110 protein-coding genes, 1 tRNA gene and 1 pseudogene (2 of these 112 running past the window's edge) are annotated in these 113616 nt (G+C 69.5%); 43 read left to right on the forward strand and 69 right to left on the reverse strand.

Annotated elements, in window-relative coordinates; genetic code table 11:
- On the forward strand, positions 1–541 hold the 3' portion of the coding sequence (locus AB0M67_RS18280) for a DUF6262 family protein (RefSeq protein ID WP_365746529.1). 26 nt of this gene lie to the left of the window's left edge; the window shows 541 of its 567 coding nt (coding positions 27–567); the start codon falls outside the window, past its left edge; the stop codon is at positions 539–541.
- A 212-nt stretch (positions 542–753) separates the two neighbouring features.
- Here the strand turns inward: AB0M67_RS18280 and AB0M67_RS18285 are convergent, their stop codons facing one another.
- Complete coding sequence (locus AB0M67_RS18285) at positions 754–1245, reverse strand: hypothetical protein (RefSeq protein WP_365746530.1); 492 nt, start codon at positions 1243–1245, stop codon at positions 754–756.
- A gap of 395 nt (positions 1246–1640) precedes the next feature.
- On the opposite strand from AB0M67_RS18285, the gene AB0M67_RS18290 reads away from it, so the two are divergent.
- Together AB0M67_RS18290 and AB0M67_RS18295 are read left to right on the forward strand one after the other, a co-directional pair.
- Complete coding sequence (locus tag AB0M67_RS18290; protein ID WP_365746532.1) at positions 1641–3602, forward strand: hypothetical protein; 1962 nt, start codon at positions 1641–1643, stop codon at positions 3600–3602.
- A 122-nt stretch (positions 3603–3724) separates the two neighbouring features.
- Positions 3725–4090, forward strand: a complete 366-nt coding sequence (locus AB0M67_RS18295; RefSeq protein WP_365746534.1) for a hypothetical protein — start codon at positions 3725–3727, stop codon at positions 4088–4090.
- Between the two features lie 241 nt (positions 4091–4331).
- Here AB0M67_RS18295 and AB0M67_RS18300 read toward each other — a convergent pair whose 3' ends face one another.
- Entirely contained in the window at positions 4332–4541 is a 210-nt protein-coding gene (locus AB0M67_RS18300; RefSeq protein WP_365746536.1) for a hypothetical protein, read from the reverse strand.
- A 445-nt stretch (positions 4542–4986) separates the two neighbouring features.
- Here AB0M67_RS18300 and AB0M67_RS18305 point away from each other — a divergent pair, with 445 nt between their 5' ends.
- Complete coding sequence (locus AB0M67_RS18305; protein WP_365746537.1) at positions 4987–5685, forward strand: hypothetical protein; 699 nt, start codon at positions 4987–4989, stop codon at positions 5683–5685.
- Between the two features lie 37 nt (positions 5686–5722).
- Here AB0M67_RS18305 and AB0M67_RS18310 read toward each other — a convergent pair whose 3' ends face one another.
- From AB0M67_RS18310 to AB0M67_RS18320, 3 genes are all read right to left on the reverse strand, one after another.
- Complete coding sequence (locus tag AB0M67_RS18310) at positions 5723–5956, reverse strand: hypothetical protein (RefSeq protein ID WP_365746539.1); 234 nt, start codon at positions 5954–5956, stop codon at positions 5723–5725.
- Positions 5957–6370: 414 nt separating this feature from the next.
- Positions 6371–6790: a hypothetical protein gene (locus tag AB0M67_RS18315; RefSeq protein ID WP_365746541.1), complete on the reverse strand. Its 420-nt coding sequence runs from the start codon at positions 6788–6790 to the stop codon at positions 6371–6373.
- A 485-nt stretch (positions 6791–7275) separates the two neighbouring features.
- Positions 7276–7881: a hypothetical protein gene (locus AB0M67_RS18320; protein WP_365746543.1), complete on the reverse strand. Its 606-nt coding sequence runs from the start codon at positions 7879–7881 to the stop codon at positions 7276–7278.
- A 452-nt stretch (positions 7882–8333) separates the two neighbouring features.
- On the opposite strand from AB0M67_RS18320, the gene AB0M67_RS18325 reads away from it, so the two are divergent.
- Positions 8334–8717: a hypothetical protein gene (locus tag AB0M67_RS18325; protein WP_365746545.1), complete on the forward strand. Its 384-nt coding sequence runs from the start codon at positions 8334–8336 to the stop codon at positions 8715–8717.
- 157 nt (positions 8718–8874) lie between these two features.
- Positions 8875–9693: a hypothetical protein gene (locus tag AB0M67_RS18330; protein WP_365746547.1), complete on the forward strand. Its 819-nt coding sequence runs from the start codon at positions 8875–8877 to the stop codon at positions 9691–9693.
- A 26-nt stretch (positions 9694–9719) separates the two neighbouring features.
- Here AB0M67_RS18330 and AB0M67_RS18335 read toward each other — a convergent pair whose 3' ends face one another.
- Entirely contained in the window at positions 9720–9935 is a 216-nt protein-coding gene (locus tag AB0M67_RS18335; RefSeq protein ID WP_365746549.1) for a hypothetical protein, read from the reverse strand.
- Positions 9936–10038: 103 nt separating this feature from the next.
- Between AB0M67_RS18335 and AB0M67_RS18340 the strand changes: the two genes are divergently transcribed.
- Entirely contained in the window at positions 10039–10410 is a 372-nt protein-coding gene (locus AB0M67_RS18340) for a hypothetical protein (protein ID WP_365746551.1), read from the forward strand.
- Between the two features lie 48 nt (positions 10411–10458).
- Here AB0M67_RS18340 and AB0M67_RS18345 read toward each other — a convergent pair whose 3' ends face one another.
- The 6 genes from AB0M67_RS18345 to AB0M67_RS18370 all read right to left on the reverse strand — a co-directional run bounded on the left by AB0M67_RS18345 (position 10459) and on the right by AB0M67_RS18370 (position 17302).
- Positions 10459–11193 (reverse strand): hypothetical protein, encoded by a 735-nt coding sequence (locus AB0M67_RS18345; RefSeq protein ID WP_365746553.1) that lies wholly within the window; start codon positions 11191–11193, stop codon positions 10459–10461.
- Between the two features lie 358 nt (positions 11194–11551).
- Entirely contained in the window at positions 11552–12316 is a 765-nt protein-coding gene (locus AB0M67_RS18350; RefSeq protein WP_365746555.1) for a glycosyltransferase family A protein, read from the reverse strand.
- A 355-nt stretch (positions 12317–12671) separates the two neighbouring features.
- Complete coding sequence (locus AB0M67_RS18355; RefSeq protein WP_365746557.1) at positions 12672–13934, reverse strand: PTS transporter subunit EIIC; 1263 nt, start codon at positions 13932–13934, stop codon at positions 12672–12674.
- 111 nt (positions 13935–14045) lie between these two features.
- Positions 14046–14390, reverse strand: coding sequence for an SH3 domain-containing protein (locus AB0M67_RS18360; protein ID WP_365746559.1), 345 nt, complete (start codon positions 14388–14390; stop codon positions 14046–14048).
- 82 nt (positions 14391–14472) lie between these two features.
- Positions 14473–15714, reverse strand: coding sequence for an MFS transporter (locus AB0M67_RS18365; protein ID WP_365746561.1), 1242 nt, complete (start codon positions 15712–15714; stop codon positions 14473–14475).
- Between the two features lie 511 nt (positions 15715–16225).
- Positions 16226–17302 carry a hypothetical protein gene (locus tag AB0M67_RS18370; RefSeq protein ID WP_365746562.1) on the reverse strand — a complete coding sequence of 359 codons (1077 nt, stop codon included), beginning with the start codon at positions 17300–17302 and terminating at the stop codon, positions 16226–16228.
- A 222-nt stretch (positions 17303–17524) separates the two neighbouring features.
- On the opposite strand from AB0M67_RS18370, the gene AB0M67_RS18375 reads away from it, so the two are divergent.
- Entirely contained in the window at positions 17525–17926 is a 402-nt protein-coding gene (locus tag AB0M67_RS18375) for a hypothetical protein (protein ID WP_365746564.1), read from the forward strand.
- A gap of 73 nt (positions 17927–17999) precedes the next feature.
- Here the strand turns inward: AB0M67_RS18375 and AB0M67_RS18380 are convergent.
- A tRNA-Met gene (locus tag AB0M67_RS18380) sits at positions 18000–18073 on the reverse strand.
- Between the two features lie 336 nt (positions 18074–18409).
- Between AB0M67_RS18380 and AB0M67_RS18385 the strand changes: the two genes are divergently transcribed.
- Entirely contained in the window at positions 18410–18775 is a 366-nt protein-coding gene (locus tag AB0M67_RS18385; protein WP_365746566.1) for a hypothetical protein, read from the forward strand.
- A gap of 31 nt (positions 18776–18806) precedes the next feature.
- Here AB0M67_RS18385 and AB0M67_RS18390 read toward each other — a convergent pair whose 3' ends face one another.
- The 4 genes from AB0M67_RS18390 to AB0M67_RS18405 all read right to left on the reverse strand — a co-directional run bounded on the left by AB0M67_RS18390 (position 18807) and on the right by AB0M67_RS18405 (position 21429).
- Complete coding sequence (locus tag AB0M67_RS18390) at positions 18807–19184, reverse strand: hypothetical protein (protein WP_365746568.1); 378 nt, start codon at positions 19182–19184, stop codon at positions 18807–18809.
- 99 nt (positions 19185–19283) lie between these two features.
- Entirely contained in the window at positions 19284–20630 is a 1347-nt protein-coding gene (locus AB0M67_RS18395; protein WP_365746569.1) for a hypothetical protein, read from the reverse strand.
- On the reverse strand, positions 20573–21166 hold the full coding sequence (locus AB0M67_RS18400) for a hypothetical protein (protein ID WP_365746571.1): 594 nt from the start codon (positions 21164–21166) through the stop codon (positions 20573–20575). Before AB0M67_RS18400 ends, AB0M67_RS18395 begins: the two co-directional genes overlap by 58 nt.
- A 113-nt stretch (positions 21167–21279) precedes the next feature.
- Positions 21280–21429, reverse strand: a complete 150-nt coding sequence (locus AB0M67_RS18405) for a hypothetical protein (protein WP_365746574.1) — start codon at positions 21427–21429, stop codon at positions 21280–21282.
- Positions 21430–21627: 198 nt separating this feature from the next.
- Between AB0M67_RS18405 and AB0M67_RS18410 the strand changes: the two genes are divergently transcribed.
- Positions 21628–22320: a hypothetical protein gene (locus AB0M67_RS18410; RefSeq protein WP_365746577.1), complete on the forward strand. Its 693-nt coding sequence runs from the start codon at positions 21628–21630 to the stop codon at positions 22318–22320.
- Positions 22321–22456: 136 nt separating this feature from the next.
- Here the strand turns inward: AB0M67_RS18410 and AB0M67_RS18415 are convergent, their stop codons facing one another.
- Positions 22457–22609: a hypothetical protein gene (locus tag AB0M67_RS18415; RefSeq protein ID WP_365746579.1), complete on the reverse strand. Its 153-nt coding sequence runs from the start codon at positions 22607–22609 to the stop codon at positions 22457–22459.
- A gap of 338 nt (positions 22610–22947) precedes the next feature.
- Here AB0M67_RS18415 and AB0M67_RS18420 point away from each other — a divergent pair, with 338 nt between their 5' ends.
- The 4 genes from AB0M67_RS18420 (at position 22948) to AB0M67_RS18435 (ending at position 27632) form a co-directional block, all read left to right on the forward strand.
- Positions 22948–24201, forward strand: coding sequence for a helix-turn-helix transcriptional regulator (locus tag AB0M67_RS18420; RefSeq protein ID WP_365746581.1), 1254 nt, complete (start codon positions 22948–22950; stop codon positions 24199–24201).
- Positions 24202–24369: 168 nt separating this feature from the next.
- On the forward strand, positions 24370–25266 hold the full coding sequence (locus tag AB0M67_RS18425) for a radical SAM protein (RefSeq protein ID WP_365746583.1): 897 nt from the start codon (positions 24370–24372) through the stop codon (positions 25264–25266).
- Between the two features lie 14 nt (positions 25267–25280).
- On the forward strand, positions 25281–26459 hold the full coding sequence (locus AB0M67_RS18430; protein WP_365746585.1) for a methyltransferase domain-containing protein: 1179 nt from the start codon (positions 25281–25283) through the stop codon (positions 26457–26459).
- 507 nt (positions 26460–26966) lie between these two features.
- On the forward strand, positions 26967–27632 hold the full coding sequence (locus AB0M67_RS18435) for a hypothetical protein (protein WP_365746587.1): 666 nt from the start codon (positions 26967–26969) through the stop codon (positions 27630–27632).
- Here the strand turns inward: AB0M67_RS18435 and AB0M67_RS18440 are convergent.
- Positions 27633–27989: pseudogene (locus AB0M67_RS18440) on the reverse strand (WhiB family transcriptional regulator). It lies immediately after the preceding gene.
- A 277-nt stretch (positions 27990–28266) separates the two neighbouring features.
- Between AB0M67_RS18440 and AB0M67_RS18445 the strand changes: the two are divergent.
- The 3 genes from AB0M67_RS18445 (at position 28267) to AB0M67_RS18455 (ending at position 30376) form a co-directional block, all read left to right on the forward strand.
- Complete coding sequence (locus AB0M67_RS18445; protein ID WP_365746999.1) at positions 28267–28407, forward strand: hypothetical protein; 141 nt, start codon at positions 28267–28269, stop codon at positions 28405–28407.
- Between the two features lie 106 nt (positions 28408–28513).
- Entirely contained in the window at positions 28514–29968 is a 1455-nt protein-coding gene (locus AB0M67_RS18450; protein WP_365746589.1) for a 3'-5' exonuclease, read from the forward strand.
- Between the two features lie 93 nt (positions 29969–30061).
- Positions 30062–30376 (forward strand): hypothetical protein, encoded by a 315-nt coding sequence (locus AB0M67_RS18455; protein WP_365746591.1) that lies wholly within the window; start codon positions 30062–30064, stop codon positions 30374–30376.
- 190 nt (positions 30377–30566) lie between these two features.
- Here AB0M67_RS18455 and AB0M67_RS18460 read toward each other — a convergent pair whose 3' ends face one another.
- The 4 genes from AB0M67_RS18460 to AB0M67_RS18475 all read right to left on the reverse strand — a co-directional run bounded on the left by AB0M67_RS18460 (position 30567) and on the right by AB0M67_RS18475 (position 32910).
- Positions 30567–31478, reverse strand: a complete 912-nt coding sequence (locus AB0M67_RS18460) for an RNA ligase family protein (RefSeq protein WP_365746593.1) — start codon at positions 31476–31478, stop codon at positions 30567–30569.
- A gap of 56 nt (positions 31479–31534) precedes the next feature.
- Positions 31535–32194 carry a lysophospholipid acyltransferase family protein gene (locus AB0M67_RS18465; RefSeq protein WP_365746595.1) on the reverse strand — a complete coding sequence of 220 codons (660 nt, stop codon included), beginning with the start codon at positions 32192–32194 and terminating at the stop codon, positions 31535–31537.
- Between the two features lie 108 nt (positions 32195–32302).
- Positions 32303–32671 carry a fic family toxin-antitoxin system, toxin component gene (locus AB0M67_RS18470; RefSeq protein ID WP_365746597.1) on the reverse strand — a complete coding sequence of 123 codons (369 nt, stop codon included), beginning with the start codon at positions 32669–32671 and terminating at the stop codon, positions 32303–32305.
- A gap of 14 nt (positions 32672–32685) precedes the next feature.
- Positions 32686–32910, reverse strand: coding sequence for a hypothetical protein (locus AB0M67_RS18475; protein WP_365746599.1), 225 nt, complete (start codon positions 32908–32910; stop codon positions 32686–32688).
- A gap of 285 nt (positions 32911–33195) precedes the next feature.
- Between AB0M67_RS18475 and AB0M67_RS18480 the strand changes: the two genes are divergently transcribed.
- On the forward strand, positions 33196–34026 hold the full coding sequence (locus AB0M67_RS18480; protein WP_365746600.1) for a TniQ family protein: 831 nt from the start codon (positions 33196–33198) through the stop codon (positions 34024–34026).
- On the opposite strand, the gene AB0M67_RS18485 is transcribed toward AB0M67_RS18480, so the two are convergent.
- The 7 genes from AB0M67_RS18485 to AB0M67_RS18515 all read right to left on the reverse strand — a co-directional run bounded on the left by AB0M67_RS18485 (position 34023) and on the right by AB0M67_RS18515 (position 40078).
- Entirely contained in the window at positions 34023–34667 is a 645-nt protein-coding gene (locus tag AB0M67_RS18485) for a hypothetical protein (RefSeq protein WP_365746602.1), read from the reverse strand. The genes AB0M67_RS18480 and AB0M67_RS18485 overlap by 4 nt on opposite strands.
- A gap of 146 nt (positions 34668–34813) precedes the next feature.
- Complete coding sequence (locus AB0M67_RS18490; RefSeq protein WP_365746604.1) at positions 34814–35131, reverse strand: hypothetical protein; 318 nt, start codon at positions 35129–35131, stop codon at positions 34814–34816.
- 39 nt (positions 35132–35170) lie between these two features.
- Positions 35171–36040, reverse strand: a complete 870-nt coding sequence (locus tag AB0M67_RS18495) for a DciA family protein (protein ID WP_365746606.1) — start codon at positions 36038–36040, stop codon at positions 35171–35173.
- Positions 36037–37353 carry a helix-turn-helix domain-containing protein gene (locus AB0M67_RS18500; RefSeq protein ID WP_365746608.1) on the reverse strand — a complete coding sequence of 439 codons (1317 nt, stop codon included), beginning with the start codon at positions 37351–37353 and terminating at the stop codon, positions 36037–36039. The genes AB0M67_RS18495 and AB0M67_RS18500 overlap by 4 nt, the downstream gene beginning before the upstream one ends.
- Positions 37354–37492: 139 nt before the next feature.
- Complete coding sequence (locus AB0M67_RS18505) at positions 37493–37876, reverse strand: hypothetical protein (protein ID WP_365746610.1); 384 nt, start codon at positions 37874–37876, stop codon at positions 37493–37495.
- Positions 37876–38715, reverse strand: a complete 840-nt coding sequence (locus tag AB0M67_RS18510) for a sortase (RefSeq protein ID WP_365746612.1) — start codon at positions 38713–38715, stop codon at positions 37876–37878. The genes AB0M67_RS18505 and AB0M67_RS18510 overlap by 1 nt, the downstream gene beginning before the upstream one ends.
- A gap of 115 nt (positions 38716–38830) precedes the next feature.
- The gene (locus AB0M67_RS18515; RefSeq protein ID WP_365746614.1) at positions 38831–40078 is read right to left on the reverse strand and encodes a prealbumin-like fold domain-containing protein; all 1248 of its coding nucleotides are present in this window, start codon (positions 40076–40078) and stop codon (positions 38831–38833) included.
- Positions 40079–40379: 301 nt separating this feature from the next.
- Between AB0M67_RS18515 and AB0M67_RS18520 the strand changes: the two genes are divergently transcribed.
- Positions 40380–41261 (forward strand): helix-turn-helix transcriptional regulator, encoded by an 882-nt coding sequence (locus AB0M67_RS18520; protein WP_365746615.1) that lies wholly within the window; start codon positions 40380–40382, stop codon positions 41259–41261.
- A 287-nt stretch (positions 41262–41548) separates the two neighbouring features.
- Here the strand turns inward: AB0M67_RS18520 and AB0M67_RS18525 are convergent, their stop codons facing one another.
- The 3 genes from AB0M67_RS18525 to AB0M67_RS18535 all read right to left on the reverse strand — a co-directional run bounded on the left by AB0M67_RS18525 (position 41549) and on the right by AB0M67_RS18535 (position 44313).
- Positions 41549–42178 (reverse strand): HAD-IA family hydrolase, encoded by a 630-nt coding sequence (locus AB0M67_RS18525; protein ID WP_365746618.1) that lies wholly within the window; start codon positions 42176–42178, stop codon positions 41549–41551.
- Between the two features lie 281 nt (positions 42179–42459).
- A complete protein-coding gene (locus tag AB0M67_RS18530; RefSeq protein WP_365746620.1) occupies positions 42460–43683 on the reverse strand; it encodes an MAB_1171c family putative transporter in 1224 nt (407 codons plus the stop codon).
- Positions 43684–43785: 102 nt separating this feature from the next.
- Positions 43786–44313: a hypothetical protein gene (locus tag AB0M67_RS18535; RefSeq protein ID WP_365746622.1), complete on the reverse strand. Its 528-nt coding sequence runs from the start codon at positions 44311–44313 to the stop codon at positions 43786–43788.
- Positions 44314–45729: 1416 nt separating this feature from the next.
- Here AB0M67_RS18535 and AB0M67_RS18540 point away from each other — a divergent pair.
- The 4 genes from AB0M67_RS18540 to AB0M67_RS18555 all read left to right on the forward strand — a co-directional run bounded on the left by AB0M67_RS18540 (position 45730) and on the right by AB0M67_RS18555 (position 49500).
- On the forward strand, positions 45730–46065 hold the full coding sequence (locus tag AB0M67_RS18540) for a hypothetical protein (RefSeq protein WP_365746624.1): 336 nt from the start codon (positions 45730–45732) through the stop codon (positions 46063–46065).
- A gap of 57 nt (positions 46066–46122) precedes the next feature.
- Entirely contained in the window at positions 46123–46686 is a 564-nt protein-coding gene (locus AB0M67_RS18545) for a hypothetical protein (RefSeq protein ID WP_365746625.1), read from the forward strand.
- 34 nt (positions 46687–46720) lie between these two features.
- The gene (locus tag AB0M67_RS18550; protein ID WP_365746626.1) at positions 46721–47923 is read left to right on the forward strand and encodes an MAB_1171c family putative transporter; all 1203 of its coding nucleotides are present in this window, start codon (positions 46721–46723) and stop codon (positions 47921–47923) included.
- Positions 47924–47991: 68 nt separating this feature from the next.
- The gene (locus AB0M67_RS18555; protein ID WP_365746628.1) at positions 47992–49500 is read left to right on the forward strand and encodes an amidase family protein; all 1509 of its coding nucleotides are present in this window, start codon (positions 47992–47994) and stop codon (positions 49498–49500) included.
- Between the two features lie 287 nt (positions 49501–49787).
- Here the strand turns inward: AB0M67_RS18555 and AB0M67_RS18560 are convergent, their stop codons facing one another.
- Both AB0M67_RS18560 and AB0M67_RS18565 read right to left on the reverse strand, forming a co-directional pair.
- Positions 49788–50135 carry a hypothetical protein gene (locus tag AB0M67_RS18560; RefSeq protein WP_365746629.1) on the reverse strand — a complete coding sequence of 116 codons (348 nt, stop codon included), beginning with the start codon at positions 50133–50135 and terminating at the stop codon, positions 49788–49790.
- 16 nt (positions 50136–50151) lie between these two features.
- Positions 50152–51546, reverse strand: coding sequence for an FAD-dependent oxidoreductase (locus tag AB0M67_RS18565; RefSeq protein ID WP_365746631.1), 1395 nt, complete (start codon positions 51544–51546; stop codon positions 50152–50154).
- A gap of 334 nt (positions 51547–51880) precedes the next feature.
- On the opposite strand from AB0M67_RS18565, the gene AB0M67_RS18570 reads away from it, so the two are divergent.
- Positions 51881–53377, forward strand: coding sequence for an IMP dehydrogenase (locus AB0M67_RS18570; RefSeq protein ID WP_365746633.1), 1497 nt, complete (start codon positions 51881–51883; stop codon positions 53375–53377).
- A 63-nt stretch (positions 53378–53440) separates the two neighbouring features.
- Here AB0M67_RS18570 and AB0M67_RS18575 read toward each other — a convergent pair whose 3' ends face one another.
- The 6 genes from AB0M67_RS18575 to AB0M67_RS18600 all read right to left on the reverse strand — a co-directional run bounded on the left by AB0M67_RS18575 (position 53441) and on the right by AB0M67_RS18600 (position 66180).
- Entirely contained in the window at positions 53441–54343 is a 903-nt protein-coding gene (locus tag AB0M67_RS18575) for a hypothetical protein (protein ID WP_365746635.1), read from the reverse strand.
- 233 nt (positions 54344–54576) lie between these two features.
- Entirely contained in the window at positions 54577–56397 is a 1821-nt protein-coding gene (asnB, locus tag AB0M67_RS18580; protein ID WP_365746637.1) for an asparagine synthase (glutamine-hydrolyzing), read from the reverse strand.
- Positions 56394–63440 (reverse strand): amino acid adenylation domain-containing protein, encoded by a 7047-nt coding sequence (locus tag AB0M67_RS18585; protein ID WP_365746639.1) that lies wholly within the window; start codon positions 63438–63440, stop codon positions 56394–56396. Before AB0M67_RS18585 ends, asnB begins: the two co-directional genes overlap by 4 nt.
- Positions 63437–64120, reverse strand: coding sequence for a DUF6875 domain-containing protein (locus tag AB0M67_RS18590; protein WP_365746640.1), 684 nt, complete (start codon positions 64118–64120; stop codon positions 63437–63439). Before AB0M67_RS18590 ends, AB0M67_RS18585 begins: the two co-directional genes overlap by 4 nt.
- Positions 64121–64234: 114 nt before the next feature.
- The gene (locus AB0M67_RS18595) at positions 64235–65215 is read right to left on the reverse strand and encodes a TauD/TfdA family dioxygenase (protein ID WP_365746642.1); all 981 of its coding nucleotides are present in this window, start codon (positions 65213–65215) and stop codon (positions 64235–64237) included.
- Positions 65212–66180, reverse strand: a complete 969-nt coding sequence (locus AB0M67_RS18600; RefSeq protein ID WP_365746644.1) for a TauD/TfdA family dioxygenase — start codon at positions 66178–66180, stop codon at positions 65212–65214. The genes AB0M67_RS18595 and AB0M67_RS18600 overlap by 4 nt, the downstream gene beginning before the upstream one ends.
- A gap of 312 nt (positions 66181–66492) precedes the next feature.
- On the opposite strand from AB0M67_RS18600, the gene AB0M67_RS18605 reads away from it, so the two are divergent.
- The 8 genes from AB0M67_RS18605 to AB0M67_RS18640 all read left to right on the forward strand — a co-directional run bounded on the left by AB0M67_RS18605 (position 66493) and on the right by AB0M67_RS18640 (position 75671).
- Positions 66493–67884, forward strand: a complete 1392-nt coding sequence (locus tag AB0M67_RS18605) for a tetratricopeptide repeat protein (protein WP_365746646.1) — start codon at positions 66493–66495, stop codon at positions 67882–67884.
- Positions 67885–68672: 788 nt separating this feature from the next.
- Positions 68673–69455 (forward strand): helix-turn-helix transcriptional regulator, encoded by a 783-nt coding sequence (locus AB0M67_RS18610; protein WP_365746647.1) that lies wholly within the window; start codon positions 68673–68675, stop codon positions 69453–69455.
- A gap of 23 nt (positions 69456–69478) precedes the next feature.
- Positions 69479–70654 (forward strand): M20/M25/M40 family metallo-hydrolase, encoded by a 1176-nt coding sequence (locus tag AB0M67_RS18615; RefSeq protein WP_365746992.1) that lies wholly within the window; start codon positions 69479–69481, stop codon positions 70652–70654.
- 148 nt (positions 70655–70802) lie between these two features.
- Entirely contained in the window at positions 70803–71000 is a 198-nt protein-coding gene (locus AB0M67_RS18620) for a hypothetical protein (RefSeq protein WP_365746649.1), read from the forward strand.
- A 97-nt stretch (positions 71001–71097) separates the two neighbouring features.
- Positions 71098–72855 carry an asparagine synthase-related protein gene (locus AB0M67_RS18625; RefSeq protein ID WP_365746651.1) on the forward strand — a complete coding sequence of 586 codons (1758 nt, stop codon included), beginning with the start codon at positions 71098–71100 and terminating at the stop codon, positions 72853–72855.
- On the forward strand, positions 72849–73160 hold the full coding sequence (locus AB0M67_RS18630; RefSeq protein ID WP_365746653.1) for a hypothetical protein: 312 nt from the start codon (positions 72849–72851) through the stop codon (positions 73158–73160). Before AB0M67_RS18625 ends, AB0M67_RS18630 begins: the two co-directional genes overlap by 7 nt.
- On the forward strand, positions 73157–73585 hold the full coding sequence (locus AB0M67_RS18635) for a lasso peptide biosynthesis B2 protein (protein WP_365746655.1): 429 nt from the start codon (positions 73157–73159) through the stop codon (positions 73583–73585). Before AB0M67_RS18630 ends, AB0M67_RS18635 begins: the two co-directional genes overlap by 4 nt.
- Positions 73586–73748: 163 nt before the next feature.
- Positions 73749–75671, forward strand: coding sequence for an ABC transporter ATP-binding protein (locus AB0M67_RS18640; protein ID WP_365746657.1), 1923 nt, complete (start codon positions 73749–73751; stop codon positions 75669–75671).
- A gap of 225 nt (positions 75672–75896) precedes the next feature.
- Here AB0M67_RS18640 and AB0M67_RS18645 read toward each other — a convergent pair whose 3' ends face one another.
- The 23 genes from AB0M67_RS18645 to AB0M67_RS18755 form a co-directional block, all read right to left on the reverse strand.
- Positions 75897–77804: a tetratricopeptide repeat protein gene (locus tag AB0M67_RS18645; protein WP_365746659.1), complete on the reverse strand. Its 1908-nt coding sequence runs from the start codon at positions 77802–77804 to the stop codon at positions 75897–75899.
- A gap of 415 nt (positions 77805–78219) precedes the next feature.
- The gene (locus AB0M67_RS18650) at positions 78220–80439 is read right to left on the reverse strand and encodes a tetratricopeptide repeat protein (RefSeq protein WP_365746661.1); all 2220 of its coding nucleotides are present in this window, start codon (positions 80437–80439) and stop codon (positions 78220–78222) included.
- A complete protein-coding gene (locus AB0M67_RS18655) occupies positions 80436–82511 on the reverse strand; it encodes a tetratricopeptide repeat protein (protein WP_365746664.1) in 2076 nt (691 codons plus the stop codon). The genes AB0M67_RS18650 and AB0M67_RS18655 overlap by 4 nt, the downstream gene beginning before the upstream one ends.
- On the reverse strand, positions 82495–82788 hold the full coding sequence (locus AB0M67_RS18660; RefSeq protein WP_365746666.1) for a helix-turn-helix domain-containing protein: 294 nt from the start codon (positions 82786–82788) through the stop codon (positions 82495–82497). Before AB0M67_RS18660 ends, AB0M67_RS18655 begins: the two co-directional genes overlap by 17 nt.
- 12 nt (positions 82789–82800) lie before the next feature.
- Positions 82801–83307 (reverse strand): hypothetical protein, encoded by a 507-nt coding sequence (locus AB0M67_RS18665; protein ID WP_365746668.1) that lies wholly within the window; start codon positions 83305–83307, stop codon positions 82801–82803.
- Complete coding sequence (locus AB0M67_RS18670) at positions 83304–83501, reverse strand: hypothetical protein (RefSeq protein ID WP_365746670.1); 198 nt, start codon at positions 83499–83501, stop codon at positions 83304–83306. The genes AB0M67_RS18665 and AB0M67_RS18670 overlap by 4 nt, the downstream gene beginning before the upstream one ends.
- A 259-nt stretch (positions 83502–83760) precedes the next feature.
- The gene (locus AB0M67_RS18675; protein WP_365746672.1) at positions 83761–85218 is read right to left on the reverse strand and encodes an MFS transporter; all 1458 of its coding nucleotides are present in this window, start codon (positions 85216–85218) and stop codon (positions 83761–83763) included.
- A complete protein-coding gene (locus AB0M67_RS18680; protein WP_365746674.1) occupies positions 85215–85847 on the reverse strand; it encodes a LuxR C-terminal-related transcriptional regulator in 633 nt (210 codons plus the stop codon). Before AB0M67_RS18680 ends, AB0M67_RS18675 begins: the two co-directional genes overlap by 4 nt.
- Positions 85844–86773 (reverse strand): GntR family transcriptional regulator, encoded by a 930-nt coding sequence (locus tag AB0M67_RS18685; RefSeq protein ID WP_365746676.1) that lies wholly within the window; start codon positions 86771–86773, stop codon positions 85844–85846. The genes AB0M67_RS18680 and AB0M67_RS18685 overlap by 4 nt, the downstream gene beginning before the upstream one ends.
- A 220-nt stretch (positions 86774–86993) precedes the next feature.
- Entirely contained in the window at positions 86994–87821 is an 828-nt protein-coding gene (locus AB0M67_RS18690; RefSeq protein ID WP_365746678.1) for a Scr1 family TA system antitoxin-like transcriptional regulator, read from the reverse strand.
- A complete protein-coding gene (locus AB0M67_RS18695; RefSeq protein ID WP_365746680.1) occupies positions 87818–89365 on the reverse strand; it encodes a LuxR C-terminal-related transcriptional regulator in 1548 nt (515 codons plus the stop codon). Before AB0M67_RS18695 ends, AB0M67_RS18690 begins: the two co-directional genes overlap by 4 nt.
- A 449-nt stretch (positions 89366–89814) precedes the next feature.
- On the reverse strand, positions 89815–91623 hold the full coding sequence (locus tag AB0M67_RS18700) for a glycoside hydrolase family 15 protein (protein ID WP_365746681.1): 1809 nt from the start codon (positions 91621–91623) through the stop codon (positions 89815–89817).
- A 120-nt stretch (positions 91624–91743) separates the two neighbouring features.
- On the reverse strand, positions 91744–91866 hold the full coding sequence (locus AB0M67_RS18705; RefSeq protein WP_365746682.1) for a hypothetical protein: 123 nt from the start codon (positions 91864–91866) through the stop codon (positions 91744–91746).
- Positions 91863–92612: a hypothetical protein gene (locus AB0M67_RS18710; RefSeq protein ID WP_365746684.1), complete on the reverse strand. Its 750-nt coding sequence runs from the start codon at positions 92610–92612 to the stop codon at positions 91863–91865. The genes AB0M67_RS18705 and AB0M67_RS18710 overlap by 4 nt, the downstream gene beginning before the upstream one ends.
- Before the next feature lie 169 nt (positions 92613–92781).
- A complete protein-coding gene (locus tag AB0M67_RS18715) occupies positions 92782–94017 on the reverse strand; it encodes a cytochrome P450 (protein WP_365746686.1) in 1236 nt (411 codons plus the stop codon).
- Between the two features lie 33 nt (positions 94018–94050).
- A complete protein-coding gene (locus AB0M67_RS18720) occupies positions 94051–95289 on the reverse strand; it encodes a cytochrome P450 (protein ID WP_365746688.1) in 1239 nt (412 codons plus the stop codon).
- Positions 95286–95885, reverse strand: a complete 600-nt coding sequence (locus tag AB0M67_RS18725; protein WP_365746690.1) for an ATP/GTP-binding protein — start codon at positions 95883–95885, stop codon at positions 95286–95288. The genes AB0M67_RS18720 and AB0M67_RS18725 overlap by 4 nt, the downstream gene beginning before the upstream one ends.
- Positions 95863–96195: a DUF742 domain-containing protein gene (locus AB0M67_RS18730; RefSeq protein WP_365746691.1), complete on the reverse strand. Its 333-nt coding sequence runs from the start codon at positions 96193–96195 to the stop codon at positions 95863–95865. The genes AB0M67_RS18725 and AB0M67_RS18730 overlap by 23 nt, the downstream gene beginning before the upstream one ends.
- Before the next feature lie 29 nt (positions 96196–96224).
- Entirely contained in the window at positions 96225–96644 is a 420-nt protein-coding gene (locus AB0M67_RS18735) for a roadblock/LC7 domain-containing protein (RefSeq protein ID WP_365746693.1), read from the reverse strand.
- Positions 96641–97951 (reverse strand): sensor histidine kinase, encoded by a 1311-nt coding sequence (locus tag AB0M67_RS18740; RefSeq protein WP_365746696.1) that lies wholly within the window; start codon positions 97949–97951, stop codon positions 96641–96643. The genes AB0M67_RS18735 and AB0M67_RS18740 overlap by 4 nt, the downstream gene beginning before the upstream one ends.
- On the reverse strand, positions 97951–98496 hold the full coding sequence (locus tag AB0M67_RS18745) for a hypothetical protein (protein WP_365746698.1): 546 nt from the start codon (positions 98494–98496) through the stop codon (positions 97951–97953). The genes AB0M67_RS18740 and AB0M67_RS18745 overlap by 1 nt, the downstream gene beginning before the upstream one ends.
- A 57-nt stretch (positions 98497–98553) precedes the next feature.
- Positions 98554–98736, reverse strand: coding sequence for a DUF5999 family protein (locus AB0M67_RS18750; RefSeq protein WP_365746994.1), 183 nt, complete (start codon positions 98734–98736; stop codon positions 98554–98556).
- Positions 98737–99113: 377 nt separating this feature from the next.
- Positions 99114–99584 (reverse strand): ATP-binding protein, encoded by a 471-nt coding sequence (locus tag AB0M67_RS18755; RefSeq protein WP_365746699.1) that lies wholly within the window; start codon positions 99582–99584, stop codon positions 99114–99116.
- Positions 99585–99866: 282 nt separating this feature from the next.
- Here AB0M67_RS18755 and AB0M67_RS18760 point away from each other — a divergent pair, with 282 nt between their 5' ends.
- From AB0M67_RS18760 to AB0M67_RS18770, 3 genes are all read left to right on the forward strand, one after another.
- On the forward strand, positions 99867–101249 hold the full coding sequence (locus AB0M67_RS18760) for a Tat pathway signal protein (protein WP_365746701.1): 1383 nt from the start codon (positions 99867–99869) through the stop codon (positions 101247–101249).
- 72 nt (positions 101250–101321) lie between these two features.
- A complete protein-coding gene (locus tag AB0M67_RS18765; RefSeq protein WP_365746703.1) occupies positions 101322–101705 on the forward strand; it encodes a hypothetical protein in 384 nt (127 codons plus the stop codon).
- A 72-nt stretch (positions 101706–101777) separates the two neighbouring features.
- Positions 101778–102266, forward strand: coding sequence for a TrmO family methyltransferase (locus tag AB0M67_RS18770; protein ID WP_365746705.1), 489 nt, complete (start codon positions 101778–101780; stop codon positions 102264–102266).
- Positions 102267–102412: 146 nt separating this feature from the next.
- Here AB0M67_RS18770 and AB0M67_RS18775 read toward each other — a convergent pair whose 3' ends face one another.
- Entirely contained in the window at positions 102413–102886 is a 474-nt protein-coding gene (locus tag AB0M67_RS18775) for a hypothetical protein (protein ID WP_365746707.1), read from the reverse strand.
- Between the two features lie 348 nt (positions 102887–103234).
- On the opposite strand from AB0M67_RS18775, the gene AB0M67_RS18780 reads away from it, so the two are divergent.
- Both AB0M67_RS18780 and AB0M67_RS18785 read left to right on the forward strand, forming a co-directional pair.
- Positions 103235–104074, forward strand: a complete 840-nt coding sequence (locus AB0M67_RS18780) for a helix-turn-helix transcriptional regulator (protein ID WP_365746995.1) — start codon at positions 103235–103237, stop codon at positions 104072–104074.
- Positions 104067–104300, forward strand: a complete 234-nt coding sequence (locus AB0M67_RS18785) for a DUF397 domain-containing protein (protein WP_365746709.1) — start codon at positions 104067–104069, stop codon at positions 104298–104300. The genes AB0M67_RS18780 and AB0M67_RS18785 overlap by 8 nt, the downstream gene beginning before the upstream one ends.
- 686 nt (positions 104301–104986) lie before the next feature.
- On the opposite strand, the gene AB0M67_RS18790 is transcribed toward AB0M67_RS18785, so the two are convergent.
- The 4 genes from AB0M67_RS18790 to AB0M67_RS18805 form a co-directional block, all read right to left on the reverse strand.
- Positions 104987–105931 (reverse strand): FAD-dependent oxidoreductase, encoded by a 945-nt coding sequence (locus tag AB0M67_RS18790; protein WP_365746711.1) that lies wholly within the window; start codon positions 105929–105931, stop codon positions 104987–104989.
- The gene (locus AB0M67_RS18795) at positions 105909–106496 is read right to left on the reverse strand and encodes an isochorismatase family cysteine hydrolase (protein ID WP_365746713.1); all 588 of its coding nucleotides are present in this window, start codon (positions 106494–106496) and stop codon (positions 105909–105911) included. The genes AB0M67_RS18790 and AB0M67_RS18795 overlap by 23 nt, the downstream gene beginning before the upstream one ends.
- Positions 106497–106518: 22 nt before the next feature.
- Positions 106519–107694, reverse strand: a complete 1176-nt coding sequence (locus tag AB0M67_RS18800) for an XRE family transcriptional regulator (protein ID WP_365746715.1) — start codon at positions 107692–107694, stop codon at positions 106519–106521.
- Between the two features lie 231 nt (positions 107695–107925).
- Positions 107926–108687 carry a GntR family transcriptional regulator gene (locus tag AB0M67_RS18805; protein ID WP_365746717.1) on the reverse strand — a complete coding sequence of 254 codons (762 nt, stop codon included), beginning with the start codon at positions 108685–108687 and terminating at the stop codon, positions 107926–107928.
- A gap of 671 nt (positions 108688–109358) precedes the next feature.
- Here AB0M67_RS18805 and AB0M67_RS18810 point away from each other — a divergent pair.
- From AB0M67_RS18810 to AB0M67_RS18835, 6 genes are all read left to right on the forward strand, one after another.
- Positions 109359–109484, forward strand: coding sequence for a hypothetical protein (locus AB0M67_RS18810; protein WP_365746719.1), 126 nt, complete (start codon positions 109359–109361; stop codon positions 109482–109484).
- Positions 109481–109966 carry an ATP-binding protein gene (locus tag AB0M67_RS18815; protein WP_365746721.1) on the forward strand — a complete coding sequence of 162 codons (486 nt, stop codon included), beginning with the start codon at positions 109481–109483 and terminating at the stop codon, positions 109964–109966. The genes AB0M67_RS18810 and AB0M67_RS18815 overlap by 4 nt, the downstream gene beginning before the upstream one ends.
- A 144-nt stretch (positions 109967–110110) precedes the next feature.
- Complete coding sequence (locus tag AB0M67_RS18820; protein WP_365746723.1) at positions 110111–110368, forward strand: WhiB family transcriptional regulator; 258 nt, start codon at positions 110111–110113, stop codon at positions 110366–110368.
- 173 nt (positions 110369–110541) lie between these two features.
- Positions 110542–111117 carry a hypothetical protein gene (locus AB0M67_RS18825; protein ID WP_365746725.1) on the forward strand — a complete coding sequence of 192 codons (576 nt, stop codon included), beginning with the start codon at positions 110542–110544 and terminating at the stop codon, positions 111115–111117.
- Entirely contained in the window at positions 111117–111410 is a 294-nt protein-coding gene (locus tag AB0M67_RS18830; protein WP_365746726.1) for a hypothetical protein, read from the forward strand. The genes AB0M67_RS18825 and AB0M67_RS18830 overlap by 1 nt, the downstream gene beginning before the upstream one ends.
- A 208-nt stretch (positions 111411–111618) precedes the next feature.
- Positions 111619–113616, forward strand: the 5' portion of a protein-coding gene (locus AB0M67_RS18835) for a DUF2637 domain-containing protein (RefSeq protein ID WP_365746728.1). The gene runs 630 nt beyond the window's last position; the window shows 1998 of its 2628 coding nt (coding positions 1–1998); it begins with the start codon at positions 111619–111621; its stop codon lies off the right edge, out of view.

The following is a 113616-nucleotide window of genomic DNA, read 5'->3' on the forward strand; positions in this document are numbered from 1 at the left end:
GGTCTTGCGTGAGGCCCGGCAGAAGGACTCCCGCGACAAACGGGCCCGGGTCCTGACCGTGGTCGACCAGATGCTCGCCGAGAAGGAGCCGGTCACCTTCACCGCAGTGGCGCGGCGGGCGAGGGTCTCGCACTGGCTGGTATACGCGGAGGGCGTGCGCGAGGTCATCGAACAGGCCCGGCGTCGCCAGGCCCGCCAGCCGCGCGAGGACGGCGCCCGGAAGGCCCCGGCTGGCTGGCAGGTGGAGGTACAGATTACCCGGGAGGACAACCGGCGGCTGCGGGAAGAAGTCGACCGGCTCAAGGCCGCCGTGCGCCGCTCCCTGGGCCAGCAGATCGACCAGGTCGGCGCCGCCGACCTCGGCGCCCGCGTCGACGAGCTCACCGCCGCCAACCAGCGCCTCGAAGGCGAACTCGCCCAGGAGAAGACCCGTGCCGAGGAACTGCAGGGCCGGCTCACCGAGATGGAGGACGATCTCGCCGCGGCGCGGACCAGTCTGCGCCGCATGATCCGGTCGGGGAACCAGGAGCCCGCCGTGTGATCCATGCCAGCACCACGACGGCCGCCGGCGGGGCGGCCGTTAAGGGGGCGACGAGACCGTCCCCGGCGCAGTCATCCTCCCCCGAACCCGGCTCAGGCGCGGGGCGAGGCGAGGCGAACGTAGGCGACCACGACGAGGCCGGCGACGGCCAGGGTGTGGGGCAGCGCCAGGCTGACGTGATCCTGTCCTGCGTGCCGGCGGGTGACCCGTACCTACCGGCGCAAGCTGATCGGCTGGCAGTCGGGGGTCGCGCAACCCACGAGCTGGTTCTGGTCGACGGCCAGCGTCCGGCCTGTGACACCGGCCGGACGCTGGCCGACTCCGGCGGGCCGTGCGACGTATTCCGCGACGACAGCTCCCGTGCCGTCCACGACAGCGATGACGGAGGGGACGACCGTGCCGCCGTTGACGACGAGCTGCGGGGTGGGGCCGGTGTAGCGCACGCTGAACGTTCCCACGTCCTGCGGCCCGACCTCGGCCGCCGGGACCGTCTCCAGGGTGGCTTCACCGGGCGTGATGTCGGTGACCGGGATCGAGTCCCGGGTGATCCCCGGGGAGCCGTCGCCGGTCCCGGTCAGCACGCCCAGGTCGGTCACATCGGCATCCTGGCGGGTCACGGCGGCCGAACGTGACCCGCCCTGGATGACATCGTCGATCTTGTAGTTCGGGATGCTGATGTCGGGTTCGTCTCGTTCGTCGCTCATGCGTTCTATCTCCATCACGACCAGGTCCGGTTGCCTCTCTCGGCGATCTTTTCATGACGGGTCGTCAAAGCGCTGCGATTCCGGTTCAACAACGACACCCGCCGAGGGCTGATGCCGAGACCGGTGGCGTGTACAGCTCGGCTCCGGAGAGCATGTGCCGCTTCCGTCCCCGTCTGCGGTATCGCCCAGCAGGCTGGTGTCTGCGCCACGTTGCTCAACGAGAGCAACGCGGCCGACCTTGCGGGAATGAGGCGGGCGGCGCAATCGCATGCTCGCTGCAGACACACTCCCTCCTTCGGGTGCTGTCCGTAAAGGATCTGTCGCATGGTGTTATCCCTGTGGGAGGGTCCGTACTGCGCGCGTGCGCGTTGTGTTCCATATTGAGGGGATCGTCCATGTCGTCTGATTCTGAGGTGTCCCGCAGTGAGCGCCTGGAGCGGCTGCGCGCGCAGTTGCGGGGCGATGCGCCGTCCGGGAAGGCCGCGGGGCGGGCGCGTCCGTCGCGGGGCTCGCGGTTGCTCTACGGCGTGATGCTGCATGGCGCGGCGCGACTGGACGCGGGGCTGGAGCTGACGGATTTGGAAGCCCGGATGCTCGGGCCGGTCCGTGACCTGCTGTCGGACGACGAGGTGCGCGATTTCGGACGGGTATACCGGGAAGAGGCGTCAGCGCCCCAGGCCCACCAGGTGTTTCCGGACAGCCTGATCGGCCGCCCGGTTGCCCAGGGGTACTCACTGGCAGACCTCCTCGCGGACCTGCCGGCTGTGTACGAGGACGTCAAGGCGCAGCCGAACGTGAACGTGATCGACCTCGACGCCCCAGAGGGCGGAAGCGCCCACGGGGACGCCGGGGAGAGTGAGGCGTTCCATCGGGGCCTGGCCGACTCTGGGTATGGGTCGACGCTGGTGACCGCCTCGGCTCACGGCGCCCCGGTCTCAGGGCGGTGGCCATTGCAGACCAGGCTGACCCTGTCGAAGTTCTTCTGCGCCAAGCGGTCCACCGAGCTTTCCGGCGAGGACGAGATCTACTGGGGCCTGAGCGCAGGCGCTGACAACAATGTGCCGCAGTCGAGCACGACCCGCACGTACCACGACGTCGAGTACAACGAGACGCACCAGATGGACGCCAACACCCTGCTGTTCGAGGGACGGGTCAACAGGGTGCTGGTCTGCCATATCCAGTGCTGGGAGGAAGACTCCAAACGCCCCAGCGAGCTGGGGCGGAAGCTGGCGGAGATCGCGCGGATCCTGGCGAGCGCCGCCGAGCTCATGAGCGCCCTGCCCATCGGCGGGCCCTACGAATACCTGCACCAGTTCATCGCGATGGTCGCCGCCGTCACCCAGCTCGTCTCCGAGATCATCGGCTGGATCGAAGACGACTTCGTGCAGGAGCGCACTCTCGCCTTCGACCGGGCTGCGCTTGTTGCCCTGGCCGCCCGCCCCTGGGGCGAGAGCACCGGGCACCGCTTCGCCGGCAGTTTCGCGGAAGGATGGTTCGACCTCTACCTCCGCGCGGCCGTCACCGACCCCCTCACCAACGACATCGGCCTGCATACCCGCACCGGCACCCAGTGGAACAACCGGGTGATGCCGTGGCCTGAGTCCAAAACCCCCGACACCCCCGCCCTGGCTGTCCACAACGGCAACCTGTACTGCGCGGTCCGAGGTCTGGACGACCGGGTGTACGTCAGCCGATTCCAAGACGACCGATGGACCGCCTTCGGGCAGGTTCCCGGCGCCGTCACCAACGTCGCCCCGGCGCTGGTCTCCTTCCAGGGCTACCTGTTCCTGGGCCACAAGAACCTGAGCGCCGACCAGTTCCTCAGCCACAGCACCAACGGCGCCGACTGGACCCCGCCGGCGCAACTCCCCTTCCACGCGTACGGCGCACCGGCACTGACCGTGCGCAACAACGCGCTGCACTTCGCGGCCGGCGGCGACAGCGGGCAGATCCTCTTCCGCTACTCCAGCAACAGCAGGGACTGGTCCTCAGCGGCCACCGTGCCCAACCTTCCCCCCAGTGCCGCACCGGCGCTCGCCACCTATCAGGGCAAGCTGTACCTCGCCGCCCGGCAGGACGGGAGCCACTACATCTCGATCATCCGCCACGACGGCTCGAACTGGGCCGCCTCAGACCGCTTTCAGTGGACCACCCCGAGCGCCCCGGCTCTGGCCGTCATCGGGGACACCCTGTACTGCGCGTTCCGCGACTACGACGACAAGATCCGGATCAGCACCCACCAAGGCGGCTTGTCCTGGAGCGACCCCGGCACCCCCATCGCGTACGCCGTCTCTGCACCCGCCCTCGCCGAACACGACAACCGCACCTATCTCGCCTTCCGTTCACCCGTCCGCTGACCCCCGGCACAGCTCAGACCCAGCACTACGGTCACCAGGTCGCTATGAGCGACCAGATATCAATTCGCTGACAAGTCGAGATTCTGCTGTTCAGCTCCCGATCATGAAGGTGTGAATCTCGCGTGCTGACCCTCAATACCAACATCCAGTCCTTGACCAAGCAGAACGAGCTCAACACCACCGGCAGCACTATGGGCGTTTCCGCGGAGCTCATCGCCCCCCGCGAACTCTCCGGCATCAACCTGCCTCTCGCCGCGCTGGCGGCCGACGACAGCGTCAGCGCCGAGAAGGTGAAGGCAGCCATTGCGGAAGCCACCACCACGACAGAGGAGTGGGACCCCTCCGCCGACGTGGACCAGCTCGCCGCGGTCCTGCCCCAGACCTCGTCCTGGCTGGGCGAAGGCGACGCCATACGCGCGGCCGCCGACAACTACATGCTGACCGGCGCAGGCAGCCTGCTCGCTCGTACCCGAGCCTTACGTCCCTGAATCTGTCGGGCCCCTCTGAGCAGGCCAGATACTTGACAGCTATAGATAACCGGCCAGGTTCCGCTGTAGTGATGGCGTTCAACGAAGCGGCGGGCTGGGCCCTCCGGGATCGCTATCACGCGGTGCAAGTCCGGGGCGAAGCCACCCTCACTCGTGCGGCGCCAGGTCGGCACGCGGTCACGCCAGCGTTGGCACAGGTCGGTGGTGTCGGGCAGGTGCAGAGCCTCCTGCACGGGCACGATCAACCCGCTGTCAGCTTTCGCGCGTGGCTGGTGCTCTCCGGGGCCTGCACATCGGTCCCGGCCGCCTCCTTGGGGAGGCGCTCGCTGCCGCGGCACAGGTGGTAGTCGGGGTTGAGGTGGTTGCGCAGCACCTGGCCACGCCAGATGAACTCGATGCCGTCGCCGCAGGCAGTGCAGGTTCCGTAGTCGGAGTGACGCGGTCGGGCCACAGGCGGTCCTCACAATTCGTGTCGTCGACCGGTTGGAGGCGCGTCGGCGGGGTCGTTGACGCGGGTCTAGCGGTCCGGGGAGTGGGCATGCCCCGCTCGGGACATTCGGGCGGGCTTTTTGAGGTCGCGGAGGCGACGGTGATCCTGGACTCGGCCAGGGTGTCGGGACGTCCGGTTGGCCGCGGCCGCCGTGGCGACGGGGCCCTGAAGGCACCAAACTCAACGTGCTGTATGTTATCGCAACATACACAGGGCGCCAAGTTCGCCCGCCGCCAAGTCGAGGGATTGCGATCCGCTCACGCCGGAACCCACACAGGCAACCCCCTTCGACCCCGACGCCCGCTGAAGGGGGCCCATGAGGACTCAGGTTCAACCACACATCCGAGGCGCTGCCGTTCCTCAACGGCGACGAACCGGCTGTCTGCTTCTCCCGTTCACGCTCGCGGTGCGGATCTTCCGCCCTTCCCGCGACAACCGGGTCACCGACCCGACCACCGAGGTCGTCCAAGTCCTCAGGACAGGCATCGGCCTTGCGGCGACATGCTGGCTCGTCTACGCCTACCCGATGCGAGAGTCGGCTGCCTCGTTCGTCGCTGACCGGTTCTCCGACACCTTCGTGGCCGCGGGCGCCCTGCTGATCGCCGGTCCCCTGGTAGTGGTGACATTCGTTGTCTCCGCGCGGGCGCGGGTGCGCGCCCTCTACTGGCGCCGGCTCGGCGGACCCGTTGGCGGGTTCCTCTCCCTCTTCGCCTCGGCGCTCACGGTATGGGTGCTTCTGAGCGACAACGGCGGCATCCGCCTCACCCAACTCCTGGGGCCACTAGAGTTCGTAGGCTTGCTCGCGGTCCTGGCCGCGGTGCTCTTCGCCACCGTCTTCGGCTTGACCGCCGCCGTCCTGTCGGTTCACTACGTCTTCCGGACGGGGGACGTCCACGAGGTTCTTCCCCCGGTCATATCCCCGTTGCTCGCCTGGTCGACGTTCATGTTCCAGACGTTCGACGACGTTTCGGTGGCGGCGCCGGCAAGCGTTCAGATGCTGTTCCTCTTCGGAGCGCCGCTGTCAGTCACCGCGCTGTCCGCGTGGGAGCTCCGTCGACTGAGCGCCCGCTTCGGTATCACGGTGCGCGGGGCCTTGGACCGCTGATCAACGTTCCCGTGCAGGCAAGCCGACACGGGAACGGTCATACCGGGCCGGCGCAGGAAGCCGCGAGGTCCGCAACGGCCCGTCCGAGGTCCGTGCGGAACGAGGCGTGCTGCGGGCCCCGGACTCCATCATCACCGTCGTTCGGCTGCACCAGGCCGTCGGCATCGCGGTATTCGGCGCAGCCGAGTTCGGTGAGCGAGCGGGTGGTGGACCAAGTGGCCTTCGTGGTGAACCTGCCTTCGGCGTCGGTTCGTTCGACCAGTGCGTTCACCTGCGAGGACGTCAGAGCCGCGAGGCGACCGGCCTTGGTGATTCGCCACGGCGTGGGCTGCTCGTACGTGAATGCGTCTTCACCCTCAAGGAGGAAACCGTCGAGGTCCTCGCGGTAGATGAATCCGGCGTCGGACAGTACGCGCAGCAGCCGCCCGGTGGCAGCCTCCGGCAGATGGCCGAGGCAGTGAGCGCTGGCGCTCTTGAGATGTGCACGCTCTGTGCGTGTGGGGGCGTGCTGTTCCTCTGCGGGCGAGTGTCCTCCTGTGAGGGGACCGCCGCGCGCGGAGCGGGCGGCGGTCAGACGTGAACGGAAACGGGCCCGGCATCGGCCAAGGATGGCCGGAGCAGGGGGCTGCGGACGGATGCCAGCAAGGCGTCGGGGCCGCAGCTTTCGCCGCGGCCCCGGAGCGTGCTACGCGGCGCGGGCCGGGACGAGGATCACCGGGAGCCCCAGGCCGAGGAGGGCGTCCAGCTGCTCGGGGGTGAGCGTCCCCGCGGGACGGGCTATGGCGTTGACCGGCGTCGGGGCGGGCGCGGTGGCGGGTGCGAGGCTGTCCGGCCGGGGCGGCAGCCCGGCGAGGTTACGCAGCTCCGCGCGGATCAGGTTGCGGGTCTCGTTTCCTCCGGGGACCTTCACTCCGGCACTGAGCGCGGCGTCGGCCATCTGCTTGTCGCTGAGGCCGAGGATGTCCGCCTCGGCCAGGCGCCCTCCGTGCTGGCGGAACAGCTCCATGGCCGTGGGGACCGACTTGCGGTGGCGGTTGAAGTCCTCGCAGACGGACTTGGGGGTGCCGGCGGGGAAGACGTCGCGGGCGGTGGGCATCGTGATCATTTAGCTCCCGGTGCAGTGTGCTGGCATGGCTGGGTGAAGGGCCAGGACGATGGTTGGTTGCTTCTGTGACCCAGGGAGGCCGCCGCATCGGGCGACAGCTTCCCCCACCCCTCAAGTGTATGTTCCCAGAACATACAGGTCAAGACTTCCGATAGCTTGGGGTTCCTCGGTGACCTGTGACAGCGGATGTCCGGTCTCGCTGAAGGTGGGCCAGTCCCGCTCGCCCCGAGCCATTTGCCCCTGATGGTCCAGGTTGAGCGAGACACCTCAGGCCACGGCATCGAGCCGATCCCGCGATCTCGGCGAAGTGCCTCAACTTGAGCGAGACGTACGACCCGAGCTCGTCTCACTCGACGTGAACCACCGCGGGTCACAGCCCTGGCGTGGCCCAACTCGACCGAGACCAGACAGCGGAGTTGGGACGGTTGACGCCGAAGTCGGGACACCGCAGTTCTGTGACAACGGAAACGGGACGGTCGGAGACGTCAGCGGGTGAGCGGCACCTCGGTGATGGCCAGTGCGTCGGTGTCGAGTACGTACTCGTCCTCGTCGCGGCTGACGTTGTGGGCGAGCAGGGCGAAGGTCGGAGCGACGATCCGGTACAGGCGGCCCGTGCTCGGCCGACGTGCGCCGGTTCCGGTGGCGTAGCCCTCGGCGACAGTCCGCCGGGAGGTCCATGACCAGTCGGCCCGGCGCTCGGGCACGCTGCCGCGCCAGAGCTCGACCGGGCCGACCGGGCGCTCGGCGGGCTTGCCGTCGGCGGTGAAGCCGGCTGCGGCGAACAACTCCCGCCACATCTGGTGGCCGAGGGCGGCATCGGGGTACTCGGCCATGCTCCACACCCGGCCGATGTGGGCGGCGAGGGTGCCGACGTCAATTGCCTCGCCGAGCCAGCCGTCGAACAACAGAGCCGGGCCGTCGAGCCTCCCGGCCCAGAGGAGCAGCTCGCCGAAGCGGGCGCAGTCGAGCAGCTCGCCCTGCTTGGCGGCCTCGGCGACGGCCGCGAACGCCTCCGCCCCGAGGTCGCACGGTTCTCCCTGGGGGATCGGGGTCGCGGCCTGAACGGTCGGCGGGCTGGACGCCTTCGTCATGGGCGGTCCGTTCGGTCTCGTCGGGTCTGGGGCGGCGCGGGTCCGGTACGGCGAATGCTCCGACCTAGCCAGGTCCCATCTTCGCTGTCACAGAACTGCGGTGTCCCGACTTCGGCGTCAGCCGTCCCAACTTCGCTGTCACAGGTCACTCGGGTCGGCGCGGGATGCCGAGCCGAAGTCCCGTGGACTTGCCTCGCGCTCCGCCGTGCGCGTGGGTAGGCATGTCGTTGGACGCAGTGCGCGCCGCCGAGCAACCGTCGAACACCACCACCCCTACGTGCGGCGACAGCCGGTTCAGGGCTGGACGTGTTCGCCGTCGAGGACGACGCTCTCGGGTACGCGGTCGCCCAGCCGCGAGCCGCGATCAAGCCCGCGCGGGCACTACGATCAGAACGGATCCGAGCCGCAGGGCACGGGCGAGCAGACAACCGGCTCAACCCGAAGGAGAGCTCGTGAGCGAGCAGCCACCGGCCGCGCCGCACCCCGACCACCAAGGTCTGCCGGCGCTGTACATGGCCGAACTGTCCGTCTGGCGGGAGCGCTGGCAGATGATCGTCGTAGCGCCGGGCCCGGAGGTCGTCGTCGACGCACTCGACCTCGGCCCGGCCGACACCCTCGCCGTCGCCGACGCGGACGGACCCGGGCACCACGTGATCATCCCGAGCCCAGACCCGCAGCCCGTTCCGCCCCTCACAGACGCCATCAGCCGCCTGCCCGCGGTGGGCTACACCGTCGACCCGGCGGCCTGGGCCGACCCGGCCAAGCTCAACGGCTGGACCCAGGTCACCTACACCTGCTGGACGGCCCCCTGCCACACGGCCGCGCCGCAGACGTAGCCACTCCAAGACGGAGGGGCACGACGAACGAACGAGCTCCGAAACCAGCCGCCCGCGAATCGTCCCCACCCCGTCTGGTTGTGCCGAGTCCGAGGAGTCCGCCCGGCCCTCAGCGAACCAGGGACGTGGCCCCGTGCCTCACCACTACGCTGACTGCGTGACTTCTTCCGCCGCCGGCAAGCGCGACATCGCCGAACTGCCCCACGATCCCGACAACATCCAACTCTCCTACGCGCTGGACGCCTCCCTGGGGAACCACGAGTACGAGGACACCCTTGAGAAGTGGAACGTCACCGCGCACCTGGGCGAGGACTTCGGGATGGACGGCATTCCGCCGTGTGATGCCTGCGCGGCCAAGTGGCAGGCGATCTACGATGCCGACGGGTACGTAGACGAAGAGGAGGAATGCCCTCATCGTCTCGTGGTCGGCGAGTTCGAGCTGGTCAAGGTCCGGTGGGGTGGTTCACAGAACCCGTACTGGGCCATGGAAGAGGAGTCCCAGAGCCTCTCCGAGATCGCCGAGACGATCTTCACTGAGGAGCACACGGACTACACGGAGGAGTTCCAGGAGCAGATCGACTTTGGTCTCGCTGGAGACCTACTCGTGCTCTACAAAGCCGAACTCGCCGATGCCTGGAGGGGGTTTGGTCTCGGCCCGATGATCGCCGCCGACGCGCTGCGCCGCCTGTCATCCGGGTGTGGTGCGGTGATGGTCCACCCCACTCCGATCGACTCCTCCGGCATGACCAAGGAAGAGTGGACCAGGGCCCGGGACCGGCTGCGTGAGACATGGGCGCTGCTGGGCTTCGTCCCGTACGCCAGCACCCCATACATGATCTACTCCACGGAGTGGGCCGACCCCGAGAACCGGCAGTCCGCGGTACGCAAGGAACTGCGCGAGCTCAGCAACGAATGGAGCTCGGCGCGCGCGGCCGCTCTTGCCATCGCGAGGTCAGCGGGCACACCGATCTCGTAGGGGCGGCCCCTGCACCGTTGCTCGCCTCATCGTCGGAGCTTCGCAGTGCGTTCAGAGTGGACCGCGTTGGTGTACATCACGGTGTGCAAGGCGATCCCGAACAGGCGCATCAGGAAGAGCGGGTCGTCGACCTCGAACGCCCCGTCGCGGATCCGGTCCTGCCGCAGCATCGGCAGAGAGAGTCTGGTGGGCCGGAAGATTGCGCTGAACGTGATGCCGACGGGCGAGAGAGTGGTGTCCACCGCAGTCGCGGACAGGAGCTCGCGTTCCCCAAACGGGCTGTCAGAGGGCGGAGGCCCGGGATCGTTCTGGTTTGTGTATGTGCCCGGCCCATACACTGCGGAGATGGCTTTGTTCCGTTCCTCCTACCGCATCGCGGCCGACGTCCTCTTCGACTTCACCGAATCGGCCGCTGCCGAGCGGATGTCCCTGCCCAGCCTCGCGACGTTCCTGCTGCGCGGATACGTGGACGGCACCATCGCCGTACACCCGACGGATCAGCAGGTGGGCAGCGACCACCCGCGCACGCTCAAGGACCTCGCGCTCGACCGGGACCTACTCAAGCAAGCGGACGCCAGACGTGCCGCGGAGGGTGTCGCGCTGAGCGTCGGCCATCTCCTGGAGGTCCTCTTTCGTGCGTATACCGCTGGGACGATCGCCCTGTCGGCCTCAGGTCACGCCGGAGGCCGTGACGACGAGCGCATGCCCGGCGCGTGACGGTCGGCCGGGGCCGGGCGCACCCTTCGCACGCCCGGCCCACGAGGTTCAGTCCGCCTTAGGCCGACGGGACGCCGGGCCGCTCCGCTTGTCCCGCCGCTCGCGTTTCTGCGCGTTCGCGGCTCGCTGCAACGCACGGAACGTACTGGTGCCCTGGCGCTTCTTGAGGTGGGGAATGTTGTTCGCCGGGATGCCCAGTGTCTCTGGCCCGTAGGCGCCACGCAGGTCCGATGGAGCCTGTGAGGTGTATCCGGCCTCGGCGAGGCTCTCCTCGTCCGGGAACACATCAACGTGGTTGTGACCCGGTTCTATGAGCTCGTCCTGCGTGCCTCCGTACGAGTAGCGCCACCGGAAGTTGGCCGGCGGCTTGGGCCGCACTCGTTCCTCGAAGAGGGCGACCTCCTTCGTGTACGAGTAGAAGACCACCTCCGGTGCACTCCGCATGATCCTCAACCAGGCATCCAGGTAGTCCTCCGAGAAATAGTCACCACTGTCATGTACTCGAACGTGGGTGCGAGAATCCCGTGGGTGGTAACGGGCGTGCGTGAGCTCGTCGGCCATCTGGTTCTCCCAAGCCGGCATCTCGTCGAGGACGTACTGAAGGTTGTTCTCGTGCGAGCGCAGAACGTTGGAGAAGCGGAAGGTCCCGGCGCGGGCGTAGCAGAGGTCCTTGCAGACGCCTGCCGATGGGCAGGTGTTGTACGTACGGCCGTCGGGAAGCCTCCCGGCGAACGCCGGCAGGCTCCACTTGTAGATCCGCTGTGTGGCGCAGCTTGAGCGCATCTCCCGCAGGAGGAAGCGAGGGCGTGCCGGCGCGGCGGCGGCCGCAGGTGCATCAGCGCTGTTCCCGGGTATGGCGGTGTCGTTCACAGCTGTCCTCCGATCGTTGCTTGGTTCTGAGTCGGGCGGCCCGGACCCGTGTCCGTCCCCAACTCGCGTACGAGCTGGTGCTGCGGCAGTGGTGCGGGCGGTGAGTGGCTGGTGCGAGGGGTACTCCTTCGGTTGGTCGGGCCCCTTCCGGCGAGCCCGGTGTTGCTGCGGTGCCGGGTGAGGGCTTGGCGGGGCGGCGGGCGTGCCAGCTCACGGAGCGTTGCCGCCTCCGGTCGCCGGTGCTGATGACGGGTTGGCATGCCTGGGCGTCCTAGCCGATCAAGGTCGGTTCGTGGCGTACCTCTCGCAGCGCCTGGCCCTGATTCCAGGCGAAGGTTCGTGCGTCGTACTCGGCCTTGTCCCGGTACCGCGACTGCTTCGTCCACTGCCCCCGGTGGTGGCGGTAGTGATACGTGATGTCCGGGAGGAGTTCGCCGGCCGCGTTGCCGGTGATCGACATCACGAATACGTAGTCCTCCCCCTTCGTCAGCCCGCCGTGTCCGCCGTAGGCGCGGGCGATGACGGTCCGGGTCAGGAGCATGGTGTGGCCCAGGGGCGGTTTGCTGTCCTGTGGCGAGGGCCAGTACGTCCACACGTCACCCGGGTCGTGCAGGCCCACCGGGGTGGCGCAGTCCCAGGTGGTGAGGGTGCCGTTCCTCTTCAGGTCAGCGGACATGCCGGCAACCCAGCCGAGCCCCGTCTCGACCGCCCGGTGGTACCGGACCGCGAGGGAGTGCGGCGGGAGGATGTCGTCGTCGTCCGCATAGCAGAGGTAGGGGGCGCTGACGTAGTTCAGCGCGGTGTTGCGGGCCGGCGCGGCGCCCGGGTCGGGCCGCGCGCAGATCTTCACGCGCGGGTCTGCGGCGATCGCGGGCGGGATCGTGCGGAGGTCGGCCTGCCGGCCATTCGGAGCAATGATCCACTCCCACGCGACGTCTTGGGTGAGAAGGCTTTCGTATAGGTCGGTCAGGTATCTGCGGCGCTTCGGATGCAGGCCGGTGGGCGTGATGACGGCAGTCTGGGGGTGGTTGGGCATGAGGACCTCTCGATGTGTCAGCGGTGTCGGACTCGGCGGCCGGGTCGCTCAGCCCAAGGGCCGATGAGTGCGCTCGGCCTGATGGCGATGAGCCGGAGGCCAGCTGGCAGCCGGTCCCTGAACACGGACAGTTCGCTTCCGAGGGCGGTGCACGGGGCCTCTTCAGCTGCGTAGCGAAGGGCGTTGACGTCAGGGGCGTTCGGTCCGCACCAGCGCAGGGCGAGGACGCCCGGCCCTTGGGGGTGTTCTTCGGGCAGGGCACCGGTTGCGGGCTGGTGCCAGATGGGGCGCGGGTCGATGACCACAACGGGGAAGACCGCCCCGAGCCCGTAGTACGCGGTCTGCGGATGTGGGTTCACGAGAGCTTGGCCTCTTCCTTCATGGGCGGGCCGGGTTGCTCGTCATCGGGTGTACGGCCGGGTGTGCGGAGGTTGAAGCGGGTGATGGCGAAGCGGAAGAGGGCGTAGTAGAGGCCCGCGTAGGCCAACCCGATGGGAAGGAGCAGCAGTGGTCGGGTGGCGAGGGGGAAGTTGAAGACGTAGTCGAGGGCGCCGGCTGAGAAGAGGAATCCGGCGTGGATGTCCAGGGCGTTGACCAGGGCCAGGCTCGCTCCGGTCAGCACGGCGTGCGCCAGGTAGAGCAGCGGAGCGGTGTAGGCGAAGGCGAGTTCGATCGGCTCGGTGATGCCGGTGAGAGCGGACATCGCTGCGGCCGGGAGCATGATGGTCCCGACGCGGCGCCGCTGGGCGGGAAGCGCGCTGCGCCAGATGGCCAGGGCCGCCGCGGGCAGGGCGAACATGCCGATCGGGAAGAAGCCGGCCATGAAGATCCCGGCGCCGGGGTCGTGTTCGGTGAAGAAGCACGGGACGTCGCCTTTGACGCCGTTGCCGCAGTCTCCGGTGACGTACCAGACGATGGCCGACGGCACGTGGTGCAGGCCCAGGGGAAGGAGTATGCGGTTGAGGAATCCGAACGCTCCGCCTCCGAGCACCGCGTGGTCGGCGATGGCGGAGGCCGCCGCGCTCAGTGCCCGGTCGACCACGGGGTAGGCCAGGCCGAGCAGTGCCCCCGCGCCGAGTGCGACCAGGGCGACGATTCCGTAGACGGCGAACGGCGGAAGCGGTCGCCTTCGCCGTTCCACCAGTTTCCAGACGGCCATGGCGAGGAGGGCTCCGAGGATGCCCAGGAGTGCTCCGTAGGGCCACCGTGCGGGCGGCGTGTCGAGCTGGTCGGCCGGCAGGGGGTTCAGCGCGAGGACGGCGCGGGAGAGGATCAGGTACGAGATGGCGCAGCCCAGTACGCGGCCTGCGATGTCGGTGGAGCGGTTGAGGCCGAGGGCCACGCCGAGGGCGAAGAGCAGGGGCAGGTTGTCGAGGACCGCGGCGCCTGCTTGGGACAGGACCGCGGCGGCCTGACGCAACGCGGAGAGCCGGCCGAGGAGGTCGTCCTGGCCGAGCCGAAGGAGGAGACCGGCAATGGGCATGGCTGCGATCGGCAGGGCCAGGCCCTGCCCGAGGCGGCGCAGGCGGGCGATGTGCTGCCGGTCGGGCTTCGGCGGCTTCTGGCTGGCGGGCGGTTGCCGGGAGGTGGTCTGGCGAAGGGAGGTCAGGATGGTCATCGGGCGCTCCGGTCCGTGGGGCGGCCGAGGCGCGACGAGCGCCCGGCCGCCTCGTGCGGATGCCACGGTGCGCGGCCTCCGATTCGGTGGTTCTCGGCAGTTGCGTGCGGGTCAGTCGAGGTTCATGGGCACGTCGACGTAGTAGGCGCTGATCCAGCCGGACTTGCCGGAGTTGGCGCCGTTGCGGACCTTGATGTGGGCCCAGGTGCTGCTCTTCGCGTAGCACTGCACCGTGATCTTGGTGTGGGGGCGCAGGAGTCCGAGGGAGGTGTAGCTGGTGCTCGGGCCGTTGCGGAGGTTCACGGTGGTGGAGGCCCAGCCGTTGTAGTCGGCCACGTTCTTGGTGCAGGAGCTGGTGCCGACTGCGGAGGCGGGGGCGGCAAGAACAGCGGCTCCGCCGAGAGTGAGGGCGGTGGCGGCTGCAGCGGTGACGGTCCTGCGGATCAGAGGTCGCATGGTCAATTCCTTGTCTGGTGGTTGGGGCACTGGCTGGGGGTGATGGCGGTGGGCGGCGCGCGGGCCGTGCGTGTGGTCTTCATCAGCGGCCCTCGGGTGGAGGGTTCGGCGCGTGTTTGGTGATCGCGGCGAGAGGCCAGCACAGGGCCGCGCCGAGCACACCGGTGATCAACGTGGTGGCTGCCGCGAGGCTGGGGCCCCCGTGGGTGAGCGACCAGGAGGCGAGTACGGGTGCGATGACGACGGCACCGGCGAGCGTGGTCCCCCAGATCCCGGCGTACACGCCGTAGGCGCCGGGAGGTGAGATGCGGGCCAGGATGTCGCCGGCGGCGACGAAGGCGATGACCTCGCCGGGAACGGCGAGTGCCGCAGGGAGGCTGAATCCGAGGACGGTCGAGGCGAGCGCGGCCGCTCCCATGCTGATGCCCAGGATGAGAGCGCTGAGGGCGAGCAGTCCGGTCATGGGTCTGCTGCGGTGGGCTCGTTGGCTGAGCCAGCGGTTCAGCAGCGGGGACAGCGCAACGACGGCGGCCGCGTTGGCGGTCTGCGCCCAGCCGTAGTCGGTTGCGGAGAGCCCGGCACGGGACATGAGCATCGGAAGGCTCGAGAAGAGGCTGGCTGCGGTGGTGAGGGTGGCGAGGCTCGCGAGCAGCAGAACGGCGAGGCGGGTGTCGCGCAGGATGTCCCGCAGGGACGGCCGGGTGGGCTGATCTGCCGATGTGACGGTGTGGTTGTCGAGGATGAGCCAGGCGAGGGCGCCGAATATCGCGCAGACGGCCGCGTTGGCCCACAGGAGCGCCGGTATGCCGGCGCGGTCGGCCAGCACCCCGCCGCTGGCACCGGCGGTGGCCGCGGCGACGTTGATGAGGAAGTTCCGTGTGGCGTTGAGCTGGGCCCGGGTCTTGTCGTCGGCGAAGCCTTCCGCGATGGCTGCGGACAGGACCGGGCGGGGGGCGTCGTAGGCCATGCCGGCCACGAACGCTGCTGCGGCTGCGGCCGTCGGCGCCTGTGCCTGCGCGAGGAGCGGGAGGGAGATGGCTGCCATGGTCATGGCGCCGGTCAGGGTGAGCCGGCGGCCGATCTTGTCGGACAGCCAGCCCCACAGGACGGACCCGGCGAACCAGCCGATCCCGAAGATCGCCAGGAGTTGGCCAACGGTCCGTGTGGACAGCTGCAGGGCGTCGAGGTGGTAGGGCAGGAATGGGTAGCAGAATCCGGCGGCCCGCACGGCGAAGGTGCCGGCCATCAGGGTGCGGATCTCCGCGGGCCAGCGTCGGAAGTGGTCGCCTGCCGGATGTCCGGTGGGCGCGACGGTCGTGGTCACATCTCTCCAGCAGGCAGCAGGGTCCGGGCCGCGTGGGGGCGCCGCCGATAGAGGTGGGCGGCGCCCCCGCTGTGCCGGCCGGTTCGCCCCTCCCGCAGGAGGGGCGAATCGCGGCCGCGGTCCGGCCGGAGGAAGGGGGTTGTCCTCCGGCCGGTGGCTCAGGGGATCGGTCGGGCGCGGCGTCGGGCTCCGGCGAGCGACAGAGTCTCGGGCCCGCTTGGTGAGCTGCTGATGCTCGTCACGTCGTCGTCCTCCCTTGCTGGCGGTCTGCGTTGGCGTGTGCTTCTGCGGGCAGGCGCCGACTGGCTGCCCGACGGCAAAAGCACACGTCAGAGACGCTATGAGCGAGAGCCTGTGGATAATTTCCAGCGACTGGACGAGGGTTGGAATCACCGGGCTTCTGACGGTCCGGCCGAGTGAATTACGCATGGTTTGAACCGAGTTGATGCTCCTGCGAAACCACTGAGGGGCGGCCCGCGATGCGCGGGCCGCCCCTCAGCTCAGCTCGCCGTCAGCGCAGCCGGGTGTCGTCGTGGATGGAGATACGGCCGAGTTCGACCGTGCCGTCTGCGAGCTTCCACCACGTCATCCGGGGCGCGGCCGGGCTGTTGTTCTTGATGTTGCACCGCCACGCGGTCGCGCCGTCGTTGCGGACGAGCTGAGGCGCTCCTCCTGTCGCGTGGGTCTTGTGCGGGCGGACCTGACGTCCTGCGACCTCGACCGCCCGCCCCGTGAGTACGTCGGTGACGATGTCGATGATGTCCCGGCGCTGAGCGGGACGGGCGTCGGCGAAGGACGCGAGCCAGTCGAGTCCGAAGCGGTAGGGGCGCAGCGGCCATTCGGCGCGCTCGGCCTCCGGGTAGCGCCAGAGCCAGATCTGTTCGATCTCGTAGCGGAACTGCCGGTCGGGATCGGCGTACACGCGGGGCGGGAGTATCGGCGAGGCGTCGGTGTCGGTGAGCTTGAGATCGCGGACCTTCACCTGGAGGTCCCGTTTGTCGCGGCGGGCGGCCGCGAGTTCCCGCTTGGCGGAATCGAGCCGGACCGCGAGCTGCCGGTTCTCCTCGACGAGCCGTCCGTCGATCGCGTCGGCACCCGGCTCGCCGAAGGTCGCGCTGGTCCAGACGGAGGCGACACTGTGGACTCTGGTGACGATGTGGCGGATCGCCTCGGTACCGCGCCCCGGGGTGACGTAGACCAGGGGGTGGCGCTCGGCGGGGTCCGCCTCGCTGGCGTCAGCGAAGAAGATGCGGACGTATCCGCCGTAGGTGCGCCACTTCTCGGGCATCAGCGCGTCCAGGGCCCAGGAAGCCGCCTGATCGGCGAGAAGGGCCACCTCGGCACGGCCGAGGAGGCTATCGGAGAGTTCGGAGAGGTTGATCAGCGGCAGGTCTGCGTTGCGGTGCGACGTCGTGACGACGACCAGCGGGAGGATCCTCGACGGGTCGAAGACCTCGGCCACGAGGTTGGGAATCTGCTCGGGAACCACGTACCGCACACCGTCGCGAAGAGCCTGCTCTGCAGCGGGCGTGAGTCCGCGCGCTTCCGGAAGGCAAGGGCGCTGGGCGCGGGTGGCAGATCGGGGCATGGACTCTCCTTGCCGCTCGGGATTTTGACAAGTAAGATATTACAAGAGGTGCTGATCTTGGTCAACCTCGGTTGCCACCCTGGCCACCCCATCTGGTGGGCGCCGGCGTGCAGTTACCGACGGAGCAGTGGCTCGCCGGCTGAAAGGATCCACGAGGCCCCTCGGCGGGGCCGGCATAGCGCGGCCCCGCCGAGGGGAGCAGAACCGACGCAAGGAGCGCAGATGTCAGAGAGCGTGCAGGTGTACTTGGACCGGGAGGCCCTGGCGGGAAGCCTTCTGAATTTGCTGCTGCCCGAGGACGGCGCCGCACGGCGCGTCGAGGCAACCGCCACGGAGATCAACGGTGAGCCGGCTAACCCCGCCACACTCCAGCGCGTGCACCGCGAAGTGGACGAGCGGCTCGCTGCCGGACGGAACGACGGGGACGAGGACTCCGTGATGGATCAGCTGATGGAGCTCTTCGGCGACGACTGGACCGTCGAGAGCCAGGGCCCGGGCAAGCTCACGGCCGAACAGGCGGATGTGCAGGCCGATCGCGCCGTCGCGCTCCGGATCATCGCCGAGCTCGCCAAGGCGTACCCGCTGCCGCCGGACCAGTGGTCAGATCTCGCCGTCGCGGAGTGACACCGCTCAGGCGAAGGCGGTGCTCACGACTTGGGGCCCGGCGCGAAAGCGCCGGGCCCCAAGTCGATTTGAGTAGCGGGGACAGGATTTGAACCTGCGACCTCTGGGTTATGAGCCCAGCGAGCTACCGAGCTGCTCCACCCCGCGTCGGTGAACTGAACTGTACGGTACGGACTCGCGCTCACTCCACTTCGCGAGGGGCTCGGAACGCTCACACTGATGCTCCCGGTCAAGGCGAGTCCCCGCCGCCGGAGCAGCCGTTGGGCATGATGAGCAAGACGGTCTGCCGCGCAGACAGCTCCCCGCCCCGGCCACCGCTGGTCGTAGCGCACCCTGACACCGCGCCGACAGCGTCGTCCAGGAACTCGAAGTCACGCGTCCACCGATCCGTCCGCCGTGACGTACATCACGCGCTTGTCCTCGAAGTTCATTGCCGGTCCGGGCCTCTGCCGCGACCGAGGAGTGAAGGCGCCACTCAACTCGATGTCGGAGGACCTGATGATCCCCTCGAAGACCGCGCTGCCGACGATCACGCCTGCGGGCACGTACGGGCAACTCGTGCAGCTGCTCACGGCCGCCACCCAGCTCGACGACGAGGCAGCGGAAAACCTCGCGGAGGCCATGCTCGACCAGCTGGGGCTCTACAGTCCGGCCCCTGAGCCGGTGGACGGGGTGTGCACGGCGATGTTCTACGACGCCGACCCGGAGAACGAGGGCTGGGTGCAGTGCGACAGGGCGCCGGGGCACGTCCGGCGACGCAGCCCGCTGCACTCGAACCGGTGCAACAGCGTGTCCTGGAGCGACGACCACCGGCAGGCACTGCCTGCCGACATCAGCGACGGAGGCTGACCCGGAGCCCGCGATGGCCGCTCCCGTCGGGTCAGGACACCGGAACGGACAGCGGCTGTCCGCCCGGCTGGGGAATCGCCGTCCGTGTACGGCCGCGCGCCTCCTGCTCCTTCTCCACGGCGGCACGCAGGTGCCACAGCGAGACGGCGGGCAGTAGGCGGCCGAGCCGAGAGGCGGCCCCCAGCGCTTCGGCGACCTCGGCGATTGCCTCGGCGGCGCTACGGGACCGCTCGTCGCGCTGGTCGGCGCGCAGCCGACCGGCCAGCTCGTCCACGAGCTCGGCGAGCTCGCTCGCTCCGGGATCCTCCGGAACGTCGCAGCCCCACCACTGAGCTGCCGACCCGAGTGCGGCTAACGCATCCTCGCGGCGGAGCAGCGGCCTGGAGTTACCCCTGTCACCGTTTGTCACGATCACATCGTCCACCGCGGACCTGCCCGGTGGGGGCGGAACAGGGAAATTCGCGTCCCACCGGGCTGCTCGCGTCCCGGCTGCTTGAGCCGGGCCGGGTCAGCGCCGACGCCAGCGCGCGAGGAAGCCCGACCGCCGTTTCTGCTGCGCCGGCGGTGATACGGGCCTGGGAGGAGCGGCGGGCGGGATGACCGGTGGCTCCACCGGTGCAGGCGGAGGTGGCGTCACCGGTGGGGGCGGCCCTGCGTGCAGAGCGGGAGCGGCGTCGGGAGCGGGAGCGGCCGGGGTGGCCGGCGTGGGCGGAGCCGCAGCGGGCGGGCGCGGCGCTGCCTGGGGCGGTGCGGACGCGGGGGTGGGGCGGTGCGAGGCGATGGCGGGACGAGCCGGTGCCGCAGGGCGGGCCGGCGACGGGCGCCGGTGGGTCCGGGGCCGGACCGGTTCGGGGAACGGGCTGGGCGAGCGGGGTGCGGTGGGGACTCCGGCGGCGTCGACGTCCCAGTGGGCGATCTGCCAGTGGGCCTCGGGCCACAGCACCACCTGGGGGGCCTTTCGGCTGGCCTTCGGCTTCCACAGCTTGAACGCGACGTCGGGCGCGGCGAGGGCCAGTACGCGGGCGCCTTCGGCGAGGGGTTCCAGGAGGGGCCGGCGGTGGGGGGCGACGCGCAGGTAGACCTCGGTGTGTGCGAGCGGTCCGGGCAGGCCGGTGGGGACGTCCGTCGCGATCCGGTAGGAGGTGGCCTTGTCGGTGGTCCTGATCTGAGTGACCTCGCCGAGGACGGCGACGGGGTGGCGGACGGTGCCGGCGGCGAGCCGCTGGTAGAGGCGGGCCAGGTGGTCGGGGTCGGGTCCGAAGCAGAAGTCGTTCCAGTGCACCGGGGTGCGCAGCCCGGGGTGCTTGACGGTGAAGTGCTCGACGTTCTCGGGGTCGTCGCCGTACAGGGCCAGGAGCTGGGCGATCCGGGCGGCGCTGGTGACGGCCGGCGGGAGGGCCGGGTCGACGGAGTGGATCTTGAGGTTGACCGGGGCGGCGGGCGGCGCGAGGAGCGGCGATCCGGCCGGCGGCAGGAGCGGGGCCTTGGTGTCGGAGGTGGGGGCGAGCACCAGGCGCAACTGGAGTCCGCCGGAGCGCAGTTCGGCCAGTCCCTGCGACTTGCGGGCGATGGCGTGCACGGTGTGGTCGGTGCGCAGCGGGCACGGGGCCAGGTGTTCGGCGGTGCGGCCCTTCTCCTTCTCCTTGGCCAGGGCGAAGTGCGCGCCGCGGGTGAAGGGCTTGCCCTTGGTGGAGATGCGGGGCTGTTCCGGCTGGGCGATGACCTCGTGCTCGCAGTACGGGCAGCGCAGCGGGCGGGTGAACGGCTCAGGCTTCTGGCCGATCTGCCGGGCCGAGATCACGCGGCCGTGCTTGTCCCTGGCCTGCTGCAACTTGAACGGCTGCCGGTCCCCCACCTGGTCCTCCCCGTCCTCGCCCGGTCTGCGGAGACCCTATCCGGCGGGCGGCGCCGGATCTGTCGGCGGCTGCCCGGCGGGCGGGCCATGTACTGGATGCCGAAGCTGGCGGCCATGCGCATGCCGTGCGAGCGGGGAGCGGCCTGCGGGTGCTCGGCGATCCAGGCGCACACCGCGGGAGGCAGGTCGTACGCATTGCCCGGCAGGCTGGAGTGGCACACCGTGTGGCCCTCGTCGTAGGTGCCGTCGTCGCGGCGGCCCAGCAGCACGTCGCGCCGCCTGTCGGTGAGCCCGGCGGCGTTCCCGGCCCGGCCGATGCACGTGCCGCAGCGGCTGCTCATGACCCGTACGGCTCCGGTGACGTCGTCGAAGACCGACAGCGCCTCGTCGTCGCCCGTGCCGACGGCCTCGTCGGCGCCGTCCTTCGTACGGGCGGCCGCGGCGGTGCCCCCGCTGGAGCGGGGCCGGTGGTTCGCCGGGTCCGCGAGGTAGTCGGCCAGGCTGATGAAGTCGCCACCGGGCTGAACGCGTCGCACGACAGGGGCCTTTCGGGAACGGACGGAGGCTGACGACGTCACCCTACGGGCGTCCCGGCCGCACAGTCCGGGCCGGGCGCCCGCTGCGGCTGCGGTCGGCGCCCGACCCGGTGTCACGGGACGGGGGCCGGCTCGGCGGTGCCCAGCCATGCGATCCAGGCCCCGTCCGCGGCCCTGCCGAGGTGGAGGTTCGGGGGGTGGTCCATCTCCCGCGCGCAGATGCGGCCGTAGGCGCCGTGCCGGACCGGGCACAGCCGGGCCATCTGCTCGGGGGTGAGGGCGGAGAGGTCCTCCGGCAGTGCGCGGCCGGCGGCGGTCGCCCGCGCTTCGGCTCCGCGCCGGCGTTCCGCTTCGTCGGTGTGCGCCTGGAGCAGGCGGGCCCAGCGCAGGGTGTATCGAGGAAGTGCTGGTGCAGGTCCATCGGTTCGATCTGGTCGACCAGAACCGGCAGACTGCGCCCCATGACTCTGGGATTGACGAAGGAAGAGGAGGCGGGGGCGTTCGAGGGCGTCATGCCCTGGTTGAGGGCGACGGGTGAGATCGCTGAGCTGGTGAAGGCCGAGCTCGATCGGCCGCTGGCTGCAGCAGTGGGCAGCACGGAACACGACCTGTTCGATGCCGACAGCTACTACGACGAAGAGCGCCGGACACCTCTGGAGAAGAAGATCGCCGCGCTCGCGGCACGTCCCATGTGGCGTATGGAACGGGTGTGGCTTCCGGACAGTGAGACCGACCCGGAGGAGACCGAGGCATACGACCAAGCCTGCGTCGAGATCGACGGCAGGCTGCTCCACCTTCGTTGCCTGGACGCCTACACCGAGCTTGCCTACAGCACCGCTGGTCTGCACGAAGGTGAGGACTTCGCCCAGGATGGCGTCCCCGGAGACCTCCTGGAGGCATTGGATTGGGCCGAGGCTGGCGTCTGGCTCATCCAGCAGTCGCTGCCCTTCCCATTCCGCGATGTCCTCCAGTACGGAGCGATCGACAACCGCCCGGCCATCAGGATGGTCTTCGCCTACGCAACCCTCCTGCGAGCCAAGTCGCCCCGTAAGGCGACGCCGTGGTTCCGTGCCCTGGTCTACATGGACCCCGAGGACAGGATCGGTGCCCGCTACTTCGTTCCCGGCGGCACCCACAAGCAGAGGAGTCGCTGACGTCGTCGCCATCCGGCGGGCCGATCCGGCCGCCTCATTCTCCGCGACCCCGCATGACAGTGGAATCGGCCTCAACCAACGACGCCTGACCCACATCGACGCCCGGCATACAGGGACGCTCCCGGTCCGGACCAGTTCAGGGGTTCGCCTTGCCCGGTTGGGCCTTCGTGCTGGTGCGGTGGCTGACGTCAGCCGCGTAGGCCATCCAGTCGCCGGCCGACAGGCGCTGCCAGTAGGCCGCTACGTCGATGGTCAGGCCGAGCTTGCGGGAGACGATCGCCGCCGGCACCTCGGTGGCCAGCGCGAAGAGTGTGGCCCTGTCCGGTCAGGATACGGATCTGGCCCAGGTCCGTATGCTCCCCGCCCAGCGGCGCCGCAAGCGCGAAGGCCGCCACGGCCAGCGACTCGATAACTGATCGCCAGGCGCCGGGGTGCCGCGCCGGGCCGCTCGTACTGCCTGGCGGTGACCGCTAGGACGGAGCCGACGATCACTCGATCGTGAGGCTGAATCCGGTGTGCTTCAGGGCTGTGCCCCAGCCGCTCGGTCGCGGCATTGTCCCTCGTAGAAGGAGGCAGCGCGGGTACCGTTCCGGTAGAGGCTGCGTTCCAGGAGGGTTGGGGTCGAGGATGCCGTACGAGATCGAGGAGCAGGAGGCGATCGGCCGCAGGATCAAGCGGCAGAGGCTGGATCTCGGCATGACGCAGGCCGACCTCGCTGCCGCGGTCGGCAAGACCCAGGGCTGGGTCTCCAAGGTCGAGGCAGGCAAGATCGAACTCGACAGCGCCGGCCTGATCAACCAGATCGCGGCCGCACTGCACTGCCACCCCAACTTGCTGCTGGAGCGGCCATACGTCGGAACGATCGGCGAGAACCAGTGGCAGGCCGCAGCAGCGTCCATCGTGCGCGAGCTGCGCCGCTACGACCTCACCCCGATCTTCGACGGCGACCCGCGCTCCTCCGACGAACTGTGGCAGGACATGACCCGGCTGCACCGCCTGCGCGACGCCGCGGCGAACATCGCGATCCTCAAGGCCCTGCCCGACCTGTTCCGCGAGGCACGGGCCCTGGCCGAGGTCTCCTCGGGGCACGAGCGCGAGGAAGCGTTCTCCGTGTACGCCGTCTGCTGCAAGTTCGCCCACACCGCGGCCCACGCTCTCGGTCACCCCGAGCTCATCGCCATGGCCTGCGAGCGGGCGGCGTGGTCGGCGCACCTGTCCGGTGACCCGCTGATGCCCGCCGTGGCCGACTGGATGCGGGTGTGGGATATGTGGGCGACAGCCGACTGGCGGGACTCGATCGCCCTGTCCGACAAGGCGCTGCGCAGCGTGCAGCGTGAGTACGACTGCGGCGACCCGCTGGCGCTGCGGGTGTGGGGCACGCTCCAGCTGCGGGCCGCGGTCTCCTGCGCCCGCGGCGGCAACCCGCGCGAGGCCGAGGACCGCCTGGGGCACGCCCGTACGGCCAGCGACCGGATGGACGCGCTGGCCGGCCCGCCCGTCTACGACCGGCACTCGCTGACCTTCTCTACCGGCAACGTCCAGATCCACCGGGTCAGCGTCGCGCTCGAAGCGGGCGACCAGACGAAGGCACTTGACCTCAACAGGCGTGCGGACCCCGGCCACTTGGCGTCGCTGCCCAAGTCCCGCCGTGGCCACCACCACATGGAACTGGCGCGGGCGTGGCTGTGGGACGGCAATCGGAACCGGGCACTCGCCGAGCTGGAGGAGGCTGAGCGCATCGCGCCGCAGCTCGTACGCAACCACCCCATCGCCCGCGCCACCCTCCGCAAGATCGTCTACGCCGAACGCGTCGCCACGCGCGAGAAGCTGAGGGGCATGTCCAGCCGTTTTCATCTCGATGACCAGGCAGTATTCCCCTGATTCATATTCAACGGTAACCGGGCCCCTACCGTCAGTTGCATGACGGGAAGTCGCACACCCCAACAGGCTGTGGTCACAGCGGAGTTACCTGACTGTCGGCCGACGTGGACTCCTCTGTGCGGCGAGGGCGGCCGGTCCACCGTGGAACACAACCGAAGGGAACGGCTCGTGACGATCGCGCCCGAAGCACCGACGACAACGCCCCTTGTCCCCGGCTTCCTGGAGCTGGAGATCACCAACCGCTGTCAGCTCACGTGTCCGACGCTCTGCTTCGTCAAGGCGGGCCCGACCCAGGGGCACGGCACCATGGAGGTCGAGGACTGGAAGCGGGTCCTCAGCGAGGCCGCTGCGCTCGGCGTCAAGAAGATCCAGCTGATCGGCGGGGAGGCTACGCTCCACCCGGGCTTCGCTGAGATCGTGGAACACGCCCTCGACGAAGAGCTCAAGGTGGAGGTGTTCTCCAACCTGTACCACGTCCGCCGCGACCACTGGACGCTCTTCGAGCGGCCTGGTGTCTCCCTGGCGACGTCCTACTACGCCGACACGGACGAGGGACACGACACAGTCACCGGGCGAGAGGGCTCCCACGCCGCGACCCGCGCCAACATCATCGAAGCGCACCGCCGCGGGATCCGCGTGCGGGTCGGCATCGTGGACGTGCTGGACGGCCAGCGCGTCAACGAAGCCCGAGCGGAGCTGGAAGGGCTCGGCATCACGGAAGTCCACATCGACCGGGTCCGAGCCGTCGGCAACGCGGTCAAGGGCGACGGTCTGCCGTCCACGTCCGAGCTGTGCGGTCGGTGCGCGAGGGGCACCGCCGCGATCCTGTCGGACGGCACCGTGACTCCCTGCGTGATCGGCCGGTTCCTCCCGGCCGGGCAGATCAAGAACGCCCCGCTGGCCGGGGTCTTCGGCTCGCCCCAGTGGCAGCAGGTCGCCGCGAGCATCCCGGTCGGCCGCCTCGACCCGTGCGGCCCGGACTGCGGCCCCAACGACGACAGCCAGGGCGGAGGCGGAACCTGCGGCCCCGCCGACGACAGCGCCATCCCGAACTCTGCGGGCTGAAAGGCAAGGACCCCTTGAAGGACTGGGAAGCAGCAGCACAGCGGCTGGCCGCCGGCACCGTGATCCGGCCCGAGTCACGCTGGTACCAGCCGCTGGCCACCACCCCGCGGCACCTCTTCGTGCCACGGTGGTGGACCAGGGCCACGAACAGCGACGGCGAAGCCGTGTGGAAGCTGCGCGACGGCGCGAGCGACACCGCGGCGTGGCTGCGGGACACCTACGCCGACACCACGCTCGTCACCCGCATCGGCACCCTTCACGCCGACCACGCCCAAGCGGGCCAGACACCTGCCCGGGGACGCGCAGACCGCTCCACCTCGTCCTCCACGCTGCCCGCGCTGATCCTGACGATGTACCGGGCCGCGTGGATCACCGACACCTCTCGCGTGCTGCTGACCTGCGGCAGCGGCTATGGCACCGCCCTGGCCTGCGCTCGCCTCGGCGAGGAACGGGTCACCAGCGTGGACGTCGATCCGTACCTGATCCAGGTGGCACGGAAGCGACTGGCCGAGGCTGGCCACCATCCGCGCGTCGAAGTCTGCGACCTGACCGACGAACTGCCCGAGGGCACCTACGACCGGATCATCTCCACCGTCGCCGTGCCCGCCGTACCCGCCTCGTGGCTCAAGTCGCTCGCCCCCGGCGGACGCCTCGTGACCACCATCGCCGACACCGGGCTGATCATCGTCGCGGATAAGACCCCCGACGGTGGCGCCGTCGGTCACGTCGCACCGGAAGCGGCCGGCTTCATGTCCGCGCGCCACAGCGAGGACTACGACGACACCTTCCCGGAGAACCCGCCGCTGTGGCAGATCGCCCAGCAGGACGACGGCGACAGCGTCTCCTCCAGCCGCTACCCGCTGATGTACGTCCCTGACACCTGGGACGTCCGCTCCACTCTCGAACTCCTCATGCCCGGCATCGACCACCGCCAGCACACCGCGCACGACGGCACCCGCACCGTCTACATGCTCCACGCGGATGGGTCCTGGGCCCGCGCCACGACCGCTGGACGCAAGGACTGCCCGACCGTGCACCAGGGCGGCCCGCGGCGGCTGTGGGACAAGCTGGACCGCATCCGCACCTGGCTCGTCGTGGACGGCGACCTCCCCGTCCGCGGCGCCACGGTCACCATCGCTCCCGACGGCGCGGCCACCTTCTCCCGGAGGGGCTGGTCGGCCACCCTCACCTGAGCCACGGTCCGAGCGTGCCGATCCTTCACAGGTTCGGCACGCTCGACCATGAACGCTCAGTGCGGCATCGGCCGCGATGCTCGCTCCAACCCACCGCAAACTCGGCGTGCACAACAGCATCAAGGCCGCCGACATAGCCCGAACTCCAGGCACACGTACGGTCGTTCGCTACCGGCCACCCTGACCTGTGCCAGGCTCCGAGTTCTCGGTACGGCCCGACATTCTGCGGCACCGTCGTCACGACTCCGGTCCGGACGGCCTGCTGCTGAACGAATCGTGGATGGGCGGCACGTGGCTGCCCACGATGGAGGAATTCCACCGCGGCTTCTACCGGCCAGCGCCCCGACCAGCCGGAGTGGACCTTCCCCTTCGACGGCGTCGGCCCCGCTCATCTCCCCGAGACCCAGGCGCTCATGAAGGAGCCGGGGAGCCGGACGGCCTCGTCAGCCTGCACAACTCCGACAGGGGGGCACGTTCTGCCTGTCCGCCGCACCCCATCCGGCGCTCGTGCTGATCCTGGAGCGGGCCTCCGCCCGCCACGGGCTGCCGGTGGAGGCCAAGCCGTCGGACGCGATCGAGTGGGCCTCTCCCGGCCCCGGCGTCCACGTCCTCCCTCCCGCCGAGCAGATGTCCCCCGCGCCCGGCGGCGGACGGCGCCCGTTCGGGGCCAGCAGCGTGCACTACGCCCACGCGCGCGGCGCCGCCCACGCCTTCGCGACCGAGACGCCGATGTGGACCAGCCGTCCCCACGACTTCCCTGCCGACGAGGCCGCCCGGCATCTCGAGGACGCCGCGGCCGTCCTCGCGCCGGGCGCCGCGCTCCTGAGGCCCCGCGCGGACGACCCCTTCCTGCCCGCCATCACCGACAGACTCGGCATCCACGCCCTGACGGCCGCCGCCTACCGGCGCAACCCGCAGGCCGGGGCCGGCCAGGACCTCGCGCACCTCGGCCCGCTGCGCACCGCCGGCATGGTTCTGCGCGCCCTCGACACCGAACTCGCCCACGGCGCCGACACCAGCCGGGCCTCGGCGCGGGACCAGGTCGAAGCCCACTTCGTACGGTGGCTCGGCGCCGCGGAGCAGGCTCTGCGGCCCGCGCCGATCCCCCTGCCCCGTACGGCGGGGTTCCAGCTCGACATGATCCTCTCGGCGGCCGACCTGGTGGTCGGCTGATCAGCCGACGAGCGGCAGGTGCTGCCTGCCGTCCGCCCGTTCCGCTCCGTCCTGCCGCTCGTGGGCGGCCCGTGCCGCCTCCAGCAAGCGCCGCCACGAGACCACCATCGGCCGGCGCTTGAGCAGGGCGCGCCGCTCCCGCTCGGTCATGCCGCCTTAGATGCCGAACTCGACGCGCCGGTCGAGGGCGTCGGCCAGGCACTCGGTGCGGATGGGGCACCCGAAGCACACGCTCTTGGCCCGGCTCTGCGCGGCGCCGTCCAAGAACAGCTCATCCGGATCGACGCCCTGGCAAGCCGCCCGCCCCCAGTCGATGTCCGTGTCCCCCACGGCCGCGGCCGTGCCCCCTTCTTCCAGCTCCCCTCGGCGGCCGATCAGCGTAGGCGATCCGCCGAACGGCGAACCTACGACGAAGGCAGGCCGGGCCGCTACTGTCGCTCTGCCGAGGCCACGCTTTCGGGTGATTCCGCACCGGCCGCCCCGCGCCGTTGGTTCAGGGTGCCGCCCCTCCGACAGGAGACGCTCGACCCGTCCGAGACCCCCCCGCCCAGGGCCGTACGAGTCGGCGAGGTGGCGGCGCTGGGCGTTCGTCTTCGGCCTGCCCAGCGCAGCCGTCGCCTTGATCGCGGCGTGGTTGATCCGTCCCCACGGCACCGCCTCGACCGTGCTGGTCGTCCTGATCGCGCTCGTAGCCCTCGCAGTGTTCGTCGCCACGATGCCGCGTCGGCAGCCCGTCGTGGCTGAGCGGCCAGACACCGGGCTCAGCTCCGGCTGAGTGTGCCGCGGCGCCCTTCCGAGATCGGCGGTGTCAGTGGAGCTTGGCATGCTGATCGGTACCGGAAAGGGGAGGTGCCATGCACGGTGGGACGAGGACGGGATGTGTGCCGCGAGCGGGGCTGCCCGCCCACAGTGCCGCGGATTGCCTCACCGCGGTGCTCGACGGCGGCCTGTCGGTACTGCCGGACGATGTGGACCGCGTGGCCGGCGAAGGACTCCTCGGCTGCGTCGGCGAGAGCGCTGATCGCCCGCTGTACGAGGCGGCGGCCTGCCGGGAGCCGGACCCGGAGCTGGTGAGCCGTCTGCAAGCAGTGGTGCACGAGCGGACGGCGTGGACGGCGAACTCCTGCACCGCCCAGGAAGCCGCGACGCTGTGCGAGCTGACCGTCTCCGAATTCACGGCCGCCGCACGGGACGCGGGACTGCGCCCGGGACGGCTGGAACGGTGGGAGTGCGCCGCGGTGGAGACCTTCGCCGTCCGGACAGCACCGGCGGTTCGGGCCTCCCGGACGCTGGGCCCCGAACAGAGCTCCCGCCGGCTCGGTATCCGCCGCCGGGAGCTGGACTACCTGGTGGAAGCCGGGATGCTCGTCCCGGCCGGGCGCAACGCCAAGGGCACCGTGCAGTTCACCGTCGCGTCACTGGACAGTGCAGCCGCACAGCCGCTTGGCTGGCACCGCGCCGTGACCGCGTCGCCTCGTCGCCCATCACCATGGGCCGAACTGGCGGGCCCGCTCGCCGACCGTGCCGAACTGGTGCGGGCGCTGGTTGAGCAGCTGCGGCGTGCCGGGGTCTCGGCCTGGGCTCGCTACAGCCACACCGCCGACTGCTGGACGCTGGACTGGGCGCCGCTGCCGCAGGGCGGCCCGCACCGTGAGGAGGTCGCAGCGGCGCTCCCGGCGCGGCTGGCCCGCGCCGTCGACGCGCGGCACCTGGTCCTGCTGGGCCCGGTCGGAGCGACCATTCACTGGGCCCACGCGATGACGCAGCCAGGCGTCGCGTGCGTGATCGACTGCGAGTCGACCGGGCTGCGCGGCGACACGCGGGTGGTGGAGGTCGCCGCAGTCGACGCCTGCGACGGCCGCCCGCTGTTCGAGTCCCTCGTGCAGCCCGGCATTGCGATCCCCGCGCCCGCGACCGCCATTCACAAGATCACGGACGCGATGGTGGCAGGCTCCCCGTCCTGGGATCAGGTGGCGCCGGACCTGGCCGCCGCGGTCGGCACGCGGGTCCTGCTGGCCTACAACTCCGCCTTCGACGCCGGGCTGATCGCCCACCACACCCGAATGGTCCCGGCCGACGCCGGACGCCTGGCCTCGCCCGCGTCGTGGCAGTGCCTGATGAAGAGGCGCTCGGCCTGGCTGAGCACTACCGGACGGCGGCGGCTCGGCGCCGGCCACCGGGCACTGGGCGACGCCGTCGCCGCCCTGGAAGTCCTCCGCTCGCTCGGACAGCCGCCGCCCGGAGCCGCGCAGGAACCCGCCTGCTCCGATCCCTCGATGTCGGACGGGGACAGCAGCCTGCGGCGGCGCGCCTCGTGGGTGAGCAGCTCCACCTAGGTCCTGGCCGCTGTGTAGGCGCGCGTCGCGCGGGCGAGCCGCTGCTCCGCCGCATCGCCCATGGGCGCCGGCCCGCCGCGTTACGCTCCGGGCATGACGGGCCCGTCGCGCCACACCGACCCTGACTCGGAGCACGGTCTGTGCGGGATCTGCCCCGCACTGAGACTGCCGCGCGAGCGCTTCGTGATCTACGACCGTCCGTGCCGGGAGGCGCCGTTCAATCCGGCCGACGGCCATCGCTACACCCACGCTGGGGAGCCGGTCTGCGTTCATCCGGACAAGATCGGTCTCGTGCCCGACCGCGCCGCCGCGCCGTACGAGGTTGCGCCCCTCCCCCCGAAGGCCGCCCACCCGGGCCGCTGGTGGTGGCCTGCTTCCAGGCGCCGGGCCGACGGCCGGAAGCTGTAGCTCGACGCGATCGCGCGTCAGCCGGTTGAACCGCAGCACGGCGTGAAATGCACGTCCGGGGGTTCACCGCCGGACGGGCGGATGCCGTCGAGAGCGGTGCGCGCCGGCCGCGGTCGATGTACAGCGCACCTCGGCGTCAGTGCCCGTCAGCGGTCCCGGTTTTCCCGCCGGAGCGTCGCCGCCGGCCGCCTCATCCGTCTTCACTTCGGATTCGGACGAAGCGAGTGGTTGCATGACGGCCCGTACCTCTTTGGACCTCTGCCCGCGGGCCCTCGACGACGGCGTGCACGACCAGACCATCGGTGGTGCGCGTCGCCGCGCCGAGCCGTCCGGTGACCGCTTCAGCCACGAGTCGTGCTTGCAGTGGGGCCAGCCGCGGTGAGGTGATCGTGCATGTTCCGTCGTCCAGCTCGACGACGACCGCGTGCGGTCGCGCGACGGGCCCCACGATGCCCAGGATGCGGACATCAGCCGTCTCTGCGTGCCGCCACTTGAGCCAGGCCAAACCGCGATCCGGTCGGTACGGCGAGTCGAGTCGCTTCGCCACGATGCCCTCAACTCCCACGGAGGTGAGGGACGTGGCCATGTGCAGGGCCTCGGCGCGGTCCTCGGTCGTGATCACCTGCTGGACGTACGGAGCCGTGTCCTGCAACTGGTCGAGCAGGTACCGCCAGCGCTCAGCGAACGGAAGGTTGCGGATGTCCCTTGCCCCGCCTGCGGGAAGGGGAACGGCGAGGCAGTCGAAGGCGACGTAGACCAGCGTGGTGCCGGCTGCTCGCCGCCGGGCCTCGGTCGACAGGAGTTCGGTGAACGCCAGGCGGCCATGGGACCAGGCGCAGATCTCGCCGTCCAGGACGAGGCCGGGTGTCAGGACGCGGGTGAGGTCTGCGGCAAGTGAAGGGAAGTCGGGTGCCAGGTTGCGGTGGGAGCGGCTCTGGAGGACCGTCCGGCCGCCCAGCGCGAAGGCCACCGCGCGGAACCCGTCCATCTTGAGCGAGTACTGGACGGGGCGGGCGCGGAGGTCGTCCTCCCCCGGCAGCTCCCGCACGGCTGCGGGACGCATGACCTCGACGGGTGGGCGAAGGACGCTGTGGTCGGCCACAGCGCCAGCCTGCACCACGCCGCGTGCTCACGCACGCTTCGGGACGGCCCGGCCGGTCAGGCCGCGAGCGCGGCGGGTTCGCCCAGGCGCAGGGCGGCAGTGCGCCAGGCGGCGGTGACGGCCCGGTGCGCGGCCGCGCTGGCAGTCTCGATCCCAGCGGGCAACTGAAGGGGGGCACCGATGTGGACGTGAAGGCGAGGACGGCGTGCGGGCGCGGTGAGGAGTCCTGCGATCTGCTTCGTGCGGCGTCCGGAGGCGACTCGGCGGGCACCGGCCTGCCCGATCGGGATGATCGGCGCGCCGGAGGCCGCGGCGAGCCGGGCGGGGCCGCTGCGGAAAGCGCCGGGGGCGGCTTCGGCGGCATCCCGGCGGAGAGGAAGGCGGCCTTCGCCGTAGATGAGTACGTGCCGGCCAGCCTCCAGCGCTGCGGCAGCCTGTTCAAGCGCGTCGGCCGCGCGGGCGGTGCGGCGGTAGACGGGGACATGTCCGTCACGGTCCAAGAAGTACCGCAGGACAGGGATACGCCAGAGTCCGGCTGTGGCGAGGATGACGGGCTCGATGTCCATCCGCCGCAGGGCCGCCAGCACCACGCCGGGGTCAGCCAGTGATGTGTGGTTCGCGACGAGGATCCCGTGGGTCGGGACGGTAGTGAGATCGGTTGATGTCGTCAGGCGGCCGAGGGACGGAATGACGGTGGCGGCGACGCGGCTGAGCACGGGACTCCTGCGGTTCGGACGGTGAGGTGATCTTCATCGTCGCGCCGGAGACGCCCGGAGACCTGAGTGCAGATACTCACTTTTCCGCTGGCGGTGCCCAGGTCGGCGTCAGGTCCAGCTCTTGAGCGTCGCCGCGATCTGACGGACGTCTGCCGTGCCGGCAAGCGTCTGATCTACCAGGTCGCCGGCTACGTCGGTGGAGACCTTGGCGGTCATGCCGCAGAGCTGGAGGAAGCCGAAGGCGACGCTCAGGGCGAAGATCTCATTCGAATGCTCGAGGGCGGGGATACGCAGGAGACTTTGAAAGAGGGCTGCCGCCCGGTGGTGCGGAGCCGTGTATACCGGCTCGTCCATGATCGTGTCGCTGTGACGAGCGACGGCTGCGCCTATCGAGCCCCAGTCCGTGACGTCTGGTGCATCGTGCAGTCTCTGCTGGATGATCTCCAGGATCCAGGCGCGGTCGATCGTCAGCTGCACGGACAGTGCTCCACTCAGGCGGCCTGGGTGGCGACCGGGGCCGGACCGAAACGTCGGGCGAATCCTTCAGCGTGCTCCTCGATGCACGCCTTGGCGCCACCGAGAAAGAGACCGCGGTGCACGTTGGCCTCGATCATGGTGCCGATGTACGTCGCCGGGTCGACGTGCTCGGCCTCGGCGGCCCGCTGCACCGCGGCTGCCGTCTCATCGCTCAGTTCGACCTGGATTTCCTTCGCCATGCTGCCACGGTAGCGGGCCGCGGCAGGGAGGGGGAAGAAGACAGGGGTTCTTCCCCCTCCCGCGGGTTCGGGTTGCGGGTTCCGCGCGTGCTGTGCGCTCCCGGCGGCTACAATCCGCGCAGGGCAAATCGCGCTGCGCCCGTGTCCCGTCCCCGCGCCCACGCCGCCAGGGGACACAGAGACCAAGAGTCTGAGACTCGCGCTCGTAGATCGGCATGACGTGTTGGCCTCCATCGTCAGCCGCCGAGCGTGGGTCCGTCGGCTGGAAGAAGAGGATGCGACCTCATGACGAACCGCAGCAACCGCGAGCGCGACCGCGCGATCCGGAAGTACATGAAGGACCATCCCGGGATCTCTCTCGCCGAGGCCCGCCGCACGATTGCCCGGCGGGCGTGCGAGACGTCACCGACCCCGCAGCCCCTTCCCAATGTGGTGGAGCCGGCGCATGGCGAGTCCCTGAAGTCCTGGGTCGACCGCGTCGCGGCCCAGCACGGAATCCAGCGGCATGAGGCGATGGACGCGCTCGGGCTGGAGCCCGGTTCCTCGGTGACTGAACGTCTACGGGAGCTCGCGGGCGGCATGTCCGATCGCACGGTGGCACGGGTGGTCGCGGCTACCGGCCTGAGTGCCGATCGAGCCCGTGCGATGGCGGCCGTGCGCACCGAGCAGCCGGGCGTCGGGGGTGAGCCCGAGCCGACCGCGACCCGGCGCGAAGTCCTCGGCCCGGAGGAAGACGAGTCCACTGCGGCCTTCGCGCGCCAGCCGGGCACCCGAGGGGACAGCACGTCCCAGGGGGCGCCGGATCGTCTGAGCGCTGTCCTGGGGATGAGCCCCTCCGAGGCACGGACGTTCATGTCCATCGAAGCCGGCGGCCCGAAGACCATGCCTCGGAAGACGACGGGCACGATCGACCTGGCCGCCGGCCTTGCGCAGTGGGGCAACAGCGTGCTGCTGTTCGATCTCGACTCCCCTCGGCGGAGCCTGTCGGCCGGTTTCAGCACGGTCGTGGTCGACACTCCGTGGACGGATGCGCCGATGCCCGTCCCTCAGCCCGTGTGGGATCAGGCCCTGGCGGACCTCGGCCTGTCGGACGCTCCCGAGGAGCAGCGCGACTAACGTGTGTGAGCGTCTGCGGGTGCCGGGAGTCGGTAGATCTCCGACTCGCCGGCACCGTCGGCGGTCAGGCTGAGTGCCTCTCGGACGGTGTTCGTCCCGGGGCCCTTCATGCCGAGGCAGCGGGCTGCGAGTGCCTCGTCGAGGCCGGTGAGTGCATCGGTGCCGGAGGCTTCGTCGGACGGCGCGGCGAAGATGGAGAGACCACCGCCCCGTTTCGGAACGAGGTGCACCAGACCGGCTTCGAGCCATGGGGCTACGGCGTCGAGCGCGTCGGCCAGGACCTGCGAGGAGCGCAGGAGCCGCCGGGCGTCGGCCTGGGGCAGCGCGAATCCGACACGGCGGAGGACATCGTCCTCGCTCAGACCGTTGCGTACGTCGTCGGCCATGGCGGCTCCCAGCGCCTCCTTGGCATCGACGAAGGCTGAGGCTGCCGCGATCGATCGGTTCGCTTCACCCTGCCACCTCCATCCTGTCCGTGCGGCCAGCACATGTGCAGGCAGAGCGCCGCGGCGCCAGAGCTTCACGTAGCCGAGGTGTTCGGTGACGTGTTGCTCGTCGAGGCCCTCGAAGTCGGCGGCCGCGAGGTCCCTGAGGGCCCGGCGCAGGGCGAGCCGCTGAAGGAGGGTGGGTCTGCGGGTCACGCGTTCCTCGTCTCGTGCCGTGGTGAGTCGTGGCGGCTCATTCTCGCTGACTGTTCTGGGGTGTAACGGCCCTTGGGTGGTTCGGTGCCTGGGCGGGCGGCCAGCAGGTGGTCCGGCCGCCCGCGGTGGTGTCTGTTCGGTGCTGTTCAGGCGTCGGCGCCGGGCTGGGTGCCGGTTCGCTTGGGGTGTACGTCTCCGCCCGTCGTGGGCCGTTGCGGTTGCGGGATAGGAGTGTGGGGCAGAAGCCCGCGTCGGTTTGCGACTTGGACGGCGCGGATGCGGCGCAGGGAGCGGGGGACGTCCTGGACGCCCAGTCGCTGGTACGCCTCCGAGAGCCGGGAGCCGACCTGCGTCACGGTCGTGCCGAGCCTCTCCGCGACGACGGCAACGGCGGCGCCGTCGGAGGCGGCGTGCAGGACGGCGGCCTGGCGGGGGGTCAGGGGCATACGCGTGGGGCCGGGCATCGGAAGCCTTCTTTCTGTGTGAGGTGTGCTGTCTGCCGATCAGGTGGCTGGGGAGCTGAGCACCTTGCGGTCTCGGATGTGTTGCCGGGTTCGCAGGTACTCAGCTGGTGGTTCGTGGGCGGGCGGCGGATCGGGGGCTGGCGTGGGGTCGGGGGTGGTTCGGCTCGCGGCCATCGCGGCGCGGTAGCCGTCGCACCGGTCTTCTTCCGTCCGTACCGGTGCGGGCGCTGGTACGGCGCTCGGGGTCCGGTTGCGGAGCCCGGCGATGGCCTCGCGGTAACCGTTGCGCTGGTCATCGCGTGCAGGGGCCGGGGCGTTGTCGTCTCGGCGGGCGGGTGTGGCGCTGAGAGCAGCGCGGACCTGGCGGTATTCGTCGGTGGCGTACTGCCGCGGGCGGCCGGTCGGTTCGAGTGGCAGGGCGGGCTCCCCGGCGGGGGCGGAGTCGGTCCTGCGGTGGGGGCGGGATCCCGGTGCCAGGATCCGTATCTCGCGGACTGCTCCCTCGCCGACCTCAGCGTTGGCCTTGCGGATCAGCTCCGCGGCGATCAGCTGCCCTTGGAGCCGCCAGGCGGGCGACTCCGGCAGCAGGTCGAGCCGGCGGGTGGCGTCGTCGAACGCCACGGCCTGGAGGCGGTCGGCGACCTGTGGGGTCGCGATGGCTGACCAGCGGTCAATGACGGTGCCGCCTGCTGCCGGGGCTTCCCATCCGCGCTCGACCATCAGCCGCTCGAAGACGCTGGCCAGGCCCATGGGTTCGCGTCCGTCGCGTCGTGTGACGGCTGGGCGGCGTGCGGATTTGCGTTGGGCTCGGCCATGCTCGCCGCGCTTGGCGGCCTCCTTCTTCGCCGCGAGCAGTGCGATACGCGCGAGGTCGGCGCCGCGGGGCTCGTCGGGCTCCTGGTGGTTCATGCCAGCCCCCCGTGCAGGACCAGCCGGCCGGTGCCGGTGAGGCGCAGGAGCTGGTCGACGAGCCGGTTGCTGAACAGGCGGCGTGCGTAGTGCTCACCACATGCGGCGATGGTGGTGCGGATGAGGAGGGGGTCCTTCTGCGCGGCCGCGCGGAGGTCGATGACCTCGTCCCGTGTCAGTTGCTGGAGGTCGACAAGGCCGTCGTCGTCGACTTCGTACCCCGGGTGGTCTTCTTCGGGGGTCGTGCCGGCCTGGAGCTGGGAGAGCGCGGCGTCGACCTGGCGGGCGACGGCGCGGCTGGAGGGCGCCTGCCACTGGCCGTCCCATTCGGTGTGGCGGGCCTGCTCGGCTCGCCGGGAGTCCTGCCACCAGGTGACGATCGCGGCCCGGCGCTCGGGGGTGTTGTACAGCTCGGTGGCGCCGCGGAGCCGGGCGGCGAGGAAGCCCGACGGCCGGTGCACGCGGTGGGCGGCGTCTTCCTGGCCGACCACGGCCATGACCTCGATCGCGGTCCAGCCGGCGTCAGCGACATGCCGGACGATCCAGGCGATGCGCTGGGTGTTGGCCCGGGCGAGCCACGGGACTTGGGTGATGAGTTGGTGGGCGAGCTGGTATCGGCGGCCGACGGCGTTGAGTGAACGTTTCGTCTTGGCGGCCGGGACCTTCTTCGAGGCGGCTGAACTGTGCTTCCCGCTGGCGAGCTTGCTCTCAGAGGGAAGCGTAGAAGTACCGGTGGGAGAAGACGTAGAGCAACCGACCCCCATTGGGGTGCAAGCGCGAGGAGCCGAAACGGGGCGGGAGGCGGAGCGCTTGACCGGGCGGCGGACGGCTCGCCGGGCCATCCGGGCGAGCCGCTTCATGAGGGGCATACCTGCCGGATCGATGCCACGCAGGGCCCGGATGTACTGCTCGGAGGGGCCCGTGCGGGCGTGGACGTCCTCGTCGAACGCCGGAGGGATCGTGAGGGCGAACTCGCTGGCCTGACCGCCTTCGTCGGCTACGCGGGTGCCCTTCACGCGGTAGACGAGCAGGCCGACCTCGCGAAGAAGGCCGAGGTGGTACTGAATGGTCCGCTCGGACAGGCGCGTCATGCGCATGAGGTAGCCGATCCCGGGTCGGCACGGGTCCAGCTGCGAGAGGTGCCAGGCGACCAGGAGGGTCGACTCGTTGACGCTCTGGGGCCCATGGGAGCAGAGCGTGGTGAAGCCGGAGTATTTGTACGCCCAGTGGACGGCCTGCATCCACGAGTAGCCGTCGGTGGCGATGCGCCCCTTGGTCGTGGTGATCCACTGCTCGGACTCAGGGACGTTCATGGACGCGGGCTGGTCCGGGTCTCGGCCGGGCGAAGCGGGCGTAGGCACAGGGATTCCAGGGTGTGGTGGGTGTGCGAAGGAGACCCGGGGAGATGTCAGGTCTGAGGGAGGGCCGGCCAGCTGGCGCTGAGCCGGTGGGTCAGTCGAGCGAGAACGTCATCTGCTCGGGTTCGGGCTCCGGCTCGGTCCGGGTCCGGTCGCACGGTCCGCGGTGGGGGGCGCAGCTGGCCGGCAGTGCGGAGCTGCTGCCTGCGGGGCGCACCGTGATGCGGGCCGGAGTGTGGCCCGCCATGCGGGGGGCCGGGGGGTTCTTGGCGTCTTCGGCGACGATGCCGGCCAGGCGGCGGACGTTCTTGCTGCTGAGCTTGGTCATGATGCGGACCCGGTACTGAGAGAGGCCCTGCGTCAGGAGCTCCATGGCGATGAGCTCGGCTCTCGCCCTGTCGACGTTGTAGACCGGCCACGGGCGCGCCGGCTGGATGGTGACTTTCTCGGGTTCGGCCCCTGGGGCCTCGTCGGGCACTAGGCGCCCCCCTTGGAGGAAGTGAGGTCGGCCTCGACGATGACCCGCTTGGAGTGCCCAGTGGCCGGCCAGCACGTGACGAGGGTCAACTTGGCCTTCGTCGGTGAGGCGTCCGGCTTGCCGGGGACCTGGGCGATGACGCTGACGTCGGCGGGCGCGACGGTGTGCACACGCGTGACCGTGTAGGTGTAGGTGATGCGGTCGGAGGTGGTGACCGAGACGTCCGACCCTGTCTTGATCTTGTCGATGTTGCGGAAGGCGGGGTCTGCCACGCCGCTGCGGTGGCCGGCGAGGGCGTAGTTCCCGATGTCGCCGGGCTTCTCGGTACCGGGGAAGTGACCTATCCCGGCTCGCAGTTGCTTGTCGGTAACCCCGTCGTAGACGGGCTGCGCCCAGCCGTCGCCCAGCGCGGGAATCCGCAGGACCTCGTGCACGGAGCCCCCCGGCCCGGGGGCGCCGTCTCCGCCGACGGCGTGGTCGCCGGCGGCAGCGGGGTTGCTGCCGGACCAGGTGCTCAGAGCACGGTCCGCGGTGCTCCCGGCCATGGCGGTATTGTCCGATGCCGCGGTGTCTCCGGCAGGTGAGGTCAGAGGGTCGGGCTCGGTCTCCTGCGGCTGAGACGTTGCCGTCGCTCCCGTCGCGGCGGGCTTGGCGCCGGCCGGTTCGGACGTGCGAGTGGTGTCCTTCCCGCCGACGGTGAGGGACACCGTCACAACTGCGGCTGTCAGGACTGCTCCTGCCGCCGTCAGGGTGCGCAGGCGGATGCGGCGCTTGGTGCGCGGCGAAGAGACGTCTGCGTCGAAGTCGTCGGTGCTCTGGGAGTCGGGCGTGTGCGTCATGGTGCGTGCATCCAGCGTGAGAGGACGGCAAGAGGGCGGGGCCGGACGGGAGTTGGAAGCCGCCCGGGCCCCGCGCGGGTCCGCCGATGCGGACGAGCGGTGCAGCTGGTGAAGGTCAGACGCCGGTCTGGGGCAGCACGGGAATGGTGACGGGGCGGGGCTTGGGCTTCGCAGGCGCGGGGATCTTGATGTCCTTGACCGCGAGCTCAGCGGTCTTATCGGCGCTGACCGCGGCCGTCTGGTCGGGCGCGAGCTGGTAGCCCTCGACCGCCTTCACCTCGTGGACGGTGTACGAGCCGGGGGCCAGGTCCTTGACCTGCCACACGCCGTCGGCGTCGGTCTTGCCGTTGGCGACGGTCTTGCCGGCGGCGTCCTTGATATCGAAGGCGACGCCTCCGAGCGCCTTGCCGGTGTCGGCAGCCGTCTTGACGACCTTGATTCCGCCCTTGAGGGTGTCGACCTTGAACTGGGCCTGGGCCTCGGCGGTAGAGGTCCCGCCGGTGAGCACCATGCGTTGCGCCTTGGAGTTGTTCGGCGTGACGGCGCGCAGGGCGCTGCCGGGGAGGGACTTGGCGGTGGCCTTGAGGGTGGCGGTGCCCGTCTTGGCCGGCGTGATCGTCGCGGTGGCGACGCCATCGGCGTTCGTCGTGGCGGTAGCGGCGCCGGAGGCTGCACCGGTGAGGTCGAGATCCAGCTTCACTCCGGGGACCTTACGGCCGGCGGCGGAGGTGACGTCGAGGGTCACGGCGGTCTTCACACCGGGCTTCAGCGTGCCCTCGGACGGCTTGATGTTGACCTTGTACGGGCCGGCGAAGAGCGCCGCCTCGTTCATGTACCCGGTGGCCCACTTCTTGGCCTCCGGCGCGACGCCGGTGGAGGCCAGGCGCTCCAGTGCGCGCTTCCCGTCGGGCAGGGCGTAGGTGCTCCCGGCCTCAAGGTAGCTGTAAACGGCGGCGTCGACGGCCGCGGCCTGCGCGTCGTCGGTGGTGTTTCCGTACTTGGAGAGCACGTAGGCGGCGCGGGCGAGGTCCTGGTCGGAGGCCGGCTTTCCCGTCGCCTTCGAGGTCCAGGCCGTGAAGTTCTGAGGGGATCCGTACCCGTTGGCTGCGTCGGGCCCGGCGAGCTCCGGGTCTCCGCAGTACGCCAGGCCGTCGATGCCGGCCACCTTGTATGCGCCAATGTGCGACGTGTCCGGCTTGCCGGTGCTGTCCGAGATCAGGTATCCCGGGCCCCACTTGTCCGCAGCGGTCGCATTCGGCGCGAGCAGGATGCCCGCGCCCAGCGCCACCGCCGTGCCAAGCACAACCGGATACCGAAATTTGTGGTGGACATGCGAACCGACTGATTTTTCTGCAACACTCATGCGGATCTCCGTATCGGGGAAACCCACCGGACCCAACCATTCAGGTTCCTAGGCCATCATGTGGCTGGGTCCGGTGGACCCGCCCCTGGCAGGGACGGGCAAGTTCAGGCTTCGAGCAGTGTCTGACGGGTACGCATGGTGGGAAGCTGGCACCATAGAGCGACGCGGTGAAGCTGATCACCAGGCACGATACGGAAAGTTACGTTAGATATGGCAATGGATCAAGCCCATCTATTACAGTGCTTGAGATCGCCGTCTTAGTTGTCTAGACCACCTAGACCACCACCTCGCAGGAGTTCATGTGCCCCCACGCCAGTTCGACGGCCAGCGCGTGAAGCGTGTCCGGCGGGGCAAGGAACTCAGCCAGAAGCAGCTTGGCGAGAGGAACGGTGTCAGCGCCCCGGCTGTCGCACGGTGGGAGAGCGGCCAGGACTTCCCCAAGGGCGAGAAGCTCCCCGCGCTCGCGGCGTCGCTCGACCAGGCGCTGGATGTCCTCTTCCCTCACGAGGGCCCGGCGGACCTGCAGCTCCTACGCTGCGACGCCGGCCTGAGCGTGGCACAGGCCGCTGCGGTCCTCAACACCAGTCGCGTGCCAGTGAGCAACGCTGAATCCGGACGGCGTAGGCTCAACGACGCCTACGTGAAGCCTCTCGCGCATGCCTACGGGGTAACCGAAGCCGAGTTGCTAGCCGCGCAGGAGCAGTCGTTCGGGCTCCGCGCGTCGCGACCGTCCGCACTGGACACGCGGACCCCCGCACCACGCACGGTCGAGGAGAAGATCAACTACCTCCTGGAGTACGGGTACGTCGGCCAGACACCGCCCTCCGACGAAGAGATCGCACGGGCCGTCAACGAGCATGCCGGGATGACGATTGTCGCGGCCGGTGACATCCTCGCGCTCCGGACGGGTGCCGTCACCGACACTTCCGATGCAGTGCGGGCCGGGCTGGCCCATGCCCTCCAGGTCGACGTCGCCCTCTTCCAGGACGACGCCGAAGTGAACCCCGCGGCACGCGAGTTCCTGGAAGCTCTCCGCTTCTTCGGATCGATTCGCCGCAGGGAGATCCTCGGCCTGGCCGCCCGCGGCAACGCGACGGGCCTGTCAGCCGAAATGATGGCCAAGATCAACGAGGTCGTTGGAGAGCTGAAGCACAAGCTGCCGGACGTGCAAGGCGGAGAATGACGCCGCTCTTCCCGCACACGCCGGCATCGGCGCCAGTGGACGGCGGATCGTAGTGACCAGAGCCCAGCAGCGCCTTGCTCCGCGATGGGGCGGGCCGTCGCGAGGCGCCACGCGCCGCTCCGAGTTCTCGGGACGGCCCGACATTCTGAGGCGCCGTCGTCACGACTCCGGGACTCCGTCCCGAGGACGGCGACGGCTGCTCGGGCACAACGCCGAAGTCCTTCCGGCCCACTTCGGGCCGGAAGGACTTCGGCGTTGTGTGCTCGTAGGGCCCTTGGGGGCCACCGCTACCGGGCGTCAGTGAGCTCCACGCCGACCAGCTTCGAGAGCTGGGCGACCGTCTGCTTGGGGTCCGTCGCGTGCACGCCAGTGAAGCCGAGCGCTTCTGCCGCCTTGACATACGCCTCGGTGTCATCGACGAACACGCACTCTTCGGCGGTCAGCCCCAACCCCTTCGCCGCTATCTGGAAGAGGTCCGAGTCGGGCTTGCGCATCCGGTGGTGCTCGGAGATCACCACGCTGTGGTACAGCGCCTCCAGCTCGTAGCCGTCGTAAAGGTCCCAAGGGGCGAGTCCCACGGAGTTCGACAGGATGCCTACCTTGATCCCGGCCCGCTGCGCTGCCGCGGCGGCGGCGATCGTCAACGGCTCGGGGCGCAGGTCGGCGAAAATCCTGCCCATCAAGTTGTCCGGGGCAACCCCAAGCTTCACGGCCGCGGCCTCGTTCCACTCGGTCTGGCTGATCGCGCCGCGCTCCAGCTCACTGGTCAGCCGGACGCCCTCTTCGTCCTGGTACAGCGCCGCGATGCACGCGCCCTTCGGCAGTCCTTCGCGCTTCTCGAAAGCCAGCACTGCAGGCAGCAGCGGAGTGGTGAAAACCCCTCCGAAATCGAAGACGATACCTTTGAGTTGGGACATGCAGGAACTCCATCAATAAGAGGTTGGACGCCGCCCAGATCAGACAGCTTCTGTGCGTCGCATGCCAGAGTCGGCGGGGCTTACGGGGCGGGACAAGAGGCGCCGCCTACAGCTTCGAACACGGTATCATCCGTGTTTTTGCAGGGTCGAGGGGTACCCAGGACCGATTTGAGGAGACGATGCCGCAGCCGCGTTCTCGATGAGCTCAACAATGGGCGCCGGCAGGGTTTGTGAAAATGATAACTCTGCCCTCTGCATCAACCCGGAGCGGTCGGCTCGAATCAAACATCCAGCTCTGCAGATTGCTTGAGTAGATCCCGAACCTGGGCCGTGGCGATCTGCCCATAGACCGCACTCACTCGCGTGAGCCAGGCCGCTTCGCCATTAATGTCAACGAATGGTTTCGCTTGCAGCGGTTCTACAGCGTACTCGCTGGGCTTAGAGGTGGCGGCAGCTTCGAGCGCGGCCTTTATCCAGTACGCCTCTGCCGCCGGCTCGGGATCGAGGTGTGAAGAAGTCGCATCCTCCGCAGCGAACATCAACTCTTCCGGAGCGTAGTACCGCAAATTTTCGCAGGCGTCGGCAATGTCCTGAGTCCACCGGTCCAAGCGGACGTCGCTGGGAACACGCATGTGGACAAATTCGGCCAGCCGCGATCCAGGCGGGTACAGGCTCGTTCCCGGAAAGGCTTCCACCAGGTCGAACCAGAGCGGGTAGAGCTTGTACAGGGTGCGCCACGTCCTCCAGCGAGCGGCAGCGGCGCTGGTGGTGGGAATACTCGCGCCCACCGCGACAATCAAGAACAGCACGTCCATCCATATCACCGTGGCGTTGATCAGTGTCTCTACCAGAGAGGGGCGCAGCGGAAACGCCACCGCAAACCAGATGATGGCGACACGGGCCATGGTGTGGGCCAACCCCATCCACATCGAGACGGCCATCAGGATCAGCCCGACGCGCATACTGGTTCTCTCGGCCGTCCGTGCGGCTCTCGTCCATTGATAGCCGCAGACCGCAGTGGTGGTGAATGGGAAGAAATAGAAGACGGTCATATAGACCGCGGCGCCCCATTCGCCGGAATGATCAATTATGAAATTTTCGCTCGGCCTGTCCCGATTCACGATGGTGAAGAAAAGAATCGTGAGCAGAACCACACCTATTGCGCCAGCTTTATACGACGCGCGGGAGATCCAGCGTGAGACGGCGACGTGCCGGGGTACAACAGATTCTGAGGTTTTCCCGTAGCTGGTCGCGACGTAGGCCAAAGCCGCCACGATGGCTGCGGTGCTGGCAAAGTGCCGGAACAAGGTCGTCAGGTCGACGACAGGGATGCGCTCTGCGGCTATCACCGCTGCGGGTGTGTAGAGCCACAGGGCTACGGAGAAGCCGGCGTACCCGCCCCAGAGTGCTCGGCGGTGTGCGTCGGCGTACCTGACGGCGGGGAATCGCCAAACGGCTATGACGGTCATCACTGTCGCGGTGAGGTATTGAAAGAACTCGAGCACGTAGTCCCCTGGGGGTGACGGTTGATGCACCCGTGGTTGGCAGTTGGCAGGCGTGGGCGGTGACAGGGGGCGGAGCCGTAGCCCCGCCTTGGTGACCGCTCGTCATCCGCGGTTAGGGCCGCGCCGTGGTGGGGCAACGGGGTGGGATAGAGACGACTCCAGGAGGCTGACCATGTCGTCTCCCGCGATCGGCTGACGGCGGGCCAGCCGTTTGATCAGGGATGCTGACAGCTCAGCCTGCTTTTCCTCAGGGCTGTCGAAGTTGACTCGGCCCTGGACCAGGGTTGAGGGGAAGCGCCGCAGCACTTCCTGACGAATCCGCTCGGGCACGTATCGATCGATCTCGGCGGGCGTCAGCGTGGTTCCGTGGTCCAGCCACTCGTGCGCGAGCTCATGGAGGATGATGTGTTCGGTCCGTGGGCGATTCGACCGCCGCCGGTAGAGCACGATCGTGGACTCCGGCGTTTTGAGCCGAAGACCGCAGGCCGAACCCAGCCCCCCGTCCGGATCATCCAGCGGCAACAGGCGAATCTGGCGGCTCGATACGCGTTCCATATTGCGCACCAGCGCCTCGACGCTGAAGGGAACTGGGACGGGCAGGTCGGCGAGCAGCCTCTCGCACTCCTTCATGAGAGCGCGTCGTGCAGGGTCACCGCGCCAACGCATAGTTGCTCCCTCGAAGTGCACCGGATGTCCGCGGCCCGTTCCCCGCCCCGGCGCCTACCGGAGGGTCACCGACGGCCAACGGCTCGGACCGCCAGTGCCCAGCGGCTAGGAGGTGCAAGCGCCAACAGTCGGCAGTCCGCCCATCAGGATCGGCCATCTCGCCGTCCCCGATCAGGCCGGGGAAGAGCATCGGGTGGACGCTGCAGCTGCGGGCCTCTTCGACACCCGGAGTCTGGATGGATATCGAGTCGACGATGCCCTGGGTCTCCGTACGAAGTGCGCGGCACCGTTGCCTGACGCGTACGCGCGGTGTCGCCGCCGTCCCTGCTGATCTCAGCCGTGGAACCCACCTCTTCATCCGTCCTCCTCCCCCACCCTGCATAGCCCCCAGGGCCCAGCCGCGATCAACCCAGAACACGTTCTATTTGTACGCGAGTCGGCTACTCACCCGTATACCGCCCGGTTCGTTACCCTCCGTATCGCAGACTGGGCAGGGAGGGGCGCACGCCACCGTGCGAAGCGACATGATCACATCGGTCGCGGGGCGGATCTCACTATGTCCGCCTCTATCACCCAACTACAAGGGAGAATCCCGCTTCGCGGGAAACATCGAGTCCCTCGGGCGCTTTCGCGGCGTCCCTGAGGATCCGTCCAGGAACTCACCGGACTGGCCATGATCAACGGGCGGAAATCAGACGTGTAACGACAGTCTTCCCAGGTCATAAGGTGTCACAGGGCCCACCTAACCTGTTGCCGCCGTCGACGCTCCCGAATCTTCGAAAGAGGAATCCATGCATGCCTCCGCCATGGACCTCCTCGGCGACGCCAGCGAATCCCGACCAGCAAGAGCTTGGGATCCCCGGTGTCGCCGGACGTCGGCCCTGCCCCGGCGAACGGTGCACAGCGGACGCAGTCGCCTTATGGCGCGCGTCACTGGCTCCGGATCGTCGTGTACTTTCAGTGACCGATCCGTAGAGGCCGCCCGGGATGTCCCCCCGGCAGCCACGGAGGGTCAGAAGGTGGCGGTGCCATCCATCCACCGGCGCTTGGACCAGCGGGTCCCGCACGGCCGACGATGTGCTCTTCACGGATGCACCCCCTGTTGCTCCTTCACGGGCTTACGGCCGACATGCCGCTTACCGGCGTACTTGCGAGTGCAACCTAACTTTTCACTCACCGCACCGTCAACTATAGTTTTGGCGTATCGACAGGAGCAGGACGGACATCGTGGCCCAAGCAGACGAGAGACCGGACGGTGGAACGCCGGAACCACCTCGCATCGTTCCCACCCCCGGCCCAGGTGCGCCGTTTGCCGACCGGCTCAACTACCTGTTCGACCGGGTCCGAGCCCCCGGCGCCGATGAGTTCAGCAACGCCCATGTGGCCCGGACGATCTCGTCGTACGGCGACGACAGCATCACCAGTGCCTACATCGGCCTGCTGCGGAAGGGGCAGAGGAACCCGACGGTCCCCCTCGTCCCTCTCTTCGCCAGATTCTTCGGCGTGGCGGGTGGCTTCTTCGTCGAGGACGAAGTGACGCAGAAGGTCACAGAAGAGTTCGAACTACTCAGAACGCTGAGCCAGGCCGGTGTGAAACAGATCGCACTTCGTTCGGTCGGCCTTTCCGCGAAGAGCCTGGCGAAGGTCCTGAATCAGATCGATCTGGAGCGGAAACAGGAGGGTCTTCCCGCCGCCCCGGACGAGGACCTTTCGTGACCAGCGATTACGCTCGACCTCCTGCGGCCCCTGAGACGGCACCTGAGAGGATCTCGCATGTGGCACAGCCGTCGTGAGCGCAAGCCCGTCGACGAGGCCGACGAGGTCGAGCGCCGCACCCGCGCATTCATCGAAGAGCTGGACCTTCCTCCAGTCGACAACGTCCTGGACCTGGTGCCGTTCATGGAGGAGCGGATGAGCCGCGAGATCCAGCTCGTGCCCTTCGTGCCGGACCTCTCCGATCCCGAGGCCCTGGATCCAGCCGCGCCGTGCGGAGTGTGGATGGCCTTGGAAGAGACCGATGTCCTGTTCTTCGACGACGGCGTCAGTCCCGCGTACACCGAGATCGTCGCTGGGCACGAGTTCGCTCACATGCTGCTGCACCGGAACAAGAAGCAGTCGATCAAGGTCAAGAACCTCCGCAGCCTGATCACCACGATCGAACCCTCCACCGCCCAGCTCGTCCTCGGCCGGAACCGGAGCCGCTTTACCGAACCTGACGAGTTCGAAGCCGAGATGTTCGGCACCCTCCTCCAGGAGCATGTGAGCGCGTCTCGCGCCGCGGCTGTACGCCGCAGTTCCCAGGAGTCTGACCCCATAGCCCGCACGCTGCTGCGTTGACCTAGTAGGGCCTGTGAAAGACATACTTCACCCCTTGTGCCTCGCGATCGCCGGCATAGGGTTCCTCTTCCTGCTCCGTGACCTGGGCAAGAGCCGCCGTGACCACGCGCTGGTCGCCCTGGCCTTCACCTACGGCTTCAGCGCCCTCAGCTACGCCGTCTCCATCACCTGGGTATGGCTGCTGATCGACGACACCTTCGGCATCACCAACATCAGCGTTCCGCTCGCCCAGGGCTGCGTGATCCTGGTTTTCGCCCTCCAGGCGACCGTCCTTGCTTACTGGTCGAAACCACCAGCTGAAGCCGCTCGCCGCACCCGGCACCTCCTCATGGGAGCCGCTGTGGTCATCGCCGGCATGGCCGCACTGTTCGCCCTGCTCACACCAGCGACGACACGGCCATCAGACTTCGCCACGTACTACTCGCACGACCCCTACTACCAGGCGTACGTCTTGTTGTATTTCGGCACGTACACCGTCGCCGAGATCTACCTCGCGCGATCGTGCTGGAAGTACGCCAAGAGCGCGACGAACCAGTCCATCGCCATCGGTCTGCGCCTGATCACCATCGGTGCGGTCATCACCCTCGGGTACAGCAGCATCCGCATCGGCGCCGTCATCGGGGCCGAGGTCGGGTTCTCCGTCGAACACCTCAACGCGTTCGCGTGGGCCTGCGGCGACATCGGCGCCACCCTCACGCAGATCGGGTACTTCCTTCCCACCCTGGCCCGCCGGACCGCCAGTGCCCGCGAATGGACAACCGCGCACATCCGCTACCGGCGCCTGCACCACCTGTGGGCGGCGCTGGACCAGGCGGAACCCGGCATCACCCTTCGCCGTCCGGCCTCCCAACGGGCCGTCATCCTGCGCGGCCGCAGTGCCGAGTTTCCTCTGCTGCGCCGACGCACGGAGATCCGCCAGGGCCAGAAGGTTCTGCGGCGCTACGTCGACCCGGCCGTACGCGCCGAGTCCGAGTACAGGCGTGGCACGGAGTCGCTCAACGACGCACGCTTCGCCGCGGCGGTCACTGCCGATCAGATCCGTGCCGCTCTCATCCGCCACCATGCGAATGATCCCGTGGACGCCCCGGCTGCCTACGCCGACGCCGAGCTGTCCCTCCCCACCACGGAGGACGAGCTGCGGCATCTCCAGCGCGTCGCCCTGTTCTTCACCCCGCCCCGGCTGGCGATTCCCGCCGCTTCCGACTCTTCCAGCACCGCATCAGGAGCCCGTTCGTGATCCTCCGCCGAACTCTTCTCATCGCCTCTACGGCCATTGCCGCTGCGGCTGCGATGACCACGCCCTCCATGGCCCGCTCCCGCGTCGGCCGGGCCGGCGCCCAGAAGCGGGTCGAGGCCCTTCACCTGGCGCCCGCACGTGACCAGATCTCCGCGTTGCGCCAGGGCACGATCAGCAGCCGCGACCTCGTGGAGCAGTACCTGCAGCACATCGCGACGGCGAACCCGGCGCTGAACGCCGTGGTCACTATCGATACCGGAGGCGCTCGTGCGGCGGCCGACCGGGCCGACCGGCACCTCGCCGAGACCGGCGAGCCCATCGGCCCCCTGCACGGTCTGCCGATGACCCTGAAGGACGCCTTGGAAGTTGCAGGAATGCGCACCACCTGCGGCTCCCCCGACCTCAAGGACCATGTCCCCGACCAGGACGCCGACGCCGTCGCGCTTCTGCGCGCGGCCGGCGCCGTCATCCTCGGCAAGACCAACGTGCCCACGATGTGTGCGGACCTCCAGACGAGCAACCCCATCTTCGGGAAGACGAAGAACCCGTACGACGCGTCGAAGACCGCGGGCGGCTCCTCCGGTGGCCCCGCTGTCTCCGTCGCCGCAGGTTTCTCCCCTCTCGAAGTGGGCTCCGATCTCGCAGGTTCGTTGCGTCTGCCAGCCGCGTACTGCGGTGTCTTCGCCCTGCGCACCTCCCGGGGTGCCAGTCCGATCGTGCCGACGCGCGGCCACATCCCGCGCCTGCCGGGCTGGGCCACCAGCAGCGACATGATCACCCTCGGACCGATCGCCCGCACAGCCGACGATCTGGACCTCCTCCTGGACGTCCTCGCCCAGCCGGCTCCGGCAGACCGTGCTGGCTGGAAGATCGACCTGCCGGCACCCGCCAAGAAGCAGATCAGCCAGTACCGAGTCGGTATCTGGTCCGATGACGCCTACTGCCGCGTCGACGCCGATACCCGTGCCCTCATGGACCGGATCGCCCAGCTCGTGCGCAAGACCGGCGCCCACATCGACGACACCACCCGCCCCGTCGACTTCAAGGCCAGCGACCTGCTCTTCACACGGCTGATGTACGCGACGGCCTCGGCCACGGCGTCCGAGGAGGCGTTCGCCGCCGACGTCGCGGCCGCGGACAAGGTCCCCGCCGACAACCCCTCCGCTCTTTATCTCCGCTCCCGGACCATGCGGCATCACGAGTGGCTCGTGAGCGACGAGAAGCGCCAGCAGTACCGGGCCGCGTGGGCGGCGTACTTCGACGAGCACGACATCCTCATCACCCCGGCCACGCCGACCGCGGCCGTCGATGACCAGACGAGCGTCCCCGCCCCGCAGCGCGAGATACGGGTTGACGGCCAGCCCCGCGGCTACTTCGAGCAGACGAGCTGGCTCAACCTTTCGAGCCCCGTCGGCCTTCCCTCCGTGGTCCTCCCCGCCGGCACGACCGAGAGCGGCCTGCCGCTATCTGTCCAGATCATCGGTCCACACCTGGCCGATCGCACGGTGATTGCAGCAGCCAAGCACCTCACCCAACTGCTGGGCAGCCCTGCGACCCCACCGAGCTTCAGCCTCTGACCGGGAGCGCATCTCCCGCGCCTTCCCGAAAGCGGTGCAGGCCGCGCGCACATAGCGGCGCTCACCGGCGCGTTACCCCTGCTCGACACGGCCCGGCCCCAGACCTGGGTCCGCACCCCCTGAGTGGCTGCCCGCGGACGGGCGGGCGGCGGCTGGTCGCGGGCAACGGCGGCTCGGCGGCCGAAGCCCAGGGGCACGGGTCAGCTCCCTCAAGATCATGGAGCGGGCGAAGGTGATGAGCCTGGGCGTCCAGCGGTGGCCGACCAGCGCCGGACGCCCCGGGGTTCTCAGGCGCCAACTGGCCGGTATCGGGCGAACATCGGCCCGTACGCGGTCAGCGCGGCGTTGCGCTCCAGGAGCGGGTAGTCCAGGAGCTTTTCGACGATGCGGTGCTCGGCAAGGAGACGCTCGGTCTGCTGGAGCAGGACGGTGTCGCCGAGCTCGGTCAGGTGGACACCGTCCTTGCGAGCGAGGAAACGGACCGATCGCGAGCGCGTCGAGGGGGCCGGCGGCGAACTAGCAGGCGCGAGACTGACCACCCCGACGGGCGTACGGGCGATGGGTTCGATCAGCGCCCCCGATCGGCGGCCGTTGACACTGATCTCGACCGTGTAAGCCCCGGGAACGAGCGCCACGGTGGTCGTGGAGATTTCACATGAGGGACTGCCATGTGGCGCGTGCGGGGCCATCGAAGACGTCGTCAGGACGTGGGTGAGAACTGAGCCAGCGATCAAGCGTCGCGCGGATGCCAGGTTCTGCATACGCTTCGTCGGCGTGAGCCATGAGGTGTCGAACGCGTGCCCGAGCCCGCATGATCTCGGGCTCTTCGAGGGCGCAGGCATCGACGGCAGCTCGCTCGTACGGGGTCGGAGGGAGAGCTGTTCCTGAGATCCCGCACTGGAGGCGCGCCTCTGAGGCGCGGTCTGCTGCGATCTGCGTGTCGTACCAAGGGCGGAGTTCTCGCAGTGCCCATCGGTGATGGTGGCGGGCGACGTCGTAGGAGGTTTCGCCCTCGATTGCTTGCTGGGCTACCCACTGGGCGGTACGCAGTGCCAGGGCGGTTCCTTGGCCGAGCGTCGGGTTGGTGTGTACCAGAGCGTCGCCCACGCTGAGGACCCCCGTGACGACGGGGCCGGTGTCGTCGGCCAATGGCGTCCACCTGTTGTTCAGCCCGCCCATGGCGAGGACGGGGGTGAACGGCGTAGGCCCGCCGGTGAGCCAGGCATGCATTGCGGGAAATGTGCGGGCCGCAGCTTCGAAAGTGTGCGGGTCGCCGAGGGCGCCTCTGGTCGGGTCTGTGGAGGACAGCATGAAGGAGAGGGCGAAAGTGTCGTTGTCGGAGGGGAAGACGCCGCCGATGGCGAACGGGGAGGCCGATCCGGTCCTGACAGAGCGCGGTGGCTCGGGTGTTCCAGGAGCCGTCCGGTACCAGCGGCAGTAGTAGGCGATGCCCGTTGGGCTGACCTCTGCCAGTGGGGCTCGGCAACCAGCGGCGGCCAGCCAGCCGCGCAGGGGAGACCGCTGGCCGGCGCAGTCCAGGACCAGGTCCGCCGGGTGGAGACACCCTTGCGAGTAAACGCCGGTGACATGCGGAATGCTGCGAGAGGGGTCGATCGCGAGCCCCGTGGCTGTGTGACCGACCAGCAGACGTGCGGTGATCTCGCTGCCCAGCGCACGTCTCAGTGCGACCTCCAGAACGAGCCGCCTTGTTTGGACGGTGACGAGGCGGTCATCGCCCGGACGGTACGGGGGATGTTCGGCGAGGACGTCGAATGCGTGCCGCTCCCGGGCGCCAAGGGCGAGCATGGCGGCGTACACGTCGGGGGCCTCGCTCAGCAGGACGTCCCGGACGGGCCCAAGCAGGCCGTGGGGCTGTACCGCCTGGGGAACCCGGGGGCGGTGCCAGGTCAGGAAGTCGTTCTCCAGATTCTTGCTCAGGTGGTGGCCATCGCGTTCGAGCACGGTGACGTGCTGTCCTCGGCGGGCCAGGAACAAGGCGGAGGCGAGCCCGCTGATGCTGCCTCCGATGACAACGACGCGCGCCATTCCGCCTCTCTCCGCTGGCTGTGACCTTCCCTCTTATTCTTCCTCGGGATCTTGGCCGAAGCGTGTTGGCCGGTTCGTAGGGGTGACCGTGCGAACACGGTCGGTGCGGTAGCATCTCGTATGGCGTAATGGAAGTCAGCGCCTGTACAGCACGCATGGAACGCGGAGCGTCGCTTCTCATGGAGCCCCTGCTTTCCTGCTGTACCAGGCTTTCTCGTGCGCGCTCCCCATCCGGGGCGTCTTCTTCCGCGCAGCGCACAGCGGGCGGCCGTAGTTTCTGTGCCCACCAGAGTCTGCCGGCGCACTGAATGGCAGGTTCCCTTCAGGAGATCATGTGTCAACGATTCTTAATGAGACCTCGCGTACCCTCAACGAATTCCTTCTCCTGCCAGGTCTGACCACCGAAGCCTGCACACCGGAGAACGTGGATCTCAGTGCGCCGGTGGTCCGCCACAAAGTCGGTGAGCCCTCGCCGCTGCGGATCGCTACCCCGATGGTCAGCGCGATCATGGGGGCGGTCTCCTCGCCGAAGCTGGCGGTAGCCCTCGCGCAGGCCGGCGGCCTCGCCTTCGTGCATCAGAACCAGCCCATCGCCTCCCAGGCGGACGACGTACGTGCGGTGAAGCGCCACAAGGCGGGCTTCCGCACCAGCGAGGCCACCGTCAAGCCGACCGCGACGCTGGGCGAGGTCGCCCAGCTCCTGGCCGAGGTGGACCAGGACGTCGCGGTGGTGACGGACAACGGAGCGGCTGACGGCGTGTTCCTTGGGCTCATCGGACCCAGCGATTTCCATGTGCAGCGCCACGGGCAGGGGGAACCTGTCACCGCCCGTATGAGGAGTCTCGACACGCTCACGACGGCTCCCTCCTCGATCGGTCTGTCCGAGGCCAATGAGCTGATCTGGAAGCACCGGCTCGAAGCGCTGCCGATCGTGGACGGCGACCGTCTGGTCTCCCTCGTCCTGATGCGGGACTACCAGGAGCACAAGGCTTTCCACCACGCGTCCGTCGACGACCAGAAGAGGTTCCGGGTTGGGGCCGGCATCAACTCCCGGGACTACGAGGAACGTGTTCCGGCCCTGGTCGAGGCCGGGGCGGACGTTCTGTGTCTCGACTCCTCAGACGGCTATTCCGTCTACCAGAAGAAGGCTCTCGACTACGTCCGCGCGGCGTACGGGGACCAGGTGTTCGTCGGCGCCGGGAACGTCGTCGACGGACGCGCCTTCCGGTATCTGGCCGAGGCCGGAGCTGACTTCGTGAAGGTAGGCATCGGCGGCGGATCGATCTGCATCACACGCGACCAGAAGGGCATCGGCCGTGGACAGGCATCTGCGCTGATCGACGTCGTCGAGGCCCGCGACGCCTACGCGAAAGAGACCGGGACCTACATCCCCATCTGCTGCGACGGCGGACTGCTCAGCGATTACCACATGGCGATCGCTTTCGCTCTCGGAACCGACTTCGTCATGCTGGGCCGCTACTTCGCCCGCTTCGACGAGTCCCCCTCCCGCAAGGTCCGGGTCGAGGGCCAGTACTTCAAGGAGTACTGGGGCGAAGGATCACGGCGGGCGCAGAACGCCGCCCGCTACGGCCAGGGAGATTCGATCGCGTTCGAGGAGGGCGTCGACGGCCTCGTGCCCTACGCCGGCAGCCTGCACGAGAACGTGGCACTGACCCGTGCGAAGGTAACGGCCACCCTGATCAGCTGCGGCACCACAACGCTCCGGGATTTCCATGACACCGCAGTGATGGTGCAGGTCTCGGAGCGGTCCTACGAGCAGAACACCGCCGAGGTACGGCTGAGGGAGCGGGCCGTCGACTCCGGCGAATGACGGAGGGGAGATCGGCCGCCGGCCGGAGCGGAGCGGCGGCCGGTTCTCCCTGACCTCGCTGGGTCAGCTCAGCTTGCTGAGGATCCAGGAGAAGAACGCGTCCCCGACCTTGGGCTCCCGGCTGGGGAAGCTTCCGAAGCCAGTGCTCCATTCGTCAAGCACGGGCCCTGAATCGGTCAACAGCCAGTCGACGGACAGGCATGAAGCCCGCAGATTCCTCGCTACTGTGAGGCACTGCTCCTCGACATCCTTCCAGCCCGGCAGGGCACTGCTGACGCCTCCCTGGCTGACATTCGTCATATAGGCACCCTTCCCGGCGGTCCGGTGCAGCGCCGCGATGATCGTGCCCTCCGTCACATAGACACGGACATCGGCGGAGTGCGGGAGATAGGGCTGTACGAGGTATCCGATCCCGGCCTGGGCGACCATGTCGATCGCGGAGGAGAGCTGCTGAAAGGTTTCGATCTTCTGCACGGCGAATCCCATCCCCATTTCTCTGGGCTTGAGGATGTAGGGCCCCTGTCCGAGATGTGCTTCGACGAGGGGCAGCACAGACCGTGCGTGGCGACCAAAGGGAACAGCGAGGCTCGCCGGGGTGGGAATTCCGAGCGTTGCGGCGCGCTGGGCGATAGCAAGCTTGTCCGTCGCCAGGTAATCGGGTCCGTCCATGGAGCGGTTCAGCAGCAGGGAGTCGCTCTCCTGGACTGTGCGGTATATCGCCTTGAGGAAATGCGACGTCTGGGGATCCCAGCTGAAGTCGTCCACCTGGAAGCACTGCCGTGTGCTCAGCAGGTCCTGGCCTTGATACCAGAGTCTGGGGCGGTCGGCCGACGCCGGAATCAGCTCATCCACGGGGATGAAGCGCACGGCGAAGCCGGCGCGCTCGGCGGCGCCGGCGAGCGCCGGGCTCTCCCTTTTGAGCACCCTGTCCGCGAAGCCGGGAAGGAAGTCGTCGGGCCGGTACACAAGATTGACAGTTTTTGAAGGTGTAGACATTTCTCTCCCGGTTTGATGCTGAGGACCGCTATGTCTGAACCTGTAGTGAGGTCTCGTGAACGGCGCGCGTGTTTCGCAGCCTGACGGACGAGAGCGGCCCGCCGTGTCCGGGGCAGATCGCGTCCGGCGCCGGATGTGCGGTCAGCAGCAGGTCGGCTGCGGACCCGCTCGAAGAAACCCTTGGTGCCCCCGAATGCTCACTGTCAGACGGCTGCCGCGGTGCGGGCGGTGGTGCGGAGTTTGTGGTGCCAGCGCCAGAGCGCGAGCAGCGGCCACAGCGTCTGGGGGCCGACGGTGCCTGGGTCGGCGGGGATGTCGAACAGGGTGCTGACCAGTGGGTCGTTGAGGAGATCGTCGTAGTGTTCGGTGACGAGAGCGGCCAGCGAGGCATGGACGGTGCGCATGTCCGGGAACGGGAAGACGGCCTTGGGCCGGTGCAGGAGCTCGGAGGGCAGCGTCCCGCGCATGGCCGCGGTCAGGAGCGTTTTGCCTTGCTGGGCGGTGGGGTTGACGTGACTGTCGAAGGGCTGCTGGAAGGCCCAGGCGACCAGCTGGTGGGCGAGGAAGGGGAAGCGGGCCTCGACGCCCATCCGCATGGCGAGGAAGTCCTCGAACTGGACCACCCGGGTGAGTTGGGTGTGGACCAGCAGCCGGTGGACGCGCTCCAGCGGGGGACCGGTGAGGACATCGCGGTAGTAGGAAAGGACTTCGGCGTGGGCCTGGGGCTGGAGGGCGAGCAGCTGGCGCGCGAGGCCCGGCACCTGCCGGGAGGCGGGCAGCGAGCGCACGGTTGAGGGGTTGGGACTGCGGACGTCGAGGATGTGCCGGATGAAGCCCGGCCGGGCGATGTAGCCGCCCATGATCTCGTCGGCTCCCTGCCCGTTGAGGACGACCCGCAGGCCGAGGTCGCGTACGGCCCGGTAGTTGCCGAGGATGGCGACGTGCCGGGGGTCGTCACCCACCGCCGCCAGATCGCAGACCGCGTCCAGGTCCTCCAGGCCCAGGCCATGGGGCTGGACGCTCACGTGGTGGCGCACCCTGCCGGCGAGGTGCCGGGCGACCAAGCGACTGTAGGCCAGGTCCTCGTTGCCTTCTTCGGAGGGGCCGGTGTCGTCGCCGTAGGCGGTGGTCACGCACGGCAGGGGGCGTGTGCGGCATGCGAGTGCGCTGATGGCGGAGGAGTCCAGGCCGCCGCTGAGGAACGCCGCGACGGGGACGTCGCCCATGAGCATGCTGTCCACGCTGTCGCCAAGGAGGTCAGCGAGTTCACGGGCCCGCTCGGCGGCGGAGACGGGGCGGTGCTCGGCCGGCGTGTCGGGAAGCCGCCAGTAGGTCCGCTCGTCCTGCTGGCCGTCGGGGGACAGGGTCAGCGTCGTCGCCGGCGTAAGAGCCCGAACCTGCTCGACGGGTGTTGCGGACTGGTCGATCTGGAGGGTGGAGGAGCAGAGCAGCTGACGGGCCAGAACGTCGTGGTCCGGGCGGCGCGGGACATGTCCCGAGGCCAGCAGGGCTTCGATCTCCGAGGCGAAAACGAGGAAGTCCGGCCCGCGGTGGTAGTAGAGCGGCTTGATGCCGATCCGGTCCCGTACGAGGGACAACTGCCGGGTGCGGGCGTCCCAGAGGGCGAAAGCGAACATGCCCTCCAGCTGTTCCACGGCGTTCGCGCCCCAGTACTGCCAGGCGCGCAGCACGACCTCGGTATCGGTTCGCGAGGTGAAGGTGAAGTGCGCGGAGAGCTCGGCGCGCAACGCGGGGGCGTTGTAGGTCTCGCCGTTGTAGACGATGGTCAGGTGGTCGCGGGTCATCGGCTGGTCCCCGGCCGAGCCGATTCCGGTGACGGCGAGGCGCCGGTGGCCGAGCACGACGCCGGGCTGCTGCCACACCCCTTCTCCGCTGGGCCCGCGGTGGGCGAGCGCCGCGGTCATGCGGTTCACCGCGGCCGTGGCCGGGCGGTTGCCCGGGGTGCTGGTGTCGCCGAAGTGCATGGCGCCGGCGATCCCGCAACCGGAGAAGACCACTGTCATCGCTGCTCCTTGGGTGGGCGGGGGTAGAGCTCAGCGAGGCGGTCGGCGCCTGCGCTCAGGATCGAGTGGTGGTCTCCGGGCACGATGGTGCGTCGTGTCGTCGTCCGGCCGCGGGACAGCCACGCGCCTGGATCCTGGTCTGTGGTCGTTGACGGCTGCACGAGGTGCAAGTGACGCACCCCGCCGGTCGGCCGCCAGCGGGCGAGGGCCTGCTGGTGGAGCATCAGGAGCGCGAGCCGTTCCCGGACGAAGGTCTCGGAGTCAGGGATGTGGAGCTCGGCGGCGACCACGGCGAAAGCGTCCCGGCCTCCGGCGGTGGCCGCGTCGCTCACCACGCGGGCGATCTGAGCCGGGGAGCGGTCCGGGAGCAGTACGGCCACTTGCGCGGCGAGCGCCTGGATGCCGGTGGTGTGCAGCGGGGGCGGGTCGAGGAGTAGCAGGTCCACGTGCTCGCCCATGTCCTCCAGGCGGCGGGCCATTTCGAAGGCGATGGGCGCGCCGAACGACCAGCCGGTCAGGGTGAAGGGGCCAGATTTCTGAACCTGCTGGATGCGCTCCACGTAGCGGGAGGCCAGGGAAGGGATATCCGCGACCTGGTCCTGCGAAAGATCCGCGCGCAGCCCGTAGCAGTCCCAGCCGGTGCCGAGCGCGTCGGCGAGCGGGCTGTACCAGTGGACTTGCCCGTCCACCGGATGGACGAGGAAGTGCGGCCGCCTTCGCGCGCCGGACCGGGACGGGGCGGGGCTCAGGGGTTCGAGGCGGGCTGTGCGTTCGAGGTCGTCGACCATGCGGGTGGCGGCGGCCTCGATGGCGCCGGGCTCGAAGCGCCCGGTGTCGATGGCGAACGTCAGGCGCATGGCCGGGCCGTCCACAGCTGAGGTGATGTGCAGGGCGGTGGGCAGAATGTTCGCCGTGCCGATGGGGTTGCCGGTCGGGCCGTGGTCCACCCGCACCGGTGCGGGCCGGGCATCGTCACGGCGACCGCCGTGCAGGCCGAGGTAGTTGAACGTGATCTCGGGCATGGCCGCCCCGGCCAGGCGGGTGCCGAGGTTGGAGAAGGGGGCGAGGTAGTGGGCGGCGGCGAATCCCGCGCCGCCGCGCGGCACGTCGGCGAGCTGCCGGCGGAACCCGTCCGCCGCAGCGAGCAGATCTTGGCCGTGCTCGGCGCTCAGGAGCACCGGGTAGAGACTGGTGCACCAGCCCACGATCTGGTCAGCGCCCTCCAGGCCGTCCCGGCCGTGCCCTTCGAGGTAGGTGTACAGCGGGGCGGAGTTGCCGGTCAGCGGCTTCAGTGCGCGGTGCAAGGCGGCCAGCAGCACCGCCGTGATGCTCGCCCGGCCGCGCCGGGAGAGATCGTCCAGATGGGCGGTGGCGTGCTCCGAGAGACGGATGTCGAGGTGGTCGAGCTTGCCGTACGGCGCCCTGTCGGCCCCGGCCGTGCGCAGGACGGGCTTCGATGCCTGGGCCAGGCGCAGCCAGTACGCCTCTTCCGCCCCGCCCGGGAGGGCCTGGGGTTCAGGGCCGCTGATGCCGGGCGCGGGCGGCAGGACCGTGCCGGGATTCTCCAGGGCCCGGGTCAGGTCACGGCCAAGGATGTCCCAGGAGACGGCGTCGACGAGTAGGTGATGCAGGACCAGGAACAGCCAGTGCCGTCCGCCGACCGGGTCGGTGAACACCGCGGCCGCCCACAGCTTCCCGCCCCCGATCTGTAGCCCCTCGTGCAGGGCGTTGAGGAGCTGAGGATCCGGCCCCTCCTGCTCGGGGGTGACGGTGTGCTCGGCCAGGTGCACGACGGCGTCCTCGTCCAGACGTCCGGCCCACCCGTCTCCTGCTGGGACGAAGCGGGTACGGAATGCGTCGTGGCGGGCGACGACAGCCTGGAGCGCCGTGCGCAGCGCCCGTCCTGCGTGGGTGGGAGAGATGTGGAACAGGCGGGCCTGGTTGAAGTGATGCGGCTGGGCGAAGTTCTGTGCGAAGAACCACGCCTGGATCGGCCTCAGATCCACCGTCGTGCCGGCCGGGCGCCGCCGTGCAGCCGTTGTGTCACCGGTCGGCTGGTTGTCGAGCAGCGCGGCGAGGGCCCGGACGGTTCCGGTCTGCAGGATCTGGGAGACCTCCACGGGCAGGCCCTCCTCGCGCAGCCGGGCGGCGGCCCGGATCGAGGTCAGCGAGTCACCTCCGAGAGCGAACCATTCCTCGTCCAGCCCGACGCGCTCCACCGGCAGCAGGTCCTGCCAGACCCCGATGACAGTGGCCTGCACCGGCGTCAGCCGGCCCTCGTCCTCTTCTCGTTCCGGTCGCTCCGATGGCCGGGGGGCGGGCAGCGCCCGGCGGTCGACCTTGCCTGTCGCCGTCAGGGGCAGAGCGTCCACGACGACCACGACCGGCACCATGTACGCGGGCAGCCTCCGCGCGGCCCATGCGCGTACCTCCTCGGCCACTTGCTGCGGCGCGCCGGGTACGGCCGCGTAGGCGATCAGGCGTCCGGCCGGATCGTCTTGCCGGTCGGCCACCACGTAGGCGGCCGTCACGGCGGGATGGGAGGCCACGGCGTGGCGGACCTCGCCGAGCTCGATCCGGTAGCCGCGGATCTTCACCTGGTCGTCCAGGCGGCCGGACACCTCGAAGCGGCCGTCGGCCCTCAGGCGTCCCTCGTCACCGGTTCGGTACACCGCAACGCCCGCAAGGGGCCCGGTGTCCGGGGTGACGAACCGGCTGAGTGTCAGGTCGTCCCGGTCGAGGTACCCGGCGGTGACGCCGGGCCCCGACACGCACAGTTCGCCCCACGAGCCGACCGGCCGCGGGAGCAGCTGCGTATCGAGGATGTGCAGGGAGTAGTTGGCCAGCGGCCGCCCGATGGTGACCTCCGCGTCCGGGGAGGGGTGGTGGGGGTCGTGGACGCGGGCGGCGGCGCACCACACGGTGGCCTCGGTGGGCCCGTACTCGTTGTCCAGGGTGACGTCGGGCAGGCGGTGGGCATGGTCGCGGATCAGGCCGGGCGGGCAGGGCTCGCCGCCGATCGCGACCGCCCGCAGCCTGCTGGACCAGCCGGACGGGAGGGACGGGAGGAGGTGCTGGTAGTAGGAGGCCACGAAGTTGACGTGGGTGATGCGCTGGTCCTTGATCAGCGTGCGGACGGCGGCCGGGTCACGGACGTCCTCCTTGTCGGGGAAGACGACCGTTCCGCCGTTCCACAGGGTCCAGAACGTCATGGAGGTCGCGACGTCGAACTGGAGCGGCAGCGAGATGAGCGTCCGGGCCGCGGCGGCGCCGAAGTGGATCGTGCGCGCGGTGAGCGCGGTGACGGCGTTGGTGTGCGTGGCGACGACCGCTTTCGGCCGCCCGGTCGAGCCCGAGGTGTAGACGAGATACGCGGTGTCCGCGCCCGTGATCCGGACGGGACGCAGGACCGCTGTGGCCGGCCGCTGGGTGGCGGCGTCGCAGACGAGCAGGGGCAGAGCGCCGGCCGCGTCGCGCACGGCGGCGGCCGTACGGTTCGAGCACACCACAGCGGCGGGAGAGGCGTCCTTCACTACTTCGCTCAGGCGGGAGGCTGGCTCGTACGGGTCGACGCACACGACGGCAGCCCCGCGTCGCAGCACGGCCACCGTGGCGGCGACGTGTTCGGGCCCCGGCCCGCACGCCACCATGACGCGAGCGCCGGGCCGAACGCCGACGGCGTCCAGCTGCGTCTCGACCCGCGCGGCCAAGCTGTCCAGGGCCCGGTAGGTGAGGGTGCGCTTCCCGTGAACGACGGCCACGGCATCCGGGTCGGCGGCGGTCCGCGCCGCGACCCCGGCGTGCAGGGTGGTGTGCGCGGGCTCTGCGGTTGGTCCTGCGGCAAGTTCGGCTGCCCGGTGGGCCTGCCACGGGTCGAGGAACTCGAGCGCAGTCGCCGACCGGCGCCATGCGTCCGGGCCGGCGAGGGACGTCAGGATCCGGCCGAACGACTCCAGCAGCTCACGGGCCGTCTCGGCGGTGAACAGGTCCCGGTTGTACTCCCACAGGATGTTCACCCCGTCGTGCGTACGCCCTGCCCCGGGGGCCGGGGGGCGGGGCACGCACACGACGTTGACATCGTTCTTCGCTGACCCGTTGTGGTCGATGTGCAGCCGGCCCCGCATGCCGGGGGCGGTGAAGTCGGGCCGGGGGGAGTCGTGGAAGGCGAACATCAGCTGGAACAGCGGGTTGCGCGAGGGATCGCGCGTGACGCCGAGGTCCTTGATGATCTCGATGAGGGGAAACTCCTGGTGATCCTGCGCTCCCAACAGGACCTCCATCGTGCGGGTGATGGTTTCCCCGACCGTCTGAGCAGCGGTGACCTGCAGGCGCAGGGGCAGGGCGTTGACGAACATGCCGAGCAGCGGGGCGGTTTCCGCCTGGCGGCGGTTCGCGAGCGCCGAGCCGATCACGAAGTCGTCGTCGGCGGTGTGCTGGCGTACCAGCAGTGCGAACGCGGACAGGAACACCGCGAAGCGGGTGACACCGTGCTGGGCGCACACCGCATCGAGCGCGTCAATGGTCTCGGCCGGGATGTCGGCGCGCAGGCAGGCCCCGTTGAAGGTCTGCTGCGACGGGCGGGGACGGTCAGGCGCGAACGTCACACCGTGGCCAGGGACGCCCTGAAGCTGGTGCTGCCAGTAGCGGCGCTGCTCGGCGAAGTCCTCGGAGGCGGACCAGTGGCGTTGCCAGAGCGCCCAGTCGCGGTACTGGACCTCCAGAGCGGGCAGTTCAGGCTCACGGCTGCGCACGAGGGCCGCGTAGGCGTCGCGGATCTCGGCCATCAGCAGGGTGGCCGACCAGCCGTCGTGGACGAAGTGGTGCTCGACCTGGAAGAGCGTCCAGCGCCGCTCACCGAGCCGGTAGAGGTACCAGCGCACCAAGGGAAGGCGCGTGGTGTCGAAGACCCGTGCGCTGTGCGCGGTGATGTGCCGGTTCAGTGCGGCGTCCCGCTCGGGTTCGGGCAGCGCGGTCAGGTCGCACGTCTCCAGCACAACGTCCCACGGTGCGTGGACTCTCTGGACCGGCTCGTCGGGCTGCTCGTGGAAGGTGGTGCGCAGAATCTCGTGCCGGGCGACCACGTGGGAGAGGGCCGCCCGCAGCGCTTCAGGGTCCACCTCGCCTTCCAGGTGCAGGGAGCACTGGGTGTTGTAGGCCAGGGAGGAGGGAGCGAGCTTGCTGAGGAACCAGATCTGCCGTTGCTGCCAGCTGAGCACGGTGCCCTGGGCCGGATGCGGGGCGGCCACGAGCGGCGGCCGGTCGCTCGGTTTGGCGGCGCGCACCGCGGCGGCGATCTGCCGGATCGACGGGGTGGCGAACAGCTGGCTGACCGGGACGATCACGTGGTGGTCGCGGGCGATGCGGGCCCCCAGCTGCATCAGTGCCAGCGAACTCGCCCCGTACCTGGTCAGCGGGAGCGTCACTCCGGGCGGCGGGCAGCCGAGGATCTCGCCGGCGGCAGCGGACAGGGCTTCCTCCAGCGCATCGCCCGGCGGGACCAGATCGGCGTCCTGCCCGAAGTCGGGGGCGGGCAGCGCGTCCTCGTCGATCTTGCCGCTGGGCCTGCGGGGGAGCTCGGCGAGCACGACAACGTCCGCCGGGACCATGTACCGGGGCAGGTGTACGGCAGCGTGGTCCCGCACGCTGCCGGCGTCGGGGGCCGGGCCGCCGGGCCGGGGTGTGAGGTAGGCGACGAGCACCGCACCCGGGCCTGATGCCTCGCGGGCGACTAGGTGGGCGACGCCGACGCCAGGGTGGCCCATGAGGACCGCCTCCACCTGGGCGGGCTCGATCCGGTTGCCCTGCACCTTCAGCTGCCGGTCCACGCGCCCGGCGAAGACGTAGTCCCCCGCATCGGTGATCTCGGCGAGGTCACCCGTACGGTAGGCGCGCGTCCCGTCCGGGAGCGTGACGAACGCCCGCGCTGTCTGCTCCGGAGCGTTCAGGTAACCGATCGCCAGCTGCGCCCCGGTGATGTACAGCTCCCCCGGGCCGGCGTCCTCCTGGACGGTGTCGGCGCCGTCGGTGGTGCGCAGGCTGTATCGGGTGCCGGTCACCGGCTGCCCGATGGTCAGCGGCGCCCGTTGCCCCACGGTGCCGTTCCAGACGCATGCCTGGCTCGTCCACACGGCGGTCTCGCTCGGCCCGTACTCGTTGTGCAGAGACACCTCGGGAAGAACGCGGGCGTGACGGTCGATGACCTCCTCGCTCCACCGGTCGCTGCCGATCATCACCCGGCGCAGAGCACCAGGAGGTTCTGCGGCGGCGTAGTCGAGGAACGCCGGGTACAGCGAGGCGAGGTAGACGAGGTCGGTGATCTCTTCCTCGCGCACAAGGGACACGGTCGCCGGCACGTCGCGCAGGCCGCCGGGGCCGATCACCAGCGTGGCTCCGGTCAGCAGAGCCCAGAACAGGACCCCGGAGTACACGTCGACGGCTGCTGAATGCAAGAGCGGTACCCGGCCGGGAACACCGTAGGCGTCCACACGCGCGGCGGTGGAGTGGAGCATCGCAGTGTGGGGCAGCACCACGCCCTTGGGCCGGCCGGTGGAACCGGAGGTGAAGATGACGTACGCCGGATCGTCGCACTGGGCGGTGGCGCCGGCGGCCGGACCGTCCGGCAGTGAGCGCCCGCGGGCGGCCAGTTCCTCGATGTCCACGCCAACGGCGCCGAGCGCCCCGGCCCTCGAAGGGGTGGTGATGACCGTATGGGGGCGCGCGTCGGTGAGGATGCCCGCGAGGTAGTTCTCGGGCGCGGACGGATCCAGCGGCAAGTAGGCGTACCCGGCCTGGAGGGCCGCGAGCGCAGCGCAGACCGCGTCGGCGCCCGGCTCCAGGGCCACAGCGACCAGCGCCCCGGTCGGAGCCGGGCCGGCCGCTGCGAGTCCGCGGGCGATGGCGGTGACCCGGTGCTCCAGTTCCCTGTAGGTCAGGGAGTGGCCCCGGTCACGGACAGCGATCCGGTCGGGGTGCAGGCGGCATGTCCGGTCGAGGGCTGCGGTGAGGTTCGGCGCCGACCGCAACATCTTGGCGAGAGAGTTCACTTGGCGCCCTCCAGTTCAGCGAATCCCGCCTGTATGCGGTCCCTCTCGCGGTCCGTGAGCTGGTCACCGAGGTGATGCAGCAGGTGCTTGAGGTACTGACCGCGTTCGGCCGGCGGCGTCTCGGGCCGGTCCAGGAAGATCAGGTCGTGACGGGAGAGCGCCCGGACGGCGAACATCGGTGCCGGGCAGCGCATCACGTGCAGCGCGGGGTTGCGGACGCTGGTCACCGTGCTGTGCGGGTGGAACTCGCCGATCATCAGCCCGCGGGCGACGAAGTTCATGCGCAGCCGGGCGTGGCCCCCGTCGATGAACGTGTCGGCCTGATCCTCGGGCAGGTCGGGGAAGACAGCCATGAGGGCCCCGGCCCGGAAGGACTCGGCGTCGTCGAAGAGCTCCTCGTACAGAGCGGCCAGGGCACCGCCCTTCTCGCCCGCCTCGTCCACGGACGCCGTCTTCGTGCGGAGTGCGACGAGCCGGACGAGGTTGAGCCGGAGCGCCGGAGCCATCCGCGGGCACACCGCCCCGGGCCGGCCGAGGTCGGCGTGCGGCTGGGTGACGAAGGACTGCACCCAGTCCATGACCTGCTCGTACTGGGGGTAGCGGTCATACAGGGCGGGGGCATGGGCGGCGTCGGTCAGCGAACCGGGGTCGAACGGGTGCCGCACGGCAGGCGGGCGCACGAGAACTCACCTCTGATCTAAGGGTGATCGGAAAGAGGAGGAAGAGGGCCGGGCGCCGGCGATCGCTCGCTGTGCGGCGTTCACCGGCGCCCGGCCATGGACACCGCGCTGGTGTCAGCGGCCCTGGGCCGGGGCCGGGCAGGCGGTCTGTTCCTGGCCGTCGGTCTTCGTGGAGACGAATCCGTCGGGGCCGGCCGGCCGGTCGCCCAGGAGCGTGACCCGGTACATCACCCGCGGTTCACCGACCGCGTCGACGTCCCCGACGCCGATGTGCGCGGTGCACCGGTTGTCCCAGAACGCGACGCTGCCGGGCTCCCAGCTGAAACGCACCGTGTACTCGGGCCGGGTCACCTCACGGACCAGCAGCTCCAGCAGGTGCCGGCTTTCCACCGGCGACAGATCGAGGATCCGCCGTACCCGGGCCGGGCTGACGAAGAGAGCCTTGCGTCCCGTCTCCGGATGCACCCGCACCACGGGATGAACGGCCACCTGCGGGCTGGAGTTGACGCGGTCCAGGACCTGCTTGTCGACCTCGTCGTACGGGCTCATGTCGTACGCGGCGAAGAACGTGTGCTCCGCCCGCAGGCCGTCCAGGAAACGCTGGAGCTCCGCGGGCAGGCCCTGGTAGGCGGCCTCCAGGTTCGTCCACTGGGTGTCACCGCCCCGGGACGGTACCGTGTCGGCGCGCAGCACCGCGCCGGCGGGCGGGTTCACCGTGTGGGTCATGTCGCCGTGCCAGGCACCGATGCCGTGGTGCAGCCGGGAGCGGTAGTGCTTCTCGTAGTCGATTCCGTAGGCGTCGACGTCGATCTGCGGCGAGATCGTCAGGATCTGCGGGAACGCATCGAGAGCGCCGCCGCTCTGCGGCCGGGCACGTCCCGTCAGTTCCCCGAACCGGGCGCCGAAGGCCACCTGCCGGGCGTGATCGAGACCGTCCTGGCCGCGGAAGAACAGCACCTTGTGCTCCAGGAGCGCCGCTCTGAGCTCCGCGATGGTCGACTCCGGCAGATCCTGCGCCAGATCCACCCCGCTCACGGCGGCCCCGATGTGTCCCGCTACCCGGGACACCGTCAGCGAGTCCGTTGCTGTCGTCATGAGTTCGCTCCGGTCTCACGCGCGGGCAGGGCGTAGAAGGGGTCACCGGCGATCGGCGTGGACGCCCGGCCGTCCGGTCCGACGGGGATATCTCCCAGGAGCGTGACGCGGTAGAGCGTCCGCGGTTCGTCCGCCGCCCCCGCATCACCGGGCCCCAGGTGCGCGGTCGAACGGTTGTCCCAGAACGCCACGTCACCGGCAGTCCACCGCCACCGGACGGTGAACTCCGGCCGTGTGATCTGCTCGAAGAACAACTGGAGCAGGGCGCGGCTCTGCGTCGGGGTGAACCCCATGATCCGGTTCGTCGACGCCGGGTTCACGAACAGGGACCTGCGCCCGGTTTCCGGGTGCACCCGCACCACGGGGTGTTCCGAGACCAGCGGGTGCTTCTGCGCCAGCGCGAGAACCTCCGCGTCCATCGGGTCGTGCGGCAGCATCTGGCAGCCCGCGAAGAACGCGTGCTCCGCGCGCAGCGAGTCGGCCAGCGTCCGCAGACTCGGCGAGAGGTGGGTGTAGGCCGCCTCCAGGTCCGTCCACTGCGTGTCGCCCCCGAAGGAGGTGACCCGCTCGGCACGCAGGATCGAGGCGGCCGGCGGATTGAGCGCCGGCGTCAGGTCGGTGTGCCATCCGTCGGTGTAGCTCAGCCACCGCCTGCGGTAGTGCTCCTCGAAGTCGACCCCGTACCGCGGGTCTCTCTCCTGGGAGTCGACCGTCAGGATCTCCGGGAACCCGCCCGGGGCCGCACCGGAGTGCGGCGCCGGGCGGCGGGACAGGTCACCGAAACGCCGTCCGAGGGCCACGTGGTCCGCGTGGTCGAGCTGTTGCCCCGGGAAGAACACCACCTTGTGGGCCAGCACCGCCGCCCAGACCTCCGCACGCGTCTCCTCGTCCATCGTCCGGAGATCAACGCCGGTGATGCGCGCGCCGATATGGCCCGCGAGCGGTTCGACGGACAACCTGGGCAAGACGCCTCCAGGTGCTTTCACGAGAGATCACCATCTCTTCTCAGTCGAGCTGCAGGGGAACCCCGGGGCGCGCCGCCAGCGCAGTCACGATCACGAGGTGGCCCGTATCGCGCCGATCGGCGCGGACCCGTAGAGCCCACCGCACGCTCACGTAGCGCCGCCAGTGGGGAGGCCGGAGCGGTCTGTAGCGGCTTGTAGCGGGATCGCGCACCGCAGGAAGCGGCATGTAGCGAATGTCCGCTACGCCGGACGGCCGCGACTGCGCGGAGTAAGTTGCCTCTCATCCGCCTCACCGCATCGGCAGGGAACGACGTGACCGAATCGCGCAGACGCACACGGAACCAGGAGTCAGAGCCCAACGTCCGCTTAAAGAACCTGGTCCAAAGCACACGGATGAGGCACCAGGAGATAGCAGACGGTGTCGTTCAAGAGGCCGAAGCCGACGGCTGTTCAGATGTGGAACGCCCACATCGCACCCGGGTCTCTCACTGGATCAACGACGGTGAGCAGCCCCCGCACCCCATACCGCACTACCTGGCGAGGTTGCTAACCCGACGGCTGGGCCTTGCAAAACCCCTGAGTCCAGCTGACATTGGACTGGACAGCTGCTCATGCCACGTCGAGCACCCACCGCCGCCACCTCTGGGGGCGCCCGGTCAAGAAGGTGATCCTACGAAGCGACGCACCGCCCTGACGATCCTCGGCGCCACAGCACTCACCTCCCTCACCACCGCCGTCGACACGGCGCGGGGCTATACACAGCACGCGACCGCCACCGACCTGGGTCCGGACGACATCGCCGATCTGGAAGTAGCAGTCCACCAGCTCGGGTCTCTCTACTCGGTGCAACCGCCCGAGGAGCTCCGGCGCAAGGCGTCCGCCGACCGCCATCACGCCTTCGTCTTACAACACGAACGCCGACACACCATCAAGGAAGGCCGCGAACTGGCCAGACACGCGGGAATGCTCAGCGTCATCCTGGCCTGGATCGCCCACGATCGCGGACAGACCGAAGCGGTCGCTGCCTACTGCGATGACGCGTGGGAACAGGGAAAACAAGCCGGCACCCTGGAAGTCGGTGCGTGGGCGGAAGACGTACGCTGCACCGACGCCCTGTACGACAACCGGCCAATCGACGCCCTCGCAGCTGCCACACGCGGCCTGAGCGCAGCGCCGCCCAGGAGCGACGTCGCGATTCGCCTGACGTCCCAGATTGCGCGCGTACACGCCAAACTCCACAATCAGGACGAGTTCGCCGCAGCGACCGCGAAAGCACACCAGTATCGGGAGGCCATTCCCCTCCACGGCACAGGGCTGTTCGCCGTCGACGGCGTTCGGATCGTCTCCTACGACGCCTCGTCCTACGGATGGCTGGGCGAGCATGACCGTGCTCGCAAGGCGGCGTTGGAGGCCATCGGCTGCTACCGGGGAATCCGCGGTCCCCATACCGCTCCCACCCGCCTGGCTATCGCCCAATTGGACCTGGCGCTCGCCTACTCCTCCCTCGGCGAACCCGAAGCAGCGGTGCACACTGCTCGTGAAGCCCTGGGGGCCGGACGCCTTGTGCAGTCAGTCCGCGGACGCGCGAAACAGCTGAACCGGAAACTGCGCATCGATCACCCGACGCACCCCGAGGTCATAGCTCTCAGCGAAGAGGTACGCCTCCTGACAGCTCCCAGCCAAACCCGTGAGTCTGCGATCTGACACCCAGAGCCGCTCCCACCTCCGTCTGGGTGAGAGGGCGCATCGTGCCCTCGCCACCGTGCCGGGGCCCCCTGCCAGTTACCTCCTCCGTGCCACACGCGGTCTCCCTCTTACGGAGAGCAGTGTCCGGGGCGTCGGCGTGCTCGTCGGGGCGGTCAAACTGGGTGTGGTGACCGTCGGTCATAGAGTCATCTCCTCATCGGCGCACACCTACCGTCCCACACCAGGTGGGCGGACAGGGACGGAATGCGAATGGGTCTCTCAGCTGGCGGGGGCATCGGGATGGGTGATGCGGAGCGGGAGCGGCTGTGTCCGCCCTGACGGTCAGTAAATAGGCATTGCTGGTGGCGGAAGCCACCAAGTTCCAGCTGAGCGCGGACTGCTGCCGCCCGCTGTCTTTAGGCGTTACACCAGGCCGGCGGGCGGACAGTACCCAGTTCAAGCAAGCAGGTCTTGGAGGAGATCCGCGTTCCGAAGCCTTTGGCCGGGCAACCCCGCAAAGAGCCCGTCAGCGTTGCGGCCGGGCTGGCGCCGAGCCGCCAGCACCTTGCGGAACGCATCGCAGCCGTACTGACCCGGCCGGGGCCGGTGATGGCGGTGATCAAGGCGAGGTGTGCCGATCGCGGATGCCCGCGCTCGGCAGCGAGATCAGCGAAGGTCCCCGGGAGCACCCGGGATCCCGAGGTCTTCCAGGAGGCCCCAGCGGATGGCGCAGTCCACGCCGAGAGTTCGGCCCTGCTTCCCAAACCACCGCTGAGGAACGGCAGTTCTCCTGCACAGTGGTCCTCATGACGCCATCGGCCTTGAAACAGGTGCGGCTCGACCTCAACCTCACGCAGGAGGAAGCGTGCGACCGGCTCAACGCGATCACAGGTGGCACGACACCGCCAACGTTGCTCAGCGCGTGGGAGTCGGGACGAAAGCGGACCGGGCTGCGAAATCGTCGGGCCCTGTGCGAGCTGTACGGGGAGGATTCCCGGGTGCTGTTCGCGCACCAGGACGGACGGGAGGCCACCACCAGCCTCGCCGAGATGGGGACGGCCAATATCGAGCGACTGCTGACGCGGCATGTCGACCTCATCGAGGGCATGATCGAGGTGGTCCTCGGTGCGAAGGAGCAGTTGGTGGTCACAGGCTCGCGGTCGAGGGAGCCCGGCTATCTCGCGGCGATCGAGAACGCCGTTGCCGGCGTCCCGGATCTGATCCATTACCGGGTTCTGTACGGGCCGCCCCGGCATGTGGAACTCCGTGACCATCTGGCACGCCTGCTGCAGCTGCGTGATCCGGCCGCGCGCCGCAACGGAGTCCAGTCCCTCCACATCGGGCTCGTGGAATCGTCCTCTGCGCTGGAGCGCCACTTCGTCGCCTCGGAGAGTGCTGCCGTGATTCCCCTGCCCAGCTTTCATGGCGCGGACGGCTTCGACTGCGGTGTGATGCTGGGGGCCGAGGTGGCGGCCGGGCTGGTTCAGCACGGCCGGGAGGCGTGCGCGTCCGCGCGGCCAGTAGAGACCCTGCACGCCCTGGACCGTCTGCCGGGGCGGCCCGGACCTGAGCTGCTTGGAGAGACGTGAAAGCCGAGTTCGACTATGTGGAGATGGCCCGGAAGAGTGCTGGGTCGGTGGTGCGGCTGGCCCAGGACTTGGTGCGGCTGCCGAGCCGCGGCGGCATCGACGGCTACGGTCCGGTCCTGGACCGGGTTGAGTCGTGGCTGCGCGAGCGGAATCTTCCGCACCGCCGCCTGTACGGTGCGGATGCAGGGCCGGTGGGGCTTCTGGTGGAGATTGAGGGCGGACGGCCGGGACCGTGGTGGACGCTCGACGCATGTCTGGACACCGCGCCGTTCGGCGACGAGGACGCGTGGAGCTTCCCGCCCACGGCCGGCGATGTGGTGGACGGCTGGCTTCGGGGCCGGGGTGCGGCGGACAGCAAGCTCGCCGCGAGCGTCTTCTGCCACATCGCCGAGGACGTCCAGCGGGACGCTGCACGGCTGGCCGGGGGGCTGAGTGTGCTCCTGGACGTGGACGAGCACACGGGGCAGTTCGGTGGGGCCCGTGCCTTCCTGGAGGACGCGCGGGCACGCCGCCCGTCCGGAGTCATGATCGGCTACCCGGGGTTCGACGACGTTGTGGTCGGCGGCCGTGGTCTGTGGCGCGCGGTCCTGACCGTGTACGCCCCGTCGGGGCACTCCGGGTCCAGCAAGAGCGTGGTGAGCGCCGTTTCCCGTGCTGCACGCCTCGTGCAGCTGCTGAATATGGTGGAACTGCCCGGCGTTGATGAGGGGTTCCCCCTGCCGGCGAAGCTGTCGGTGACCTCGATCAATGGCGGATCCGGATGGTCGGTGACCCCGGACCGCGTCGACCTGAACATCGACGTACGGCTGACTCCGGCTTTCGACGGGCCCGCGGCTGCCGGCCTGGTCCGGGACGTCGCCGCACGGCTGGATGCCGAACTGCCCCCTCCTCGCCCGACGGAGGTGGCCGAGGTCGCGTGCTGGCCGCCTTTCCGGCTCGCGCCCGAGCAGGAGCCCGCCGCGGCGATGTTCCGCGCCGCAGACGCCCTGGAGATCCGCCTGACGGCGAAAACAGCGGGGCCCTCCAACATCGGCAACCTTCTGGCCGGCCACGGTGTCCCCGCGACCGCCGGGTTCGGCACCCCGTATGAGGGCCTCCACGGAACGGACGAGCGTGCCCAACTCGCCCAACTCCCTCTCGTTCACGCCCTGTACCACCGCACGGTCCTTGACCTTCTGAATGACCTGCCACCTGCGTAGATACCACTTCTGCACCAGGTAGGGACCAGGAATGGAGCAGGAAGAGCGCAGCTCCGGGCCTTCTTCAGAGTGTGTGTTCGGCGGTGTGATGGCGGAGTCGAAAGGCCGCCCCCCAGGCGGCCTCCGCACGAGGAATCAGGAGTGCGCCATGTCACAGACCCAGACCGTCCCCTCCGTGATCCAGACCATCCCCTCCCTTCCCGCCTCCGCCGAGCTGGGTGGCGGCAGGTTCTCCGCGCCCGCCCCGACGCTCGCGCTGCCCGAGACCTTCTCCGTCGAGACGGCCACCCTCGGCCGTCAGCCGAACAACGACGGTGACAACAGCGGCGCCATGTGGTTCGAGTGACCACATGCCGCTGAGCGGCTTCGGCCGCAGGTGAGTCACCCCCGGGGGTCCGGCGCTGCTGGGCCCCCGGGGGTTCGTCACGGATGGGGAGAGGCTCATGAGCGAGGAATGGATCAGTGGCGGACCTGCCGCCTTGGCGGGTGCACAGGGGAAACCCGTCGACGAAGTGCCGGGGTTGCGGGTGGGGGCATGCCGCTACGAGGTGTTCACCAGCGACCGGGCACGCGTCGTCCTGGCGGGTGACTTCCCCCCGCCTTCCGAGCAGGGCTGCCTGCTGTTGAACGCGGCGGTGCAGCACCGCTGGGCCGACCTGACGAGGATGCCCGGGTCGTACTGGGTCTTCGCGCAGCACGGCGCCACGGCCTTCGTGTGCGGGGATGTGTCCGGCTTCCGGAGCATCTTCTACGCGGAGAGCGGCCCGCACACCGTGTGGTCCACCAGTGCCCGGCAGCTCCCCGACCGTCACAGCGCGGACCCGGACCTCGCGATGGTCGCAGCCCGGCTCGTGGCAGGTCCGGAGCACTGGCCGGGACACACCGTCTACCAGGGAGTCTCCGCTGTTCCCGGCGGCTTCGGCCTCCTGCTGGACGACGGCCGGCGCGAACTGGTCGACGTGAGCGGCATCGTGCCGTCCCAGACCCTGGCCGGGGGTGCTGAAGCCTTCGGCCAGGCACTGCGCCGAGCGGTGCACTGGCGGATGGACACGGCGGGCGGCCCCGTAGGCGCGGACGTGTCCGGCGGACTGGACTCCTCCTCGCTCGCGATCCTCGCCGCCGAGAAGGGCACGATCCGTGCCGTGACGTACAGCGACGCCCACACCAGCCGCGAGGACCTCGACTTCGCCCGCCGGGTCGCCGAGCACATCCACACCCCCCTGGAAGTCGGCGAAGGGACCCCGTCGCACCTGCCGTTCGGATGGTCCCCGACGCAGCCCGCTACGGAACAGCCGGCCGCGGCGAGCCTGACCATGGCCCAGCACCACCTTTACCTGCGTCCGGCCAAGGGGCTCCCCCTCCACTTCACCGGCAATGGCGGCGACGTGGTCCTCGACTCGTGCAGCGCCGCCTGGATCGGGATGGTGCAGGACGGGGAGCGGCGGGCCGCACGCCGCGAGGTGACCGGCTGGGCCAGAGCCCGCAACCGGGCGCCGAGCGATCTGTGGCGAGCGGTGACGCGCGCCGCCGCAACCGGACACGCCGGAGCCCTCATGGACGCTGCGACAGCCCTGGAGGAGGGCCGGTTCGAAGCGCGGCGACCGGGGGTGTGGTCCTGGTGCCACCTGGGCGTCTCTGCCACGTGGCTCACCCCCGAGGGGAGAACTCGCGTCGCTGAACTGCTGCGCCAGGCCGCGCAGTCCAGCGTTCCGGCGCGTGCGGATCTCGCCGAGCAGAACATGTCGCTCCGGCTGGTCGGCGCGGACGCACGCGACACCGCGCCCCTCGCCAAGTCGTGGGGAATCCGGCCCGTCCACCCCTTCCTCGACAACGAGGTGGTACGGACAGCGTTCGCGATCCGTCCCGCCGAACGGCACGGCGTCGCCACGTTCAAGCCCCTCCTGGCCGCCTCACTGCCCCACCTGCCACCCTGGCTCACCAGCCGCCGCTCCAAGGGCAGTTTCACCCGCCAGCTCACGGCCGGGATGCGTCACCACGAGCAGGAACTCGCCCACCTCATCCGCACCAGCGCCCTCGTGAGCGCCGGCCTGGTGGATCCGCAGCCCGCCCTGACCGCACTGTCCCGCATCACCGGCACACACGCCGGATCCCTCTACGACCTCCAGCGGCTCGCCATGTCCTGCCAGTGGCTCGCCTCGCACGGCCATTCCGCCCTCCCACGCCTGGAATCGGCATGCTGACCCCCGCCCCACACATCCGCTGGGCCCGCTGCGCCCCCGATGCCGTCGCCGTCCTCGATCTCCGCAACGGGACCTGGCGCATGTTCGAGGGCACCGGCGCCCGCATCTGGGCCGCGATCGTCGCGCGCGGCTGCACCGACGGACTCGCCGACGAAATCGCGGTACCCGCCGGAGCCGACCCCGGGGCCACGCACACCGCGCTCGACTCCTACGTCCACGAACTGCGGAGCACTGGACTGCTCACCGACGCCGGCACCCATCTCCGCACAGCGGGCCGGGCTCGATGGTGGAGGCGGCGGCGATGACGCAGATGATCCACGCCCCCGGCCGGCCGTCGTGGCGGCTGCGGCTGCCAACCCATCTCGCTCTGGTCGCCGCCCTCGCCGTCCGGATCCTGCCCGAACGGCACCGTATGCGCGTCCGGCTCGCCCTGGCGGGCACAGTCCGCCGCCTGCCGCCCGCCGAACCCGATCGCGTCGCTGAGCTCTACGCGGCGGTGGTTGCCTGCCAGCCCCGGTGGTGGCGCGGGCAGATCGACTGCAAGGAACGCTCCCTCGCCACCGTCCTGGCGGCCGCCCTGACCGGCCGCCGCTGCCACCTCGTGCTCGGCGCCCGGCCCCTGCCGACCGCTTTCCACGCCTGGGTGGCCTCAGCCGACGGCACCCACGTCGGCAACGAGGAGGCCGGGGGCGCCGATCACCCCTGGACTCCCGTGCACACCGCCCCTTGACCGCCGGGGCGGGGCCCGGAACAGAGTCTCTGCGACCCCGCCCCGACTTCACTCAAACGAGTGAATCGCACTATCACCACATTGACGGTCCGAGGGTGTGAACACGGGAAATCCACGGGTGATCCCCTTAACGAGTTGAGGGCGAGCACACCGTTGCCCACCAATGGGACGAGTGACCCTCTCGACTCCCGCAGCGCCCAGCACGACGCCGGCCCCGCCCGCCGCCGCTCCCGCACCGCCCCCCGGGGCGCCGCCCGTGATGCGGCTCCAGGAGGACACCCACGTCGCCGAGAAGACGGCGGTCAGCACCCGCGCCATCGCCGCCCGCCTGCCCGCGACACTCCGGCACGCCTGGGTGCTCAGCTGGCGCGCCGACCGCCGCGCCGTCCTCACCCTCACCGCCTGCACGCTGGCCTACGCCATCCTGACGGCGCTCGCCCTGCACGCCACCGCGGCCCTCCTCGATGCCCTCCTCACCCCCGGGGCCGCCGCACACCGGCTCGACCAGGTCCTGCCCGCGCTCCTCCTCGTATCCGTCGCGGCGTGCGCGGCCTACCTCGCTGACGCAGGCGCCCGCCTGACCGCCGCCCGCCTCGCCCCGCAGGTCAACCGGGACGCCGACCTCGCGGTCATCACGGCTTCGACAGGCGCCGAACTCGGCGCCTACGAGGACCCCGCCTTCGACGACGCCCGTTTCGCCGCCACACAAGGCGCCGAGAAGACCCCCGACCTGATCAACGGCGCGCAGACCCTCGTCTCAGCGTGCGCCCAACTCCTTGCCGCTATCGCGGTCGTCGCCACCCTCAACGCCCTGCTGCTGCCCCTGCTGCTCCTCGCCGTGTTCCCCCGAGTGTGGGGCGCCGTCCGTGCCGCACGCCTTGACCACGACGCCGCGCACCGCAACATGGCCGACAACCGGCTCCGCAGAGTCCTCGCCCAGTACACGACCGACCGCGGCACGGCCGCCGAGCTCCGCTCCGCCACCATGGCCGACTTCCTCACCGACCAGTACCGCATCATCTCCCGGCGCCTGGAATCCGAACAGCTCACCGCCGCCCGCCGCGCCGCACTCGCCCAGGGAACGGGCGACCTCATGGCGACCGTCGCCCTCGCCGCCGTCTGGGCCGGCATCGCCTACCTCGTCCTCGGCGGACACATGGCCATCGCCGCCGCGGCCACCACCGTCCTCGTCGTCCGCACCGCCAACGCCGCGCTCACCGGCAGCGTCCGCGCCGCCGCCCGGCTCTTCGCGACCAGCCTCTACGTCGCCGACTGGGTCACGTTCCTCGACAGGGCCGGCGCCTGGGCCCTGCGCCGCGGACAGAAGACCGCCCCGGCCGCCGGTCCCGGCATCATCAGTGCCCGCAGCCTTACCTTCACCTACCCAGGAAAGGAAAGCAGCGCGGTCACCGACGCCGACCTCGACATCAAACGCGGCGAGATCGTCGCCCTCGTCGGCGAGAACGGCTCCGGCAAGACCACCCTCGCAAAGCTCCTCACCGGCCTGTACCTGCCCACGAACGGCACGGTCACCTGGGACGGCCACAACCTCGCAGAATTCACGCCAAGTTCCCTATGGAGCGCGACGGCACTGGTCCCGCAGGACTACACGCGCTGGCCGCTGGCGGTCCGGGAGAACATCACCCTCGGCCAACCGCGGCCAGGCGGCGACGACGCAGTACGGGAGGCCGCACGGCAGGCCGGCGCGGACACCGTCCTCGCCGGCCTGCCCCACGGCCTGGACACATCCCTCGCCCGCTCGTGGTGGGGCGGCCACGACCTCTCCGGAGGACAGTGGCAGAGGATCGCCATCGCGCGGGCCTTCCACCGCGACGCCCCCGTCATGATTCTGGACGAACCCACCGCGGCCCTTGACGCCCGCGCCGAGCACCAGGTGTTCACCCGGCTCCGTGCCCTCGCAGTAGGTCGCACAGCGCTGTTCATCACCCACCGCCTGGCCAACGCCCGCGTCGCCGACCGCGTGATCGTCATGAACAACGGACGCATCGTCCAGAGCGGCACCTACGATGAACTCCGCCGATCGCCTGGGCTGTTCGCGGAACTCCACGATCTCCAGGACGCATGACACAGAGACTCGATCAAGCCGTAGATTCTGCGGTTTCGTGGGCAATTCCGTGTTACCACGAGCACTGTCCGAGCAATTCCGAGTTCAGTGAGCAGGCATTGGTCCTGGGTACGCAGTCGTTCTACCGGTACGAGAAGTGCCGGTGACCGAGGCAGTACAGCTGCGGGCCGACGCCGGTGTCGTCGGTGACCATGGCTGCCTGCGTACACGCGGACCTCGTGCAAGTCAGCACTCGGGGCTGGTGGCGTTGAGGTCACGGAGCGTCTCGTCGAGTCGGGCCATGTCCCGCGGGCTGTGAGCGGTCCCGTACAGCTCGAGGGACGTGGTGAGCAGGTCCCGGGCCTCCTCGGGCCGGCTGTTGTCCCGGGCGGATTCGCCGAGCCATTCGAGGGTGCGTGCACGCCAATGACGCGATCCGGCTTCGGCGAATTCCTGCCCGGCCTGCCGCAGATGGGCTTCGCCCGTGGTGACATGGCCGTCGCGGATATGGGTACGGCCGAGTAAGGCCAGAGCGCGGGCGGCCTCGTATGTGTCGCCGATCCCGCGGAGGGTGGTGCACGCCCGGGTGAGGTGATCCAGGGCCTGGTGTAGTTCCCCCTGGTCAGCGAAGACTTCAGCCAGCCGAATCCGGGTCAGCCCTACCCCGCGCTCGTACCCGATCTCCTCTCGGATTCTCAGAGCATCGAGTAGCCGGGGGACAGCCTCGTCTGAACGGTCGGCCTGCTGGAGGCAGCCTCCGAGGCCGTCAAGGGCTTGGGCCTCGTCCCTGCTGTGTACGTCCTGACGGGCGCTGACGAGCGCCTGCTCGTACCGGGCGAGGGCCTCATCGAACCGGCCGGCGCTGCGCAGACCACCGCCGAGAGTGGTGAGCATCCTCCGTACGACGTGAGAATCACCGTCCCGCTCTGCAGCGGGCAGACCGTAGTTCTGGTGGACGCTGATCCAGTCCTCCGTGTGACGGCCCCGTAGGAACAGTGGCCACATCGCATCGGTGAGCTGCCAGGTCAGGTCGTACCAGCCTGCTGCAAATGATGCGCGCACGGCCGACAACAGGTCATCTCGGCGGCGCTCCAGCCACGCCAGGACGTCAGGACCAGGCGCACCGTCGAACAGCGGCCGCCCGTCGAGGATGTGGATGGGGCTACGGCGGAGGGACCTGTGGCTCGGGGTCAGTCGTGCTTCCGCCTGGGTGGTGGCCACCAGGTACCACTCCACCCAGCGACGCCGCGCTTCCTCCTGTACGGCGGGAGTCTCCCTGTCGGCCTGGTCTTTGGCGAGGTCGGCCACCACGTCGTGGAAGGCGCACTCCACCTCAGCACCGGACTCACGCAGGTCGTCGGAGCGCTGGTCCTGAGCCAGCTCCACTGCTACGAGCAATTCGAGGAGCCGAGTCGCTTCAGTGCGGTCGACCGCACTGACGGCGGCCACCACGTCCGCGTCGAAGGTACGTGAGGGGAGACAGCCGAGCAGGCGGAAGGCCCTCGCCGCGTCGGGACTCAGGGCCCGGTAGGTCTGCAGAAGGTTGTCCATGACCGCTCCTTGGCTGTCGTCTTCGTGCTGGTGGAATGAGGGCGGATCGAGCGTCCGCGCGAGTTGGGTCAGCGTCATGCCGGGGTGCAACACGGACCGGGCAGCGACGGTCCGGACGGCCAGGGGGTTACGAGCGCACGCGTGGGCGATCCGGGCGGCTGCTGCGACGTCTCTGTCGCCGGTCGGCGGACCCGCGCAGCGCGTCAGCAGCTCGACTGCGGCGTGCTCCGGCAGCGGGGGCAGACGGTGAAGGGCGGCGCCGTCGACGATCAGGTCCTCCAGGGGCAACCTGCTGGTCACCACGACCAGGCTGCCGGGTCCTCCGGGCAGAAGCGGGCGGACCTGAGCGGCACTGCCGGCGTTGTCCGCGAGTACCGTGACGTTCCGCTCCGCAGTCGCCGACCGCCACCAGGCGGACAGCTCGTCCACGTCGGAGGGGAGCGTCGTGCCGTACCCGAAGGACCGCAGGAAACGACTCAGGATGTCCGTCGGCCGCAGGGGCGTCTGGCCGGGGTGGCCGCGCAAGTCGACGTAGAGCTGAGCTTGGCCGACGGCGCTGCCAAGAAGCCGCACAAGCCGAACGGCCAGGGCGCTCTTGCCCATGCCGCCGGGCCCGCAAATGGCTACGCAACGAACACCTTCACCCTCGCTACGGCACATCTGCATCAGCGAGTTGATGTCGTCATCGCGGTCCACCCACACGTGAGGTGAGGCGGGAAGTTCGCGCGGAGCTGGTGGAGCCCCGAGGGCCTCATGAACGTGGAGTGACTGGATGGAGCCAGCTTGGATGCTCGCCCCGTACACCGTGCCGGCCAACTCGTTGCGCAACGCACCAATTCCGGGCGTGCCAGCCGGGTGGGAGGAGGTCACCGAGCGCGCTCCCCTGACCCGGGCCGCTCGCGCCGGTTTCCAGCGAGACAGTTGTGGCCGATGATGAGGGTCCGCGCGAGCGTGTACGTGTGCCGCCGGCTTCCAGCTGCGCGCGTGTTGGTGCAACGGACGTCAGCCATATGTTGGTTCATCGTTGGTCCAGGGCGGCCAGGTGAAGGCGGACGCGCTGTTCGTCTCGGCGGCTGATGGGCGCGTAGATGCGGATGGCCTGCTGGTAGAGGGCGCGGGCCTGATCGCGGTGGCCGCCAGCTTGGAGGGTCTGGCCCAGCAGCTCCAGGCTGTGCGCGCTCCAGCGCGGCGTGCCGAGCGTGGCGAACTCGGCAGCGGCTTCCCGGCCCTCGGCTTCGCCCTTGGCGAGGTCCCCGTTCTCGGCGTGGGCCCGGCTGCGCCAGGCCAGCGCGCGGCCGGCGTCAAGGGGGTCGGGGATTTGGAGCAGGGTGTCACGGGCCGAGGTGAGGGTGTCGATGGCCTCGCCGGACCGGCCGAGCCCGATGAGGACCTGGCCCAGGCAGATGTCGGTCAGTGCGACGCCGCGACAGTAGGCGAGTTGCTCACGCTCGTCTCGTGCTGCGGCGCCGAGTTCCACCCGCCGCTCACGTGCCTGGAGCAGGAAGCCCTGTGCCTTCTCCATCCGCCCGGCGGCGAGGTGGACAGAGCCGAGTTCGTGGAGAGCCTGGGCCTCACTGCGCTCGTCTCCGTCCTCTCGGGCCATCTCCAGCACCCGGCTGAAGGCCCGTTCGGCGTCGTCGTGGCGGGCGGCGCTGCGCAGGCCGACCGCCCACGTTCCGAGCATCTCCCGCTCAGCGGAGCGATTGCCGCAGCGCACCGCGGCAGCGAGTCCGAGTTCGTGGCTTTCGTCCCACAGGTCGTAGTCGTGCGAGGAGCGCAGCAGCGGCCAGATCGCGTGGGCGAGCTGCCACACCATCGTGTCGATGCCCGCGGCGGCCGCAGTACGGATCGCGGCGATCAGGTTGTGCCGCTGGGCCTCCAGCCAGGCGAGCGCAGTCGCGTGGTCGTCGGCGAAGGTGACCGGCTCAGCGGGCGGGTAGGAGTAGTCGCGTTCCAGGTGCCGGTGGGCCGGGGTGAGCAGCCGTTCTGCGGCGGTGGCCGCCGCGAGGTAGAAGTCCAGCCCTCGGCGCCGGGTCTCGTCCTCCTCTCCCGCGGCCGCCTCCGCGCCGGTCCTCTGGCGGGCATGGGCGCGGGCGGCGTCGTGGAACCGGTAGACGCGTCCGCGCAGCGGGTCTTCGCCGTCGTTGACGGCCTCGATGAGGTGCGCGTCGTGGAGCACCCGTAGGGCCGCGACGGCGGCCGGTTGGGTCAGGTCGCATACGGCCGCGGTCAGCGCCGCGTCGAAGTCGAGAGCGAACAGGGCTCCCATGCGTCGGTAGACGGCGGCGTTGTCGCGCCGGAGCGCCCAGTAGGCGTGGTCAAGGGCGGCGGTGATGGCGGCCTCCTGGTGGGTGAGCGTCGTCCGCCCGGCCCGGAGCTGGGCGTGGTTTCCGGAGAGTGCGGCGGTCGCGTCGAACAGTGATCGGTCGGGGTGTGCGGCGAGTTCCTGTACGGCGAGGGCCATGGCCAGCGGCATTCCCGCGGACAGTTGGGCGATGTGGTCGGCGGCCTGTGGCTCGCGGGCGATCCGCTGGGGTCCGAGACAGAGGGTGAGGTACTGCCGGGCGGCGGCCGGGTGGAGCGGGCCGAGACGGTGCAGCACGGCGCCCTCGCCGGCCAGATCCGCCAGCGGTTCGCGGGAGGTAACGACGACGAGGTGTCCGCCGCCGCCTGGTAGCAGTGCCCGGACCTGCTCGGCGCTCGCCGCGCTGTCCAGAAGTACGGCCAGTGGACGGTTGGGATGCTCGGCGGTCGCCGACCGCCACCAGGCGCCGAGCTCCTCGGCCGAGGTGGGGTGGGCGCCCGGACGCAGGGCCCGCAGGAACTGCCCGAGCACGTCGCCAGTGCGGGCGGGGCCGTCGGCCGAGTCCCCGCGAAGGTCGGCGTACAGCTGGCCGCCGGGGAACCGGTCGGCGAGTACGTGGAGGACCTTGGAGCCGAGCGTGCTCTTCCCGATTCCGCCGGTTCCGCTGATCACCACAACGCGGACGGCGTACGGCGGCAGGCTTCCCAGGCGGGCCATCATCGCGTCGAGATCTTCGGTGCGGTCGGTGAAGGACGGCGGGACGGGGCGGAGTTGGCGCGGGATGGGCGGGACGAAGGGTGCTTGGTGGATGGTGAGGGTGTCGATCGTGCCGGCCTGGATGGTCGGCCCGTGCACGGTGCCACCCGACATGGTGTTCTCGACGGTCCGGTATCCCCCGGCGGCCGGCCGCTCGGTCGGGCCGGTGCCGGTCACAGGGCCTGCTCCAGTCGGGCGATCCGCTCGGCGTCGGCCGGGCGGATCGGTGCCATCAGTTCCGCGGCCCGCTGGTAGTACGGCCGGGCGGCTTCGCTGTCCCCGCTCTCCTGATGCGTGGTACCCAGCATCTCCAGGACACGGGCGAGCCACCGGGTACTGCCGGCGGCCTCGAACACCCCGGCGGCAGCCTTCATTTCGCCGATGCCCGTGGCAGGATCGCCGGCGAGCGCGCGGGCGCGCCCGTACAGCGCCAGCGCCCGAGCGGCATCGTAGGAGTCCTCTGCGGCGAGCAGCGTGCAGCGGGCGTTCGCGAACAGCCCCTGCGCGCGTTCGGGATCGCCGTCTGTTAGGGCGATCTCGCCGAGCACGATCGTCGCCAGGGCGGCCCCGCGCGGGTACCCGCACCCGTCCCAGAGCGCGATGGCCTCGTGCAGGTACGGGTCCGCCTGCCGCGGCCGGGCCGCCTCGTAGTGGCAGGCGCCCAGCCCCAGCAGAGCCTGTCCTTCGTCCCGGCGGTCTGATCCGACCCGGGCGGCCTCCAGCGCGGAGGTGTACCAGGTGATGGCCTGGTCCAGTCGGCCCGCCGAGCTCAGGCCGATGGCACCGGAGTTGAGCATCTGGCGCACCGCGGCCTGATTTCCTGTGCGGCGGGCCGAGTCGAGAGCGATCTCGTGGGTCTCGATCCACAGGGCGTAGGGGTGCCGACGCAGAAAGAAGGGCCAGTAGGCGTCGACCAGCCTCCACACGATGTCGTCCCATCCCTGGGTCTGTGCCATGCGCAGCACTCCGAGCACGTTCTTCTCGTGGGACTCCAGCCAGGCCATGGCGCCGGCGTCGTCGGAGAAGGGAACACGGTCCGGAGGGGGTGGTGCGTCCTGCTGTTGAAGGGTGGCCTGAGCAGGGGTGAGCCGAAGCTGTGCCTGGGCGGCGGTCGCGAGCATCCATTCACACAGCCGCCCGACCAGCCTCTGCCGCTCTCCCGGCTCGTCGTGCCGCTCGGCGAGAGCGAGGGCGTGCTCGTGTACGGCCGAGGCCATCCGGTAGCACGGTCCTGGGCCCACATAGGACGTGCCCAGGGTCAGCAGCTGCTCATCAGCGAGGATTTCCAGCAGCCGCTCGGCGTCGTCCCTCGCCAGACGGCAGACGGTGCTCACCATGTCCGGATCGACGGCGTCGACCGGCAGGAGGGCCAGCGACCGGTACACGTACTGCGCGGCCGCCCCCAGGGAGGCGTAGGTCTCGGTCAGTCCAGCGGAGATTGCCATGCGTGCGGGGTCCTCACGACGAGGGTGGACAAGGGCGTCGGCGGCCGCGGCGAGACTGCGATGGGGCCGGGACTTCAGTCGGGCACCGGCCAGGACGAGCGGAAGGGGCAGGTGCGCGCACCGGTTCGCGAGGACGGCGGTGGCCTCGGGCTCGGCCGCGATCCGCTCCTCGCCGGTGAAACGCGCCAGCAGCTTGATCGAGGAACGCGGGTCGAGAGGGCCGAGCGAGAGGGCCGCCGCGCCGTCCACCGCCAGCTCCCACAACGCCCGGCGGCTGGTGACGACGGTCATGCTGGAGGCTCCGGCGGGCAGGAGCGGCGGCACCTGATCGGCGTCGCTCACGGTGTCGAGCAGGACCGAGACCGGGCGGGCGGCCGTGACCGAGCGCCACAAGGCGCTCAGCTCCCGCAGCCCCGCCGGCGGCCGGTCGATCCCGAAGGCGCGAAGCCACGGCTGCAGCACGTCTTCGGGCCGGGCCGGGCCAGCCAGTCCGCTCAGCTCGGCGTACAGCTCCGGCCGTGCTGCGTCGGTGATGGTGGAGAGCCACCGCGCGGCGAGGGTGGTCTTGCCGACCCCGACGAGTCCGCTGATCACCACCAGACCGCTGCCGGCGCGGCGTGCCTCGTCCAGGGTGTTGATCTCCTCCGTGCGATTCACGAAGTGCGGTGCGAGGCGCGGGAGTTGGTGCGGTGTGGGCAGCTGCTGCGGAGCCGCGTGATGGTGGAGGCCGCCGTGGACGTCGCGGGCCTGGACGACGAGACCGGACAGCCAGGCATGCCCGCTGATCTCATTCGACGTCGTCACGGTGCTCCTCCGTGCCGGACGCCTTCTTGCCGCCGCGGCTGCGCATGGTGACCTTGGCGTCCTTGAGGATGCGGTGGATGCTGCCGTAGGACCGTCCGGTCTTCTCGCAGATGGCCCGGATCGCCATGGGCTCGGGTTCGGAGTACAGCGAGACGACGTAGGCGCCGAAGCGTTCCGCGCGCTCGCCGGTGAGGCGCTGGTGGGGCTTCACCGACGGCGCCTTCCCACTTACGGCGGGAGCGGCGTCAGACGCGAAGGAGTTCGTGGTTTTCGTCATGAGATGTCCTGTTCAGATTCGGGTTTCGTCGAGGGCGAGGTCGAGGAAGCCGCTTGCGGCCTGCAGACGGTGAAGTTCCTGTTCGTACACGGAGTCGCAGGAGGAGATGTCGACCTTCGAGGCGGCGACCAGACCGTGGATGTCACCGCGGCGAAGCGCCGCGTAGGCACGGCCCAGGGCGAAGCCGGCCCCCGGGTCGCTCTGCCACTCGTCATCGACGTAGGTCTCGGCGACTTCGAAGCCCGCCCGCCCGGCGTGGGCGAGCGCTATCGCGCGCCGGTCAGTGGCGCTGCTGTTGTCCCTGACCAGGACGTACAGGGCGACTCGCGGCGGGCCGGAGATGCCCGTGGTGAGCGAGCGCAGGATGCGCAGGCGCAGGGCGCTCAGGCAGCGTGAGCGCTCCACCGCCGAAACGGGCCGACTCTCGTCGGCCGCGGCCACCGGCGGCGCCGGTGCGGAGCGGCGAGTGAGCAGGAGCGACTCATCGACGCCGGCGGCGAATTCCAGGAGTTGGCTCATGCCGGCTCTCCTGCCAGCGGGTGCGGGCGCAGGGCGGGCGGTCCGTCGGGGACTCGGATGGTCCCGTCGTCCCGGAAGGCGGCGGGCGGGTGCTGCACGCCGTACTGCCCAGGGCCCTGGAGGCGGACGAGCACGGTGTAATCCGGGACGGCGAGCAGCCGGAGGTGGGCGGCCGCCAGGAGTTGGCGGGACATCGGGAGGAGTCGCCCGGCGCGGGCGTCTGCCCGCGGGCCCGGGGGGCCGCCGGCGAGATCGGCATGGCCGGTCGGGCGGTCGGGCGTCCGCGGGCCGCCGTTCAGATCGGTGAAGCGCGGCGATCGGACAGAGCGAAACGGTGGGAGCAAGGCATTCACGGGGCATCCCTTCTGGGCGGGAACGCAGGGAGGAGACGGGCTTCGGCGAGGGCCTGGCCCTCGTCGCGGGAGGGAGGAGACGGCTTCGCGCCGACCGCGGTCAGTGGACATGTCGCTCGCCTTCCTTCAGCGGTCGCCCGGCGGGGGCGGGCAGCGCCGTGGCGGGGACGGGCATGACCTTCAGATGTCGGACCGGGGAGACCCACAGCAGGGCCACCGGGCCGAGGAGCAGCACCATGCCGGTCAGCAGCGCGGCCCACACACCCGCTGCGTCGGCGATGGCGCCTGCCGTCAGAGCTGCCAGGAGGCGGGCCCCGGCGACCAGCCATACGGAGGTCTGCTGGACGCGGGACTGAAGGCGGGGCGGGCACAGCCGCTGGCGGAGCGACCTCTGTGTGGATGCGGCCGCCGTGACCGCCACCGCCTGAACGACGCTGGCGGACGCCAGAGCGATCAGCCACCCGGGGCCCGGACGGGCAAGAAGGAGCGGCATCCCGCACATCGGGTACGCGGCGAAGCCGACGAGCAGGACCACACCGGGTCCTATCCGGTCCGCCAGCCGACGGGCGACCAGGGCGCCCCCGAGGCTGCCGACCCCGACGGCGCCCAGCACCAGTCCGAGACCGGCACTGCCGAAGTGGAGTTCGGTCAGCAGGTAGTAGGCGAAGTAGGTCGTGACGATCCCCTCGGCGAACGCGTGGTAGGCCATCGTCAAGACCAGAGGCCGCTGGAGCGGATCGCGCAGGACGTGCGCGATGCCCTCACGGATCGCCGTGATCACCCCGGGGCGCGGCCCGGCCGGATGCCGGACTGTGCGGACGGTGGGGATGCGCGAGGCACACCAGGCGCTGATCAGGTAGGACGCCGAGTCCAGGAGCAGGCAGCGGACGGCGCCGAGCAGGCTGACGGCGGCGGTCCCGCCGTAGGTGCCGGCGGATCCCGCGACGGCGAAGGCACCCATCACCTGGGCGTTGGCGTCGGGCAAGAGGTGCGGTTCCACCAACTCCGGCACGATGGCGATCGCCGCGGCCTGGTGCAGCACGGTGAGCGCCCCCAGCAGGAGGGCCACGCAGTACAGGACCGGCATGGAGAGCGCTCCGGCGGCCCAGCAGGCGGGGACCACCGCGACCACCGCGGCCGACGTCAGGTCGGTGCCCACCATCAGCCGCTTCTTGGAGCAGCGGTCGCCCGCTACCCCGGCGGGCAGGGCGAGGAGGAACCCGGGTGCCATCACGGCGGCAGCGAGGGTGGAGACCTGGCCCGGAGTGGCATCGAGTTCCATCGCCGCGATCACGGGAAGGGCGACGGCGGAGACCGACGAACCGGCCAGGGCCGTGGCCTCGCCCAGCCAGTACGCCTGGAAGCCTCGCTGAGCGCGGAGTGAGCGGAGTGAAGGGCCGACTGGGCGCAGCTTTGTGCCGGCAAGGTCCGGGATCGAAGTCGCGGGTGCGGAGCGCGTAGTCGGGCAGTGGTCCGAGAGGGCGGGCAGGTCCTGGTTCTCCACCACCACGGGGACGGGCGTCGTGCCGCGCTTGGAGCGGTGGGCTGGCGTATTCACTGTGCCTCCCCGTCGCCCGCCGGGGCCCAGAGGAAGCCCTCACGAGCGGCGTAGGCGACTGCCTCGGCACGGGTCGCTACGCCCAGCCGGTTAAGGGCCCTCTTCAGCATGTATTTGACGTGCTCTTCTTCTCGGCCGAGCTTCTGGGCGATTCGCCTGCGTTTCAGGCCCTGTGCCGTGAGCACCATGACGTCGACCTCCTGGGGCCTGAGAAGGACGCCGGGCTGGCCGAGCGCGTGCCGGGGGCGCGTGGGGCCCGATGCGGTCGTGGCGTTCCGAATGTGGATGCCCAGACTGTGCGGCAGTCGGTATGCACCCGCAGCGGCGAGGGCCTTCACGCCTTCGAGGAGGTCCGGGTCGCCGCGTAACTCGGTGGAGCACACGACCGCTGACAGGCCGTACGGTGCGATGGCACTGATGTCGTGCGGGGTAACCCGATCGGCGACCAGCACGACTGTGGTCTCGGGATGGCGTTCGTAGTGGGACTTCAGAGCGTCATGGCAGGCTCGGTCCACCCGCGCGGTGGTGAAGACGGTAACGGGCCTGGACCCACTCGCCTCGTCGATGGGCGCCCTCGGCTCGTCCGATAGCTGGTGCCGTGCTGCTACGGCACGGCTGGTGGCGCTCACGCTGTTCCCCGGGGCCGGTGTCGGGCGGTTCCCGTGGCGAGCGAGTCGGCCAGGTCGGCCAGCGCGGACGCCAGGACGGTGAACCGGAACTGCCGCTCATGGAGCGGGACGTTGCGGGGCAGCGTGTTGCAGGCCATGGTCCGGGCAGCGGCGGAGCGCAGCCGTGGGTGCATCCCCGGAGGCTGGCCGGCAGCCCGGTCGTAGGCGGTCAGGACGAGCCGGCACAGCACCTCCGCCTGCCGTTCCTCCTGCTGGGCCATCGCGTCCGGGGACAGGCAGACACCGCTTTTCCAACGCTCCCTTGCCGCGGCCCGGATACCACGGAGGGTTTCCCGGTCGTACGACGCGCCGGGACGCCGGCGCCGGGGCAAGGCGCGCTGTACGGCGGCGAGATCGGGCGGCCACGCGGCCCGGGAAGAGCCGGCGGACGAGGAAGGCAGGACGCGAGGGCGCGCGTGGCCCGAAAGGTGCAGGACCCCTTCGTCGCCGAGCAGGCACAGCGCCCGGGACAAGGTGACGGGGGTGGCCAGCAAAAGGGTGGCGAGTTCTCCGCGGGCGGGCAGTGAGGTGTTGGCCGGGTAGGCGCCATGGTCGATCATCGCGGCGAGCAGGTCCCGCGTACGGACCGGGGCGTGGTTGTCCGGCCGGTGATCGGGGACGCGCCATCGGCCGGTGACGAGATTCGTGGTGGCCAGTTGGTCCAGGGCCGGGCGAAGGGTGTCGGCGCTGTAGCCGGTGGCGCTGTGCAGCTCGGTCATGGTGAGTCGGGCACCGGGTACGTAGTACCCGGTGGTGAGCCGCTCCCGTACCGCGGCGACCACCTGTGGATCCGCCGGCGGTGGGCGTCGTGGCAGGGACGTGCCGGGGCCGGCGGGCACGGGGGCGGCGGGCCGGGGCCCGGTGGCGGGGGTGGCGAAGGAGGTCACGGGACTCCGATCTCAGTAATGGGGAGGAAAGGACGCGGCGAGGATGATCACTGCAATGGCCAGGAATCCGACCAGAGCGCTCAGCCAGAGGGGCGTCTTCATCGGCGCTGAAGAGGATGCCGTCGCTTCGGCGTCCGGAAGGTTGTGAGGAGCCCCGGACGGCTGCGGTGGCTCTCCGTGGCTTCCCGTCGGGAGCTCGTGGTGCGCGCGCGGGCGCAGGTCAGCGGACATCGGCTTTTCTTCCTTCGATGCTGGTCTGCCAGGAGGACTGCGCGGTGCCGGTCTCGGCGAGGGCGCGGTGGGAGGCGGCCGCCTGTTCCAGGGCTTCGTATGTGGAGGTCCGGTCGGTGACGGCGAGCGCGGCATCGATACGGGCAGCCAGGCTGTCGCTGCGGTGGTAGTCGACGCCGCTCTCGCCCGGCCGGGCCAGGACGCGCCCGGCGGGCAGGTCCAGCTCCACCAGATGCCCAGGCGGCTGCGCTATCGGGTGCTCCTCGCCGACGACGCGGATCCGGGTGCCGCTGTCCACCAAGTCCAGCAGGTGCTCCACCTGCTCGGCCATGAGCCGGGCAGTGGCGCTGCCGCGCCGGATGACCCGCACGTCCAGGACATAGAGGGGGGCAGCAGTACCGGGCACAGGGGCGCCGTGTCGAACCGTGGAGCGCTCGGCGACGGCGCGGGCGTAGTCGCGGGTCTGTAAGGCGGCCGGTAGCAGCACGGTCGACAGCCACCGGACGCTGAGCGCGGAGCCTGCGCACGCGGCCAGGCGGCGGGCGTAGCCCGGTTCGCTGTCGCGGGCCGAGTCCCCGCCGGCGGTGCCCAGGGCCAGCAGCCGCCGCAGCGCCCACGTGTCCTGCCCGCACCGGTACAGGCCCGTGAGTGCCGTGAGCTCTGCGGTGCTGACGCAGTGACGGCCGCTCTCCAGGGCGAGAACCGTCTCCGGGGCGACGCCGAGGAGTTCGGCCGGCTGCTCGGGGAGCATCATCCGCCGTTCGCGGGCATCGCGCAGGATCGCGCCGACCACCCGGGGTGTCGGCTCGGTCGTCACCACCGGTCACCCCTCGGCGCTCGGGGAGAAACAGCCGGGACGGGCAGGTGGTTGAGGAGCTGCTCCAGGTGGGCCGCAGACCACAGCGGAGCCCGGCAGGAGACGACCCAGTGCATGCCGCCGGGGCCCGGATGGTGTTCCGGTGGCAGCTCAACCCGTGCCCCCGCCCGCCACAGCCGCCCGTATCGGGCGCGCCACCCCGGCGTCAGAACGCCCGGCGCGGTGACGAACAGGGCGGTGTTGGCCTCAGTACTCACGATGACCGGCCCCCACCGTTCGGTGGGAGTACCGGCCAGCAGCTGGCCGCAGGCATCGGGAGTAACCCGCACGAGGTCGTAGTCCTGCCCGGTGACGATCTCGGTCTCGGGCGGTGCTCCCTCGCAGCCGGAGAACTCGAAGACGGGCAAGTTCACTCCGCCGGGGAGCAGGCGCAGGAGATCCGTCCGGGATACGACTGTGCGCTGTGGTGATACCGCCGGCTGCCGGCTGCGCGCTGGGCGCGCGCTGAACTCGTTGAGTCGAGGAGCACGGTTGGGGAGGACGACCTCGTCGCGCGCGGTGATGACGCCGCACGCCCACCCTTGAATGATCAGCTGCCAGCCGGGCTCTTCCTTGAATCTCGGCAACTGCTCCAGCGCTGCACAGACCTGCCCGCGCGACAGGCCCGTCGCTCGGGCGATCTCCGCTTCCAGTTCGTGGTCTTCGACATCGAGTACGAGATGTCTCCACACGGTTCGCGCTTCTGGTGTGAGGTCGGTGGTCACGGGAGCTGGAATATGGGCAGGAACGGCAAGCTGACCGTCCTGAAGGGCCCGGTGCATGAGCGCACGGACGGTGGTGACGCTCGCAACCTGCGCGATCTTCTTGAGGTGCCGGCGAAAGCTCTCCGGCGAGACGCCAAACTGCTCGGCGCCCTCCTCCAGGCTCCGGCTTGTGACCAGCGCGTCCATGGCGTCGCCCTGTCGACCGGTCAATCTCCACGGGCCGGTTCGCGCCGGGCCCGGCCGCGGTGTGACCTCCGCTCCCCGCATCGGCTCCCGATCCGTCCCCGGTGCTGAAGCGCCCCAGTCCGGGGAGGCGTCGCGCGCGGTGCGCCGGGGGAGCCGGTGCCCTTCGAGGCCGGACAGCAGACCCTGGGCGTACCCGATCCTGATGAGCCCGCAGCGGGTGACGCTGTGCCGGTCTTCCAGCGTGCGCAGGACTTCCTTCACGCGTTGCTCCGCAATGCGGACGAGGTTGGCGAGCGTCGGGACGAGCCGGCTCTCCCGTACGTCGAGCCTCAGCCCGGCCCAGAGACACGCGGTTTCCTCGTCGATCTCTACCGGGCTTTCGTGCGGTGCCGGGCGGGGGATCCACTCGCGGGCCAGGCACACGTAGATCAGACCGCGCCGTGTGGTGACGCCGGCCTTGTGCTTGGCGATGCTGATGTGGCGGCTCACCGAGATGACCTGGAGTTCCTCGGCCACGCGTTTGGGCGTCATCCCTTCGGCGAGCAGGGTGACTACCTCAGCCTCTCGCGGGGTGAGGTTCGGGTTGGTGCTCATGCCATCCATTTCAGTTGCGGAGCGGACGAATTGCGGTACGGAGCGGGCGCGGCACGCCCCGTTGAGATCGCTGGCGCGGACCGGCGCGGTACCTCTGCCGTGTCGAGTGCCTGAGAGGCAATCCGATGATCCGGACCTTGCCGTGAGGTGACGGGGGCGGAGGGGCCGAACTGCTTCTCCCCCTGCTGGCCCTGGAGCGCCGCTTCACGGTGCGTTCATTGCAACGTGTGCCGTTGCTGGTTGGCGGCGGGAGCGGACGAGGGCTGCACTGCACTCCCGCAGCCGCTCCCCTGCCGACCGGAAGCCGCTGCGGGGTTCGACGCTGTTGAACGAAGCGAATGGCCCCATATCGCCGAAGCCCGGAAGCGGCACGCGGCCAGCGAGCAGGAGGTGCGCCAGCACGATCGACACACGCAACCAGCGATCGGCGCTCAGCAGAGGCAGCATCCTCACGCCGTCGCCTCCACCGTGGAGAACTTCTCTGCGAGCCTGAGTGCCGTGTCCACGACTCCGCCGTGGACGAACGCCTGCGGAAAGTTGCCGACCTGCCGCTCACGCTTGGAGTCCCATTCCTCGGCGAGTAGTCCCAGGTCGTTGCGCAGCCCCAGGAGCCGTTCGAAGAGGTCACGGGCTTCGTCGTGGCGCCCGATCATGGCAAGGCCGTCGGCGAGCCAGAAATTGCAGACGAGGAAAGCTCCCTCGTCGCCGCTCAGGCCGTCGATCCCTACCTCGTCGCCTTCGGTGAGGTAGCGCATGACGAAGCCGTCGGAGGTCGTCAGGTCGCGCTGGACCGCTTCGACCGTGCCGATGACCCGGGGATCCTCCGGGGGAAGGAAACCCATCTGCGGGATGAGCAAGGTCGCGGCGTCGAGCTCCTTCGAGCCGTACGACTGCGTGAACGTGTTGCGCTCCGGGTCGAAGCCACGCTCGCAGACCTCTTGGTGGATCCTCTCGCGCAGGGCTTTCCACCGCTCGATCGGGCCGTCGACGGCCCCGGTCTCCAGCAGTTGGACGGTGCGGTCGACGGCCACCCAGGCCATGACCTTGGAGTGCACGTAGTGGCGGCGCGGCCCGCGGCTCTCCCAGAGCCCGTCGTCCGGCTCCATCCAGTGCTCCTCCAGGAAGTGGATCAACTTCACCTGAAGGTGGTCGGCGGGCCCTGCGGGCAGCCCTGCCTGTCGGGCGCGATGGAGGGTTTCGGCGACCTCGCCGTACACGTCGAGCTGGAGCTGGCCCGCGGCGTCGTTGCCGATGCGTACCGGGCGCGAGTCCTCGTATCCGTTCAGCCAGGGCAGTTCGCTCTCCGGGAGCTGGCGTTCACCGCCGAGCCCGTACATGATCTGGAGCTTCTCCGGATCGCCGGCCACCGCGCGCACGAGCCATCCCGCCCAGTCGCGGGCCTCGGCCCAGTAACCGGTGCGCAGCAGCGACGAGAAGCTGAGAGCGGCGTCGCGCAGCCAGCAGAACCGGTAGTCCCAGTTGCGGATGCCGCCCAGGTCTTCAGGCAGGGAAGTGGTGGGCGCGGCGACAATGCCGCCGGTCGGCGCGTAGGTGAGTGCCTTCAGCGTGATCAGCGAGCGGACCACGGCCTCCCGGTACGGGCCGTCGTAGGTGCAGTGGCTCACCCAGTCCGTCCAGAACTCCTCGGTCACCTTCAGCGCCGCTTCGGCGTCCGGCACCGGAGGCGGGCTCAGGTGAGAGGGGTGCCAGGTGAGGGTGAAGGTGAGGCGCTCGCCCTCGGTGACGGTGAAATCGGAGCAGGTTGTCAGGTCCTCGCCGTACGTGGGGGCGGTGGTGTCCAGCCACAGGCTGTTCGGCCCGGCGACGGCCTGCGTGCGATCGCCCCAGGTCTCCACCCAGGGGACGACGGAGCCGTAGTCCATGCGCATCCGCAACCGGGAGGCCATGGGTACGCGGCCGCTCACTCCCTCGACGACGCGCACGAGCTGCGGCGCGCCGTGCTCCCGGGGCGGCATGAAGTCGATGACCTTCACGATGCCGAACCTTGTCACCCACCTCGTTTCGAGAACGAGGGTGTCCTCGCGGTAGCGGCGGTCGGTCGAGACAGGATCGGCGCCACCGGCCGGCCCGATGCGCCAGAAGCCGTTGTCCTGATCGCCCAGCAGGCTGGCGAAGATCGCGGGCGAGTCGAAGCGGGGCAAGCACGCCCATTCGACCGTGCCGTCCCTGCCGATCAAGGCGGCGGTCTGCATGTCGCTGACGAGTGCGAAATCCTCGATACGCCGGGTGGCCAACATAGAAGAAATTCCGTTCGGTGCGGGTGCACGCCCGCCGGCAAAGCCGGGCCGGAACGTGCCGAAGTCGGGGTGTCGTGGTCGTGCTGAGTTCTGTACGAGCTCGCGTGCAGCCAAGTGCGTTCAAGCCGGCACGGTCGCTGCCGCGGCCAATACGTGATGGCCGAGCGGCAGTTGGGCGGCGGTGACCGCGGTGTCGAGGGCGATCACCTTCGTGGGACCGGCGAGCCGCAGGATCTCCGTCACTGGGCCGGAGTCGACGTCACGGACCGGGCGTCGCCCCAGAGAATCCTGCTGCTGTCTCCTCGGCCTGCTCCCCGGGCGTGCGGACATCGGTGCTCGTCACCGGGCCTGGCTACCGCGAGGGTGGTCGTGTCGCGTTGCGCTCCGTAGAGCTTGATGACCATCTGCCGGGCGACCACCCGGTCCATCCGGCTGTCGTCGAACTGAACGAGCTGGTCGGCCTGTGGCGGCCCCGTCGGCGAGTACACGGTGCCCTGCACGCCGATCAGCTCGGCTTCGCGCACTCGAAGGGCGATGAACCCCTCCTGCAGTTCGGGGCAAAAGCGTTGGGCCTTGCGCGCATCGTCCAGACACATCGGAGGGGTGGCGGTGACGATGTCGCAAGGGAACGTCAACTGCGCGGTGCGGGCGTCGGCGTTGAGCAGCCAGAACATCCCGCGGGCGTCCACGTCCGCCTCACCGGTGCACCCGCCACATCTGGGCGGATGCCTCATGACGTCCCGCTGCCGGACGGGGAGGTGCTCGGCCCAGCGCTGGCCTCCGGTCTGTGTTCCCTGCCACCGCTGCCACAGGTAACCGTCGACGCAGCGGTCAGTGGGTAGCTCGTCGGCGAAGCGGACACGGCCGTCGGCGTCGAAGACCACCTCGGTGTCGCATACGGCCTCATCCACATAGGGAGCGATGAAGAGCCGGGTCTCCGCCCGCCCGGGGGTGTTGCGGGCCGAGACGGGGTGAGGGAGGGGCTGCACTGGGTCTCCTGGGAGTGCCGACTGGAATCTGGGTCGCCGATCGGCGAGGGGCTCTGGGCAGATGCGGCGTGGCCTCATCCGGCTGGATGAGGGCCTCGGGTGCCTCCGGGTGAGGCCAACGCCGCTGTACACGCTCGCGCGGATATCGCCCTGGGGTGTGGTGGGCGGGCTACGCGGTGAGGCGTACGGGAAGGTGGGTGTGGCCGTTGGAGACGAGGCTGGGCAGGGGGCGGAGCTGGTCGGGTTCAACGGCCAGCTGGATCGAGGGGAAGCGGGCGAAGAGCGCGGCCAGAGCGATGCGGCCTTCGAGCCGTGCGAGCTCGGCACCCAGGCAGTAGTGGGCCCCGTGCCCGAAGGCGAGGTGCTCGCGGGCGGTGGTCCGGGTGATGTCGAACGCGTCGGCCCTCTCGCCGTGGTGCTGCGGGGCACGGCCCGCCGCCGCGTAGTTGATGATGAGAGCGTCGCCCGCCGCGAAGACGAGACCGGTCTCGTGGTCGGTGATGTCGCGGGTGGGAAAGCGCATGAGGATGCTGGCGATCGGCGCCTGGTGGCGCAGCGCTTCGTCCACGACCTGCTCCCAGGGCACCTGCCCGGAGGTGGCCATCGCGAGCTGTTCGGGGTGGGCCAGGAGGTTGGTGATGGCCCAGTCCAGGAGGTTGACGGTGGTCTCGTGGCCGGCGCCGATCAGCAGGACGAAGCTGTCGGCCAGCTCCTTCTCGTCGACCTGCCCTGCCGTATGGGCTTGGACGAGGGAGGAGGTGACATCGTCGCCGGGGTTGTCCCGCTTGTGCTGGATCAGAGCCTGGATGAGGGCGTAGACCTTCTCCTGCGTGGCCTGCGCCTCCTGCGGAGTGAGGTCCGTGGAGAAAAGGGAGCCGACGGCGTCGCGGAAGTCGTCGTGCATGGTCTCCGGGACGCCGAGCAGCGCGTTGACGACCAGCAGGGGGAGCCGCCAGGCGAGGTGTGCACGGATGTCGACGACCTTCGTGGCGCCGGCGGCTTCGACGTCGTCGAGCAGGGTGTTGGTGATCTGCTCGATCTGCGGTGCGAGCGCGCGGACGCGGCGTGCGGTGAACGCCCCGGCCAGGGGGCGACGCAGGCGGCTGTGCTCGTCCCCGTACGCGGACAGGGCGTTTCGCACGTCGACCCAGATCCGCCAGGGCCAGTCCTTGGGTATCTCGTCGTTGATGTAGGCCGGCCAGTGCCGGGAGGCGTCCTTGGAGACGTCGGGGCTGGCGAGCAGACGGCGGATGAGGCCCGGATCGGTGACGGACCAGGCCGGGATCTCGCCCGGCAGGAGCACACGGGCCGCGGGGCCGAGGGCGCGCAGCTCGGCGGCCTCCTGCTGGATGTTCGAGCCGGACGGGTCGAGGCGGTAGGGGCACCCGGTGGGCTGACTGGTCATGGAGGTCACTTTCCGTTGGAGGGAGATCGCGGGTTAGAAGCGGACCGGCAGCGCGGTCAGGCCGGCCAGGAACGTGCCGGGGCGGTTTCGGAGGTCGTGCTCGGCCACGGCGAGTTCGATGGTGGGGATCCGGTCGAGGAGGCACTCGATGGCGGTCTCCGCGATGATCCGGGCGAGGTCGGGGGCGGGGCAGGCGTGCACTCCGGCCGAGAAGGCCAGGTGTCCGCGGTTGCCGGTGCGCCCACCGGGGGTCGCGACCACGAGGTCGGGGTCTCCGTTGGCCGCGGCGAAGGAGACCAGGATCGGGTAGCCGCTCTCGAGGAAGACGCCGTCGAAGGTCTGGTGGCCGATGGCGTAGAGCGGGGAGTAATTCGGGACAGGCGGGTTGTCCCACAGCACTTCGTCGAGGGCGTCGGCGACGGGCCGGACACCGTCGTGAACGGTGCCGGCGAGCCGCGGGTCGGTGAGGATGCGGCGCAGGGCGTTGCCGATGTGGTTGCTGGTGGGGGGCGCGGCCGCGCCGATGACGAGGAGGATCGTCTGGATCATTTCCGCGTCGGTGAGGCCGGCGGCGATCAGGTGCGTCGTGACGTCCCGGCCCGGGTGGCGCCGCTTGAGGCTGGTCAGCTCCAGGCAGGCGGCCTCCACCTCTGCGTTGGCCTGGGCGGCGTCCGCTCCCGCGTCGAAGAGACGTGTGAGGGCGCCGACGATGCGACCGCCGAGCTCCTGCGAGCAGCCGAACATGTCGATCACGGTCCGCATCGGAAGCGGTTCGGAGTACTGGGCGACCAGGTCGGCGGTCCCGGCCTCGGAGAAGGCGCTGATGAGCTGATGGGCGATCTGGGCGACGGTGGCGGCCAGGGCGTGCGTGTTGACGCGGGCGAGGCTGGTGGTGATCGCGCGCCGCAGGCGGGTGTGCTGGGGGCCGTCCTTCCAGAGCGCGTTGTCCCGAGGCTGCATCATGGCCCGGGCGGGGCTGTCGGCCGGGACCTGGCCGCGGCGAAGGGCCTCCCAGTGGGCGGGGTCCTTCGCGAACCGGGTGGGCGTGTTGCGCAGGAGGTAGACCGCCGCCCGGTAGGAGACGGCCAGGTAGCCGTAGACATCGGGGGAGATCTCGACCGGCACGATGGGCCCCTGGGCACGCAACTGGCGGTAGGTGGCGTGCGGGTCGGCGGTGAAGGAGCCGCCGTAGATCGGCAGGGGGCCGCTGCGCACAACGGGCTGCTCTGCGTGGGAGACGGGGCATGCGGGGGTGGGCTGGGGCTGGGTCATCGGGCGGCTTCCGGCGTGTGGGTGGTCAGCAGATGCTCGATCAGGGCAATCAGGGCTTGGCGCGAGCTGGATCGGTCCCGGGCGTCGCACGTCACCAGGGGGGTGCTGTCTTCGAGGGCCATGACCTCGCGAAGCCGCTGATCGGGGATGACAGGTGCGCCGTCGAAGGCGTTGACCGCCACGGTGTAAGGGAGTTGAAGGTCTTCAACGACCTGGAGGAAGGGGTAGGTGTCGCCCAGCCGCCGGGTATCGACGAGCACGAGTGCGCCGAGCGCCCCCACCGCGAGGCCCTCCAGGACCTCGAAGAAGCGGGGCTGCCCGGGAGCTCCGAACAGGTAGAGCACCAGGTCGTCGCTGAGGTGCAGACGGCCGAAGTCCATCGCGACGGTGGTCGTGGTCTTGAGCGGCAGGTCGGTGCTGTCCACGTCGGCGCCCGCGGTGGTCATGATCTCTTCGGTGCTGACCGGCTCGATCTGGGAGAGGCCGTGCACCAGAGTGGTTTTGCCCGCGCCAAAGTGCCCGGCCACCAGTATCTTCGCGGTGCGCTCGTCCCCCCGCAGCTTCGGCGCGGGTTCAGAGTTTGTGTAGGCCGGCAAGGACGTCCTCCAGCAGCTTGCGAGTGGGATCGGCGGAATCGGTGATGCGTTGCCGGGTGGCGATGTGTCCGGAGGTCATGAGGTCGGCCAGCAGGATGCGCAGCACGCTCACCGGCAGTCGCAGGGCCGCGCCGAGCTCGGCGACCGACTGCGCGCTGCTGGCCAACCTTCCGAGAACGGCGTGCTGTTCGGGGTTGAGCTGGGCACGGCTGAGGTGGCTGGCGGCGTCCGACAACGTGATCAGGGTGATGACGTCGAAGTGATTTCGGCTGGCGTGCGACCTGCCGGAGGTGACGACGTAGGTTCGCACCAGCGGGTCACCACCTCGCCGTGCCGGACTCATGCGGTTCCGGCCTGCGAGTGCCGGGGGGCGACTGCGAGTTCCGGGCCCAGACGCTTTACCGTCAGCGCCATCTGGTGGGAGAAGGCGGCAACGTCCACGTCGCGGCCGGCGGAGGCGATGAGGAAGGAACCGGCGGCGGCGGCGATCGTGAAGAGGTATCCGTGCTGGTAGAGCGCCATGGTCTGCTCCCACGGCGAGCCGCCAGGCTCGACGAACTGTGCGCCGCTGCGGCTCAGGGACTGCATGCCCGACGCCATCGCCGCCATCCGGTCGGCGAGGTCCCGGTCGACGTTCTGGGAGGTGGCCGTCATCAGGCCGTCCGCCGAGAGCAGGATGGCGTGCCGTGCTTCCGGGGCGGCGACCAGCTCGTCAAGGAGCCAGCCCAGATCGGGGCGGACTTTGTGGTTCAGCGTCATGATGTCGACTCCTCATCGGTGGTGGGGGTGCGTGCGGACGCGACGCCCTGGACGAACGCGGCGAGCGCCTGTCCGGCCTCGGGCGATGCCGGCGCGGCCTGCTGACCTGCAGGGGCGGCCCGGCGTCCGGGGGCACGCTCCCGGACGGGAAGGCCGTCGGGAGCGATCGTGTACTGCGGCTGCTGGTGCGCTGCGGACACCGCTGCCGTCCCAGGACCGGGGGGCTGGTGGTGGGGCGCGGATGACTCCTGCTGCAGGGTTTCCGGGGGCGCGGTCAGCAGTGCGCGCGGCAGGTAGAGGACCGCACGCACTCCGCCGTGGACGGAGTGCTCCTCGTCGACGGAGGCCCGGAACCCGTACCGCTTGGCCAGCGTGCCGACTCCGAAGTGGCCGAAGCTGGGCAGGGCGCCCAGCTCGGTCAGGCGGGCCTCGCGCCGTCCCGACAAACGCAGCTCAGCCTCTTCCCGCACCTCGGGCGGCATGCCCGCACCGGCGTCGTGGATCTGGATGCTGATGCCGTGATGCGTTTCCAGGATGCTGACCTCTACCGGGGTGCTGGGCGCGCTGTGCCGGGCAGCGTTGTCCAGCAGCTCGGCGACCGCCAGAACTACCGGCTCGACGTACCGGCCGGCGACGTAGTGGGCGGACTCCTTGGGTACCTGGACCCGCTGGTAGTCGCGGATCCTGGACACCCCGCCGCGGACCACATCGAGCAACGCGGCTCCGTCGCGCTGGCGTCCGGGCCACATCCCGGTCAGAACCCCGAGGATCTGCAGACGCCGCGCCAGCTGGCTGCCCGTGTGGTCGATGGGCTGAACCAGTTCGAGGACCTTCTCGTCGTGCTCCGTGGCCAGCAGGTGCGTGATGGCGCCCTGCTGCTCGTAGACCAGGGCCTGGACGGAGCGAGTGACAGCCAGGACCGCGGAACGAGCGGCGTCCTCCGCGCGGTCCCCCGCTCCCTCAGCGAGGTCTCGCACCTGCTGCAGCACCGCCCGGTGAGCGTGATCGGTGGGAGTCCCGACCAGCGACGAATGCCGCAGTTCTCCCTCGGCATGTCCGTCGCTGCTCCCGTTCAGGACGGCTTGGACGAGTGCGGGAAGCCGGGCCTCAGCCAAGTGGAGGGCCTCGGCGTCCCTGACCGCCACCTGCCCCTCCACGGTGCTGAGCCACTGATCCGCCTGCCGGAGGTCGCGTTCACGCGCACCCAGTGCGCGCCGCAACCGGACAGCGGCGACGGACACCGCGATGGTGGACGCCACGCCGACCGGGGCGACGTACAAGGCGGCATCCTGTATGAGAGAAGACATCAAATCCCCACGAAGCTTTTGGCGGCCGAGACCCTCTGCGGATGCTCGGGCGGCGCGAGAAACGGGTCGTGCTGCACGGTGAAAGCGCTCGGAAGGTCCGAACCGCCGATCGCGTGGGGCCTGTGGCCCAGTCGAGAGCTGTCACGCATCTGGGCTCGCGCCAGGCTGAGACGGTGGTGGAAGGCCATCGCATCGGTGGTCGGATAGGCCCGAGGTTCGGGCGGCATGACCCAGAAACGGTCGTGGCACATCGACGGAGTGCCCTGCCGTGAACACCGCAGTGCCAGCCCGGTGTCGCACACCGAGTGCGAGGCCCTCCACAACGAGGCGGTACCGGAGTCGACCGGAACGAGCAGTCGGCGGTGGGTGATGCAGCACAGCAGCGGCCCGACCCGGTTCTCGAAATCGATCATCGCGTCGAGCGCAGCCATGCCAAGTCCCATGCTGACGTGGACGACATCGCTCTCGCGCGGCAGCGTCGCAGGCAGCGGAATCTCGCTGAATTGCAGCCGCCATGGGTGTCGGGGGCTCAGTAAGGGAGTCATCGGATCTCCGGTCAGGACGGTTGTTCTGTCAGGGGTGGGGGGCCGCTTCGCGAGCGGCTAGGGGAGCGGTCGGCGGGGAGGGTCGCACTCGCCGTCCGGCTTGAGGTATCCCGTGTCGTCGAACAGCACGATCCCGTTGCACAAACGGCTGTAGCCGATCTCCGGGCATTGAAGGACCACGCGGGCGCTCTGGAAGTCCGGGGCCGCGGCGGACGGGCACTCAGGCTGGTGAATGCACACGAGGCCGGCCTCACACATGGCGGTGAGGAGCCCCTTCACGGCAGTCGCGGCGCTGCGAACGTGATCAGCGCCCCGTACCAGGCCGTCAGGCAAGTCACGGGCGATCAGCGCCCCCGACGTTCGCAGAACCTCGCTCACGTGGGTTGTCAACGGAGCGGGGCCTCGTGCACCCGCATTCTGGCCGAGCTGGCTGTGATGATCACGCAGCCTGCTCAGCAGGTCGTGAGCGTCCTGGACCGTGGCGGGAACGGCGGCGCTCTGATCGAGCACCAGAGCGATGGTCTCCATGGCGGCCGACGCTGCCGAACGCCCGCAGGGCGGCGACATGTGAGCGGGGGTCCGCCGGGAGATGCTGGCGCGAACGAGTCCGGTGAGGCTCATGCCGCCTCCCTCCCTGCTGGAGGCGTACAGGCCATCTCCATCCAGACCGTCTTTCCTGCGCCCCCCGACGGGGGCCGTACACCCCAGCAATCCGCGAAGATGGCCACGATGAGCAGACCGCGGCCGCCCGTCTCTTCGCCCAAGGCATCGCGTACATGAGGCTGGGCGTCGGAGGGGTCCTCAACACTCAGCCTGATCCGGTGCCCGTCGCAGATCACCGCCACGGTGATCGGCCCCTTGGGGAAGTTGCGGCACCCGTGGACTACAGCGTTGGCCATGAGCTCTTGAGCGCTGAGGCCAAAATCGTCGGCGATATGCCCGAGTCCCGCCTGGTGGAGTTGCTTTTCCAGGTCGTGCCGGACAGGGCCAATCGCCTCGCGTTTCACCGGCAGGTCGGCAGCGAACGCGAAGGGGCGGGGCTCAGCCGCCAGGGGCTTTGCGGCGACGAGTCGGGGGGAATCTGCCATGGCGCATGCTCCTCGGTCTGCTTCACCGCGCGGCCACAGGCGAGTTGACTTCTTTCGCGTCAGGTGGCGCACGGTCGGCTCCTTGTCTCGACCCATGGATGGATCGGTTTCGGACACAGCCCTAGCTCGTATGCGTGAGGTGGCCAGATTCCCTGCGCTGACAGGAGGTTGGAGGAATATCGTCTTGACGAGAGAACCGCTTTCCGGGCTCGGGTGGTATCCCGAACGGCACGCGGATCCGATGAACGTGATGAAAGATCGTTTCAGGAACAGGGGCGCACCATGGGGCGCACGCGCAACGTCAAGCTGGCCGCCGTCATCACTGAACTGGGCCTGTCCCAGGGCCGACTGGCACATCGCGTCAAGTTGGTGGCGGAGGAACACGGCACGGCCGGCCTGGCGGGGGTTGGCCAGTCTCACATCGCCAAGTGGATCGCCGGGGTGGTCCCCGAACCACAAGCAGCCCGTATCTTGGCCGAGACGCTCTCCCGTGGCCTTGGGCGCATCGTCACGCTCGCCGAGCTCGGACTGGCGAAGGACACAGAGGCACAGCCGCAGCCACCGGCGTGGAGCGACGACACCTTGACCACGCTGGTGATGCTCGGGAGCACGGACATGGACATCGATCGCCGACGGCTGCTGACCACCTCGGTCTACTCCGTTGCTGGCCTGGCACTCCCCGAGGAACGCTGGTTCGAACAGGCCATGGACCGGGCTCGGGCGCGAAAGCCCCTGTCGGGCCACACCGTCACGGACCAGGACGTCGAGGATGTACACGAAGCAGCCGACTTCTTCTCTCGGCGTGACCAGAAGCGAGGCGGCCGGGTGGGCCGCGCGGCGCTCGTCGCGTACTTGCGCACCGATGTCGCCGACCTGCTGAATGGTCGATTCCCTACCGAGGACATCCGGCGCAGCATGACCTCGGCCGCAGCTGAGCTGAGCTACCTCGCCGGCTGGACCGCGTTCGACGCGGGCGAACACCCAGTCGCCCAGAGCTGGCTGACCGTCGCAACGAATCTCGCAGAGGAGGCCGGAGACGCGCCCCTGGCCGGCCACACCTTGCGGGCCATGGCCCACCAGGCCGTCGACCTCGGCCAACCATACGAAGCCGTACGACTGGCCGAGGCTTCGCTGTCCAACCGCCGCTACTCGCAAGCTTGCTGGCGCGAGCGCTCCCTGCTCGGGGTCGTACACGCTCGCGGCCTCGCAGCCGCTGGCGACAGGAAGCGTGCAGCAGCGGCTCTGTTTCGAGCGGAGAGCGATCTCGGCCGAGCCAGCGAGGGGGACCAGGAACCGAACAGGGTGTTCTTTTTCGGTGAGGCCAGTCTGGCGCACGAGACCGGCGCCGCTCTGCGTGACCTCGGGGACCTCAAAGGAGCCGAGAAGCAATTCCTCCACAGTGCCCGTACTCGCCGTGCGCAGTTTGCACGGACTCACTCTGTGACCCTGGGCTACCTGGGCGCCGTCCAGGCGCAGCAAGGACACCTCGACATTGCCTGCGGAACCTGGCACCAGGCGCTGGACGCTATGAGTGGGGTGCAGTCCGCCAGGGCCAGGGAGACAGTCGTGCAGATGCGCCGGGCTCTGTCGCCGTTCCGAGGCCGCGTGGGTGGACAGGCCGACGAACTGGACGCCAAGGCACGAGAGATGCTCCACGCCAGCTGACACGTACGGTAAGACAAACAGCCCTCGGAAGATCCCGTTCCCGGGCCGCCAGATACTTACGAAAGGCAGAACGTGTTCGACGAGCCCGGCCGCGTGTGGTTCTTCGGCGAAGCCAGCCTTGCCCACGAGACCGCCGCGACTCTGAGGGACCTTGGCGATCTGAAAGGGGCGGAGAAGCAGTTCCGGCACAGTGTGCGCACCCGTCGTGCCCAGTTCGCGAGGACCCACTCGGTGACCCTCGGGTACCTGGGCGCAGTTCAGATTCAGCAAGGCCAGCTCGAGGCCGCGTGCGACAGCTGGGGCCAGGCGCTTGATGCCATGAGCGGGGTGCAGTCGGGCCGGGCCCGGGAGACCGTCGTCCAGATGCGCCGAGCGCTCAGCCCGTTCCGAAACCGCGGCGGGAGTGCCGCTGTAGAACTCGATGCCAGGGCACGTGCGGTGCTCGGCGTAGGCTGACGGCGCCAGGAGAGCCTGCATGGTTGGGGCTGCTTGCCCGGCTGCGGTCCAGAACAGGATGAGGGAGTGCTTGTGTCCGACCAGTTCATCGAAGTACCGGTGGTCGGTTGGGTTATTGGAGGCCACACCGGGTGTCTCGACGACTTCAAGAGCGGCGTGGAGTCGATCATCCGGCTTAAGCCGGACTTCCCCGAGGAGACGTTGAACGGTGTCCAGGAGTTCAGCCACCTTCAAGTGGTCTGGCATTTCAGTGAGCGCTCGCCCGGTGATGTTGCTCTGCACGCCCGGAGCCCACGCGACAACCCTGCCTGGCCCGAGACGGGGACCTTCGCTCACCACAACCACCGACGACCGGCGGGGCTCGGAGTCTCCTTCCCGCAGGTTCTGCGGGTCGACGGCCTCGATGTGCACGTGACTGACCTGGACGCTGATGCCGGCACGCCCATTGTTGACCTGGTTGTGGTCTTCCGAGAATTCTTGCCCCGCGGAGAGGTCACACAGCCGGCGTGGCCCGGCGAAATGCTCGCCAACTACTGGGCCGACTCCCGAGAGCGGCCGTAGAAGGAACCTCTGCACCACCGGCTTTCGCCGGTCATCGGCCGGGCGTCGTGTGGCACGCCCCGTATCGTTGACGACGCCGGGGACCTTTGCGCGGGCATGTGTACCTGACACGGCATCCACCCACAGGGCACGGCAAGCCGCGGCGCTCATGGACGCCACTCCTGCATCTCCGGAACGACCAAAGCCACGAACCCGAAGTGAGCGCCAAACCAGTTGAGTTGTTGCTTGTATGCGTCAATATGAGGGCTGACGACCGAGTGAGTGACCACCACGACGCCGTCCGCGTACCCGGCTCTGATCTGCTGTCGCACCAGGCACCACCCCGGCCTCGTCAGAGATTCGGCCGCGCCGTGGTGGTCCGTGTAGGACTGCCCCACCCCGATCCGCCAGGACTGGCGCACAGCGAACGCGGCGGCCGCGTCCAGGGAGTGCCGAGGCTCCTGTCCTCCGACCGCGAGGGCGTATCGGCACACTCGCGGCACGCGGCCTCTCGCCCGGAGCTGAGTGACGATGCCCTCAAGGATTTCGCGCCGAGCTGCCGCGATGGGTACGTACGGGTCTGCCTCGACTCGAATCTTCTCGGGATGTAACCCCGCGTCGAGGGCCTTCTCCCGGTGCATCCATGCCTGAGTCCTGCGGGCGGTGCTCTGGCACATTTTGGCCTCGGCTTCGTCGGAGGGCGGTAGGGGCTGCCAACCGCCAGAGTGACGGTGGACAGCGGCCTCTCCCCCACGGGGGCGGGGGACAGGCACGCCGAGGAAAGGTGACCTGAAGTCATCACTGATCCAGATGTGACGACCGGTCATCCCGTCCTGCTCCCAGCATGCTCCTATCTGTCGATCCTCCGCAACATTGCGAGCCGAATCCGCAAGAACTGGGACTGACGTTCGGCTCACAACCCCCTCGGCAGAACTGCAACGTTGTGCCAGACTTCGCACATGGCCACTACTCACACGACATTGCCGGTGATGCGGCGGCGACTTGGGGGCTTGCTCCGCCGCAACCGAGGGAAAGCCGGGATGACTCTGGCGGACGCTGCGAAGACTCTCGACTGGGAGAACACCCGGCTCTCCCGTGTCGAGACCGGCCAGTACCAGATCAAGGCCGAGGACGTCTCAAGGCTCCTGCGGACCTACGGCATTACGGAACCTGACACGATCGCAGAGGTAACTCGCGTGATCGACTCAGGACATCGCGCGTGGTGGGAGGCGTACGCAGACATCCTCCCTCGCACATACGCGGACGTCATCGCGCTGGAGTCCGAGGCGGTGACGATCCGCGCCTACTTCCCACAGCTCATTCCGGCCGTGCTCCAAACGCCGGCCTATGCGCATGCGATCATCTCCAGCTCTCCTCGGGCCGAGACGCAGAAGACGGCTTCCGCGCTCGTACAAGTACGACAGGCCCGCAAGGAGATCCTCACTCGGACGACCGGGGCCACCGTTCTTCACACGGTGATCGATGAGTCGGCGTTGTACCCACGAGCGGGATCCACCTCCGACTTGATGCGCGATCAGCTCCTGAGTCTGCTGGACGTGGCGGAGCGCGAGAACATCACCATCCGGATCATGCCGCTGGACGCACCTGTGCATTCCGGCCTTACCAGCAACATGACGATTATGGACTTCCGGCACCCCTGGCCCTCCCTGGCGTTGGTCGACCACACCAGGGGCGGGGTTTTCCTTGAGGAGCCGGAGGACGTGGCCGCTTTTGCAGAGGTGTTTGATGCCGTCTACGAAGCAGCCCTTCCTGTTGACGAATCACGTGACGTGATCAAGAAGTATTCGAAGGGAAGCAACCATGGCTGACAAGCCCGTGGTCCGCGCCACTGACCTACTGGGGGCCGCCTGGTACAAATCGTCTTACAGCGGCTCTGACCAGTCATCATGTGTCGAGATCGCGGACCTGAGTGCGGGCCTTGGCAAGGTCGCCGTCCGGGACTCCAAGGACCCTGACGGTGCGGCATTGGTGTTCGACCCGGCTGCATTTGCTGCCTTCGTCACCGACGCGGCAGACGGCACATTCGATTTCTAACCCCGCGAAGAGAGAAGGGTTGTCCAAGCTCGCCTCGTTCTGAAGAGTGGCCCGTCTCCCCCCGCCCATAACAGGGGGAGACGGGCCACTCTCATACGGACTACCCGTAGGTGCAGTCGAATGTACCTGCCCCGATCATGAGCCTGAAGTGCCGCTAATGGAAGTCGCCCCACCAACTCTAATAAACAATCCGGAGCCTGGAAAAACAGTCCACACCCAGGGTCCTCGGCAGTACCCCGGTGCTTGGTCCCGAGTGTGGGCTGGGAGCGCTACTCCCTCAGAACCCGAGGACGGCACCACCAGGGCCGGTGCGTACCAGCGCCTCGCCGGTGGAGCTGCTGTCGGCCGCTGCCTCGTAGTTCAAGCAGCTGCCGGGGCGGGGGCGGCGCCCGGCGTGATCGAAGCGTGGCGCATTCTGGACGCCTTTGAAGACGACAAGTGTGAACCGCGGGAGGTGGCCCTGCCCCCGGCACTTCCGGTTGGGCGTATGTCTGGCCAGGCGGAGGCATACGGGCGGAGGACTGGGACGCCTCTGAATTCGAGGCCCAACACCTGGCTGATTACGCCGCACGGCGTACCCGGATTGCTCCCCGACTGGCCGTCGGTCAGTCGAAGGGCGAGTGGACCCCACCGCCGCCATCCCAAAATGTGGGGCGGGGCCCAGCTCTCATACCCCCATAGTCGAGCTACGAGCCTCTTCCGCCGTCGCCTAACCCAGCCGCAGGTTCGCCGACTCCACTTTCCCGGTAGTACGTAACCAGCGCGGCACGTTGCCCCTCCCCCATGGCAATGGCGATCCGCTGCATCCGGGGACCTGCGAGATCGCCGGCCACCAGAACCCGAGGGTGCTGAGCGTCAGGGGCGCAGTAGCCGTCCTTCGATGAGAACAGCCCCGAAACGGCCGACGGCTTGGATCCGACGTTCATCAGGACGACCTCAGTATGGATCGTGTTGCTCTCCCCGGCGGCGTGGTGCGCGACCACCTCGAAGCCTCCGCGGAGCGGCTCGACAGAAGCCTGCGTCACCGCCGTCAGATGTACTCGGTGATCGCCGGCAACCTCCTGTGTCTTATACCTGTCGCTCGCCGGATGGAGCACACGAAGGCTCACTTGTTCCTCTACATGAGCGCGGAGCCATGTGCCCAGTGGTCGGTCAGCGCCGAGTACGACAGCAACGCGGCTTCTGAGTAGATCGGTTGGTTGAGCCTCCCAAAGTGGTGGGAACTTCAGGTCTTCAGGAGCCCTGAGCCACGACACATCTGGAAGACTCATGGCCCGCACGCCGGTGGCGACCACAACAGCGGGGGCGTTGAGTTCGCGGCCGTCGGTAAGGCGGACGGTGGCCCTGTCATCCTGAGCATGGATTTCTACGGCGCGCTGGTACTCGACGCAGCAGAGGCCAGTTGCTACCGCCCTTGTCACGTCGCCGACCAGGGCCTGCGCCAGTTGCGGACCGGTCGACCATCCGCCGGCCAGGTTGTCCAGCGCGCCGATCGCGTACAGCTTCGTGCCTACGCGGTCCCCTTCGATGAGAACGGTCCTGAGCCCGAGGCCGGTGGCGGTGAGTACGGCGGAGACGCCCGCGGGCCCGGCGCCGACGACGAGGAGATCAGCGTCCGTCCTGAGCGTCACGGCTTACCCCTTCCAGCGGGCCCGCCCTGCCGGCGAGCAGGTCATCCACCGTGAGTAGCCGCTGTGGGCTGATGTTGCGTCGTGCGAGGAGGAGTGCGGCCTCGTGGTACTCCGGGCCGCCGGTGGATGCGCAGGCATCGGTCACGATCCAGGGCAGGATGCCGGAGTGGTACGCGGCGATCGCGGTGTCGTAGACGCATGCGTCGGTGTCGATGCCCGCGAGTACCAGCTCCGTCCAACCGGCGTCCTGGACGACTCGGACGAATTCTGGGGTCAGTGCACTGGAGCTGGGCTTGTCGATGACTGCGGCAGCGGTCGGCACGTATGGAGCGAGCTCGTCGACAATGCGCTGTTCCTCCGGGGTCCTCAGATCTGTCCACCCGGTCACGCGCTCGTACGGCGAGCCAGGGGGGTTGTAGAACCGGGTGAACACCACTGGCCGGCCAGCGGCTGACCAGGCGTCGACCAGGCGCACGACCGTCGGGACGGCGTCCTTGCTGTGCTCGTTGATGAAGCCGGCCTGCACGTCCACGATGACGAGCGCGGCCGTTTGGGATGTCGACACTCAGGTCCTCCTCGTTGAGGGTTCAGATACCGGAATCGCGCAGAGCTTCCTGCGCAGCTCGGAGTCGGTCGGGCAGCTGGCTGGTCGCGAGAATGGCTTCCCGCATCAGTTGATGCTGCGCCGTCTCCTGCGGGCGGGCCGCCGTCAGCCGGGAGTAGGCGCCGCGCAGGAACCGCCACCCGTAGTCCTTGGGCATGACGGGGTCTCGGCCGGCTTCTACCTCGTCGAGGACGTAGGTGCTGAGAGCCCAGAGCGTTTGGACGTCCAGCTCAAGGGCGACCACCGAGCTCATGGGAAGGGCCCGTTCGGGGGCGACGGGGTGGTAGGCGACACCCGACCAGCCTGCAAGTCCGAGAGCTACCGCTCGGCTGCCGAAGTCGATGACGTCCGCGTGCTCGAACCCTTCGACCAGGAGCTTGCGTTCGACCTCGTCGCCCAGGCGGACCGCGGCTTCCGGGACCTGCCGGTCGACCAGGACCGATGGTGTGGTGAGCAGTTGGAGTGCCGATTCCAAGTCGGGCCCCCGCCAAGGCGATTCCTCCAGTAGGTAGGCCGACAGGACGTAGGTCGGAGCAGGGGCGTGCGTCTGGGCCTGCGCGGAAAGCAGCTCCCGGATTCGGCTGCCCGCCCAGACGAGGTCGGCAGCGTAGGTGCGATAGCGCCAGGCCGCGAGCTCTCCGAGGTTCTGTATGCGGAGGGGCTGAACAAGATGCGCGATGACAACACCACAGTCATACAGGTGCAGTTGGGAGTCGGCTTCGGCGTCTGGATGCGCTGCTGGGGTCGATCGGTGCTCCAGCCCGCCGGGGCCGAATTCTCTCGGTGTGCCCGCGATCGCCTGGGCGCCCTCGCCGACGTAGATGGGGATGAACTTGTGGCTCACCACGGTTGCCGGGCCGAGAGCGGGCGAGTCTTCCGTACCCGGTTCGACGGGCTGGCCGTCGGCGACCGGATCGCCTTCTCCTTCGGCGAGGGAGGCGTGGAAGGTCTCCAGCACCTCCGGCGTGCAGCGGAGCTTCATCGCGTCCAGCATCTCCGCCGTTTCCGGGCGGAGCGTTATGGACCGCCCGTGCCTGCGCCACTTCGTGACGGTTTTCGGGTTCACCCCGAGCTGCTCCGCGTATACGCGGATCGGCAACCTCATTGCCTGTCCCAAGAGGGCGGCTTCTCGCCCTGTCCACTGCACCACGGCTGCCATTTGACACTCCCTCCGCAGGCGTGAGTTGCAGATTACGTCCCTGGGCCCACACCAGGCCCACGTCGGGCCCACGGGCGGACCTCTCGCTGGCCGCCGCCGGTCGGGATGCTGGATGCAGATTCCGATCTTGCTCGGACCTGCCGTCCTGGGAGCACCACCGTGGAAAGAAACGTTCAGCTCGGAAGCGGCCTCGATGTGCCGCTACGCCTCCGGCATGTCGTTTTTGGTGGTTTACAGGTCGTATGCGTATTCCACGACGTACGAGGTGCTGTCCATCGTCGTCTGCTCCACGCCGAGCGCCTGTCCGTCGCCGGTGAAGGCGACGCGGTACGTGTCCAGGACGAATCGCCCGACGGGGATGCCGAGGCGACTCGCATCGCTGCTGGAGGGCGCTCGCCCTCGGATCTCCTCGCGAATGTGCCCGGGGGAAAGACCCAGTTCGGCGAGCATCGACCGCAGGTCGCCCGGCGCCGAGTCGGCACGAGCAACGGCGCTTCCGGCGCAGAGCTTGGACGGCAGGTAGGTACGGACGAGTTTCACCGGCCGGCCGTCGGCGAGAAAGCGGGAGTCGAGCACCCGCGCGGTCTCCTCGGCGCCGAGGCCGAGGACTTCGGCCACGCGGGGCGGAGGCGGTACCTCAGCGACGGCTACTTGGTCGATCGTCGTCGTCTGCGTCTCGTTCGCAGGCCAGATCCTTGGGCCGGCCGCCCACTGGTCGCCGGTTGGGCGGGGTGTGCCGTGGCGCCTGAGGAGCTGCAGGTCCTGTACGTAGACGCCCGATCCGCGGCGCCCGGCGAGGAAGCCGTCGTTCTTGAGCAGCTCGACCGCACGCTGGATGGTCACCGCGCCGACTCCGTACTCCTTGGCGAGAGCGTCCTCGCCGGGGAGTCGTTCACCAGCACGGTGGCGGCCCTCCGCGATCGCAGCCCTGAGCTGGTCGGCGATGCGCAGGTACTGGAACTTGGGCTGCGCGGAGCCCGGCGCGTCGGTCATGCGTCTCCTCTGGCTTTCTCCTTAGCGACCTGATCGTACGGGTGACCCAGCCGCGCCGACCATGACCCGCGAGCGGCTCACCTTAAGGCTTCCACATGGACATTCCAAAGTTCCCCATGGAACCTCTTGATCTCCATGTGGAACTTTGATTCACTGAGTGCGTCATCAACGAGGGCTTCACAGCCTCGGGTTGACGCCTCGTCCCGCCTTTTCTGCCTTTCAAGAGCGCCCCGCGACGGGCCGAAAGTGCCGAGAAACACGGCGGGGTGATCTTGAAAACTCCACAGCGTGATCCACCGCAGCACCACAGCCGTGAACACACCGGCTGAGGCGTGTGGAGATCAGCCGGCCGAGAAAGGGCCTTGCCCACGACGTATCGCGCAACCGGCTTAAGAAAACGGTGCGGCGACATTGACGCTGCGACGACCGCCAGGGACTGGCCTCCCAGGGCGCGAGCAGTCCGCACCGACTGAGGTCAAGCGCGCTGGAAACGCGCACCGATCACCAGTAACCGCAGCCGCCGACGCTCAGCGGACCACGCCGCGCGTCGGCGGCCGCGGCCACTCGTGACACAGACGGAACACCGCACAGATGCCTCAACGGCTGCGGCCCCGGGATGCACCCCGGGGCCGCTGTCGGTCGTACATCCACCGCGAGAGAGGACCACGACCATGACCTCCAGCATCGCATCGACCCTGCTGAACACCGCACAGGGCAGCGACAAGCCGTACGACCCTCAGATCGAGGAGGCGCTGCGGCGCGTGCAGCAGAACGGCCAGGGCGGCGGTTCGAGGTGAACGGCCGGACGATCTACGGGACCGGACACATGGTCACCGAGCGGCCGGCACTCCCGGCATCCGAGCCCGGCCTGTACCTGAGGCACCGCGACCGCGGCTTCGTCGCGCACATGCTCGCCGGGCCGTTCCGGCTCAGCCTCGTCCGCCGTCTGACGGCGAAGTCGCTGCTGGCTCACGGTGCTTCGGCCGAGACCGCGGGAACGGCGCAGCTGGTTCTCTCGGAGCTGGTCGGCAACGCGATCCGTGCCTGCGGCGACGACGTCCCGCTGGTCGTCGAGGTGTACGTCGGCGACACCGGGACCGTGGTCAGTGTCCATGACCCGGCGCCGGACCTGCTGCCCCGGCCCGCCGAGTCTGCGATGGACAGCGCTGACGCCGAGTCCGGACGCGGCTTACCTCTCCTGAATCTGCTCTGCACCGATGTCACGGTCACCGCCTCGCCCATCGGCAAGCAGATCCGCTGTCTGCTCGGGCCCGCGTAGAACCGGCGGTCGGGGGCGGGGCCGCCAGGTAGGTCAGCCGCATCCAGCCGCCGGGATCACCAGGTCCCTCCCCCCTTCCGCCTCCTCCGGGGCCGCCTGGTCCCGGAGCTCGCACCACCACCTTCACCGAAAGGAAGTCCCACCATGGACTGGCGTCACAACTCCGTTTGCCGCGAGGAAGACCCCGAGCTGTTCTTCCCCATCGGCAACACCGGCCCCGCTCTTCTCCAGATCGAAGAGGCCAAGGCCGTCTGCCGCCTCTGCCCCGTGATGGAGCAGTGCCTGCAGTGGGCGCTGGAGTCCCGCCAGGACTCCGGCGTCTGGGGCGGGCTCAGCGAGGACGAGCGCCGCGCGATGAAGCGCCGCGCCGCTCGCAACCGGGCGCGGAACGCGACCGCCTGACTTCGGTTGCGGCGCGCGCCCCGTCGAACGCGCACCGCAACCGGACAGCCGCCGTGCGCTGACGCACGGTCGGCACCATCCGGCCCGAACGGGCACGGCCCCGAGCGCGGACAGGCGCATCGGGGCCGCATAGCCACCAACTCGAACTCTTACCTCACACAGGAGTTGATCGCGTGCACACCAGGATGCCCGATACCGCACCGGGCCGCGTCACCGAGGCCGATGTACGGCCCACCGCACGCGGGACCGCCTTCGCTTCGCCCCAGCAGCACACTGCCGCGACCATGCGGTTCCTCGGCCGCCTGGCGGTTGAGTTCCTCGACGGTTCGGGGCGGGACCGGGGGCCGCTGGACCAGCGGCCCGCCGGCATGCTCGTCTCCGCGACCGGCAGGGTGACCGCGCTCCACATCTCTGATGCGGTTGAGCTGCTCCGCCTGGTCGTGACGCTCAGCGACCCGGCCGGCGGATCGGCGCTGTGCTCGGTAGACGCCGATCACTACTTCGACTTCTGCTCGTACCTGTACGAGGGCACTGAAGTACAGGTCAGCGGTAAGGTCCGGCGCCCCGCGAACGGTCGGTCGCCGCTCATCGACGCGCTGGCTGTCCGTCCGGCCGGCAACGTACGGCAGCCCGACCACCCGGACCGGACCGGCGGCGGCCCGCCCTTGCTCGGGCGTGTGTGCGCGGCGATGGGTGACCAGCGGCATCCGCTTTTGCGTGCGTCGATGGTTATGGGGGGTGCTCGCTGATGTCCGTCACCCCCACCGAGACACCGGTCGCCGACGTGCCGAGCGAGGACGATGCCCCGCTCTTCGCGGAACTGAGCCGGAGCGCGGGCATCCTGATCATCATCGTCGCCTTCGTCGGGACGATCGCCAGCATCATCGACGTCTTCGTCAACGGATGGCTGCCCGCCATGGCTCACATCGCCTGGTTCATCGGCGTCTTCCTTCTGTTCAGCCTCTTCCTGGCGACGCTCGTGACGCTTGTCGCAGGACATCGCGGCGGAGGCCGGGAGCCGCTCCCCCTCGGCGGCTCGTAGCTCCAGGGGCCAGCCGGTCAAGTGGGCACCTGCCGGGGCCGCGCGGCGAATGCAGTCGACGTGCGGCCCCTTCCGAGTGTCCGCAACCGGCGAACCTCCGGCCGCCCGCTCCACCGGGAACCGACGCGAGCGCACCCCGATGTCGGCGGGCCAGCCCACCCCCCTTCCTCCCCTGCACCCCCAGCACAGCCGAAAGGAACCGCCCGTCATGGCCGCACAGAACGGCCGGAAGCAGAACCGCCGCGGCGACCCCGCTGCGAAAAAGGCCGCCGCGTCCCGGAGTACGCCGGTGATGACCGAGGCCCGCGCAACGGCCGACGGCATCATCGCGGACGCGGAGAAGCTGGCCGGCGTCCGGGTCGAGGAAGCCGTCAAGGAGGCCGAAGCGGCCGTCGAGGAGCTCCTCGACGAGGCGCAGAAGACAGCGGACGCACTCCAGACGGATGCGGAGAAGTCCGCTGAACAGGTGCGTGGCAGCGCCCAGGAGACTGCCGACAGGCTGCTCGCCGAGGCACGCAGGGACTCCGAAGAGCTCCTGCAGACCACCCGGACGGAAGCCGAGAAGCTGAGCGCTGAGGCCGTTGCCTCTGCCGCGGAAGTCCGTGAGCGGCACGAGGCCGAGTCGGAGCGGCTTGTCGCTGAGGCGTCCACGAAGGCTGAGAAGCTTCTCGACTCGGCCTCCCGGCGTGCCGAGGATGTGCGCGCGCAGGCACAGACCTCCGCGGACGAGCTGCTGCACGAAGCGAACCGTCAGGCCGCCGCCGTCCTGGGTGAGGCCCGCGCGAAGGCGGACCAGATCAGCACCGAGGCGGAGGGCGCACTGGCCCGCGGCCGCGCTGACGCACAGAAGATCCGGGCCGAGGCCGAGGCCGAGGCTGACCGGGCCCGCCGTGCCGGCGCTGCCGACCGCGACCGGGCCAAGAACGAGGCCGTCTCCGTACGTGCTGAGGCGGAACAGCTTCGCCAGCACGCCGAAGGGACGGCCCAGGCGCTCCGCAAGCAGGCCGAGGAGACGGCCGAGCGAATCCGGCGGGCCGCGACGGACGAGGTCGCCCTGCTGCGCAAGGACGTTGCCGAGGAGGCCGAGCGCACCCGCCGAACGGCCGAGGACGAAGCGGGCCGTCTGCGGACCGGTGCCCGTACAGCGGTCGTTGACTCGGAGAAGCTCGCCGAGCACCTGGTCGGCCAGGCCCGGGAGGAAGCCGCCGGCATCCTCGCCCGGGCCGAGAACCAGGCACGCGAGCTGACCTCGCAGGCCGACACCGCCGTGCAGGACGCCAGGGCTGCCCGGATCCAGACGAACACCGAGGCCGACACGCTGCGAAAGGAGGCCGCTCAGGACCGGGACCAGGCCGCTGCGGAACTGGAGCGGGCTCTGTCCCGGACACTCCAGAAGCTGCAGAAGCGGAATCTTCGATACGAGGACGCCGAGCGCCGTCGAATCACTAAGCGGAACGAGAAGGAGGAACTGGCCGAGCAGCGGCGTACGCGCCGGGAACAGCGCAAGGCCGGCCGGCCCACCGTCCTCGACCGGGTGCAGAAGTTCTTCCGGGACAACGCGCGCCGCCTCATGGTCATCGGGCCGATCAGCGCACCGATGGCTGTCGCGTGGAGCTCCCAGACCAGCTACGCCATGGACGCGTTCGGCTGGTGGCTGATCGCCGCTCTCGGCTTCGCCGCCGCCTGGGAGTTGACCACGACGTTCACAGCGTGGATGTACCACCAGTCCCGCTCCCAGGGCGACAGCGGCCTCATCTACCGCGTCATGACCTGGGTTTTCGCAGCCGGCGCCGCGGCGATGAACTACGCCCACCACTGCGGTCCGAACGGCCAGCCGACCCAGGCCGCAGTCGCCTTCGCGACCATGTCGATCGTCGGCATGATCCTGTGGGAGTTGTACGCGTCCCTGCTGCACCGCGAGCATGCCCGGGCCGAGGGCCGGGTCGCCAAGGCTCGCCCGCGTATCGGGCTCATCCGCTGGGTGCGCTACCCCCGGCAGTCCTGGACGGCGTGGTCCCTGACCATCAACAACCAGGCGTTGGACACGCTGGAGAAGGCGTGGGAGGCTGCCGGCCGTCACCTGGCCGAGACGGACATGATCCGCCACGCCAAGAAACTGGGCTCGCTGCGCCGTGCCGTCGCCGTCCTCATCGGCGTTGGCCAGTGGCGTCCCGTCCGCAGCCTCCCCCCGGTCCCGCGGTCCTGG

This window comes from Streptomyces sp. NPDC051662 (assembly GCF_040681655.1).
In the GTDB taxonomy this organism is placed as follows: domain Bacteria; phylum Actinomycetota; class Actinomycetes; order Streptomycetales; family Streptomycetaceae; genus Streptomyces.

Bases quoted from the DNA above. Each gene is read 5' to 3' on its own strand.
- AB0M67_RS18285 (WP_365746530.1), bottom strand. From the start codon at position 1,245: ATGAGCGACGAACGAGACGAACCCGACATCAGCATCCCGAACTACAAG.
- AB0M67_RS18290 (WP_365746532.1), top strand. From the start codon at position 1,641: ATGTCGTCTGATTCTGAGGTGTCCCGCAGTGAGCGCCTGGAGCGGCTG.
- AB0M67_RS18315 (WP_365746541.1), bottom strand. From the start codon at position 6,790: ATGATCACGATGCCCACCGCCCGCGACGTCTTCCCCGCCGGCACCCCC.
- AB0M67_RS18320 (WP_365746543.1), bottom strand. From the start codon at position 7,881: ATGACGAAGGCGTCCAGCCCGCCGACCGTTCAGGCCGCGACCCCGATC.
- AB0M67_RS18340 (WP_365746551.1), top strand. From the start codon at position 10,039: ATGGCTTTGTTCCGTTCCTCCTACCGCATCGCGGCCGACGTCCTCTTC.
- AB0M67_RS18345 (WP_365746553.1), bottom strand. From the start codon at position 11,193: ATGCGCTCAAGCTGCGCCACACAGCGGATCTACAAGTGGAGCCTGCCG.
- AB0M67_RS18350 (WP_365746555.1), bottom strand. From the start codon at position 12,316: ATGCCCAACCACCCCCAGACTGCCGTCATCACGCCCACCGGCCTGCAT.
- AB0M67_RS18355 (WP_365746557.1), bottom strand. From the start codon at position 13,934: ATGACCATCCTGACCTCCCTTCGCCAGACCACCTCCCGGCAACCGCCC.
- AB0M67_RS18360 (WP_365746559.1), bottom strand. From the start codon at position 14,390: ATGCGACCTCTGATCCGCAGGACCGTCACCGCTGCAGCCGCCACCGCC.
- AB0M67_RS18370 (WP_365746562.1), bottom strand. From the start codon at position 17,302: ATGCCCCGATCTGCCACCCGCGCCCAGCGCCCTTGCCTTCCGGAAGCG.
- AB0M67_RS18375 (WP_365746564.1), top strand. From the start codon at position 17,525: ATGTCAGAGAGCGTGCAGGTGTACTTGGACCGGGAGGCCCTGGCGGGA.
- AB0M67_RS18385 (WP_365746566.1), top strand. From the start codon at position 18,410: ATGTCGGAGGACCTGATGATCCCCTCGAAGACCGCGCTGCCGACGATC.
- AB0M67_RS18405 (WP_365746574.1), bottom strand. From the start codon at position 21,429: ATGGCCCGGCTGTGCCCGGTCCGGCACGGCGCCTACGGCCGCATCTGC.
- AB0M67_RS18410 (WP_365746577.1), top strand. From the start codon at position 21,628: ATGACTCTGGGATTGACGAAGGAAGAGGAGGCGGGGGCGTTCGAGGGC.
- AB0M67_RS18420 (WP_365746581.1), top strand. From the start codon at position 22,948: ATGCCGTACGAGATCGAGGAGCAGGAGGCGATCGGCCGCAGGATCAAG.
- AB0M67_RS18455 (WP_365746591.1), top strand. From the start codon at position 30,062: ATGACGGGCCCGTCGCGCCACACCGACCCTGACTCGGAGCACGGTCTG.
- AB0M67_RS18475 (WP_365746599.1), bottom strand. From the start codon at position 32,910: ATGGCGAAGGAAATCCAGGTCGAACTGAGCGATGAGACGGCAGCCGCG.
- AB0M67_RS18480 (WP_365746600.1), top strand. From the start codon at position 33,196: ATGACGAACCGCAGCAACCGCGAGCGCGACCGCGCGATCCGGAAGTAC.
- AB0M67_RS18490 (WP_365746604.1), bottom strand. From the start codon at position 35,131: ATGCCCGGCCCCACGCGTATGCCCCTGACCCCCCGCCAGGCCGCCGTC.
- AB0M67_RS18495 (WP_365746606.1), bottom strand. From the start codon at position 36,040: ATGAACCACCAGGAGCCCGACGAGCCCCGCGGCGCCGACCTCGCGCGT.
- AB0M67_RS18500 (WP_365746608.1), bottom strand. From the start codon at position 37,353: ATGAACGTCCCTGAGTCCGAGCAGTGGATCACCACGACCAAGGGGCGC.
- AB0M67_RS18510 (WP_365746612.1), bottom strand. From the start codon at position 38,715: ATGACGCACACGCCCGACTCCCAGAGCACCGACGACTTCGACGCAGAC.
- AB0M67_RS18515 (WP_365746614.1), bottom strand. From the start codon at position 40,078: ATGAGTGTTGCAGAAAAATCAGTCGGTTCGCATGTCCACCACAAATTT.
- AB0M67_RS18525 (WP_365746618.1), bottom strand. From the start codon at position 42,178: ATGTCCCAACTCAAAGGTATCGTCTTCGATTTCGGAGGGGTTTTCACC.
- AB0M67_RS18535 (WP_365746622.1), bottom strand. From the start codon at position 44,313: ATGAAGGAGTGCGAGAGGCTGCTCGCCGACCTGCCCGTCCCAGTTCCC.
- AB0M67_RS18545 (WP_365746625.1), top strand. From the start codon at position 46,123: ATGTGGCACAGCCGTCGTGAGCGCAAGCCCGTCGACGAGGCCGACGAG.
- AB0M67_RS18555 (WP_365746628.1), top strand. From the start codon at position 47,992: ATGGCCCGCTCCCGCGTCGGCCGGGCCGGCGCCCAGAAGCGGGTCGAG.
- AB0M67_RS18565 (WP_365746631.1), bottom strand. From the start codon at position 51,546: ATGGCGCGCGTCGTTGTCATCGGAGGCAGCATCAGCGGGCTCGCCTCC.
- asnB (WP_365746637.1), bottom strand. From the start codon at position 56,397: ATGACAGTGGTCTTCTCCGGTTGCGGGATCGCCGGCGCCATGCACTTC.
- AB0M67_RS18595 (WP_365746642.1), bottom strand. From the start codon at position 65,215: ATGACGACAGCAACGGACTCGCTGACGGTGTCCCGGGTAGCGGGACAC.
- AB0M67_RS18610 (WP_365746647.1), top strand. From the start codon at position 68,673: ATGACGCCATCGGCCTTGAAACAGGTGCGGCTCGACCTCAACCTCACG.
- AB0M67_RS18615 (WP_365746992.1), top strand. From the start codon at position 69,479: ATGGCCCGGAAGAGTGCTGGGTCGGTGGTGCGGCTGGCCCAGGACTTG.
- AB0M67_RS18620 (WP_365746649.1), top strand. From the start codon at position 70,803: ATGTCACAGACCCAGACCGTCCCCTCCGTGATCCAGACCATCCCCTCC.
- AB0M67_RS18625 (WP_365746651.1), top strand. From the start codon at position 71,098: ATGAGCGAGGAATGGATCAGTGGCGGACCTGCCGCCTTGGCGGGTGCA.
- AB0M67_RS18630 (WP_365746653.1), top strand. From the start codon at position 72,849: ATGCTGACCCCCGCCCCACACATCCGCTGGGCCCGCTGCGCCCCCGAT.
- AB0M67_RS18635 (WP_365746655.1), top strand. From the start codon at position 73,157: ATGACGCAGATGATCCACGCCCCCGGCCGGCCGTCGTGGCGGCTGCGG.
- AB0M67_RS18640 (WP_365746657.1), top strand. From the start codon at position 73,749: ATGGGACGAGTGACCCTCTCGACTCCCGCAGCGCCCAGCACGACGCCG.
- AB0M67_RS18645 (WP_365746659.1), bottom strand. From the start codon at position 77,804: ATGGGCAAGAGCGCCCTGGCCGTTCGGCTTGTGCGGCTTCTTGGCAGC.
- AB0M67_RS18660 (WP_365746666.1), bottom strand. From the start codon at position 82,788: ATGACGAAAACCACGAACTCCTTCGCGTCTGACGCCGCTCCCGCCGTA.
- AB0M67_RS18665 (WP_365746668.1), bottom strand. From the start codon at position 83,307: ATGAGCCAACTCCTGGAATTCGCCGCCGGCGTCGATGAGTCGCTCCTG.
- AB0M67_RS18670 (WP_365746670.1), bottom strand. From the start codon at position 83,501: ATGTCCCGCCAACTCCTGGCGGCCGCCCACCTCCGGCTGCTCGCCGTC.
- AB0M67_RS18695 (WP_365746680.1), bottom strand. From the start codon at position 89,365: ATGAGCACCAACCCGAACCTCACCCCGCGAGAGGCTGAGGTAGTCACC.
- AB0M67_RS18700 (WP_365746681.1), bottom strand. From the start codon at position 91,623: ATGTTGGCCACCCGGCGTATCGAGGATTTCGCACTCGTCAGCGACATG.
- AB0M67_RS18715 (WP_365746686.1), bottom strand. From the start codon at position 94,017: ATGACCAGTCAGCCCACCGGGTGCCCCTACCGCCTCGACCCGTCCGGC.
- AB0M67_RS18720 (WP_365746688.1), bottom strand. From the start codon at position 95,289: ATGACCCAGCCCCAGCCCACCCCCGCATGCCCCGTCTCCCACGCAGAG.
- AB0M67_RS18735 (WP_365746693.1), bottom strand. From the start codon at position 96,644: ATGACGCTGAACCACAAAGTCCGCCCCGATCTGGGCTGGCTCCTTGAC.
- AB0M67_RS18740 (WP_365746696.1), bottom strand. From the start codon at position 97,951: ATGTCTTCTCTCATACAGGATGCCGCCTTGTACGTCGCCCCGGTCGGC.
- AB0M67_RS18745 (WP_365746698.1), bottom strand. From the start codon at position 98,496: ATGACTCCCTTACTGAGCCCCCGACACCCATGGCGGCTGCAATTCAGC.
- AB0M67_RS18755 (WP_365746699.1), bottom strand. From the start codon at position 99,584: ATGGCAGATTCCCCCCGACTCGTCGCCGCAAAGCCCCTGGCGGCTGAG.
- AB0M67_RS18760 (WP_365746701.1), top strand. From the start codon at position 99,867: ATGGGGCGCACGCGCAACGTCAAGCTGGCCGCCGTCATCACTGAACTG.
- AB0M67_RS18775 (WP_365746707.1), bottom strand. From the start codon at position 102,886: ATGCACCGGGAGAAGGCCCTCGACGCGGGGTTACATCCCGAGAAGATT.
- AB0M67_RS18780 (WP_365746995.1), top strand. From the start codon at position 103,235: ATGCGGCGGCGACTTGGGGGCTTGCTCCGCCGCAACCGAGGGAAAGCC.
- AB0M67_RS18785 (WP_365746709.1), top strand. From the start codon at position 104,067: ATGGCTGACAAGCCCGTGGTCCGCGCCACTGACCTACTGGGGGCCGCC.
- AB0M67_RS18800 (WP_365746715.1), bottom strand. From the start codon at position 107,694: ATGGCAGCCGTGGTGCAGTGGACAGGGCGAGAAGCCGCCCTCTTGGGA.
- AB0M67_RS18805 (WP_365746717.1), bottom strand. From the start codon at position 108,687: ATGACCGACGCGCCGGGCTCCGCGCAGCCCAAGTTCCAGTACCTGCGC.
- AB0M67_RS18810 (WP_365746719.1), top strand. From the start codon at position 109,359: ATGACCTCCAGCATCGCATCGACCCTGCTGAACACCGCACAGGGCAGC.
- AB0M67_RS18820 (WP_365746723.1), top strand. From the start codon at position 110,111: ATGGACTGGCGTCACAACTCCGTTTGCCGCGAGGAAGACCCCGAGCTG.
- AB0M67_RS18830 (WP_365746726.1), top strand. From the start codon at position 111,117: ATGTCCGTCACCCCCACCGAGACACCGGTCGCCGACGTGCCGAGCGAG.